100 protein-coding genes and 2 tRNA genes (2 of these 102 cut by a window edge) are annotated in these 115,343 nt (G+C 52.2%); 51 read left to right on the forward strand and 51 right to left on the reverse strand.

The features are described 5' to 3' along the window. A protein-coding gene (locus D5398_RS15655) for a regulator (RefSeq protein ID WP_120508469.1) crosses the window boundary here: on the reverse strand, positions 1-20 show its 5' portion. It extends 202 nt beyond the left edge of the window; only the first 20 of its 222 coding nucleotides appear in the window; the start codon lies at positions 18-20; its stop codon lies beyond the left edge, outside the window. A 140-nt stretch (positions 21-160) separates the two neighbouring features. On the opposite strand from D5398_RS15655, the gene D5398_RS15660 reads away from it, so the two are divergent. The 3 genes from D5398_RS15660 to D5398_RS15670 are packed head-to-tail and all read left to right on the forward strand — an operon-like array spanning position 161 to position 2,452. After that, complete coding sequence (locus D5398_RS15660) at positions 161-742, forward strand: phage repressor protein CI (protein WP_120508470.1); 582 nt, start codon at positions 161-163, stop codon at positions 740-742. A 2-nt stretch (positions 743-744) separates the two neighbouring features. Continuing rightward, a complete protein-coding gene (locus D5398_RS15665; protein ID WP_120508471.1) occupies positions 745-1,773 on the forward strand; it encodes a phage integrase in 1,029 nt (342 codons plus the stop codon). Further along, the gene (locus D5398_RS15670; RefSeq protein WP_120508472.1) at positions 1,766-2,452 is read left to right on the forward strand and encodes a hypothetical protein; all 687 of its coding nucleotides are present in this window, start codon (positions 1,766-1,768) and stop codon (positions 2,450-2,452) included. The genes D5398_RS15665 and D5398_RS15670 overlap by 8 nt, the downstream gene beginning before the upstream one ends. Positions 2,453-2,711: 259 nt before the next feature. Here the strand turns inward: D5398_RS15670 and gdhA are convergent, their stop codons facing one another. From gdhA to malK, 8 genes are all read right to left on the reverse strand, one after another. After that, on the reverse strand, positions 2,712-4,055 hold the full coding sequence (gdhA, locus tag D5398_RS15675) for an NADP-specific glutamate dehydrogenase (RefSeq protein ID WP_120508473.1): 1,344 nt from the start codon (positions 4,053-4,055) through the stop codon (positions 2,712-2,714). Positions 4,056-4,169: 114 nt separating this feature from the next. After that, a complete protein-coding gene (locus D5398_RS15680; RefSeq protein ID WP_120508474.1) occupies positions 4,170-4,655 on the reverse strand; it encodes a methylated-DNA--[protein]-cysteine S-methyltransferase in 486 nt (161 codons plus the stop codon). Positions 4,656-4,718: 63 nt separating this feature from the next. Beyond that, the gene (locus D5398_RS15685) at positions 4,719-5,417 is read right to left on the reverse strand and encodes an acid phosphatase (RefSeq protein ID WP_120508475.1); all 699 of its coding nucleotides are present in this window, start codon (positions 5,415-5,417) and stop codon (positions 4,719-4,721) included. A 70-nt stretch (positions 5,418-5,487) separates the two neighbouring features. After that, complete coding sequence (locus D5398_RS15690; RefSeq protein WP_120508476.1) at positions 5,488-5,925, reverse strand: DUF2000 domain-containing protein; 438 nt, start codon at positions 5,923-5,925, stop codon at positions 5,488-5,490. Positions 5,926-5,976: 51 nt separating this feature from the next. Then, positions 5,977-6,816 (reverse strand): AraC family transcriptional regulator, encoded by an 840-nt coding sequence (locus D5398_RS15695; protein ID WP_120508477.1) that lies wholly within the window; start codon positions 6,814-6,816, stop codon positions 5,977-5,979. A gap of 103 nt (positions 6,817-6,919) precedes the next feature. Beyond that, positions 6,920-7,816: a maltose operon protein MalM gene (malM, locus tag D5398_RS15700; protein ID WP_120508478.1), complete on the reverse strand. Its 897-nt coding sequence runs from the start codon at positions 7,814-7,816 to the stop codon at positions 6,920-6,922. Positions 7,817-8,047: 231 nt separating this feature from the next. Then, positions 8,048-9,346: a maltoporin gene (locus D5398_RS15705; RefSeq protein ID WP_162940769.1), complete on the reverse strand. Its 1,299-nt coding sequence runs from the start codon at positions 9,344-9,346 to the stop codon at positions 8,048-8,050. A gap of 26 nt (positions 9,347-9,372) precedes the next feature. Further along, a complete protein-coding gene (malK, locus tag D5398_RS15710; protein ID WP_120508479.1) occupies positions 9,373-10,482 on the reverse strand; it encodes a maltose/maltodextrin ABC transporter ATP-binding protein MalK in 1,110 nt (369 codons plus the stop codon). Between the two features lie 378 nt (positions 10,483-10,860). Here malK and malE point away from each other — a divergent pair, with 378 nt between their 5' ends. The 5 genes from malE to D5398_RS15735 all read left to right on the forward strand — a co-directional run bounded on the left by malE (position 10,861) and on the right by D5398_RS15735 (position 16,438). Further along, entirely contained in the window at positions 10,861-12,060 is a 1,200-nt protein-coding gene (gene malE / locus D5398_RS15715) for a maltose/maltodextrin ABC transporter substrate-binding protein MalE (RefSeq protein WP_120508480.1), read from the forward strand. A 71-nt stretch (positions 12,061-12,131) separates the two neighbouring features. Continuing rightward, positions 12,132-13,691: a maltose ABC transporter permease MalF gene (malF, locus tag D5398_RS15720; protein WP_120508481.1), complete on the forward strand. Its 1,560-nt coding sequence runs from the start codon at positions 12,132-12,134 to the stop codon at positions 13,689-13,691. A gap of 13 nt (positions 13,692-13,704) precedes the next feature. Further along, entirely contained in the window at positions 13,705-14,595 is an 891-nt protein-coding gene (gene malG, locus D5398_RS15725) for a maltose ABC transporter permease MalG (protein ID WP_120508482.1), read from the forward strand. Positions 14,596-14,844: 249 nt separating this feature from the next. After that, the gene (locus D5398_RS15730; RefSeq protein ID WP_120508483.1) at positions 14,845-15,183 is read left to right on the forward strand and encodes a helix-turn-helix transcriptional regulator; all 339 of its coding nucleotides are present in this window, start codon (positions 14,845-14,847) and stop codon (positions 15,181-15,183) included. Beyond that, positions 15,173-16,438 (forward strand): type II toxin-antitoxin system HipA family toxin, encoded by a 1,266-nt coding sequence (locus D5398_RS15735; protein WP_120508484.1) that lies wholly within the window; start codon positions 15,173-15,175, stop codon positions 16,436-16,438. The genes D5398_RS15730 and D5398_RS15735 overlap by 11 nt, the downstream gene beginning before the upstream one ends. Positions 16,439-16,505: 67 nt before the next feature. Here D5398_RS15735 and malQ read toward each other — a convergent pair whose 3' ends face one another. Together malQ and malP are read right to left on the reverse strand one after the other, a co-directional pair. Beyond that, on the reverse strand, positions 16,506-18,593 hold the full coding sequence (gene malQ, locus D5398_RS15740) for a 4-alpha-glucanotransferase (protein WP_120508485.1): 2,088 nt from the start codon (positions 18,591-18,593) through the stop codon (positions 16,506-16,508). A gap of 9 nt (positions 18,594-18,602) precedes the next feature. Further along, positions 18,603-21,005 carry a maltodextrin phosphorylase gene (gene malP / locus D5398_RS15745; protein WP_120508486.1) on the reverse strand — a complete coding sequence of 801 codons (2,403 nt, stop codon included), beginning with the start codon at positions 21,003-21,005 and terminating at the stop codon, positions 18,603-18,605. Positions 21,006-21,325: 320 nt separating this feature from the next. Between malP and malT the strand changes: the two genes are divergently transcribed. The 4 genes from malT to pdeR all read left to right on the forward strand — a co-directional run bounded on the left by malT (position 21,326) and on the right by pdeR (position 29,577). After that, the gene (gene malT / locus D5398_RS15750) at positions 21,326-24,052 is read left to right on the forward strand and encodes an HTH-type transcriptional regulator MalT (RefSeq protein WP_120508487.1); all 2,727 of its coding nucleotides are present in this window, start codon (positions 21,326-21,328) and stop codon (positions 24,050-24,052) included. A gap of 262 nt (positions 24,053-24,314) precedes the next feature. After that, the gene (locus D5398_RS15755) at positions 24,315-24,599 is read left to right on the forward strand and encodes a YjcB family protein (RefSeq protein WP_112286748.1); all 285 of its coding nucleotides are present in this window, start codon (positions 24,315-24,317) and stop codon (positions 24,597-24,599) included. Between the two features lie 379 nt (positions 24,600-24,978). Further along, positions 24,979-27,276, forward strand: a complete 2,298-nt coding sequence (bglX, locus tag D5398_RS15760; RefSeq protein ID WP_120508488.1) for a beta-glucosidase BglX — start codon at positions 24,979-24,981, stop codon at positions 27,274-27,276. Between the two features lie 282 nt (positions 27,277-27,558). Next, the gene (gene pdeR / locus D5398_RS15765; RefSeq protein WP_120508489.1) at positions 27,559-29,577 is read left to right on the forward strand and encodes a cyclic di-GMP phosphodiesterase; all 2,019 of its coding nucleotides are present in this window, start codon (positions 27,559-27,561) and stop codon (positions 29,575-29,577) included. A gap of 29 nt (positions 29,578-29,606) precedes the next feature. Here the strand turns inward: pdeR and D5398_RS15770 are convergent, their stop codons facing one another. Continuing rightward, entirely contained in the window at positions 29,607-30,473 is an 867-nt protein-coding gene (locus tag D5398_RS15770; RefSeq protein ID WP_120508490.1) for a crotonase/enoyl-CoA hydratase family protein, read from the reverse strand. Positions 30,474-30,869: 396 nt separating this feature from the next. Between D5398_RS15770 and D5398_RS15775 the strand changes: the two genes are divergently transcribed. Next, a complete protein-coding gene (locus tag D5398_RS15775; RefSeq protein WP_120508491.1) occupies positions 30,870-32,906 on the forward strand; it encodes an oxidoreductase in 2,037 nt (678 codons plus the stop codon). A gap of 81 nt (positions 32,907-32,987) precedes the next feature. Here D5398_RS15775 and rlmG read toward each other — a convergent pair whose 3' ends face one another. Next, on the reverse strand, positions 32,988-34,139 hold the full coding sequence (rlmG, locus tag D5398_RS15780; RefSeq protein ID WP_120508492.1) for a 23S rRNA (guanine(1835)-N(2))-methyltransferase RlmG: 1,152 nt from the start codon (positions 34,137-34,139) through the stop codon (positions 32,988-32,990). Positions 34,140-34,310: 171 nt separating this feature from the next. Between rlmG and D5398_RS15785 the strand changes: the two genes are divergently transcribed. From D5398_RS15785 to sstT, 5 genes are all read left to right on the forward strand, one after another. After that, entirely contained in the window at positions 34,311-34,817 is a 507-nt protein-coding gene (locus D5398_RS15785) for a M48 metallopeptidase family protein (RefSeq protein WP_112286754.1), read from the forward strand. Between the two features lie 22 nt (positions 34,818-34,839). Continuing rightward, the gene (locus D5398_RS15790; protein ID WP_120508493.1) at positions 34,840-35,826 is read left to right on the forward strand and encodes a Gfo/Idh/MocA family protein; all 987 of its coding nucleotides are present in this window, start codon (positions 34,840-34,842) and stop codon (positions 35,824-35,826) included. Positions 35,827-35,864: 38 nt separating this feature from the next. Further along, entirely contained in the window at positions 35,865-36,611 is a 747-nt protein-coding gene (locus tag D5398_RS15795) for a glutamine amidotransferase (protein WP_120508494.1), read from the forward strand. Positions 36,612-36,907: 296 nt separating this feature from the next. After that, positions 36,908-37,876, forward strand: a complete 969-nt coding sequence (locus D5398_RS15800) for a TerC family protein (RefSeq protein ID WP_120508566.1) — start codon at positions 36,908-36,910, stop codon at positions 37,874-37,876. Positions 37,877-38,011: 135 nt separating this feature from the next. Next, on the forward strand, positions 38,012-39,223 hold the full coding sequence (gene sstT, locus D5398_RS15805) for a serine/threonine transporter SstT (RefSeq protein ID WP_120508495.1): 1,212 nt from the start codon (positions 38,012-38,014) through the stop codon (positions 39,221-39,223). A 48-nt stretch (positions 39,224-39,271) separates the two neighbouring features. Here the strand turns inward: sstT and D5398_RS15810 are convergent, their stop codons facing one another. Together D5398_RS15810 and mgtA are read right to left on the reverse strand one after the other, a co-directional pair. Continuing rightward, entirely contained in the window at positions 39,272-41,674 is a 2,403-nt protein-coding gene (locus D5398_RS15810) for a beta-N-acetylhexosaminidase (RefSeq protein WP_120508496.1), read from the reverse strand. A 133-nt stretch (positions 41,675-41,807) separates the two neighbouring features. After that, positions 41,808-44,510 carry a magnesium-translocating P-type ATPase gene (mgtA, locus tag D5398_RS15815; RefSeq protein WP_120508497.1) on the reverse strand — a complete coding sequence of 901 codons (2,703 nt, stop codon included), beginning with the start codon at positions 44,508-44,510 and terminating at the stop codon, positions 41,808-41,810. A gap of 354 nt (positions 44,511-44,864) precedes the next feature. On the opposite strand from mgtA, the gene treR reads away from it, so the two are divergent. The 15 genes from treR (at position 44,865) to D5398_RS15890 (ending at position 59,993) form a co-directional block, all read left to right on the forward strand. Continuing rightward, a complete protein-coding gene (gene treR / locus D5398_RS15820; protein ID WP_162940770.1) occupies positions 44,865-45,815 on the forward strand; it encodes a trehalose operon repressor TreR in 951 nt (316 codons plus the stop codon). Positions 45,816-45,965: 150 nt separating this feature from the next. Next, positions 45,966-47,384 carry a PTS trehalose transporter subunit IIBC gene (treB, locus tag D5398_RS15825; RefSeq protein ID WP_120508499.1) on the forward strand — a complete coding sequence of 473 codons (1,419 nt, stop codon included), beginning with the start codon at positions 45,966-45,968 and terminating at the stop codon, positions 47,382-47,384. Positions 47,385-47,406: 22 nt separating this feature from the next. Next, positions 47,407-49,047, forward strand: a complete 1,641-nt coding sequence (gene treC, locus D5398_RS15830) for an alpha,alpha-phosphotrehalase (protein ID WP_120508500.1) — start codon at positions 47,407-47,409, stop codon at positions 49,045-49,047. Between the two features lie 346 nt (positions 49,048-49,393). Then, positions 49,394-51,532: an anaerobic ribonucleoside-triphosphate reductase gene (gene nrdD, locus D5398_RS15835; protein ID WP_120508567.1), complete on the forward strand. Its 2,139-nt coding sequence runs from the start codon at positions 49,394-49,396 to the stop codon at positions 51,530-51,532. A gap of 4 nt (positions 51,533-51,536) precedes the next feature. After that, positions 51,537-52,001 (forward strand): anaerobic ribonucleoside-triphosphate reductase-activating protein, encoded by a 465-nt coding sequence (gene nrdG / locus D5398_RS15840; protein WP_120508501.1) that lies wholly within the window; start codon positions 51,537-51,539, stop codon positions 51,999-52,001. A 429-nt stretch (positions 52,002-52,430) separates the two neighbouring features. Next, positions 52,431-53,156 carry a phosphonate metabolism transcriptional regulator PhnF gene (gene phnF / locus D5398_RS15845; RefSeq protein ID WP_120508502.1) on the forward strand — a complete coding sequence of 242 codons (726 nt, stop codon included), beginning with the start codon at positions 52,431-52,433 and terminating at the stop codon, positions 53,154-53,156. Further along, positions 53,157-53,600 (forward strand): phosphonate C-P lyase system protein PhnG, encoded by a 444-nt coding sequence (gene phnG / locus D5398_RS15850; RefSeq protein WP_120508503.1) that lies wholly within the window; start codon positions 53,157-53,159, stop codon positions 53,598-53,600. A 3-nt stretch (positions 53,601-53,603) separates the two neighbouring features. Then, on the forward strand, positions 53,604-54,185 hold the full coding sequence (phnH, locus tag D5398_RS15855) for a phosphonate C-P lyase system protein PhnH (RefSeq protein ID WP_120508504.1): 582 nt from the start codon (positions 53,604-53,606) through the stop codon (positions 54,183-54,185). After that, a complete protein-coding gene (locus D5398_RS15860) occupies positions 54,185-55,264 on the forward strand; it encodes a carbon-phosphorus lyase complex subunit (RefSeq protein ID WP_120508505.1) in 1,080 nt (359 codons plus the stop codon). Before phnH ends, D5398_RS15860 begins: the two co-directional genes overlap by 1 nt. Continuing rightward, a complete protein-coding gene (locus D5398_RS15865; protein WP_120508506.1) occupies positions 55,257-56,132 on the forward strand; it encodes an alpha-D-ribose 1-methylphosphonate 5-phosphate C-P-lyase PhnJ in 876 nt (291 codons plus the stop codon). Before D5398_RS15860 ends, D5398_RS15865 begins: the two co-directional genes overlap by 8 nt. Continuing rightward, a complete protein-coding gene (phnK, locus tag D5398_RS15870) occupies positions 56,132-56,923 on the forward strand; it encodes a phosphonate C-P lyase system protein PhnK (RefSeq protein ID WP_120133252.1) in 792 nt (263 codons plus the stop codon). The genes D5398_RS15865 and phnK overlap by 1 nt, the downstream gene beginning before the upstream one ends. Positions 56,924-56,950: 27 nt before the next feature. Then, positions 56,951-57,658 carry a phosphonate C-P lyase system protein PhnL gene (gene phnL / locus D5398_RS15875; protein WP_120508507.1) on the forward strand — a complete coding sequence of 236 codons (708 nt, stop codon included), beginning with the start codon at positions 56,951-56,953 and terminating at the stop codon, positions 57,656-57,658. After that, positions 57,655-58,791, forward strand: coding sequence for an alpha-D-ribose 1-methylphosphonate 5-triphosphate diphosphatase (phnM, locus tag D5398_RS15880; RefSeq protein WP_120508508.1), 1,137 nt, complete (start codon positions 57,655-57,657; stop codon positions 58,789-58,791). The genes phnL and phnM overlap by 4 nt, the downstream gene beginning before the upstream one ends. Before the next feature lie 33 nt (positions 58,792-58,824). After that, positions 58,825-59,400, forward strand: a complete 576-nt coding sequence (phnN, locus tag D5398_RS15885) for a ribose 1,5-bisphosphokinase (protein ID WP_120508509.1) — start codon at positions 58,825-58,827, stop codon at positions 59,398-59,400. 8 nt (positions 59,401-59,408) lie between these two features. Beyond that, complete coding sequence (locus D5398_RS15890) at positions 59,409-59,993, forward strand: LbetaH domain-containing protein (protein ID WP_120508510.1); 585 nt, start codon at positions 59,409-59,411, stop codon at positions 59,991-59,993. A gap of 99 nt (positions 59,994-60,092) precedes the next feature. On the opposite strand, the gene D5398_RS15895 is transcribed toward D5398_RS15890, so the two are convergent. Beyond that, positions 60,093-60,734, reverse strand: coding sequence for a Rossmann-fold NAD(P)-binding domain-containing protein (locus tag D5398_RS15895; protein ID WP_120508568.1), 642 nt, complete (start codon positions 60,732-60,734; stop codon positions 60,093-60,095). 242 nt (positions 60,735-60,976) lie between these two features. Between D5398_RS15895 and D5398_RS15900 the strand changes: the two genes are divergently transcribed. Further along, positions 60,977-61,495, forward strand: a complete 519-nt coding sequence (locus D5398_RS15900; protein WP_120508511.1) for a type 1 glutamine amidotransferase domain-containing protein — start codon at positions 60,977-60,979, stop codon at positions 61,493-61,495. 36 nt (positions 61,496-61,531) lie between these two features. On the opposite strand, the gene D5398_RS15905 is transcribed toward D5398_RS15900, so the two are convergent. Beyond that, complete coding sequence (locus D5398_RS15905; RefSeq protein ID WP_120508512.1) at positions 61,532-61,969, reverse strand: YhbP family protein; 438 nt, start codon at positions 61,967-61,969, stop codon at positions 61,532-61,534. 114 nt (positions 61,970-62,083) lie between these two features. On the opposite strand from D5398_RS15905, the gene D5398_RS15910 reads away from it, so the two are divergent. Continuing rightward, positions 62,084-62,386 carry a GIY-YIG nuclease family protein gene (locus tag D5398_RS15910; protein ID WP_120508513.1) on the forward strand — a complete coding sequence of 101 codons (303 nt, stop codon included), beginning with the start codon at positions 62,084-62,086 and terminating at the stop codon, positions 62,384-62,386. A 59-nt stretch (positions 62,387-62,445) separates the two neighbouring features. On the opposite strand, the gene D5398_RS15915 is transcribed toward D5398_RS15910, so the two are convergent. Together D5398_RS15915 and ubiT are read right to left on the reverse strand one after the other, a co-directional pair. After that, on the reverse strand, positions 62,446-62,949 hold the full coding sequence (locus tag D5398_RS15915; RefSeq protein ID WP_120508514.1) for a GNAT family N-acetyltransferase: 504 nt from the start codon (positions 62,947-62,949) through the stop codon (positions 62,446-62,448). After that, positions 62,943-63,464, reverse strand: a complete 522-nt coding sequence (gene ubiT, locus D5398_RS15920; protein WP_120508515.1) for a ubiquinone anaerobic biosynthesis accessory factor UbiT — start codon at positions 63,462-63,464, stop codon at positions 62,943-62,945. The genes D5398_RS15915 and ubiT overlap by 7 nt, the downstream gene beginning before the upstream one ends. 314 nt (positions 63,465-63,778) lie before the next feature. On the opposite strand from ubiT, the gene ubiU reads away from it, so the two are divergent. Further along, positions 63,779-64,774: a ubiquinone anaerobic biosynthesis protein UbiU gene (gene ubiU / locus D5398_RS15925; protein ID WP_120508516.1), complete on the forward strand. Its 996-nt coding sequence runs from the start codon at positions 63,779-63,781 to the stop codon at positions 64,772-64,774. A gap of 14 nt (positions 64,775-64,788) precedes the next feature. After that, positions 64,789-65,667, forward strand: coding sequence for a U32 family peptidase (locus D5398_RS15930; protein ID WP_120508517.1), 879 nt, complete (start codon positions 64,789-64,791; stop codon positions 65,665-65,667). 55 nt (positions 65,668-65,722) lie between these two features. Here D5398_RS15930 and D5398_RS15935 read toward each other — a convergent pair whose 3' ends face one another. Genes D5398_RS15935 through D5398_RS15945 form a run of 3 tightly spaced genes read right to left on the reverse strand, consistent with a single transcriptional unit; the run spans position 65,723 to position 69,026 of the window. After that, complete coding sequence (locus D5398_RS15935; RefSeq protein ID WP_120508518.1) at positions 65,723-66,886, reverse strand: ABC transporter permease; 1,164 nt, start codon at positions 66,884-66,886, stop codon at positions 65,723-65,725. Next, positions 66,883-68,067 carry an ABC transporter permease gene (locus D5398_RS15940; RefSeq protein WP_208645976.1) on the reverse strand — a complete coding sequence of 395 codons (1,185 nt, stop codon included), beginning with the start codon at positions 68,065-68,067 and terminating at the stop codon, positions 66,883-66,885. The genes D5398_RS15935 and D5398_RS15940 overlap by 4 nt, the downstream gene beginning before the upstream one ends. After that, a complete protein-coding gene (locus tag D5398_RS15945) occupies positions 68,052-69,026 on the reverse strand; it encodes an HlyD family secretion protein (protein WP_120508519.1) in 975 nt (324 codons plus the stop codon). Before D5398_RS15945 ends, D5398_RS15940 begins: the two co-directional genes overlap by 16 nt. Before the next feature lie 327 nt (positions 69,027-69,353). Here D5398_RS15945 and D5398_RS15950 point away from each other — a divergent pair, with 327 nt between their 5' ends. Next, on the forward strand, positions 69,354-70,379 hold the full coding sequence (locus tag D5398_RS15950; protein ID WP_120508520.1) for a luciferase-like monooxygenase: 1,026 nt from the start codon (positions 69,354-69,356) through the stop codon (positions 70,377-70,379). Between the two features lie 83 nt (positions 70,380-70,462). Here the strand turns inward: D5398_RS15950 and D5398_RS15955 are convergent, their stop codons facing one another. The 17 genes from D5398_RS15955 to rlmE all read right to left on the reverse strand — a co-directional run bounded on the left by D5398_RS15955 (position 70,463) and on the right by rlmE (position 88,570). Then, positions 70,463-72,397 carry a DEAD/DEAH family ATP-dependent RNA helicase gene (locus D5398_RS15955; protein WP_120508521.1) on the reverse strand — a complete coding sequence of 645 codons (1,935 nt, stop codon included), beginning with the start codon at positions 72,395-72,397 and terminating at the stop codon, positions 70,463-70,465. Continuing rightward, on the reverse strand, positions 72,387-72,467 hold the full coding sequence (gene yrbN / locus D5398_RS25855) for a protein YrbN (protein ID WP_096335046.1): 81 nt from the start codon (positions 72,465-72,467) through the stop codon (positions 72,387-72,389). Before yrbN ends, D5398_RS15955 begins: the two co-directional genes overlap by 11 nt. Before the next feature lie 115 nt (positions 72,468-72,582). Next, complete coding sequence (gene nlpI, locus D5398_RS15965) at positions 72,583-73,467, reverse strand: lipoprotein NlpI (protein ID WP_112286786.1); 885 nt, start codon at positions 73,465-73,467, stop codon at positions 72,583-72,585. A 129-nt stretch (positions 73,468-73,596) separates the two neighbouring features. Continuing rightward, positions 73,597-75,720, reverse strand: a complete 2,124-nt coding sequence (gene pnp / locus D5398_RS15970; RefSeq protein WP_120508522.1) for a polyribonucleotide nucleotidyltransferase — start codon at positions 75,718-75,720, stop codon at positions 73,597-73,599. Positions 75,721-75,993: 273 nt separating this feature from the next. Then, positions 75,994-76,263, reverse strand: coding sequence for a 30S ribosomal protein S15 (rpsO, locus tag D5398_RS15975; RefSeq protein WP_014333706.1), 270 nt, complete (start codon positions 76,261-76,263; stop codon positions 75,994-75,996). 122 nt (positions 76,264-76,385) lie between these two features. Beyond that, positions 76,386-77,330: a tRNA pseudouridine(55) synthase TruB gene (gene truB / locus D5398_RS15980; RefSeq protein ID WP_120508523.1), complete on the reverse strand. Its 945-nt coding sequence runs from the start codon at positions 77,328-77,330 to the stop codon at positions 76,386-76,388. Continuing rightward, positions 77,330-77,743 carry a 30S ribosome-binding factor RbfA gene (rbfA, locus tag D5398_RS15985; RefSeq protein ID WP_120133270.1) on the reverse strand — a complete coding sequence of 138 codons (414 nt, stop codon included), beginning with the start codon at positions 77,741-77,743 and terminating at the stop codon, positions 77,330-77,332. Before rbfA ends, truB begins: the two co-directional genes overlap by 1 nt. Positions 77,744-77,821: 78 nt before the next feature. Beyond that, positions 77,822-80,515 carry a translation initiation factor IF-2 gene (infB, locus tag D5398_RS15990; RefSeq protein WP_120508524.1) on the reverse strand — a complete coding sequence of 898 codons (2,694 nt, stop codon included), beginning with the start codon at positions 80,513-80,515 and terminating at the stop codon, positions 77,822-77,824. A 24-nt stretch (positions 80,516-80,539) separates the two neighbouring features. Further along, a complete protein-coding gene (nusA, locus tag D5398_RS15995) occupies positions 80,540-82,048 on the reverse strand; it encodes a transcription termination factor NusA (RefSeq protein WP_120133272.1) in 1,509 nt (502 codons plus the stop codon). Positions 82,049-82,071: 23 nt separating this feature from the next. Then, on the reverse strand, positions 82,072-82,524 hold the full coding sequence (gene rimP / locus D5398_RS16000; RefSeq protein WP_147243271.1) for a ribosome maturation factor RimP: 453 nt from the start codon (positions 82,522-82,524) through the stop codon (positions 82,072-82,074). A 229-nt stretch (positions 82,525-82,753) separates the two neighbouring features. Then, positions 82,754-82,830: transfer RNA gene (locus D5398_RS16005), tRNA-Met, on the reverse strand. Between the two features lie 59 nt (positions 82,831-82,889). Next, positions 82,890-82,976: transfer RNA gene (locus tag D5398_RS16010), tRNA-Leu, on the reverse strand. An 86-nt stretch (positions 82,977-83,062) separates the two neighbouring features. Continuing rightward, complete coding sequence (gene secG, locus D5398_RS16015) at positions 83,063-83,398, reverse strand: preprotein translocase subunit SecG (RefSeq protein ID WP_113877110.1); 336 nt, start codon at positions 83,396-83,398, stop codon at positions 83,063-83,065. Between the two features lie 235 nt (positions 83,399-83,633). Beyond that, on the reverse strand, positions 83,634-84,974 hold the full coding sequence (glmM, locus tag D5398_RS16020; RefSeq protein ID WP_120508525.1) for a phosphoglucosamine mutase: 1,341 nt from the start codon (positions 84,972-84,974) through the stop codon (positions 83,634-83,636). Between the two features lie 2 nt (positions 84,975-84,976). Beyond that, positions 84,977-85,816: a dihydropteroate synthase gene (folP, locus tag D5398_RS16025; protein WP_120508526.1), complete on the reverse strand. Its 840-nt coding sequence runs from the start codon at positions 85,814-85,816 to the stop codon at positions 84,977-84,979. 124 nt (positions 85,817-85,940) lie between these two features. Then, complete coding sequence (gene ftsH / locus D5398_RS16030; protein WP_120508527.1) at positions 85,941-87,884, reverse strand: ATP-dependent zinc metalloprotease FtsH; 1,944 nt, start codon at positions 87,882-87,884, stop codon at positions 85,941-85,943. 56 nt (positions 87,885-87,940) lie between these two features. Beyond that, positions 87,941-88,570, reverse strand: a complete 630-nt coding sequence (gene rlmE, locus D5398_RS16035) for a 23S rRNA (uridine(2552)-2'-O)-methyltransferase RlmE (RefSeq protein WP_120133276.1) — start codon at positions 88,568-88,570, stop codon at positions 87,941-87,943. A gap of 182 nt (positions 88,571-88,752) precedes the next feature. On the opposite strand from rlmE, the gene yhbY reads away from it, so the two are divergent. Then, a complete protein-coding gene (yhbY, locus tag D5398_RS16040) occupies positions 88,753-89,049 on the forward strand; it encodes a ribosome assembly RNA-binding protein YhbY (RefSeq protein ID WP_095923662.1) in 297 nt (98 codons plus the stop codon). Positions 89,050-89,229: 180 nt separating this feature from the next. Here the strand turns inward: yhbY and greA are convergent, their stop codons facing one another. Continuing rightward, positions 89,230-89,706 carry a transcription elongation factor GreA gene (gene greA / locus D5398_RS16045; RefSeq protein ID WP_120133277.1) on the reverse strand — a complete coding sequence of 159 codons (477 nt, stop codon included), beginning with the start codon at positions 89,704-89,706 and terminating at the stop codon, positions 89,230-89,232. A 281-nt stretch (positions 89,707-89,987) separates the two neighbouring features. Between greA and dacB the strand changes: the two genes are divergently transcribed. From dacB to pmrB, 3 genes are read left to right on the forward strand one after another with little or no spacing between them, the layout of a single operon-like run. Further along, on the forward strand, positions 89,988-91,421 hold the full coding sequence (gene dacB / locus D5398_RS16050; protein WP_120508528.1) for a serine-type D-Ala-D-Ala carboxypeptidase: 1,434 nt from the start codon (positions 89,988-89,990) through the stop codon (positions 91,419-91,421). Positions 91,422-91,441: 20 nt separating this feature from the next. Continuing rightward, the gene (gene pmrA / locus D5398_RS16055; protein WP_120508529.1) at positions 91,442-92,104 is read left to right on the forward strand and encodes a two-component system response regulator PmrA; all 663 of its coding nucleotides are present in this window, start codon (positions 91,442-91,444) and stop codon (positions 92,102-92,104) included. Next, positions 92,101-93,192 (forward strand): two-component system sensor histidine kinase PmrB, encoded by a 1,092-nt coding sequence (gene pmrB / locus D5398_RS16060; protein WP_120508530.1) that lies wholly within the window; start codon positions 92,101-92,103, stop codon positions 93,190-93,192. Before pmrA ends, pmrB begins: the two co-directional genes overlap by 4 nt. An 85-nt stretch (positions 93,193-93,277) precedes the next feature. On the opposite strand, the gene cgtA is transcribed toward pmrB, so the two are convergent. The 4 genes from cgtA to rplU form a co-directional block, all read right to left on the reverse strand. After that, positions 93,278-94,450: an Obg family GTPase CgtA gene (gene cgtA, locus D5398_RS16065; protein WP_120508531.1), complete on the reverse strand. Its 1,173-nt coding sequence runs from the start codon at positions 94,448-94,450 to the stop codon at positions 93,278-93,280. A gap of 33 nt (positions 94,451-94,483) precedes the next feature. After that, on the reverse strand, positions 94,484-95,440 hold the full coding sequence (locus tag D5398_RS16070) for a DMT family transporter (protein ID WP_120508532.1): 957 nt from the start codon (positions 95,438-95,440) through the stop codon (positions 94,484-94,486). 85 nt (positions 95,441-95,525) lie between these two features. Then, positions 95,526-95,783, reverse strand: a complete 258-nt coding sequence (gene rpmA / locus D5398_RS16075) for a 50S ribosomal protein L27 (RefSeq protein ID WP_013573805.1) — start codon at positions 95,781-95,783, stop codon at positions 95,526-95,528. An 18-nt stretch (positions 95,784-95,801) separates the two neighbouring features. Continuing rightward, the gene (gene rplU / locus D5398_RS16080; protein ID WP_013573804.1) at positions 95,802-96,113 is read right to left on the reverse strand and encodes a 50S ribosomal protein L21; all 312 of its coding nucleotides are present in this window, start codon (positions 96,111-96,113) and stop codon (positions 95,802-95,804) included. A gap of 259 nt (positions 96,114-96,372) precedes the next feature. Between rplU and ispB the strand changes: the two genes are divergently transcribed. Then, positions 96,373-97,344, forward strand: a complete 972-nt coding sequence (ispB, locus tag D5398_RS16085) for an octaprenyl diphosphate synthase (protein ID WP_120508533.1) — start codon at positions 96,373-96,375, stop codon at positions 97,342-97,344. Between the two features lie 50 nt (positions 97,345-97,394). Here ispB and D5398_RS16090 read toward each other — a convergent pair whose 3' ends face one another. After that, complete coding sequence (locus D5398_RS16090) at positions 97,395-97,754, reverse strand: DNA-binding protein (RefSeq protein ID WP_120508534.1); 360 nt, start codon at positions 97,752-97,754, stop codon at positions 97,395-97,397. A gap of 690 nt (positions 97,755-98,444) precedes the next feature. Here D5398_RS16090 and D5398_RS16095 point away from each other — a divergent pair. Continuing rightward, positions 98,445-98,717 (forward strand): helix-turn-helix domain-containing protein, encoded by a 273-nt coding sequence (locus D5398_RS16095; RefSeq protein WP_120508535.1) that lies wholly within the window; start codon positions 98,445-98,447, stop codon positions 98,715-98,717. Between the two features lie 60 nt (positions 98,718-98,777). Here D5398_RS16095 and mdh read toward each other — a convergent pair whose 3' ends face one another. Beyond that, positions 98,778-99,716, reverse strand: a complete 939-nt coding sequence (gene mdh / locus D5398_RS16100) for a malate dehydrogenase (RefSeq protein WP_120508536.1) — start codon at positions 99,714-99,716, stop codon at positions 98,778-98,780. 466 nt (positions 99,717-100,182) lie between these two features. On the opposite strand from mdh, the gene argR reads away from it, so the two are divergent. From argR to yhcN (D5398_RS16115), 3 genes are all read left to right on the forward strand, one after another. Further along, on the forward strand, positions 100,183-100,653 hold the full coding sequence (gene argR, locus D5398_RS16105) for a transcriptional regulator ArgR (protein WP_120508537.1): 471 nt from the start codon (positions 100,183-100,185) through the stop codon (positions 100,651-100,653). A gap of 469 nt (positions 100,654-101,122) precedes the next feature. After that, positions 101,123-101,386, forward strand: coding sequence for a peroxide/acid stress response protein YhcN (gene yhcN, locus D5398_RS16110; RefSeq protein ID WP_112286808.1), 264 nt, complete (start codon positions 101,123-101,125; stop codon positions 101,384-101,386). Positions 101,387-101,586: 200 nt separating this feature from the next. After that, on the forward strand, positions 101,587-101,850 hold the full coding sequence (gene yhcN / locus D5398_RS16115) for a peroxide/acid stress response protein YhcN (protein ID WP_120508538.1): 264 nt from the start codon (positions 101,587-101,589) through the stop codon (positions 101,848-101,850). A gap of 307 nt (positions 101,851-102,157) precedes the next feature. Here the strand turns inward: yhcN (D5398_RS16115) and mpl are convergent, their stop codons facing one another. Further along, positions 102,158-103,543 (reverse strand): UDP-N-acetylmuramate:L-alanyl-gamma-D-glutamyl-meso-diaminopimelate ligase, encoded by a 1,386-nt coding sequence (gene mpl, locus D5398_RS16120; RefSeq protein WP_120508539.1) that lies wholly within the window; start codon positions 103,541-103,543, stop codon positions 102,158-102,160. Positions 103,544-103,710: 167 nt separating this feature from the next. On the opposite strand from mpl, the gene fbp reads away from it, so the two are divergent. Continuing rightward, a complete protein-coding gene (gene fbp / locus D5398_RS16125; RefSeq protein ID WP_120508540.1) occupies positions 103,711-104,715 on the forward strand; it encodes a class 1 fructose-bisphosphatase in 1,005 nt (334 codons plus the stop codon). Positions 104,716-104,851: 136 nt separating this feature from the next. Here fbp and D5398_RS16130 read toward each other — a convergent pair whose 3' ends face one another. Further along, complete coding sequence (locus D5398_RS16130) at positions 104,852-106,423, reverse strand: methyl-accepting chemotaxis protein (RefSeq protein WP_120508541.1); 1,572 nt, start codon at positions 106,421-106,423, stop codon at positions 104,852-104,854. Between the two features lie 316 nt (positions 106,424-106,739). Here D5398_RS16130 and ppa point away from each other — a divergent pair, with 316 nt between their 5' ends. Beyond that, a complete protein-coding gene (ppa, locus tag D5398_RS16135; RefSeq protein WP_013573791.1) occupies positions 106,740-107,270 on the forward strand; it encodes an inorganic diphosphatase in 531 nt (176 codons plus the stop codon). A 117-nt stretch (positions 107,271-107,387) separates the two neighbouring features. Here the strand turns inward: ppa and D5398_RS16140 are convergent, their stop codons facing one another. From D5398_RS16140 to tamA, 3 genes are read right to left on the reverse strand one after another with little or no spacing between them, the layout of a single operon-like run. Further along, positions 107,388-107,741, reverse strand: coding sequence for a gamma-glutamylcyclotransferase family protein (locus tag D5398_RS16140; RefSeq protein WP_013573790.1), 354 nt, complete (start codon positions 107,739-107,741; stop codon positions 107,388-107,390). Positions 107,742-107,772: 31 nt separating this feature from the next. After that, positions 107,773-111,588 (reverse strand): autotransporter assembly complex protein TamB, encoded by a 3,816-nt coding sequence (tamB, locus tag D5398_RS16145; protein WP_120508542.1) that lies wholly within the window; start codon positions 111,586-111,588, stop codon positions 107,773-107,775. Next, positions 111,585-113,285 carry an autotransporter assembly complex protein TamA gene (tamA, locus tag D5398_RS16150; RefSeq protein WP_415838541.1) on the reverse strand — a complete coding sequence of 567 codons (1,701 nt, stop codon included), beginning with the start codon at positions 113,283-113,285 and terminating at the stop codon, positions 111,585-111,587. Before tamA ends, tamB begins: the two co-directional genes overlap by 4 nt. Before the next feature lie 305 nt (positions 113,286-113,590). Between tamA and msrA the strand changes: the two genes are divergently transcribed. Together msrA and paeA are read left to right on the forward strand one after the other, a co-directional pair. Continuing rightward, positions 113,591-114,226, forward strand: a complete 636-nt coding sequence (msrA, locus tag D5398_RS16155) for a peptide-methionine (S)-S-oxide reductase MsrA (protein WP_120508570.1) — start codon at positions 113,591-113,593, stop codon at positions 114,224-114,226. 228 nt (positions 114,227-114,454) lie between these two features. Beyond that, positions 114,455-115,343: the 5' portion of a polyamine export protein PaeA gene (paeA, locus tag D5398_RS16160; protein ID WP_120508544.1), read on the forward strand. It continues 464 nt past the right edge of the window; only the first 889 of its 1,353 coding nucleotides appear in the window; its start codon is at positions 114,455-114,457; its stop codon lies off the right edge, out of view.

Here is a 115,343-nt window from a genome sequence, read left to right on the forward strand (position 1 = left end):
ATTGTAATATTTGGGCGCATAAGGCAAACTCCTGTTTTGATTGGATACGGCAATATCCGTCAATAATCGTTAATAACTACAAAACGGAGCTAGGTTAACTCGCAAAAAACTACAAATCAATATTTTTGTAGCTTTTTGGGCGGTTATCCTTCGTGAGATCATGTCTAAATTTATCTTCAACTTTGACGGCGAGAGCGCCCCAGTATTGGATCGCGTTTTAGATGCCTATGGATTTGGTTCCAAAATTTTACTGGCTGAACATCTTGGTATAGCTTCGAGCAGTTTGGCGGGACGTTATAAGCGCGGCGGATTTCCTGCAGATATCGTTGTGCGTTGCGTTGCCGAGACAGGTGCAAATCTTGAGTGGCTTGCTACTGGCCAAGGCAAGAAATTTGAAGACAGCGAATTGGACATCATGCGATTCCCTCGCAAAAAGCTAATAGAAGGCCAACTGTATGAGTCAGGCTATTTACTGTTCGATAAAGTTCTGTTCCTTCCTGGTACTCAGATACCAGAAGATCCGATCTGCGTTATTGATGGCTCAACACAATTCATCGTCGAGCAAAAATTCCCTGAGATTTATGATGGTGAGTGGCTGGTAGATATTGAAGGAAAGGTAAGCATCAGAACACTGACAAGAGTCCCGGTGAAAAGAGTTCGGGTTAGTGGTGTAGGCATGGCTTTTGATTGCAACCTAGATGACATAACAGTGTTCGGCCGCGTTGTTATGACGTGTAAATAACCATGCCAGTAAGAAAGCTTGAAAATGGCCAATGGGAAGCCGATTTTTATACTGAGAACCGCAGTGCCGGTAAACGCGGTAAACGCATTCGTAAGAAATTTAGCACCAAAGGCGAGGCTCTTGCTTTCGAACGTTATACATTAGAGAAAGCACAGAACACCCCCTGGAATGGTGAAAAAAAAGAAACCAGGCGCTTAAAAGAAATTGCCAAACTTTGGTATGAACAGCATGGCACCACTTTAAAGGACGGCCAGAGAAGGCTTGATACAATGGAGTGGGCTTCAGAATGTATGGGAAACCCACTTGCTACTGAGTTTAATGCGCAGCTTTTTTCAGCATATAGGGCAAAGCGTTTATCTGGTGAATTTTCCAGAACCAAACGTATTTCAAAAATTACGCCACGAACTATAAATTTAGAGTTGGCCTATTTTCGCGCTGCCTTTAATGAACTTCGGCGCTTAGGTGAATGGCCACTACCAAACCCATTAGAAAATGTCAGAGCCTTTCGTACTGAAGAAAGTGAAATGGCCTTTCTCACTCAAGATCAAATCACAAACCTTTTAGAGGAATGCAGAAACAGTAGCGCAAAAGACTTAGAGACAATTGTAAAAGTTTGCTTATCAACAGGTGCGCGTTGGAGTGAGGCGGAAGGATTGCATGCATCTCAAGTATCAGATAACCGCATCACCTTTACAAAAACGAAAGGAAAGAAGAATAGAACAGTTCCAATTAGCAATGAATTAGCTAATTTATTTCCTAAGAAAAAATCAGGACTTTTATTTAAGCCTTGTTATTATGCTTTCCGCTCGGCTTTAAATCGAACAGACATCTTACTACCGGACGGACAATTATCACATGTATTACGACACACCTTTGCTAGTCATTTCATGATGAATGGTGGCAATATTTTAGTATTACAAAGAATACTAGGACACACTGATATTAAAATGACAATGAGATATTCGCATTTCGCACCAGAACATTTTGATGACGCACTCAAACTTAATCCATTGGCGAAACACAATGAATAAAAAAATTATTATAGCCATAATAGTAATTTCAGTTCTCACATTAGTCCCTATGGGTCTCTACTTTTCTATCTTTAATAAATCTCTTTCACACGACAATCAATCTTGGGGAGCATTCGGTTCATTTATTGGCGGAATATACAGCTCCGTTTTCGGTCTTATTAGCGCAGTAGTGTTAATAATTACCTATAACGAGATGAAAAAATTTAACAACGACCAATTGGAACATCTAAGACGTGAAAAAATTATCGATGATATTAAAATTCTTTGCAATCTTCTTGATAAAACAATTACAAAAAACAAAAACATACAACCAGATAGAGAACAATTTTTTTCCTGGCTAACATCTCACATAGCTTCTTACTTGACCTTACATAGGCCGAGTGATGAGGAAGAAGTATGGGAATCCTCAATTAAAGCAAGTACTTTGAGACTTGATTTATTTGAAGATGAAGTGAAGGTTTTCCAAGAAATATTATATCAATTAGAATTTATAACAAACTCTGAGCTGAAAGATATCGCAAAGCTTATAATTAAAAGCGAAATGAACTCACAGGAAAGGTATTGGCTTGAATGCTATACACGTAGGTATCATTCGCAGACGAATATTTACTTAAATAAGTGGCCGGATTTCAGCCAACCCCCGACTAAGCTGACGAGGCTGATACCCGATCAAGAATAACTTAAAATGTCGCAAAAATGTCGCAAAAACTTAGGAATACTAACGAATACTGACCAATACTGACTATGTAACTTATTGTTATATGTAAATAAACATAGTTAATCTATGATTTACACATTTCTCATAATCGCTTGGTCGCTGGTTCAAGTCCAGCAAGGGCCACCAAATTTTAGTTTCAGATACAAACGATTAAGCCACTTCGAAAGAAGTGGCTTTTTTGTTGGTAAAGCCAGAATGGCGATAAAGTGACGCCTCGGGTTTACAGCACGCCCTGCGCCAGCATGGCATCGGCGACTTTCACGAAGCCGGCGATATTTGCACCACGCACATACTGCGTCTGCTGGCTTTCGCCGCCGTACTCCACGCACGACTGGTGAATATCCAGCATGATGTGGCGCAAACGTGAATCCACTTCTTCTGCTTTCCAGCTCAGACGTGCGGCATTCTGCGCCATCTCCAGCCCGGATGTCGCCACGCCACCCGCATTCGCCGCTTTGCCCGGTGCGAACAGCACGCCCGCGTCGGTGAACAAATCGGTCGCTTCAATCGTGGTTGGCATATTCGCGCCCTCGGCGACCGCTTTCACGCCATTGGCAATCAGCACGCGTGCCGCAGCCGCATCCAGTTCATTTTGTGTCGCACAAGGCAGCGCGATGTCTACCGGCACGCTCCACGGCTGCTGGCCTTCAAGATACGTCAGCCCCAGTTTTTGCGCGTAATCCGCCACACGTCCGTCACGGCTGGCTTTAATTTCCGTCAGCAGCGCCAGTTTTTCTGTTGTGAAGCCAGCTTCGTCCACAACGGTACCGTTAGAATCAGATGCAGTGATAACCCGCGCGCCCAGAGACATGGCTTTTTCAATCGCGTATTGCGCCACGTTACCGGAACCGGACACCGCCACACGCATGCCTTCGAAATCCAGACCATGACGTTTGAGCATCGATTCGGTGAAATATATCAGGCCATAACCGGTGGCTTCAGGGCGGATCAGACTGCCGCCAAACGACAGCCCTTTTCCGGTGAAAACGCTGGCGGTATTGTTGGAAAGCTTTTTCATCATGCCCGCCATATACCCGACTTCCCGTCCGCCGACGCCGATATCACCCGCTGGCACATCGGTATCCGGTCCGAGATGACGGTAAAGTTCCAGCATCAATGCCTGACAAAAACGCATGATCTCGCCTTCACTTTTGCCCTTCGGATTGAAATCACTGCCACCCTTTCCGCCGCCCATCGGCAACGTCGTCAGCGCGTTCTTGAAGGTTTGCTCAAATCCGAGGAATTTGAGAATCGACAAATTGACTGACGGATGGAAGCGCATCCCGCCTTTATACGGGCCAATGGCCGAGCTGAACTGCACGCGCCAGCCACGGTTCACCTGCACCTGATTTTTGTCATTCACCCACGCGATGCGAAACTGAATCACACGCTCCGGCTCCACCAGACGTTCAAGTAAAGCGGAACGACGGTATTGCGGATTTTGTTCGAGGAAAGGCCATAGCGTGGTCATAACTTCGCGTACGGCCTGGGAAAACTCGACCTGATGCGGGTCGCGTTGATGCACTGAGGATAAGAATTGTTCGAGGGATTGAATCTGATCCATTGATTTAAAACTCCGTCTGTAAGTGATGTTGTCTTTTTTTATTTACTGCTTATTTTTTGACTATGCATCGACTCACAAGCGGACATCAAGTGATTTATTTATCCGATAAAAACCCTAGGATTTGCGCCCTTCCAGCCTGAGTAACAACGCTTTGTTGTCCAGGCCGCCAGCAAAACCGGTGAGTTTGCCGGAGGAGCCAATCACCCGATGGCAGGGCGCCACAATCGAAATAGGATTGCGGCCATTAGCGGCACCCACGGCGCGCACGGCTTTCGGGCGTCCGATACGACGGGCAATTTCAGCGTAGCTTCTAGTTTCTCCAAAGGGAATTTCCAGTAATGCGGCCCACACTTCTTTCTGAAATTCAGTGCCGGTAAAATCGAGATCCAGCTCAAAACGGGTACGCTTACCAGCAAAATATTCGTTCAGCTGTTGTTCGGCTTTAATCAGGATCGGAAATGCCGGGTCTTCCACCATTTCGCCCAGTTTTACCCGGCCGTCGATTTCGCACTCCCACAAAATCGCCGTCAGTTTGTCGCCTTTTGCCGCCAGCGTGAGCAATCCGACCGGTGATGCCATGCGTTTAAATTTGAATTCCATCAGTCCCTTCCTTTGCGATTTTTACGCCCAATACTTTACCGGAAAGGCAGGAACTGACGAAAATTATTTCAGGCCGAGCTGCGCACGCAATTCTGCTTTTGCTGCGTCGAATTCCGTTTTGAAATCAGGCTGCTCTTCCATTTTCTGCGCAATCAGTGCAGCACCGGTGCGGCTCATCACGGTATCAGAACGGTAATGGAAACCGGCCACCAGTCGGTTTTCAGCGTAACCGGCGGCACGGGTGAACAGCTCGTTGCGTTTTTCCGGCACCATTTCACCGAGGACGGTCGCCATCAGATAGCCGATGGTGGAATGACCGGAAGGCCATGAACCGGATTTCGATTTTTTCAGCAGCGGATGAATTTGTTCATCCAGCATATAAGGACGCGGGCGGTTAAAGGCTTTCTTGGCGTGATCGTCCACCACGTCTTCTGTCGCCACAATCCGCTCGAACAGTGCTGCGGTTTTTGGCAGTTTTGCGGCATCAAAATCCGCGCCCATTACATCGGCAAAACGCCATACGTTTTCTTGTGCATCGGCAATCGCTGCTTTTTCCTGCTCTGGTGTACGGGTCGCCTGAATTTCCAGTAATTCTTTGAGTTCAGCTTTGGTCTGAGCAGAATCATCCGCCGGCGGCGCAGGCAGGTATTTGGTCAGATCCAGTTCCTGACTGCTAATAAACGGTTTGGCTTCATCCGCAGCCTGTACAGCAAAGGTGGAACCCAGAGTGAAAAGCAGCAGAGCGACGAGGGACTTACGCACAGTGAAACTCCTGATATTAGTTTGAATATCAGGAGAATAGAGAAGAAATGTGACGGTTAAATGACAGGTATCAGCCCAGCAGCCCCAGTTTTCCGGTCAGCTTGCGAACCACTTTCTTATTTCCTGCCAGCGCGATCCCCAGCAGTTGCAGGCTATCTGTCGGCACCACTGAAACCGCTTCACGAAACGCCGCATAGTCGGTGGTTTGCTGCCCTTCGACCGGGAAAATAATGCCGTCCATGTCGTCGTCATTGAGCAGATGCTGATGCAGTTGCGTCAGTTGTTCACTGTCGGCCACTAACACGCTGATGCCAATCGGGATAAGCCCCGGATGCTCGCGGTTATCGGCGTCAATCAGCGGCGCGCCCACCAGCGCCGGATGGCGTTGTCCGAGCGTCAGCGCCAGAACCGCGGCAGCATTAGCGGCGTGTCCGGCGGCAAGTTGCTGGTTGATGATAATTACGCAGCGTTCAGGCGGCGAAGATAAAATAGTGGCAGGCGTATTCATTATTACAGGCTCCGGTTCAGTTAAAATCAGAGCTTAACCCGTCACTTTTTCTCAATCTGGAAGATTTGTGCACAGCCGCCGGTAATGTGCCGGCGTGAGCTGGTAAGCGCGTCGGAACCAGCGCCCGAGATGACTCTGATCGGCAAATCCTAAATCTGCCGCCACAGCTGCCGGCGTGCGTCCGAGCGCCAGCCCTTCCCGCGCACGGGTCAGTTTCAGCTGAATAAGATACGCGTGGGGCGGCAATCCAAATTCGGCTTTAAACGCCCGGCTGATCACAAAACGGCTCTCGCCGGTCGCCGCTGCCAGCTGCTCAAGTCCGATATCTTCATGCAGATGGGCGTGCAGGTATTCCCGCGCCTGGAGCGCCACGCGCGACCATGGCGTAAACTTCTCATGCTGTGGCGGTTGCCAGGTGAGATGTCCGCCCAGCGCGCTGAGTAATCCGTCGAGCGCGGTCTGGCGTACGATACGCAGCTCTTTGCCATGCAGTGCCAGAAAGGCCAGCGACGTCGCCTGCGCCAGCTGCGGATCCTGCGCTAAGGTATTTTCGAAACTCGGATCACCGGCACATGAAAGGGAATCGCGCCGCGCCGCCAGTTCGCGACTCAGCCAGTGCGGATCGAGATACAACATCTGATAAGTAAAGCCGCCCGGCTGTACTGCATCGCCGTCGTGGATTTCGCCCGGCTCCAGCATGAAAATTTTGCCCGGCAGGCTCTGATGTTTCTGACGACGGCAGCTGAACTGCTGCAAACCGGATTGGGTGATGCCGACTAAATAGCTGTCGTGCCAGTGAGGATCGTACGCATGGCCTTCAAAATGCGCGTGGATCGTCTCGATCCCGCTGTCTTTATCTTTCGATAAATCGACCCAGTTTGCAGACGCCATAAATCCCCCGCTGAATGAATTAACAACAGGGTAACAAATAGAAAGGGGAAAGAGAAAGGGAGAGGTTTAGCTCCTCCACTTTGCAGGGGAGGAGCTAAAGAACTTAGTGCTTCACGCTTTCAATAAAGGTCTTACGGGCAGTTTTCGAGCCCAGACGTTCGGCTTCATCCAGCAGTTTCAGAGCCTTATCCACGTCCCCTGCTTTCACCGCTTTCTTGATCGCGTCGTTGAAATAGGTTTCGGAATCGCTGAGCATTGGCTCAGACGGTTTTGCCGGAGCTGCCGCAGGCGCTGTTGCCTGGGTGCTGCCGACAACCACTGGCGCAGCCGCTGCCGGTGCGGATGACGGGAAGATTTGACCAATCATCACGTTTCCGGTTTTCTGCTCAGCAGTCACTTTCAGGCTCAGCGTGCCGGTTGGGGTGTGACGGGCAATCGGATCCGGGATATCCGGCACCGCATTACCCACGCCAGCCGCAAAGGCTTTAGCCGGATTCACCATCTGCGTGGTCTCTGAAAGATCCTGACGGGTGGTGTAAACCAGCAAATAAATTTGTTTCTGACCCAGTGCCGGTGTCAGTTTCAGCGTGCCTTCCAGACGGTCGCTGGAGACGATGCCCGGTTTCTGATACGGGAAATAGCTGGAAGGATAAAAGGCTGCCGGACGCATCTGCTCATCCAGCACCAGAACATTTGGCGCATACACGGTTTTACCGGTCGCGATACTGGTCAGCGTAATTTCAAGTGAACCACGGTCGGCTGGCAACGCGAATGCCCCGACGGCACCCTGAATTTGCCCCTGATTAATCTGTGCGCTGGAAGTCCCGAGCGTCACATCCTGCGTCACTGGCGGAACCAGCGGCGTCCATGAAAGGTTGCGTAAGGTCTGGCTGGAAATCGCCGGAGCGGTATTCGCATCATTCTGCGCCGCATTCACGACCGCAGGTGCAGCAGCCAGCAGGCTCAGCGACAGACACAGTGACAGCAGATTCTTTTTCATTATTGTTTCCTTTGAAATCACCATGAAGGCTGGCGGCTACCGTTGGCATTCCGCCAGCCAGCACATCTTCTTTACTGCGATTTTTTTAAAGCTTACATTGCCATTTTTCCAAACTCTTTCGGGTTGCCGGAAGGCGGCAAGCGTCCAAGTCCCCGGGAGCGTAGACCACTACGTGACCGGGGCGAGGACGCGCAGCCAACGCATCGGCAGCGCGAAGGAGGAAGGAAAAATTTACCACCAGATTTCCATCTGGGCACCGAATGTAACCTCATCGTCATTACCACGGCTGAAGGTACGGGTGCTGGTGTCGTTCATTGCTAAGCCATTATTTGCGCCGCTGTCAGTGTCGTAGCCCCATTTTTCATCCCAGTTTGCGTAGGTTGCAAACACACGGATGGCCGGACGTGACCAGATGCTGTCGCCAGCCTGCCATTGTTGCGCCAGGGTGACTTTGTACTGACCGTTTTTGTCGCCGGTGCGCTGGGATTTCACGTTGTCGTAACCGACTTCCAGCAAGGTGCTCATGATCGGGGTCCATTTATACATCGGACGCACACCTACTGTGTACCAGGTTGTCCCGTTATTGTTATCACGGTCAACATCCTGATACATCGCCACATACATCAGGCTCCAGGTATCGTTGAAGTCGATGGCACCGTGGTCGAGAACGCGGATCATGCTGCCGTTGTTGTCGATGGCTGCACCGTTAGAGTGGCCGTTCGCTGCGCCCTGGCCCGGATCGGTCATGGAGTCAGATGCGTATTGCAGTACGAATTTGTTGTATCCGTTGTAGATGCTTTGCGTATGTTCCGCAGTAACCAGGAAACCATCTTTGGTCGCATTGTCTGCGAAGGAATAACCGTCACGCGCATTGGCACGACCGTAATCCACACCTAACTCCAGCACACCGCCTGGGTTAGTTTGCAGGCCTGCTAAACGAACGTCGAACACGTCGTTGGACGTCGGCACTTCGTTACGCTGATCGGCGATATAGCCGTATGAGCCGCCGCTTTCGGTGTTACGGGTCGCTGCCAGAGACAGTTTACCGAAGCCCAGATCCACATCTTCCAGACCCGCACCAGGACCAGAAATATCCCAGTAGTAGAAGTCGATCATGTGAACGTCATGACGTTGGTAGAAACGCTTACCCGCCCAGATGGTGGAGCCCGGCAGCCATTCGATCAGGTTCTTACCCTTCACGTTTGCTTCGCGGAAAGCCGGATCGGTTGACTCCCAGTCGTTCTGTTGTGATACGGAATACGCCACGTTGGTGTCGAAGTAGAAGCTCTTATCCCCTTCTTTCCACACTTCCTGACCGAGTTTTAACTCAGCATAGGTTTCACATTCGTTACCAAGACGGTATTTACTGTCAGCGCCTGTCGCTTTGAAACATTGCTGTTCGCCGCCGCTGCCAGTCCAGCCGATGCCCGAACGGGCATAACCGGTAAAATCAACTGCCATTGCTTGTGTAGAAAGGATTCCGGCAGCCACTGCCAGCGCCAGGGAAGAACTACGCATTGTAATCATCATTTTCTCCTGTAGGGGATCGCGTGCTTTCAAACACCAGATTCGGGATGTAACCGGCGACATGCAGTTCCGTCCTCGCGGAACAGATGGCAACGGTGTGGTGGCAACCCGATGGCGAATGTTGCACCTTCTTCTACCAGCACCACGTCGTTCTGGCGGTACACCAGGTTCTGACGAATTGCCGGAATTTGGATGTGGATCTGTGTTTCGTTACCCAGTTGCTCGACGACCTGCACTTCACCGGAAAGCGTCACTTCAGCGACGTCGCTTGGCAGAAGATGTTCAGGGCGGATACCCAGCGACAGGTTGCTGCCGACTATCACGTCGGTACCTTCGACAGGCAGCCAGACTTGCTGGCGGTTTGGCAACTCGACCTGCACACGTGCAGGTTCTGCACCGGTGACTTTCACCGGCAGGAAATTCATTTTTGGAGAGCCGATAAAACCGGCGACAAAACGGTTGGCAGGATAGTGATACAGCTCGAGCGGCTTACCGACCTGAGCGATATGTCCGGCATCGAGTACCACGATTTTGTCGGCCAGCGTCATCGCTTCGACCTGATCGTGGGTCACGTAAATCATGGTACGTTTCAGGCGCTTATGAAGGCGTGAAATCTCAATACGCATCTGCACTCGCAGCGCGGCATCCAGATTGGAAAGCGGTTCATCAAGCAGGAACACCGTCGGTTCTGCGACCAGCGTACGGCCAATCGCCACGCGCTGACGTTGTCCGCCGGAAAGGGCTTTCGGACGACGGTCAAGCAGGTGCGCCAGCTGCAAGACTTCAGAAACCTGATTCACCCGCTGATTGATTTCGGCTTTCTTTGCTCCGGCCAGCTTCAGGCCAAAAGACATGTTTTCTGCCACCGACAGGTGCGGATAAAGCGCATAAGACTGAAACACCATGCCGATACCGCGGTCTGCGGGCGGCACTTCGTTCATGCGTTTATCGCCAATTTTCAGTTCGCCGGAAGTGATGTCTTCCAGACCGGCAATCATGCGCAGCAGGGTTGATTTGCCGCAGCCGGATGGCCCGACAAAGACCACGAACTCGCCCTCTTCGATTTCCAGATTGATGTCGCTGGAAATCACGGTTTCACCGAAGGCTTTGTACACGCTGTTAAGGGAAACGCTCGCCATCCTGAACTCCTGTACTTGCTGCCAGCGAGAAAACTCAATGCAACGAAGAGTGAAGGAATAGCGGCTAAGCGTAATCATCCGTAACAAAGTTTTTCATGGGGGAGGAGCAGGGAGGATGACGTTTTTGCGCAACCGGATGAAAGTTCACATCAAAAATCAAATTCGTGATCTGAATGGCAAAAAACGACGCATATTTTTGAGTGATGAACCACATAACGCCTGAGAGTGTTGGCGGGATCACATTCTGAGAGGCGGGGGCGTAGAGGGGGGGATGATGAAGCGTTGTCGGGTTGAATCCACACTGGCGTCGTACCCTGTCTTTTCCCGTCTCCGACGACAGAAAACCGACTCCTCACAGGAAATAAAAAGGATTGGATTATGACTCTCAGCATTAAAAAGATTGTTAAACAAACACTGGCACTCTCAGCGCTGGCTACGCTGGTGTTGTCATCTTCCGCATTTGCCAAAATAGAAGAAGGAAAGCTGGTCATCTGGATCAACGGTGACAAAGGCTATAACGGCCTGGCGGAAGTCGGTAAGAAGTTTGAGAAAGACACCGGCATTAAAGTCACGGTAGAACATCCGGACAAGCTGGAAGAAAAATACCCGCAAGTGGCGGCCACCGGCGACGGCCCTGACATTATCTTCTGGGCGCACGACCGTTTTGGCGGTTACGCACAATCGGGCCTGCTGGCTGAAATCAGCCCGGATAAGGCCTTCAAAGACAAACTGTTCCCGTTCACCTGGGACGCAGTGACCTACAACGGCAAGCTGATTGGCTATCCGGTCGCGGTCGAAGCACTGTCACTGATTTATAACAAAGACATCATTAAAGAAGCGCCAAAAACCTGGGAAGAAATCCCGGCGCTGGATAAAGAGCTGCGCGCCAAAGGCAAGAGCGCCATCATGTGGAACTTGCAGGAACCGTACTTCACCTGGCCAATCATCGCTGCTGACGGCGGTTATGCCTTCAAATATGAAAACGGCAAATACAACATCAAAGACACCGGCGTGAATAACGCGGGTTCTCAGGCTGGTCTGCAATTCATCATCGATCTGGTGAAAAACAAACACATCAACGCTGATACCGATTATTCCATCGCCGAAGCTGCGTTCAACAAAGGCCAGACCGCGATGACCATCGACGGCCCGTGGGCATGGTCCAACCTCGATAAGAGCAAAATCAACTACGGCGTGACCTTACTGCCAAGCTTCCACGGCAAGCCGTCTAAACCGTTCGTCGGCGTGCTGACTGCCGGTATCAACGCCGCCAGCCCGAACAAAGAACTGGCGAAAGAGTTCCTGGAAAACTATCTGATCACCGACGAAGGTCTGGCAGTGGTCAACAAAGATAAACCGCTGGGTGCTGTGGCGCTGAAAACGTATCAGGAACAACTGGAAAAAGACCCGCGCATCGCCGCTACCATGGCTAACTCCAAAAACGGCGAAATCATGCCTAATATCCCGCAGATGAGCGCCTTCTGGTACGCAGAACGCAGTGCCATCATCAACGCGGTGAATGGCCGTCAGACTGTTCCGCAAGCACTGAAAGACGTAGAAACACGCATTACCAAGTAATGCCGAAGCATTAGCTCAATGAACGGTGCGGGACTCACAGGTTCCGCACCGCCACCACAAGGATTGTCCTTATGCCAAGAGCCAAAAAACGGCCGTTCAGCAATGCGTTCAAATGGCTGATCATCGCCCTGCTCGCCTGCTTTACCGGTTATCTGATCGTGCTGATGTATGCGCAGGGCGAATACCTTTTTGCCGTTCTGACCCTGATCCTCTCCGGCGTCGGGTTATACATTTATGGCAACCGCCGTGCCTATTCATGGCGTTATGTCTATCCTGGCCTCGCCGGAATGTCGTTATTTGTGCTGTTCCCGCTGGTCTGCACCATCGCGATTGCCTTCACGAATTACAGCAGCACTAACCAGCTGACGTTTGAACGCGCGCAGTCAGTGCTGATGGACCGTCAGTTCCAGGGCGGAAAGGCGCTGAATTTCGCACTATTCCCTGCGGGTAAAGAGTCGGCCGGGGACAAATGGCAGCTGGCTCTGAGTTCTGCGGATAACAGCGAGACGCTGGTTTCTGCGCCTTTTGCTTTCAATGCCTCCGCGCCGCAAACGCTGGATATGCTCCCGCAGACCGCTCCTTCCGCTGAAAAAGCCGGATTACGCGTGGTGACACAAAACCGCGCGGCGCTGGGTCAGATCTCCGCAAAATTACCCGACGGTGAAATACTGCGCATGAGTTCTCTGCGCCAGTTCTCCGGCACCCAGCCGCTGTACAAACTGGGCGACGATGAAAAGCAGCTGACTAACGTAGAAACCGGCACAATCTATCGCCCGAACACGGATACCGGCTTCTACCAGGCGGTCAACGCACAGGGTGAATGGCAAGCCGAACAGCTCAGTCCCGGTTTTACCGTTGGTATCGGCTGGGGAAATTTCCTGCGGGTACTGCATGACGAAGGGATCCAGAAACCCTTCCTGTCGATTTTCGTCTGGACTGTTATTTTTGCCCTGCTGACCGTCATCCTGACCGTTGCCGTCGGCATGGTGCTGGCCTGTGTGGTGCAGTGGGAAGAACTGAAAGGCAAAGCGGCTTACCGCATCCTGCTTATCCTGCCCTACGCGGTTCCGGCCTTTATTTCGATACTGATCTTCAAAGGGTTATTCAACCAGAGCTTTGGTGAAATCAACCTGATGCTCAGCGCGTTGTTTGGCATCAAACCGGCGTGGTTTAGTGATCCGTGGACCGCTAAAAGCATGATCATTATCGTCAACACCTGGCTCGGTTATCCGTACATGATGATCCTGTGTATGGGACTGCTGAAAGCCATTCCGGATGACCTTTATGAGGCGTCGGCAATGGACGGCGCTACGCCGATGCAAAACTTCTTTCGCATCACGCTGCCGCTTTTGGTCAAGCCGCTGACGCCGCTGATGATCGCCAGTTTTGCCTTTAACTTTAATAACTTCGTGCTGATCCAGCTGCTGACCAACGGCGGACCGGACATGTTAGGCACCACAACGCCAGCCGGTCACACCGATTTACTGGTCAGCTACACCTACCGTATTGCCTTCGAAGGCGGCGGCGGACAGGACTTCGGTCTGGCGGCGGCGATTGCCACGCTGATCTTCCTGCTGGTCGGCGCGCTGGCTATCGTGAACCTGAAAGCTTCACGCATGAAATTCGACTGAGGAGAAACAGAAAATGCCCATGGTTAAACCTAAGTCGCAGAAACTCAGATTGCTGGTGACGCATCTGTTGCTGCTGTGCTTTCTGGCACTGATCCTGTTCCCGCTGCTGATGGTATTCGCCATCTCGCTGCGTCCGGGTAACTTCGCCACCGGCAGCCTGATCCCAGATCAGGTCTCGTGGGATCACTGGAAACTGGCGCTTGGCATTGCTGTCACCAACAGCGACGGCAGTATCACGCCGCCGCCGTTCCCGGTGATGTTGTGGTTGTGGAACTCGATCAAGATCGCCGGGATCACCGCTGTCGGGATCGTCGCGCTATCCACCACCTGCGCCTACGCCTTTGCCCGCATGAAATTCCGCGGTAAAAGCTCACTGCTCAAAGGGATGTTGATCTTTCAGATGTTCCCGGCCGTCCTTTCGCTGGTAGCGTTGTACGCCCTGTTCGACCGCCTCGGCATGTACGTGCCGTTCCTCGGGCTGAACACTCACGGCGGCGTAATATTTGCTTATATGGGCGGCATCGCGCTGCACGTCTGGACGATCAAAGGCTATTTCGAAACTATCGACGGTTCGCTGGAAGAAGCCGCCGCACTGGATGGTGCCACCCCGTGGCAGGCATTCCGTCTGGTGCTTCTGCCGCTGTCGGTGCCGATTCTGGCGGTGGTATTTATTCTGTCGTTCATCGCGGCCATCACCGAAGTGCCGGTGGCGTCGTTACTGCTGCGTGATGTGAACAGCTATACCCTGGCTGTCGGGATGCAGCAATATCTCAACCCGCAAAACTATCTGTGGGGCGATTTCGCGGCAGCAGCAATATTGTCCGCCATCCCGATCACAGCGGTGTTCCTGATTGCCCAACGCTGGCTGGTCGGCGGCTTAACGGCAGGCGGTGTGAAAGGTTAAATGTAAGGCTAATGCGCTTTGTAGTACTTGATCAATTCCCTGTGTCTTGGGCGGCTGAATAAGCCGCCTTTTTTTATGTAATGGGAAACATACAGGTGACAAGTAATGCTCTTTATATGAATCATAATAGGATATTATGATTCATATAAAGAGCATTAGAATTGACAATCCTAAGTCACAGGCCTAGCATTTCACTGGATGAAATGTAGTCAAATTTTCGACGAATTTCATAATGAGCATAGACATACCATGACGAACCCAAGAGTGCGTACCTATTCCCGATACACCCGTGAAGCAGCTTCACTGTTCAGCGGATTAATTCGAACTGCACGTCTGGAGAATAAACTGACCGTTCAGGAAGTGGCAGAACGCGCCGGCGTTTCCAGAGGGTTAGTGCAGCGCATTGAGAAAGGTGATCTCAAATGTGAAATAGGGGCAGTCTTTGAAGTAGCCGTTATTGTCGGTGTCAGATTATTCGATGCGGACGAAAATTCAGTTTCACGCCATCTCAGACAAACTGAAGACAGACTGGCGCTCATGCCAAAATCGGTTCGTAAAGCACATAAGGAAATAGACGATGACTTCTAAGAGTAAGGACACTGAGGCTTTTGTCTGGATTTGGCTTCCGGGTGAAACACACCCCATTGTTGCGGGGAAAATGGTATCTGACGGCAAAGATATCGAATTTAATTACGGTAAAAGCTATCTCGAACGTCGCAATGACAAGCGGGCTGCCATTCCAATTTACGAACCTGAATTGCCTTTAAAAGCAGGACGATTACCCGTACCCAAAGGGCTAAATTTCTATGGATGCCTGCGCGATGCAGCACCTGACGCCTGGGGGCGTCGGGTAATCATTAACAGAAAGCTGGGGCAAAAAGGCGCATCTACAGATACCGCAATATTAGATGAACTCACGTATTTACTGGAATCTGGCTCTGACCGCATCGGCGCTCTGGATTTCCAGCGATCAGCGACGGAATACGTTTCACGTTCAGCCAGTAATGTCAGTCTGGAAGAACTGCTTCAATCGGCAGAACGTGTCGAAAAAGGGATTTCGCTCACTCCTGAACTGGATCAGGCACTTTTTCATGGCAGCTCTATCGGTGGCGCACGACCTAAGGCATTGATAGAGGATCAGGGTTGTAAATATGTGGCAAAATTCTCCTCAACTACCGATCTCTACAGCGTGGTAAAAGCGGAATTTATCGCTATGCGACTTGCGTCCCTCGCCGGGCTCAACGTCGCAAAAGTCAAAATGGCCCGTGCCGCGAATAAAGACGTATTGCTTATTCAACGCTTTGACAGGCTGAAAAAAGAACACGGCTGGTCCAGGAAATGCATGGTATCTGCCCTGACTTTATTTGGTCTTGATGACATGATGGCGCGCTATGCCAGCTACGAAGAATTTGCAGAGATCATCCGGCATCGTTTCTCTGAACCCAAAAACAGCACTAAAGAATTATTTTCTCGACTGGTTTTTAACATCCTTTGTGGCAATACCGACGATCATGCCCGGAACCATGCGGCATTCTGGGATGGAAAAATGTTAAGCCTGACACCGGCTTACGATATTTGTCCGCAAGGAAGAGCCGATAACGAAGCCTCTCAGGCCATGTTGATTTCAGGAGGTAATAATCTCAGTCGCCTCAAAACCTGCCTGAGTGTCGCTCATTCTTTCTTACTGTCGCAAAACGAAGCTCGGGAAATTTTTGAGCATCAGATCAATGTGATAGAGGATAACTGGACCTCAGTATGCGATGAGGCTCAGCTTAACGAAGTTGACCGCAATCTTCTTTGGGGAAGACAGTTTCTGAATCCGTTCTCACTTGAACAGGAATAATGCAGCGTTTTGAACAAAGGGAGCACTCCCTGAGGCAGCACTCCCTTTTTCACATCCAATCTCAACCTCAGCTCACCGACACTTTCCGGCGGCGTTTATCGAGGTCTTTAATCAACTTGTTCACCTGCTCATCGGCGAACATCTCTTCGAGAGATGTGGACAATTTACGGCGCCAGTTTGGATATTCATCGCTGGTGCCGGGCACGTTGACCGGTGCGTCCATGTCGAGCCAGTCTTCGGGTTGCAAGCCGAGTAAGGCGCAGGCGCTGTCAGCAACATAGCGTTGCAGCCCGCGGTTGAGCACCGGCGTCATCTCCATCAGTGCCGCTTTGCGTCCGGTTTTCTTTGGGATGCAGTCGTAATGATGCAGGCCGTCGAGCAGCCCCTGGCGCGCACGGGCGCGGTCGGCGTAAAGCTCCTGAAGCACTTCTTCATCACGATACAATCCCAGCGATTTACCCAGCGCCAGATCGTCACTTTGCCAGTAGCCGCGCAGCGTCGGCAGATCATGCGTAGTGATGGTCGCCATCGCCTGAACCGGATACGACTGCGGCGCGCGGAAGTTGTTTTCCTCATCACGCTCGAAATACAGCACTTTGTAGGAGTACACGCCGCCTTCACGCAGCTTACTGACAATCTCGACCGGCACGGTCCCCAGATCCTCACCAATCACCATGCAACGGTGACGCTGACTTTCCAGCGCTAAAATGGCAAGAAGATCGTCCACCGGATATTGCACATACGCACCCTTATCCGCCGTTTCACCCGCAGGGATCCACCACAAACGCAATAACGTCATGACGTGATCAATACGCAACGCGCCACAGCTGGTCATGTTGGATCGCAGCAGATCGATAAACGGCTGATAGCCCCGCTTTACCATCACATGCGGATCCATCGGGCGCAGATCCCAGTTCTGACCGAGCGGTCCGAGGATATCAGGCGGTGCGCCAACCGAGGCTTTCAGGCAGTACAACTCGCCGTCACCCCAGGTTTCCGAGCCACCTTCCACCACACCCACTGCCAGGTCACGGTAAAGACCCATCGGCATGTCGTGTTGCTGGCTGGTGTGATAACACTGTGTGAACTGCGTTTCGGCCAACCATTGCAGCCACAGATAGAACTCCACATCCTGCGCATGTTGCTCGCAGAACGCACGCACTGCCGGGCCACGGGCATCATGATATTGCTCCGGCCAGCGGTTCCAGCCGAGGGCGACATCCGTTTCTTTCGCCAGATGTTCGTATAACGCGTCAAATGCCGCCTGCAAATACAAACTCTCGCCGCCCTGCTTTACGAAGGCTGCCAGCGATTTCACCTGCGGATCCTGCGTTTTACGCTTCAGGAATTGCGTATAAGCCAGCCGTAAACCTTCGAGTTTCAGCGGCATCACTTCGCCGTAATCTACCCAGTCGCTGGCACGAACGGCCTGCAACCGTTGCTGTGTCAGCGGCTGATGCCACCACTGTTGCGCAGCATCGCTCAGTCTGAAATCGTCAACAGCGCTGACGTCGATATAAATTACGTTCAGCCAGCGGCGGGATGACGGACTGTACGGGCTGGCCGCCACCGGATTAGCCGGATACAGCGCGTGGATCGGGTTCAGCCCGACAAACGCACCGCCGCGCCCGGCGACGTTTTTCAGCAACAAACTGAGATCGCCGAAATCGCCGATGCCCCAGTTATTTTCCGAGCGCAGCGTATAAAGTTGCACGCACGCGCCCCACAGCTTTTTACCAGCCAGCAGCGCATCAGGTTCATAACAGCGTTTAGGGGCGACAATCACCCGGCAATCCCACTGCTGCGCATCCTGTGTCAACGTCAGCTGATGATAACCGGCAGGAATTTTGCCCGGCAGCGCCAGCGTCATTTTGCTACTGATGCGCCCGTGCTGCGTCGCACCGCTTTCAAGTCTCAGAGTCCAGGTATATTCGCCTTCACCGCCGACCGGCAATGCCAGACGGCTACCGCTGATGAATACTTTCACCGACGGCACCGGCGTCACAACCGGGTGGCTTTCTGCCACCCAGCCCATTGCCGCTAACAGTTCACGCTTGGTTTGTGGAGCAATCGCCTGCTGCTTACCGTGCGCATTAATAAAACCAGAGGAAATACCCGCCTCCCTGGCGGCCTGCTCCAGTGCTTTGTTCTCCATGCGGGCTCCTTAACGTTTCGCCTGCCAGATCCGCTGCTGGTAATCGCGGATCGAGCGGTCGGAACTGAACATCCCAACACGGGCAGTGTTGAGAATAGTTTTGCGCGTCCAGTCGTCCTGGTCGCGGTAAAGAACATCAACTTTTTGCTGCGCAGCGCAATAATCGGCAAAGTCTGCCAGCACCAGATACGGGTCGCCGCCGCCCAGCAGACTGTCGAGCATCAGGCTGAACGCCTGTTTGTCGCCATCGCTGAAGAAGCCGTTTTCCAGTTCTTTAAGGATCTTATCCAGATGCTTGTCTTTCTTGCGGATCTTCAGCGGATCGTAACCTTTGGCCTGCAACGCTTTGACCTGATCGACGGTATTCCCGAAGATGAAGATATTGTCTTCCCCGACTTCTTCGGCAATTTCGACATTCGCGCCGTCGAGCGTGCCGACAGTCAGCGCGCCGTTCAGCGCCAGCTTCATGTTGCCGGTGCCGGAGGCTTCTTTCCCGGCAGTGGAAATCTGCTCGGAAACGTCTGCGGCCGGGATCATGAGTTCGGCGACAGAGACGCGGTAATCCGGAATAAACACCACTTTGATGCGATCACGCACCAGCGGATCGTTATTCACTTTCTCCGCCACTTTATTAATGGCATAGATTATGTTTTTCGCCAGGTAATAACCCGGTGCCGCTTTTGCGCCGAACAGGAATACGCGCGGCACCATGTCCATTTCCGGGGTATCGCGCAGCTGGCGATACAACGACAGAATGTGCAGCAGGTTGAGGTGCTGGCGTTTGTATTCGTGCAGGCGTTTGATCTGGACGTCGAAAATCGCGTCCGGTTTAAGCGTCAGCCCCATCACCTGTTTCACGTAGTGCGCCAGTTTGATTTTGTTCTCGCGCTTAATCGACTGATAACGCTGACGGAATTTTTCATTGTCTGCGTAACTTTCCAGTCCTTTCAGGACATCAAGATCATTGACCCACTCGGTTTTCAGCGTCTCATCAATCAGCGAAGACAGTGCCGGATTGCACTGCTTGAGCCAGCGGCGCGGCGTGATACCGTTGGTGACGTTATGGAATTTGTTTGGCCACAGCTGGTGATATTCCGGGAACAGATCTTTCACCACCAGTTCGGAGTGCAGCGCCGCCACGCCGTTCACCGCGAAACCGCTGACCACGCAAAGATTGGCCATGCGGACTTGTTTATTCTGGTGAACAGACAGTTTTTCCCATACCGCTTTATCGCCAGGCCACTGTTTTTCGACCACTTTTTTGAAGCGGGCGTTAATGGCTTTGATCAGCGAGAAATGGCGCGGCAACAGGCTGCGCACCAGTTTTTCGTCCCAGCATTCCAGCGCTTCCGGCATCAGCGTGTGGTTGGTATACGCAAAGGTCTGGCTGGTGATTGCCCAGGCGGCGTCCCAGTCCAGCTGATGCTCGTCGAGCAAAATACGCAGCAGTTCCGGAATGGCAATGGTCGGGTGTGTATCGTTAAGCTGAATGACTTCAAATTTCGGCAAATCCTGAATTTTGCGCCCCAGGAAATGATGACGGCGCAGGATGTCGCCGACCGAACAGGCACACTGGAAATACTGTTGCATCAGGCGCAGGCGTTTACCGGCATCGTGGTTGTCATTCGGATACAACACTTTGGTGAGCTTCGCTGCATCAATGCCTTTTTGCTCGGCTTTAAGGAATTCACCGTCGTTGAACAGGGTCAGATCAAACGGATGTACGTCGGTCGCCTGCCACAAACGCAGCGGCTGAGTGACGCCATTTTTGTAGCCGACCACCGGCAGATCCCAGGCTTCACCGCGCAGGGTGAACGCCGGATGCCACTGTTCTTCGCCATTTTCGCCCTTCGTCAGTTTGCCACCAAAGGCGACATCGACGGACAGCGAGCTGTTGTGACTGAACCACGGATAGCTTTCGCGATGCCAGTTATCCGGCGCTTCCTGCTGTTTGCCTTCGCTGAAAGACTGGCGGAATAAACCGTACTGATAATTCAGGCCATAGCCGGTCGCCGGTTGTCCGACGGTCGCCATTGAATCGAGAAAACAGGCTGCCAGACGCCCTAATCCGCCATTACCCAGCGCCGGATCGGTTTCCTGTTCCAGCACATCGGCCAGCTCAACGCCCTGCTCTTTCAGCGCCTGGCTGACGGTTTCATACCAGCCGAGATTGATCAGGTTATTCGCGGTCAGGCGCCCGATCAGGAACTCCATCGAAATATAGTTAACATGCCGTTGCGGCTGTTTCGTCGTTTTTGGCGCGGGCTGCGCGCTCAGTTGTTCGGAAAGCGCAGCGCTGGTGGCCTGCCACCACTGATGCGGTGTCATATCCTGTGCCTGTTGCAAACCGAATCCCTGCCACTGGCGTTTTAGCGCGGCTAAAAACTGCGTCTTATCCAAAGTCACCTGCATCACATGCCTCTTTATCCGGGAATTTGTAGGGAAGTCTGATGTTGATTATCACTATGCTGACGCTTGTGCCTGTGAGCGGCATCATCCTGCTAAAGATTAGGCAGGGAGGAGAAACGGGGCGTAGCCGGAGGAGACGGGAGATCAGGGGGAAGCTCTGAAAATTTGTATTTAGAAGTGTGATGCAGAGCAACTTAACGGCATGTAAAAACGTAACATTCTTGCAATCAATGTTTCAAAGGAGGACTTTAGAAAAAGTGATTAATTACACGCTGCGAAATAATTATTACGCCCCCTGACTACCGTCAAAAGAATCGAAAAAAATGCTGATCCCGTCGAAATTGAGCCGCCCGGTGCGGCAGCAAAATACAGTGGTTCGCGATCGTCTGCTGACGAAGCTCTCGACTGCGCCAAATTATCGTCTGACCCTGGTCGCCAGTCCGGCGGGCTATGGGAAAACGACGCTGGTCGCGCATTGGGCGGCGGGCAAAAGCGATCTGGGCTGGTATTCACTGGATGAAAGTGACAACCAGCCGGAGCGTTTTGCCAGCTATCTCATTGCTGCCATACAGCAGGCCTGCGGCGGTCATTGTGTCAAAAGCGAAGTGCTGAGTCAGAAACACCAGTACGCCAGTTTATCGGCGCTGTTTGCTCAGCTGTTTGTGGAGCTTTCCGACTGGCACCGTCCGCTGCTGCTGGTTATCGACGATTATCATCTGATTTCAAACGACGCTATTCATGAAGGAATGCGTTTTTTCCTGCGTCATCAGCCGGAAAATATGTCGCTGGTGGTGCTTTCCCGCACCCTGCCGCCGCTGGGTATCGCTAATATGCGTGTGCGCGATCAGCTGCTGGAACTTAACGCCAGGCATCTGGCATTTACGCATCCGGAAACACAGCAATTTTTCCACAACCGGCTGAAAGACCCTATCGATCAGGCCGACAGTGGCCGTTTGTGCGACGAAGTGGCGGGCTGGGCGACGGCGCTCCAGCTGATCGCATTATCCGCACGTCAGTCCACCACTTCTTCTCAGCAGTCTACACAGCAGTCCGCCCGCAAACTCGCCGGACTCAATGCCAGCCATCTTTCAGAATATCTGGTGGATGAGGTTCTGGATCGTGTGGATGCGCCGACGAGAGACTTCTTGCTGCGCTGCTCTTTGCTGCGTTCAATGAACGATGCATTAATTGTACGTCTGACCGGCAGCGAAAACGGCCAGCAGCGACTCGAGGAACTGGAACGTCAGGGGCTATTCATTCACCGCATGGATGACACCGGCGAGTGGTTTAACTTCCACCCGCTATTTGCGACTTTCCTCCGCCAGCGCTGTCAGTGGGAATTATCGACGGAACTTCCGGCTATTCACCGTGCCGCTGCCGAAGGCTGGCTGGCTCAGGGGTTCCCTGCCGAAGCGATTCATCATGCCCTGGGCGCAGAAGACATCAATATGCTGCGCGATATTCTGCTGCAACACGCCTGGGCGCTGTTCAATCAGAGCGAACTGGCGTTGCTGGAAGAATGTCTGGCGGCGTTGCCTTACGACCGGCTGATCCAGAACCCGAAACTGGTGCTGTTGCAGGCATGGCTGGCGCAAAGTCAGCACCGTTATACCGAAGTGGAAGCCTTGCTGGTGCGCGCGGAAAGCGAAATGCAGCAGCGTAATATCGTCATGGAACAGGAACTCGCGGCGGAATTTGATGCCCTGCGGGCGCAGGTGGCGATCAACGATGGTCGTCAGGATGAGGCGGAAAAACTGGCAGCTGACGCCCTGAAGTATCTGCCTTATGACAGCTATTACAGCCGCATCGTGGCGACATCGGTCACCGGCGAAATCCAGCATTGCAAAGGCGACCTGACCCGCGCGCTGCCGCTGATGCAACAAACCGAACAGATTGCCCGCCGCTACGAGGCCTATCACTACGCGTTATGGGCGCTGCTGCAACAGAGTGAAATTCTGATTGCTCAGGGCTTTTTGCAGGCTGCTTTTGAGATGCAGGATCGCGCCTTTGAACTGGTCCGGGAACAGCATCTCGAACAGCTGCCGTTGCACGAATTTTTACTGCGCCTGCGCTCGCAATTGCTGTGGTCGTGGTCACGCCTTGATGATGCCGAAGACGCCGCCCGTCAGGGCCTGGACGTGCTGACCAACTTCCAGCCGCAGCAGCAGTTGCAGTGTCTGGCGATGCTGGCGAAATGCTCCCTCGCCCGCGGTCAGCTCGACAATGCACATCATCACCTGCAACGTTGTGAAAGCCTGCTCAAAACCGGTCAGTATCATATCGACTGGCTGACCAATACCGACAAGCCACGGGTGATTTACTGGCAGATGATCGGCGATAAAACTGCCGCGCGGCAGTGGCTGCAACATGCGCGTAAACCCGATATGGCGGACAACCATTTCCAGCAAGGCCAGTGGCGCAATATCGCCCGCGTGCAGATTTTGCTGGAACAGTTTGATGAAGCCGAAGTGGTGCTCGATGAGCTGAATCAGAATGCCCGTCAGTTGCGTCTGACCAGTGATCTGAACCGCAATCTGCTGCTCAGTAATCTGCTTTACTGGCACACCGGCCGTAAAAATGATGCGCAGCGGGTATTGATTGAAGCGCTGGGGCTGGCTAACCGTACGGGTTTCGTCAGTCATTTTGTGATCGAAGGGGAAATGATGGCGCAGCAGTTGCGCCAGTTGCTGCAACTTAATTTACTGCCGGAGCTGGAACAACGTCGTGCCCAGCAGATCTTGCGTGAAATTAACCAGCACCATCGCCATAAATTCGCACACTTTGACGAAGGGTTCGTCAACAAACTGCTGACTCACCCGCAGGTGCCGGAACTGATCCGCACCAGTCCGCTGACTCAGCGCGAATGGCAAGTTCTCGGGCTGATTTACTCCGGCTACAGCAATGACCAGATCGCCGGTGAACTTGATGTCGCGTCCACCACCATCAAAACGCACATCCGCAATTTGTACCAGAAACTGGGCGTCGCGCACCGTCAGGAAGCCGTTCAGCAGGCACAGCATTTGTTGCAGGTCATGGGCTACGGCGCGTGATTCACCCGTAAGTCACCGCGCCCTTGCGTTCAGACTTTTCTCTCTTTTCATAACACATCATCAAAATAAGTTGATGTGTTATGCCTATTTTTCATTAGCGAACATATTTTGCTCAAAAATAAAATCCGGTGATATAATGTGACCTTCATCACATTATTGTATTTCACCATTTCTTCAGTAAAGCCCATTGCCAACCTGTTGTAGCAGCCTCCGGCTGATTTTAACTTCGCGCAAATGGCTGTAGTGATTAAGGATTTTATCGATGGGTACGTTAACTGCCGGGATTGTCATGATGCGCTGGGAATTGCTGAGCGCCTTTTTGATGTTCTGCACCAGCCAGCTCAATATTGTTTGCCGCCAGTCCAGCCGCAATACCATGGCTTTCGTTTGCAGCGGCCTCGGTCTGACTGTGACTTGTTTCTTCGTAATGAGCCTGATGGGCATGAATTACGATGCCGCCGCCGTCGCACAATTCTGGGCAAATACCAAAGACGTGTTTTTTGATGTGATGAGCAAAACACCCACCGATATGTCTTACTACTATTAATCCGATTTCCTGACGGGTTATTCCAGATTTTAAAAGGCAGAACATCCCGTTCTGCCTTTTTTATTGCCTCAGTAAAGCCTCACAGGCCTGACTTGCTGATTATTTACTCACCGGCATATCACTTAATCCTAAATTTAAAAAAATGCGTGGCGTATCTGAGGTCTTTTTGTACGTGAGTTTCTTATTACCTGTAAATTGCAGTATGTTCCGCAATGTAAAACGATATTGTGCGCAGGGTATAAACTATTCATTGCTAATAGTTGAAGGGTCGTATTAGATTCTCACCCATACTTTTCTTAGAATGATCATTGCTTTTTTTGCTTCAGGCTGCTGAATTTTCACTGATTTGGCACCCCTGCTTATGGCTGAAGGAATTCCGATGAATACGCATCACGTGCTTGGCGCGTTAGTGTTACTGGTAAGTTCTGCTTCTTCGCTCGCCGTCGAAACGACGGGCATCCCCCAGGATCAGGTAAAAGAGCGCAATGCGTTTATTGCTGACCTGATGAAAAAAATGACCATTGATGAAAAAATTGGTCAGCTGAATCTGGTCACTGTGGGGCCGGATTACCAGAAAGAAGCCATTATGGCTGACATCCGCGCCGGCAAAGTCGGTGGCGTGTTTAATACAGTCACAAAGCCAGATATTCGACGTATGCAGGATCAGGTGAAAGAAAGCCGCCTGAAAATACCCCCGTTTTATGCCTATGACGTGGTGCATGGTCAGCGCACTATTTTCCCTATCAGCCTGGGCCTTGCCGCCAGCTGGGATATGCAGGCCGTCGCCACCAGCGCACGTATTTCAGCACTGGAAACTGCAGCTGATGGTCTGAATATGACCTTCTCACCGATGGTCGATATTACCCGTGATCCGCGCTGGGGCCGTGTCTCCGAAGGCTTTGGCGAAGACACCTATCTGACCTCCCGCCTCGCGCATGAAATGGTGACGGGTTATCAGGGGAAAGACCCCTCCGCACCTGATGCTGTAATGGCTAACGTCAAACACTATGCGCTGTACGGCGCTGTTGAAGGCGGTCGCGAATACAACACCGTGGACATGAGCCTGACCCGCATGTTCAATGATTACATGCCACCGTACAAAGCGGCCGTTGATGCCGGTGCCGGTGGCGTGATGATTGCGCTCAACAGTGTTAACGGCATTCCTGCGACCTCAAATACCTGGTTGCTGAAAGATATTCTTCGTGATGACTGGCAGTTTAAAGGCCTGACAGTGAGCGACCACGGCGCCATCGGCGGTCTGGTTAAACACGGCGTGGCCGAAGATGATCGTCAGGCTGCCGCAATGGCACTGAAGGCGGGTGTCGATATGGACATGGCCGACAACATGTACGGTAAATACCTGAAAGGATTGCTCGCCGACGGTCTGGTGAGTCAGCAGGATATTGACCGTGCCGTGCGTGACGTTCTGGCCGCGAAATGGGACATGGGATTATTTGTGGATGAATATCGTCATTTAGGCCCGCCGTCGAGTGACCCGGCGGACACCAATGCCGAAAGTCGTCTGCACCGCACCGAAGCCCGCGAAGTAGCGCGCACCTCCCTCGTCTTGCTGAAAAACACCAACGAGACGTTGCCGTTACAGAAAAAAGGCACCATCGCCGTGATTGGCCCGCTGGCCGACAGCAAACGCGATGTGATGGGCAGCTGGTCTGCCGCCGGTAAAGCGGCTCAGGCCGTGACCGTGTTGCAAGGGATGAAAGATGTCCTCGGCGATAAAGGCACATTGTTATATGCACGCGGTGCGAACATCACCAATGATCAGGGGATGGTCGACTTCCTCAACTCCTACGATAAGCAGGTCATCAACGACCCGCGTAAACCGCAGGACATGATCGACGAAGCAGTAAAAACAGCTGAAAAATCTGACGTCGTGGTTGCCGTAGTCGGCGAAGCACAAGGCATGGCGCACGAAGCCTCCAGCCGTTCTGACATCAGTATTCCGCAAAGTCAGCGCGACCTGCTCAAAGCCCTGAAAGCCACTGGTAAACCGCTGGTTATCGTACTGATGAATGGCCGCCCTCTGACACTGACGTGGGAAAACGACACCGCCGATGCCATGCTGGAAACCTGGTTCAGTGGCACCGAAGGCGGTCACGCCATTGCGGACGTTCTGTTTGGCGATTACAACCCGTCAGGCAAATTGCCGATGACCTTCCCGCGCTCGGTCGGACAAATTCCACTGTATAACAGTGTGCTGAATACCGGTCGTCCGTTTAATCCGCAGCATCCGGATAAATACACCACCCGATATTTCGATATCACCAACGGTCCGTTGTTCCCGTTTGGTTATGGCCTGAGCTACACCAGTTTTAGCGTGTCTGACGTGAGCCTTTCATCAACCACTATGGATGCTAAAAATCCGCTGACGGCCAGTGTGACGGTGAAAAACACCGGTAAAGTCAGTGGCGCCACCATCGTCCAGTTGTATCTGCAGGATGTCACGGCCTCTATCAGTCGTCCTGTTAAAGAGCTGAAGAACTTTGAGAAAATCACCCTGCAACCGGGTGAAGAGAAAGTCGTGACCTTTACTGTCAACGAAAGAGATTTACGTTTTTACAATGACAAGCTGAAATGGGCATCTGAACCCGGAAAATTCAACGTATTCGTGGGATTAGATTCTCAGGACGTGAAGAAAACCAGCTTCCTGCTGAAATAACTTTTCGGGTCTGAAAGCAGACCCGGAATACAGTCAGCACTTTCTCTCTCAGGCGGAATTCCGGCAACGGAACCCGCCTGTTCTGAGCAGTAATTTCTGTCCGGTGACTGGATATATAACTGACAGTTGCTAACCTTAAATTCAATGCGTTACGCCTCCCTGCTCTGTATCCGCTAATTGCGGAGCGGTGCGGGTGTGCTGAGCAGAGTAAACTCCGTCTGTGCTGACTGTCGCCATGTCGCCACACTGGCGGCGTATAGCGTTCTTTTCGGAGAAACATTCATGGTCGATTCTCAAGATGCCTCCATCCTGTACCTGCATTTTGGTACGCCCCGCCCATACTGGCGAGTGGGTTCAGACAGCAATGCACTGGAGCTGTCCGCAGAAAAGGGCGTCGTAAATGTGGCTATCTCCCTGACCCAATGGCAGGCGGGAAAAATCAGGCAACTGACCGGGATCACCTCAAGTTTCACACTGGACATCACTCTGTTCGGCTCCCCTGTACGCCTGTATCTTGTTGGCCGGAAAATCGACAGTAAAGCCTGGGCAGGTACCGCATCGGCGTATCAGGATACAGAATCCGTCGCGCACGACCTTGAAGTCGGTCTGACTTTCGCTGAACAGGTAGTTTCCGAAGCCAACTCCGTGATTGTGATTATCGATCAGGAGGGAAAAATTCACCGTTTTAACCGGCTGAGCGAAGAATATACCGGCCTGCGCGAAGAAGACGTCATTGGCCGCAGTGCTTATGATCTTTTCATGTCGATGGAAGAAGGTCTGGCGTCACGCCAGAACATCAACGGTTTTTTTCAGCATCAGCAATCCTACGAAGTAGAACGCTGGATCAATACGGTTAAAGGCCAGCGGCTGTTCCTCTTTCGCAATAAATTCGTCCACAGCGGCAGCGGCAAACAACAAAAATATCTGATCTGTTCCGGTTCCGACATCACTGACGAGCGCAAGGCGCAGGAACGCCTGCGCGTGCTGGCCAACACCGATTTGGTTACCGGTTTCGCTAACCGTAACGCGTTGCAGGAATCGCTGGCTCAAGCCCTTCTCGAGCGCGGTGAAAACAAAGTCGGACTGATTTATCTGGATCTGGATAACTTCAAAAAGGTGAACGATGCTTACGGCCATATGTTTGGCGATCACCTGCTGCGGGCGGTGTCAGATGCCATTCAGGATTGCCTGTCGCCTAACGATAAGCTCGCGCGCCTCGGCGGCGATGAATTCATTATTCTGAGTACTCAGGCAGAACTGTGTACGCTCGAAGCACTGAGTCAGCGCGTGCTGCGCCGCCTGAGTCTGCCATTTCGTATTGGCCTCATTGAAGTCTATACCGGCTGTTCCGGCGGCATCGCTATTTGCCCTGAACACGGCATTGACGGCGATACGTTGTTGCAAAACGCCGATACCGCCATGTATGTGGCGAAAGAAAAAGGCAAAAATGCGCACTGTATTTTCTCGCCGGATATGAATGAAAAAGCCTCAGAATACATGTGGCTGGATACGCATTTACGCAAAGCACTGGCGGAAAAAGATCAGCTGGTTTTGCATTATCAGCCGAAAGTGTCACTTTATGGCACCGTGCAAAGTGTGGAAGCGCTGCTGCGCTGGAATTCGCCGGAACGCGGCCTGATCCAGCCGCAAAGTTTTATCCCTTATGCCGAAGAATCTGGTCTGATCACCCCCATCGGCAAATGGGTAATTGAAACCGCCACCCGCCAGGCAACCGAATGGCAGAAAAAAGGTCTGAATCTGCGCGTGGCCGTGAACCTTTCCGGACGTCAGCTGAATAACGGTTCGTTTATCACGACGCTGTCTGACGCCATGAAAAAAGCCGGTATGAAAGGTTGTTTGCTCGATTTTGAACTGACAGAAAGCTGTCTGGTGGAAGACGAAGGAGCGGCTGTCACCATGATTAACCAGCTGCATAAACTCGGCGCGCAGGTGCATCTGGATGATTTCGGCACCGGCTATTCTTCCCTTTCTCAGCTGGCGCGAATTCCGCTCGACTGCATCAAGCTGGATCAAAGTTTTGTCCGTGGGATCAATGACAATCCGGTTTCGCAGGCGCTGGTACGGGCGATTGTGGCGGTGGCCAAAACCCTGCAACTGACCGTGGTGGCGGAAGGTGTGGAAACGGCTGAGGAAGAAAAGCTAATCGACGAAATTGGTGTGGACAGCAAACAAGGATTTCTTTACGCCAGGCCAATGCCCGCAAAAGAACTCGAGCACTGGCTTGAGGAAAAAATGGTTGCTTCACCCAATGTTTTTAAACATAAAGCAAAACAGAAATAGCGCCAGTGACGGGCCATTTCTGCCCGCTGCTAGCCGGTTTTACGCAGTGATGCCGTATACCGGTTTTGCAGCATGACCAGACGTTCCATATAACTCAGATCTTTCTCCTCCAGCGTAAACGCAGCGTCCACCCAATCCTCCGTAATATCCATAAGCTCGGAACGTGAAAGTTGCAGTACACGCTGGCGTGCACGGATCATCGCGCGGATCCCGTTGAGTTTTGGCCGCAGCACATCCATAAAGGTACGCGTGGCGTTAAACCCCTCACCCGGCTGGAACAGCACATCCACCAGACCGCGGCTCTCGAACCATTCCGCAGTATGAGACTCACCGGTGGAAATCAGTTCCTCCGCCAGTTTCATCCCCGCTTTGCGCGATACCAGCGAATAACCGCCCATACCCGGAAAGAGGTTAAACGCGATTTCAGGAAATCCCATCCGTGCCGTGTTTTGTGCCAGTACGTAATGATGCGCGAGCGCCGCTTCGAATCCGCCGCCCAACGCCGTTCCTTCAATCATCGACAAGCTTATCGCCCCCACATCAAATCCGCGCGCCGCGGCATGAACGCAATCCACACAGGCTCTGGCGTAGGACCGCAACGCTTCGCGCTTATTATTGACGATGGAGTCGACAAAGAAACTCAGATCACCTCCCACATTGTACATATTGGGAACCAAAGAACCGGTGACCCAAAAATCGAAACGCAGCCCCGACGCCTTAGCGGCATAGGTCAGCGTCATGATGTCCTCAATGAGCTCCTGATTAAAACATGGACGTGGATAAGACCTGAGCATCATCCACATGACATTACGGCCTTCTTCATAATAGGCTGCGATCTGGGACAAATGCCCGGCTTCGGTAAACGGGCGGCAGGCTGTATGGTCAATAAGATTCATAGTATATATCCAGGTTAGAAATGAATTTTTAGGGTGAAGCAGCTCCAGCCTAGTCCAGCTCTAACCCGAACTGAATCGATTCGAGATTGTTTTATAAAAATAATCCTAAACGCATTTAATTAATAAAAAAAGGTTAAAAATAAACAACCTGCAACTAATTAATATTGTGTAAAAACAAAGAAATAATTATTTTACCTGCTGTGCCGGGCGGCCAGCCTCCCGCAAAAATAACCCAACATAATTAATGTTCAACAATTAATAATATGCGTAATAGTTAATTAACTCTAAGGGAATTCCTCATAGTGATACGTATCACAGTCATCGCACGCTGACTTTCCAATTGCTCTGCCACCCGCTAAATTGAATTCATCTCCTCCGACCACTTAAGAGAATTCCATGACTGAACGCGCTTCGCTGTTTTATCCGCACCTGCTGGCGCCGCTGGATTTAGGTTTTACACAACTGAAAAATCGCGTGCTGATGGGCTCTATGCACACCGGGCTTGAAGAACTGGAGGACGGCCCTGAACGTCTGGCGGCCTTTTATGCCGAACGCGCGGCAGCAGGCGTAGGACTGATTGTGACTGGCGGTATTTCCCCTAACGCGCAGGGCGTGGTTTATCAGGGCGGATCAATACTCGCCGAACAGGAACACATCACCCATCACCGCGTGGTGACTGAAGCCGTTCATGCCGCGGGTGGCAAAATTGCGCTGCAAATTCTTCATGCTGGCCGCTACAGCTATCAGCCCCATCCCGTCGCGCCCTCCGCCCTTCAGGCACCGATCAACCGCTTTACGCCTCATGCCCTGAGCGAAGAAGAAATCGAATCCACACTGTCAGATTTCGCCCGCTGCGCACAACTTGCGAAAGAGTCTGGCTACGACGGTGTGGAAATCATGGGCTCTGAAGGTTATCTGATAAATCAGTTTCTCACCGCGCGCACCAACCAGCGTACTGACAGCTGGGGCGGTTCCGCTGAAAACCGGATGCGTTTTGCCACAGAAGCGGTACGCCGCGTGCGCGAAACCTGCGGGCGGGAATTCATTATTATTTATCGCTTATCAATGCTGGATTTGGTCGAAGAAGGCTCTGACTGGCATGAAGTGGAACATCTGGCGCAACGTATCGAACAGGCTGGTGCAAGCATTATCAACACCGGCATTGGCTGGCATGAGGCACGTATTCCGACGATTGCCACGATGGTGCCCCGCGCGGCATTCAGCTGGGTAACACAAAAACTGATGGGCAAAGTCGGGATCCCACTCATCACCACCAACCGCATTAACGATCCGGACGTGGCAGAGAAAATTCTCGCCGAAGGCTGTGCTGATATGGTGTCGATGGCGCGGCCTTTCCTCGCCGATCCGGCATTTGTCGAAAAGGCGGCACAGGGACGGGCTGACGAGATCAATACCTGCATCGGCTGTAATCAGGCCTGTCTGGATCAGATATTCGCTGGCGAAGTCACTTCCTGTCTGGTGAATCCGCGCGCCTGCCGCGAAACTCAGTTGCCGGTTACCCGCGCAGAAATCACCAAACGGCTGGCGGTCGTCGGCTCCGGTCCGGCCGGACTGGCATTTGCCACCACCGCCGCCAGCCGCGGACATCACGTCACGTTATTTGATGCCCACAATGAAATCGGCGGACAATTTAATGTCGCCAAACAGATCCCCGGCAAAGAAGAGTTTTATCAGACGCTGCGTTATTACTCGCGCCAGCTGACCTTGCTGGGCGTGACGCTGCGCCTCGGTGAAACCGTCACCGCCAGCCAGTTAACGGGCTATGACGAAGTGATCCTCGCCTGCGGTATTTCGCCGCGTCTGCCGGACATTGCTGGAATTGATCACCCGAGCGTACTGACCTATCTCGACGTGCTGCGCGACAAAAAACCGGTCGGCCAGCGTGTGGCGATTATTGGCGCGGGCGGCATCGGTTTTGATACCGCCGAATATCTGGTGCATAAAGGCATATCTTCAAGCCTGAGTACTCAAGCCTTCAGTCACGAATGGGGAATTGATCAAAGCCTCACGCACCGCGGTGGTCTGGCGCCAACCGGGCCACAGCCGGAACCGGCCGCGCGGGACATCGTTCTGCTGCAACGCAAAACTACCAAAGTCGGTGCGGGACTGGGGAAAACCACCGGCTGGATCCACCGCGCCAGTCTGCTGCACCGTGGCGTGAAGATGCAAAGTGGCGTGAGCTACGAACGCATCGACGATGCGGGTTTGCATCTGATCATGAACGGCGAACCGGTGTGTCTGGAAGTGGATAACGTGATTGTCTGTGCCGGACAGGAACCGCAGCGCGCGCTGTTCCAGCCGTTGCAGGATGCCGGTAAAACCGTACACCTGATTGGCGGCGCAGACGTCGCCGTTGAACTCGACGCACGCCGCGCTATCGATCAGGGTACACGGCTGGCGCTGAAAATCTGAACATTGCATGAGGAAACGCAGACGAAAAAAAAGCCGCGATAAGCGGCTTTTCATTTGCGCACGTCAGTGCTGATGCAGCAATCAGTGATGCGATGCCGTTTTCACAGCGCGCAGGATCACGAATTTCTGGTTAGTGGCGATGGTGGTGCAGTTACCAAACAGACGACGCAATTTCTGGTAGTAGTCCAGATGACGGTTGCCGACGATGCGCAGTTCGCCACCGGTTTGCAGGCAACGTTTGGCGTCGCAGAACATGCGCCACGCGGTGTCATCGCTGACCACGGTGCCCTGATGGAACGGCGGGTTACACAGCACGGCGTGCAGCGTTTCGCGTTCCACACCCGCCAGCATGTTGTTCACTTCGAAATGAGAGCGGCTGATATCCTGCGGCAAATTGTTTTCGACGTTAATACGGCTCGATTCCACGGCCATATAGGATTCATCGACGAACAGCATTTCGGCATCCGGATTCAGCGCCAGCGCGGTCATACCGATCACGCCGTTACCACAACCCAGATCTGCCATGCGCCCTTCAATCCCTTCCGGCAGATGTTGCATGAAGAAACGCGCGCCGATATCCAGACCGCTGCGTGAGAACACGTTCGCGTGGTTAGAAATACGGAATTCGCTGTCATCGAGCGCCCATTCGGAAATCACCGGCTCAGCGATTTGCGCAGGCAAGGTGGCTTCACAATGGATCAGGCGGGCTTTTTTCCACGCCAGACTGGTTTTGGTCGGTCCGAGAATTTTCTCAAACAACTGCAACGTGGAGGTATGGATATCGCGGGCTTTCGCGCCAGCGATAATCTGCGTGTCCGGCGTGACCACTTCACGCAGCGCCAGCAGTTGCTGTTCAAGCAGTGCCAGCGTTTTTGGCACTTTGATGATGACCAGACCCGGATTGATCGGCAACGGCACCAGGCTGCTTTGCGCCGCCACGCTGTCTTCGTCAAAACCGTTGAGGCGCAGGTTATGGCGCATCGCCAGCTGGCTCATGAAGGAATCATTAATGCTGGTTGGATTGTGTGACTGCAATGCGCAGGCCAGCGTGCCAAAAGCATCGTTGAAAATTAGCAACGGACGGCCGTTGAGCGCGTCGGTGTTCAGGTTTTGCAGCAGATATTCATCAGCCGCTTCCCATGCCTGCAACTGCGTTGCCGCTTCTTCCAGCGGATAACGTTCCAGACGCAGTTGCAATAACTGACCACCTGTTTCGGTTTCGAATTGGCTCATTAGCCCTCCTCAATATTCAATTTGCGCTGTTTATCCCTTAATTTGGTCTATCAGTAAAACGTTTTTTCAGTTAAAAAGGGGTTTATCTGCCGGATCGGCGCGATCATAACGAAAACCCCGCTTACCGGTATGGCATCTTTTTCCCGGCAATAAGAGACAAAGCAAACAGTTATGCCTGAATTGACCTATCTGCAAGGCTATCCCGAGAATCTTCAGGCTCAGGTGCGCCAGTTAATCGAACAGGAACGTTTAGGTAAAGTGTTGCTGACGCGATACCCCGAACCGCACGAGCTGACCACTGACAAATCGCTCTATCAGTATACGCTGGACCTGAAAAACCAGTTTTTGCGCAGCTCGTCGCCTTTAAGCAAAGTCGCTTACGACAATAAAATCCACGTGATGAAGCATGCTCTGGGCCTGCATACGGCGATTTCCCGCATTCAGGGCGGCAAGCTGAAAGCCAAAGCGGAAATCCGCGTCGCGACGGTGTTTAAAAGCGCGCCGGAAGCGTTTCTGAAAATGATCGTGGTGCATGAACTCGCGCACCTGAAAGAAAAAGAACACAACAAAGCATTCTATAGCCTTTGCTGTCATATGACGCCCGACTATCATCAGTTAGAATTCGATACGCGCATGTACCTGACGCATCTGGAAATATTCGGTAAGTTGTACCAATAATAATTAACTATAGGGATTTCTCATGATTCGTTTTGGTGTTGTGGGTACTAACTGGATAACCCAGCGTTTTATTGATGCCGCACACGAAAGCGGAAAAATGAAACTGACCGCGATTTACTCCCGCACGCTGGAAGGCGCTAAAAAGCTGGGCGAGGATTATCCGGTTGAGCACTATTTTGATTCACTGGAAGAAATGGCCGCATCTGACCTGATTGATGCCGTCTATATTGCCAGTCCGAATTCATTACATTACCCGCAGTCCCTGCTGTTCCTTAGCCATAAAAAACACGTGATTAGCGAAAAACCGCTGACGTCCAATCTGCGTGAAGCCGAAAGCCTGATCGCCCGCGCGAAAGAAAATAATGTGGTGCTGTTCGAGGCGTTCAAAACCGCGTATTTGCCGAATTTCCTGCACATGAAAGGCGCGCTCAATCGCATTGGTAAACTGCGTAAAGCCATTCTGAATTACTGCCAGTATTCATCACGTTATCCGCGTTATCTGGCTGGAGAAAACCCGAATACCTTCAACCCGGCCTTCTCCAATGGCTCGATTATGGATATCGGTTATTACTGCCTGGCCAGCGCCATTTCGCTGTTTGGTGAACCGGAATCGGTAAAAGCCACCGCGACGTTACTGGAAAGCGGCGTCGACGGTCAGGGCACAGTGGTATTGACCTATGCAGATGATTTCGAAGTCGTTATCAACCATTCCAAAATCAGCGATTCGCATCTTCCGAGCGAAATTCAGGGCGAAGACGGCACCTTGCAGATGGAAAAACTGTCTGAATGCCAGACGCTCAGCCTGACGCCACGCGGCAGCCAGAAACTGGATCTGACGCAGCCTCAGCACATCAACACCATGCTGTATGAAGCAGAAACTTTTGCGATTCTGGTCGACAGCCAGTTTGTCGCGCATCCGGGGCTGGAAGTCTCACGCATCACCGCCAAAGTGCTGACGGAAATCCGTCGCCAGACCGGCGTGGTGTTCCCGGCAGACAGCCAGTCCTGATTATCCGTAAAAAATTATCCATCGTTCGGGAGTAACAGATGATTGCACCCAGCCAGAAGCCGCTGTTGATTTTACAGACCGGTCACGCGCCTGAGCCTATCCGCCGCGCGCATGATAACTTCCCGCAAATGTTTATCCGTCAGGGTGATATCGACGCGCAGCAGGTGGTCATTGTGGATTTGCAGGCGGGTGAACGCCCGCTGCCGCCGGAAAACTATTGCGGCGCGATCATTACCGGTTCGCGCAGCATGGTGACTGAACATCTGGCGTGGAGCGAAGAAGCGGCGGACTGGGTACGTCTGGGCATGTTGCAAGAATTACCGATGTTCGGTGCCTGTTATGGCCATCAGCTGATGGCATACGCACTCGGCGGCGAAGTGGATTACCATCCGCAAGGCATTGAAGTCGGCACGCACGAAGTGACGCTGACGCCTGCCGGGCATTTGGATCCGCTGGTGTCGCAACTTCCGGCACAGTTCGCGGCGAATCTGATCCATCTTCAAACCGTCATTACGCCACCCGCTACGGCAACAGTGCTGGCGAAAACACTGCATGACCCGCATCAGATCCTGCGATACGGACCGAATGCTGTCAGCACGCAGTTTCACCCTGAATTTAGTCTTGCGGTGATGAAAACGTATTTATCGTGGCTGGCCTCCATTGCCGAAGATGAACGCGTGGATTTTGCTCATCAGGCTCAGCAACTTAGTGAAACCCCGCTCAGTCAGGGGCTGCTGCTCTCCTTCGTCGCCGCACTCGGCAAGCGTCAGGCACTGGCGGGATAATGACCCATAATGTTTCTGAATGTTTGACATTCGACACATTTTGCATTAATTTGCGAGATGCAAAGGGGAGTAACTTCTTCGTCGGATAATCGTCATTACGGTGTCTGGACCCGCGCTTAGCGCCGTCTCAGCCACCCGGTTACCGGGGCAAAGATATGATTTCACAAGATGAAGACATATCTTTGTAAGTGAGACCTTGCCGGAAGGCGAGGTTTGCTCACAGCTCAAAAAATGAGCGGCTAACGTCTTCCGACGCTGGCCGTTTTTTTTTGATGTTTTTCGAGGATACCGCAATGATGAACTCCGTTGGCAACCCGATGTTATGGGGCTCTTTTGCCGTGGTAGTGATAATTATGCTCGCTTTCGACCTGCTGTTGCAGGGCCGCAAAGGCGCGCAAACCATGAGCATGAAAAGTGCTGCGATGTGGTCGCTGGTGTGGATAGGCCTGTCGCTGCTGTTTAACTTCGGCTTTTGGTGGTACCTCAACGGCGAGTTTGGCCGTGAAGTCGCCGATGCCAAGGCAACGATGTTCCTGACTGGCTATCTGCTGGAAAAAGCGCTGGCCGTGGATAACGTCTTCGTCTGGCTGATCCTGTTCAGCTACTTCTCTATTCCGGCTAACCTGCAACGCCGTGTGCTGGTCTATGGCGTGCTCGGTGCCATCGTCCTGCGTACCGGTATGATTTTCGCCGGCAGCTGGCTGGTGGGGCAATTCAGCTGGATCCTGTACGTGTTCGGCGCATTCCTGCTGTTCACCGGTATCAAAATGGCGCTGGCGAAAGAAGACGACGGCGAAGTGGGCGAAAAACCGATGATCCGCTGGCTGCGCAGTAAAATGCGTATGACCGACGATTTGCAGGGCGAGAAATTCTTCGTGCGCCGTAACGGGATCCTGTTTGCTACCCCGTTGCTGCTGGTGCTGATTATGGTGGAACTGAGCGACGTGATTTTCGCGGTCGACAGTATTCCGGCAATTTTCGCCGTGACCACCGACCCGTTCATCGTGCTGACGTCTAACCTGTTCGCAATCCTCGGCCTGCGCGCAATGTACTTCCTGCTGGCAGGCGTGGCGGAACGTTTCTCGATGCTGAAATACGGTCTGGCAGTGATTCTGATTTTCATCGGCATCAAAATGCTGCTGCTCGATGTGTTCCACATTCCGGTGGGGATTTCGCTGGGTGTGATCGCTTCTATCCTGATCATCACTCTGTTAATTAACACCTGGGTGAACCGCCGGGCTGATCTCGCAAAATCCCGAAAATAAGCGGGCATCGCTCGCAGATTAATACTTTCAAACGGACACTCATGAGTGTCCGTTATTTTTTGAGCTAAATTCTGCTAGTCTCCTGCGTTACCACTCAGGACAAGAGTGGCAATTACACATAAAAAAGGAAAAATAATGCAATCACAATCCTCGTCGTCATTTCTGAAACGCTTCCTCAGTGGCAGTCTGGTGATGCAAATTCTGGTCGGCCTCATCGCGGGTATCGCCCTCGCCGCCCTGGCGCCTGAAGCCGCTCAAACCGCGGGTCTTCTCGGCAGTTTGTTTGTGGGCGCGCTGAAAGCGGTTGCTCCGCTGCTGGTGTTAGTACTGGTTACCGCATCCATCGCCAATCATCCGAAAGGCCGTAAAACGTCGCTGGGCCCGATCCTGTTTCTGTATCTTTTCGGCACTTTTTCGGCAGCGCTGATTGCCGTGGTTGTCAGCTTTATCTTCCCTTCAACGCTGGTTCTGAAAATGGTTGACGTCGAAATCACGCCGCCGGGGGGGATCGCAGAAGTACTGAAAGGACTGATTATGAGCATCGTGTCCAATCCTTTCCGGGCGCTGATTGATGCCAACTACATCGGCATTCTGGCGTGGGCGATTGGTCTTGGGCTGGCCCTGCGTCAGGCGGCAGATACCACCAAAATGCTGGTCACCGATGTCTCTGTCGCCGTCACCAAAATTGTCCGTGTGGTTATCCGTTTCGCGCCGCTGGGGATTTTCGGCCTGGTGTCAGAAACGCTGGCGACCAGCGGTTTCAGCGCGCTTTACAATTATGCGCACCTGCTGGTCGTACTGATTGGCTGTATGTTATTGGTCGCACTGGTGTTCAACCCACTGATCGTGTTTTTCAAAACCCGCCGGAATCCTTATCCGCTGGTCTTCGCCTGCCTGCGTGAAAGCGGTGTCACCGCCTTCTTCACCCGCAGTTCGGCAGCTAACATTCCGGTCAATATGAATCTTTGCCGCAAACTGGGGCTGGATGAAGATACTTATTCCGTCTCGATTCCGCTGGGTGCCACCATCAATATGGCCGGAGCGGCGATCACCATCACGGTGTTGACTCTTGCGGCGGTCAATACACTTGGGATTGAAGTGGATATCCTGACGGCATTGCTGCTGAGTGTGATGGCGGCAATCTGTGCCTGCGGCGCTTCCGGCGTGGCAGGCGGTTCACTGTTGCTGATCCCGATGGCGTGCGGCCTGTTTGGTATTCCCAATGACATCGCCATGCAGGTGGTCGCGGTGGGCTTCATCATCGGTATTTTGCAGGATTCTGCCGAAACCGCGCTGAACTCATCCACTGACGTGCTGTTTACCGCCGCGGCCTGTCAGAAAGCCTGATCCACGAAACACCGGGCGCAAACTGCCGCCCGGTGTTTTCTCTCTCCGTTACTGCGTGGCTTTAAGACCGGCCAGTAATTGTTCCAGCGGATACACCACCGCGATCACCAGTTCATCCTGCACTTTTGCCGCGTCATCCAGTGTAGCCTGCGCCTGCTGGCGTTCCTGCGCTGTCAGGGTTTCACCTTTTTGCAGTTTCTCCAGCCATGCCAGCCCCTGTGAAGACAAATCACCTAACTGCTCCGCCACCGGCTGCAACGGTTTCAGCACGTAATTTTGCGCCAGTACGGGTTTCACCTGCTCTGCGCTGCGCTGCCAGCTTTCCAGTTGCTCACGCAAGGACTGCGCCGCCTGCGCATTTTTCGGATCCTGCACCAGCGTGTTCATCTGCGCAGCAAACTCACGCACCGCGTTGCTTTCTGCCGGTAGCGCATCGGCCAGACGGTTCAGCGGCTCGGACTGCGTATAATGTCCGGCCTGGAATTTGATGTGCTGACGGGTGTAATACTGCGCCGGTTCGAGCGCCGTCGAGAAGCTGAGCAGCGACGCGATATCCGTGCTGTTGGCCAGTCGCGTCATCAGCCGCGCCGTTTCCACATGCTGTTGCAGCCCGACAGAGACCACCGACCAGGCGTCGATTTTCGCCAGTCGCTGATACATATTGCCGGTGTCTTTCACGTCCTGCGCTGACCACAACCGCTCGGCAACCACAAAACCGCGCGGCCACAGTTTCAGATCCAAAATCTGCGACGTAATATTTTCCTGCCACAGCGCCGCTTCGCCACCGAGAATATTTTTCATGCCTTCTGCATCAGGCACCACCGGTGGCAGCCCGTCCGGAACCGCACTCAGCCTGGTGCCGGTGACCGGATAGCGGGCATTGCCAATAATGAAATAGCCGTCAGTTTTGCCGTCTTTCAGGCTCAGCACCGGGCGTGTATCGCCCATCCACGTATCGACCGCAAAACTCACGCGCCCGTCGTTGTGCCAGACAATATCACGCACCGCGCGCCGCGTTTTGCCGGTGAAATCGATAAATCCGCGCCAGCCGTCTTTGCTCTCAATCAGCGTAAAGCAGCCGTCTACGGGTTTGCCTTTCAGGCGCGGCATGTTGAATGACCAGCTCTGGGCTTGTTCGCCTTCGGCCACATTCTGATCCACACCCAGAGGCTGCGGCAGAATTTCGTTACGGTAGTGATAGGCCGCGCTGTGTGGCTGATCGAGGTAGAAACCGGTGGATAAAATACCCTGATAGCCCTTCTGCGCGCTGGCACCGAGAGAATCCGGCCCCTGCCAGGACTGGATCACAATGTCATGCGGCAGATCCGGATGGAAGATCTCGTCCCAACCGACCATTTTGCGCTGGTGCTTGTGCAGGATGGTTTGCAAACGGGTGTTGAAATAAGCCTGCAATGCGTGAGTATCAGCGATGCCCTTCTCTTTCATAAACGCCTGGACAGGTTTCGAGGTTTTCCACTGCGTAGCGTCCACTTCATCACCGCCGATATGCAGATAGGGATCGGGGAAGATCTGCGTCAGTTCGCCGACGATGGCATCAGCAAAGGCATACACTTTTTCATTGGTCGGATCGAGCGTCGGCTCGTGTACGCCCCAGGAGCGTTCCATTTTGTACGGCCCCGGCGCGCTGAGCAGTTCGGGATACGCGACCGCTATTGCCGACGCATGACCCGGCATATCGATTTCCGGCACCACGCGGATCCCGCGTTCCGTGGCATAAGCCACCACGTCTTTCATCTGCGCGACGGTATAAAACTGCCCGTCGCTGGCCAGTTCCTGCAATTTGGGATATTTCTGCGATTCGAAGCGCCAGCCCTGATCGTCGCTCAGATGCCAGTGAAGCACGTTGAGTTTCGCCGCCGCCATACCGTCGAGCTGGCGTTTGATATCAGTCACCGGCAGGAAATGACGGGCAGAATCAAGCAGCACGCCGCGCCAGGCAAAGCGCGGCTGATCGTGAATGCTGACCAGTGGAATAAAAGTATTTTCGCCATCGTTCTGCACCAGCTGCAACAGCGTTTCCATACCGCGCATTGCGCCAAAACGGGTGCTGGCGGTCAGCGTTGCGCCATTCGGCGTCACCTCCAGTTGATAACTTTCGTCGCTGTCCGGCATCGGCTGCGCATCGACTTTGTTCTGAATATTGAGGGTAATAGCCGCCTGACCGCTGACTGTTTCGGTGTTTTGCGCCAGCAGATACCAGCCGGTTTGCTGCGCCAGACGTTCGCGCCAGTGGTTAACTTCAGGCATCAGCGCATCGCCTTTGACCTGAATCTTTAACGCATCATTGAGAACAAATTTACCGGCAGGTGACGTGATATCCACCTGCTGCGGCCACGGCATCAGCGGCAAATTACCGGCCGGAGCGGCAAAAGCGGAAACACACAGCAGCAGGGATGAAGCCAGAAGGGTACGGCGCAAGGGCAATGACATCGGTGAAATTCCTCAGAGTAAAAAAGCGCGCCATCTTAGCCCGCTGAATCTAAAGGAATAACTATAGCTGCTGGATATAAAAAAGGCGGTGACTGAGTTAACAATCACCGCCTTTATGGTGAATGCGCCCCGATTACTGCCAGCCGTAACGACGCACGAACCAGCCTTTCACGCACTGAGTCAGCACCATATAGCCCGCCAGAATCGCAATCAGCCACGGGAAATAGCTCAGCGGCAGCGGCTGCAATTGCAGGAATCCGGCAACCGGCGAATAAATCAGGGCGATACCGGTGACAACCACCATCAGCGTCATAATGCACAGCGGCCAGGACGCACGGCTCTGGATGAACGGCACTTTGCGGGTGCGGATCATATGTACAATCAGCGTCTGCGACAGCAGCCCTTCGATGAACCAGCCGGACTGGAACAACGTCTGCGCTTCAACGGTATTGGCTTTAAAGACCCACCACATCAGGCTGAAGGTCAGAATGTCGAATACGGAGCTGATCGGCCCGAAGAACACCATAAAACGGCCGATATCCCCGGCGTTCCAGCGCTGTGGTTTTGCCAGCTGTTCTTCATCGACGTTATCAAACGGGATCGCCACCTGAGACACATCGTAAATCAGGTTCTGGATAAGCAGATGCAGCGGCAACATCGGCAGGAACGGCAGGAAGGCGCTGGCAACCAGCACGCTGAACACGTTCCCGAAGTTGGAGCTGGCGGTCATTTTGATGTATTTCAGCATGTTGGCGAAGGTTCTGCGCCCTTCTGTCACGCCCTGCTCCAGCACCATCAGACTTTTTTCCAGCAGAATAATGTCAGCCGCTTCTTTGGCGATATCCACCGCAGAATCCACGGAAATGCCAATATCTGCCGCGCGCAGCGCCGGTGCATCATTAATGCCGTCGCCCATGAAACCAACCACATGCCCTTCGCCACGCAGCACGCGCACGATGCGCTCTTTGTGCATTGGCGTGAGTTTGGCAAACACCGTGGTTTCGCGGGCGACGTGCAACAGCTGTACATCATCCAGCGCATCGATATCGCTGCCGATCAGCACCGTTTCCGCGTGTAATCCGACATCTTTGCAGACTTTACGCGCCACCAGCGGGTTATCACCGGTGAGGATTTTAACGGTGACGCCTTTACGTTGCAGCGCTTCCAGCGCCGGTGCGGTGCTCTCTTTTGGCGGATCGAGGAACGCGATATATCCGGCCAGAATCAGGCTGGATTCATCGGTCACACCGTAACCCTGCGTGCGCGAAGGCATCACTTTATGCGCCACGGCCACCACGCGCAGCCCCTGCTGATTCAGGTCATCTGTAATGCGGCGGATACGCCCGAGCAGCACATCGGTCAGCGGCACAATCTCACCGTTGAGCTGCACCAGCGTACAAATCGACAGCATTTCTTCCAGCGCGCCTTTGCAGATCAGGCGGTGGTTCTTGTCGTTTTCGGCCACCACTACGGACATACGGCGGCGGTCGAAATCAAACGGGATCTCGTCCACTTTCAGAGAGTTATGCGCCGGACCGGCATCGCCTGCTTCGAGCACGGCAACATCCAGCAGGTTTTTCAGGCCGGTCTGATAATGGCTGTTCAGCCACGCCAGATGCAGCACGTCATCACTGGTCACGCCGAGCACATCGGTGTGGCGCTCGAGCACGATTTTATCCTGCGTCAGCGTGCCGGTTTTATCGGTACAGAGAATATCCATCGCGCCGAAGTTCTGGATAGCGTCCAAACGTTTGACGATCACTTTCTGGCGGGAAAGTTTCACCGCGCCTTTTGCCAGCGTCGAGGTCACAATCATCGGCAGCATTTCAGGCGTCAGGCCCACGGCCACGGAAAGCGCAAACAGCGCCGCTTCCCACCAGTCGCCTTTGGTGTAGCCGTTGATCACCAGTACCACCGGCGTCATCACCATCATAAAGCGGATCAGCAGCCAGCTGACTTTGCTGATCCCGGCCTGGAACGCATTCGGTTGGGTATCTTCCTGCACCACGCGTTCAGCCAGCTGACCGAACCAGGTTTTGCTGCCGGTGGCGATCACCATCGCGATTGCCGTGCCGCTGACCACGTTGGTGCCCATAAAACACAGGGTATTCAGTTCGAGCGGATCAGCCGCAATCGGTTTTTTCTCGCAGGCATGTTTTTCTACCGGCAGGGATTCGCCGGTCAGCGCCGCCTGGCTGATAAAAAGATCCTTGGCGGAGAGAATGCGTAAATCTGCCGGGATCATATCCCCCGCAGAAAGCTTGATCAAATCGCCCGGCACCAGCTGGCTGATCGCGATTTCCACCGTTTCGCTGCGCCCGCTTTGCGCGTCACTGCGCAGCACGGTGGCGGTGTTGCTGACCATCGCTTTGAGCGCATCGGCGGCTTTATTGGAGCGCGCTTCCTGAATGAAGTGCATGAAAGTGGATATCAACACCATCGCACCAATCACCAGTGCCGCCGTGAGGTCATCGGTCGCGTAAGACACCAGACCCAGCACGGTCAGCAGCAGGTTGAACGGATTACGGTAGCAGTGCCACAAGTGCAGCCACCAAGGCGCTGGCTGCTGATCGTCGGTCTGATTGAGGCCGGAAACTTCGCGAATAGCGTCGGCTTCCTGCGTGGTCAGCCCTTCAGGATGGCTGGCAAATTGCAGGTAAAGCTGATCTTCTGTCGCACGGGCGCAAGCCTGACAATGCGCCGCCATCGCCGCAGGAATCGCCTGCGCGGCGCGGCCTGGCACATTTTCGAGCATCGGATCGCGACGAACTAAACGGCGCGGTAAGTTACGGCTGAGCGCAGTGAGCAGCCGGGAAGTGAAATTTTTGAACATCATTCGCACCTTATTGCGCCCACGGCAAAACTGCCGCAGACATGGCAAAAGGGTTGTAACAAAACAGGGGCGAACGAAGAGACGCGCACCACCGCTTACCTGATAACTTTTAACGTCACGGTAAGCAGCAGCAAAAAGCGGGTGCTTACCGGATCACAACGGACCTACAGAGTTGGGGTCGGGTTCCATGGGTTTTCACCTCCGGTAAGGAACGGTCTGGAAATTCATACGCATCGGGTATAAAAATCCGTTAGGGTAGAGCTGTAAACTACGCCTCAGGCGTATTTTTCGCGAATTATAGACCTGTTTACTGCAACCGAACTTAAACCTGATCAAACTTAATCATACAAAATAACTATGCAAAATCGCCTGACCATAAATGACATTGCGCGCCTGAGCGGCGTCGGAAAATCCACGGTTTCCCGCGTTTTGAATAACGAAGGCAATGTCAGCCCGCAAACCCGGGAACGCGTATTGCAGGTGATTGAGCAGCAACATTTCAGCCCGTCGAAATCGGCGCGGGCGATGCGCGGATTCAGCGATAAAATCGTGGCGATTATTGTTTCCCGTCTCGATTCTCCGTCGGAGAATCAGGCTGTACGCGCCATGCTGCCGCTGTTTTATCAGCAGGGTTACGATCCGATTGTGCTGGAAAGCCAATTCAGCGCCGAGCGGGTTAAAGAGCATTTGCAGGTGCTGAAACAGCGTAATATCGACGGCGTGGTGTTGTTTGGTTTTACCGGTTTATCGGCGCAGATGCTGACACCGTGGCAGGATAAACTGGTGATGCTGGCGCGAGATATACCAGGGCTGTCCTCTGTTTGCTATGACGATGCGGGCGCGGTGCATTTGCTGATGCAAAAACTCCTGGCACAGAATCTGCGTGAAATAGGTTTTATCGGCGTCTCTCCACAGGACACCACTACCGGCCAGCGGCGCAGCGAAGCCTATCAGGCATTCTGTCAGGAACAGGGACTGACAGCGCACATGGCGCTGGGCGAGCTTACCTATCAGAGCGGTTTCGAGCTGATCCCGCAATTACTGAAAAGCAACGTCCAGGCGGTGATTTGCGCCTCCGATACCATCGCCATTGGCGCACAAAAATACCTGCAACAGCAGCAAATTACCGGCGTGCAGGTGTGCGGTATCGGCAACAATCCCCTGTTACGCTTCCTCTTCCCGGAGTCTCTTTCGGTTGAGCTCGGCTACGGTGAAGGCGGTGAAGCGGCGGCTAAGCAGTTGCTGGCGCAACTCAACGATTCGGCTCCCCTGCAACAGCGCATTATTCCGGGAAAACTCTCCGCCTGATCTCCGCTGCTTATGCCCTCTGCTTTTCTGAAAAGCAGAAACTTTGTGATCGTCCCGGCAAAACCGGGAACGTTCCCGGACAAGTTCCCACCGCCTTCGCTATGCTTGAACCGTACCCTACACACTTACGCAAAATCACAGGCCTTCCCTATGAGCAAAGTTAAGCAACAGGATGTTGATCAGCTGATCGCCCTCGTTGGCGGCAGCGACAACATCGCCATGGTGACTCACTGCATTACGCGTCTTCGTTTTGTCCTCAATGATCCGTCCAAAGCCGACCCGAAAGGCCTCGAAGCCCTGCCGATGGTTAAAGGCTGTTTCACCAACGCCGGACAGTTTCAGGTGGTTATCGGGCCAGAGGTGGATGATTACTATAAAGTCCTGATCGCCAGCACCGGCAAGAGTGCTGCCGGTAAAGAGCAGGCGAAGGTTGCCGCACGCCAGAATATGAGCTGGTTCGAGCGCAGCATTTCTCACTTTGCGGAAATCTTCTTCCCGCTGTTACCGGCACTGATCAGCGGCGGTTTGATCCTCGGTTTCCGCAACGTTATCGGTGAAATCCCGATGAGCGGCGGCCAGACGCTGGCGCAGATGCATCCGCTGTGGCAGTCCATTTACGACTTCCTGTGGCTGCTCGGCGAAGCGGTGTTTATGTTCCTGCCGGTGGCGGTGTGCTGGTCAACGGTCAGAAAAATGGGCGGTACCGAAATCCTCGGGATCGTGCTCGGCATCACGCTGGTTTCTCCGCAACTGATGAACTCCTACAACCTCGGACAACAAATTCCTGAGGTATGGAATTTTGGCTGGTTCACCATCGAAAAAGTCGGTTATCAGGCGCAGGTTATACCTTCCGTTCTCGCCGGTATGGCGCTGGCGATGATAGAAAATGGCCTGAAACGTATCGTGCCTAATTACCTGTATCTGGTCATTGTCCCCGTCACTTCACTGATTATTGCCGTGTTCCTGGCGCACACACTGATCGGGCCGTTTGGCCGCATGATTGGCGACGGCGTGGCCTTCGCGGTGAAATTCGTCATGACCGGCAGCCTCGCGCCGGTGGGTGCCGCGCTGTTTGGTTTCCTCTACGCACCGCTGGTCATCACCGGCGTGCATCAGACGACGCTCGCCATCGATATGCAAATGGTGCAGAGCACCGGCGGCACCCCGGTCTGGCCGCTGATTGCCCTGTCCAACATTGCTCAGGCTGCCGCAGTCGTCGGCGTGATTATCGTCAGCCGTAAGCACAACGAGCGGGAGATTTCCGTGCCTGCGGCAATTTCCGCCTTCCTCGGCGTCACCGAACCGGCGATGTACGGGATCAACCTGAAATACCGCTTCCCGATGCTGTGCGCGATGACAGGCTCGGCGTTTGCCGGTCTGATTTGCGGTCTTTTCCACGTCACGGCTAACGGCATCGGCGTCGGCGGATTGCCGGGTATTTTGTCCATCAAACCGCAGTTCTGGAGTATTTACGCGCTGGCGATGCTGGTGGCGATTGTGGTGCCGATTACCCTGACCGTGCTGGTTTATCAGCGCAAAGCCCGCCGTGGTGAACTGGCTGTGGTGTAAGACATTCAAGAAGGAAAATGGAATGAGCAGCGAATTGCCGTGGTGGAAAAACGGCGTGATTTACCAGATTTATCCAAAGAGTTTTCAGGACACCACGGGCAGCGGCACCGGTGATATCAACGGCATCACGCAGCGTCTGGATTACCTGAAAACGCTGGGCGTCGATGCCCTGTGGCTGACGCCGATGTATCTGTCGCCACAGATTGATAACGGCTACGACGTGGCCGATTACTGTGCGATTGATCCGGCTTACGGCACGCTCGAAGACTTCGAGCGGCTGACCGCAGAAGCACATCAGCGCGGCATCCGCATTGTGATGGATATGGTGTTTAATCACACTTCGACGCACCATGAATGGTTCCGTCAGTCACAGGATCCGGGCAGTGCGTTCCGCCCGTTTTATATCTGGCGCGACAGCGCCACCGGAGGCGGACCGCCGAATAACTGGCGTTCTAAATTCGGGGGTGGCGCCTGGCAATGGCATGAAACCAGCGGCCAGTATTATCTGCATCTGTTCGCGACCGAACAGGCCGATCTCAACTGGGAATACCCGCCGGTGCGGGAAGCGCTGAAAAAAGTCTGTCAGTTCTGGGCAGATAAAGGTGTCGACGGGCTGCGGCTGGACGTCATTAATCTGGTATCAAAACAGCAGGATTTCCCTTCCGACGATGCCGGTGATGGCCGCCGTTTTTACACCGACGGCCCGCGCATTCACGAGTTTTTGCAGGAATTCAGCCGCGATGTTTTCAAACCGCTCGGACTGATGACCGTCGGCGAAATGTCTTCAACTAAACTGGAACATTGCCGCCGTTACGCTGCCAATGATGGCAGCGAACTGTCGATGACGTTTAACTTCCATCACCTGAAAGTCGATTATCCGGACGGCGAAAAATGGACAGACGCGCCGCCGGATTTCGTGCAACTCAAACAGATTTTCCGCGACTGGCAGCAGGGAATGCACGGTCACGCCTGGAACGCCCTGTTCTGGTGTAATCACGATCAGCCGCGCATTGTGTCGCGCTTTGGTGATGAAGGGGAACTGCGCACAACGTCAGCTAAAATGCTGGCGATGGTGCTGCACGGTTTACAGGGTACGCCGTATATCTATCAGGGCGAGGAAATCGGCATGACTAATCCGGGCTTCAAACATCTCGAGCAATACCGCGATGTGGAAAGCCTGAATATGTTTGCCGAGCTGAAATCCGATGGTCGCAGCAACGAAGAACTATTGCGTATTCTGGCAAAAAAATCACGCGATAACAGCCGCACACCGATGCAGTGGAACGCCGGGGAACAGGCCGGATTTACCACCGGCACGCCGTGGATTTCTGTCAGCCATAACGCGCAGGAAATTAATACTGAACAGGCGCTGGCGGATAAAAACTCGGTGTTTTATCTCTATCAGCAACTGATCGCGCTGCGCAAAACGCTGCCGGTGCTGACTGATGGTGATTATCAGGATTTACTGCCGGAACATCCGCAGCTCTGGGGCTATACGCGAACGGCGAAAGGCAAAACCCTGCGCGTGGTGGCAAATCTGAGCGCGCAGGATCAGGCTTTTTCGCATACGGAATTCTCCGGTAATACGCTGCTGAGCAATTACGACTCACCCGCCACTTCTGGCATCCTTCGTCCATATGAGTGCCTCTGGCAACTCACCTGATAATCTGAAATTTCTGTTCTGTCGGGTCAGTCACACTCGTCGCTGGCCCGATTATTTTTTATGCATCTCCTTATAAAACAACACGCAAAATTCAGGCCAGAATTTACATTTGGTCATCTATTCTTCCGCTGAAAATAATCTTTGTTTCAGGTCAATAAAGTGAGAATTAACGCTCGCGCAGATCCTACATCTAGTGTGTATAGTACACGCCCAACCCAACATGTAGCGGTTTAACGCAAAACCCACACAACCGGCCTGCAAGCCTTGTGGAGTGCGGGATCCGCCCAAAAGGAGTGTCATTGTGAAGGCAGAAAGACTGGAAACCGTTCCCGCAAAATCTACCCAAATGCAGCCCGTCGTGATCAAGCGGGATGGTTGTCAGGTCCCTTTCGATGAAGTTCTGATTAAACAAGCCGTGCAACGCGCTGCCGCTGCCGCCGGTATCGACAGCGTGGATTATTGCGCGCAGGTTGCCCGCGTGGTGGCTGAAAGTCTGCAAGATCAGGCTCGTGTTGATATCCATGACATTCAGGATGCGGTTGAAAATCAGCTGATGGCGGGTCCGCATAAAAAGCTGGCACGTGCCTATATCGAATACCGCCACGATCGCGATGTGAAACGCGAAATGCGCGGTCGCCTGAATCAGGAAATCCGCGGTCTGGTTGAGCAAAGCAATATGGCGCTGCTCAACGAAAATGCCAACAAAGACAGCAAAGTGATCCCGACGCAGCGTGATTTACTGGCAGGTATCGTCGCCAAGCATTACGCCAAACAGCATATTTTACCGCGTGACGTGGTGCTGGCGCATGAGCGCGGCGAAATCCATTATCATGACCTCGATTACTCTCCGTTTTTCCCGATGTTCAACTGTATGCTGATCGACCTTAAAGGCATGCTCAATCACGGTTTCAAAATGGGGAATGCGGAAATTGACACACCCAAGTCTATTTCCACCGCTACGGCTGTTACCGCACAGATTATCGCGCAGGTCGCCAGCCATATTTATGGCGGCACCACCATTAACCGTATTGATGAAGTGCTGGCACCGTTCGTCACCGCCAGTTTCAATAAACATCGCCAGACTGCCGAAGAGTGGCAGATTGCCGATGCTGAAGCGTTTGCCCACAACCGTACTGAGAAAGAGTGTTATGACGCGTTTCAGTCACTGGAATATGAAGTCAACACGCTGCATACCGCCAACGGCCAGACACCGTTTGTTACTTTTGGTTTTGGCCTCGGAACGTCTTGGGAATCACGCCTGATCCAGCAATCCATCCTGCGTAACCGCATTGCCGGTCTGGGTAAAAACCGCAAAACTGCCGTGTTCCCGAAACTGGTGTTTGCTATCCGCGATGGCCTGAATCACAAGGCTGGCGATGCCAACTACGACATCAAGCAACTGGCTCTGGAATGCGCCAGCAAGCGCATGTATCCGGACATTCTCAATTACGATCAGGTGGTGAAAGTCACCGGGTCTTTCAAAACGCCGATGGGCTGCCGCAGCTTCCTGGGCGTGTATGAAGAGAACGGCGAGATGATCCACGAAGGTCGCAATAATATCGGCGTGATCAGCCTGAACCTGCCGCGTATTGCGCTGGAAGCAAACCGCGACGAAGACGCATTCTGGAAGCTGCTCGACGAACGCCTGCTGCTGGCAAAGAAAGCGCTGATGACCCGCATCGCACGTCTGGAAGGCATCAAAGCCCGTGTGGCCCCCATCCTGTATATGGAAGGGGCGTGCGGTGTGCGCCTGAAAGCTGACGACGATATTTCCGGCATCTTCAAAAATGGCCGAGCATCGATTTCACTCGGTTACATCGGCGTGCATGAAACCATTAATGCGCTGTTCGGCGACCAGACCCACGTGTTCGACGCCAGCCAGCTTCGCGATAAAGCCGAGGCGATTGTCGCCCGTCTGAAAGCAGCAACTGAAAGCTGGAAAGACGAAACGGGTTACGGTTTTAGTCTGTACAGCACGCCGAGCGAAAACCTGTGCGACCGTTTCTGTCGTCTGGACAAAGCCGAGTTCGGTCTGGTGGCGGGTGTCACCGACAAAGGATATTACACCAACAGCTTCCATCTCGACGTCGAGAAGAAAGTAAACCCGTACGAAAAGCTCGACTTCGAAGCACCCTATCCGCCACTGAGCAACGGCGGTTTCATCTGCTATGGCGAATATCCGAACCTCCAGCACAACCTGAAAGCGCTGGAAGATGTGTGGGATTACAGTTACACCCGCGTGCCTTATTACGGCACCAACACGCCAATCGACGAGTGTTACGACTGCGGCTATACCGGTGAATTCGAGTGTACCAGCAAAGGTTTCACCTGCCCGAAATGCGGCAATCACGAGCCTTCCCGCGTGTCAGTCACCCGCCGCGTATGCGGTTATCTCGGCAGTCCGGATGCCCGTCCGTTTAACGCCGGTAAGCAGGAAGAAGTGAAGCGCCGGATCAAACATCTGGGTAACGGTCAGCTGGGATAATTCTGTGAATTTCCATCAGTATTACCCGATAGATGTGGTCAACGGGCCGGGAACGCGCTGTGTGCTGTTCGTTTCCGGCTGCGTCCACGAATGCCGCGGGTGCTATAACAAAAGCACCTGGCGGCTGGATTCCGGCAAACCGTTTACGCAGGAAGACGAAAACCGCATTATCGCCGATCTGCAAAACACCGTGATCCCGCGTCAGGGCTTAACGCTTTCCGGTGGCGACCCGCTGCATCCGCAGAATCTTTCCGCCGTGCGCCAGCTGTTGCTGCGCGTGCAGGCGGAATGTCCGGGCAAAGATGTCTGGATGTGGACCGGTTATACACTGGATGAACTGAGCGCGGAACAGCAGGAAGTGACTGCATTAATCAACGTGCTGGTCGACGGGAAATTCGTGCAGGAACTGAAAGACCCTGCACTTATCTGGCGCGGCAGCGGTAATCAGGTGATTCATTATTTGCGATAGACTCCATTCAGAGGGGAAATCATTCCCCTCACCTCTCTCAGATTCCATTCAATAAAAAATCAAACGCATTTTCACTTCATAGATTTCGCCATCGGGCTGCCTGACCTGATCGCCAATTTCCTGAGGCGGGATCCCGCCGGGAATATGTGTCATCAGCACATAATGTTTGTGCTGAACTTTAAGTAACAGGCACTTTTTTTAGGCGGAGAGATCGTCATCCTCACCAGGATTGCGTAAATCACCCCGGTTAATTCCTGCGAGACGTCTTCCAACTCTTCATTTTCCTGCAACCAGACCTTCACCCAATTGTCATTTAGCACGCCCAAGATGATGCCAACGCCACACTGAGGTTTGCATCATGACCCTTTCAGACCGCTTTAAAATTTCACCTGCCACTGCCCGTTTATCCCGTGCGAGGTATTCATTGTGATGAACTTATCTAGACATCCGACCAGTCATACCACGGTGTATCAGCAAATCGCTGCCGAACTGGAACAGGAACTGCGTAGCGGTTATCGCTGCGGCGACTATCTGCCGCCGGAACAACAGCTTGCTGAACGTTTTCAGGTAAATCGCCATACGCTGCGCCGTGCGGTGGATGAACTGGTAGATCGCGGCTGGCTGCAACGTCGTCAGGGGATTGGCACGCTGGTGCTGATGCGCCCTTACGATTATCCGCTGCACTCACAGGCGCGGTTCAGCCAGAACTTGCTGGATCAGGGCAGTCACCCGACCAGCGAGCGTTTGCTGGCAGTATTGCGTCCGGCGACCGATCACGTTGCGGCGGCGCTGTCGCGTCAGGAAGGTGACACGGTGATCCACCTGCGCACATTGCGGCGCGTTAACGGCGTGCCGGTCTGTGTGATTGACCACTATTTGCCCGATCTCGACTGGTGGCCTGCGCTGCAAAACTTCCACAACGGCTCGCTGCACGATTTTATCCGCGAAGAAATTAAGCAAAAGCTCAGCCGCCGCACGACCCGCATCAATGCCCGCCGAGCGCTGGCAAAAGAGAGCAAGTTACTCGAAATCGTTCCGCAGGCACCGCTGCTGTGTGTCCGCACCCTGAATATTTGTGAAGGCAGCGATACGGTGGCGGAATATTCCGTCAGCCTGACGCGCGCCGACATGATCGAACTCACCATGGAGCACTGAATGGATCACCTGCAAACCCGCCAGCGCTGGATGTCGGTACTGGCTCACAGCCGTCCCGATGAACTGCTCGCCCACTGGCAACCGCTGAATTTATCTCCGCAGTTTGAGCGCATCCGTGCTGCCGAAACCGGTCTGACCCAGCTTCAGGGACGGATGGGCGGCACCGGAAAACGCTTTGTGATGGGTGATATGACTGTCACCCGCGCCGTCATTCAGTTAGATGGCGGTGTTTACGGCTACAGCTACGCCAGCGGACGCAATAAACCTCACGCCGAACTTTGTGCAGTCATCGATGCCTTGCTGCAAATGCAGGGCATGAATGAGCTGCTGCATAAACGCGTGATCGCGCCGCTGGCCGCACTGCAACAGGAACGCCGTCAGCAACGCGCCCGTGAAGTGGCTTCCAGCCGCGTCGATTTCTTTACCCTGGTTCGCGGAGAATAATTCATGTCACTTGTTGCCAGTTTTCAAAATCCGGTTGCTGACGCGCAGTACAGTTTCCGTCGTATTCTCAAAGCGTTAAGCGAACCCGGCGTCAGCGTGCAGTTGCCTGCCATGCCAGGCTTCGGCGCTTTAGACTCCGCCAGTGCCTGCGTGCTGCTGACCCTTATCGATCAGGACACCCCGCTGTGGCTGAGCGCTTCACTTAACGATGAAATCCTGCGTAAGAATCTGCGCTTTCATACCGGTGCGGTGCTGACCGATGACCCCTCCGCCGTAAGCTTTGCGCTGGCCGATCCGGCACTGGACAGCGCAACCCTGCTGGCGTTTCCGTGCGGTGATGAAATGTCCCCGGAACTGGCCACCAGTGTGATTGTTCAGCTGGAAAACCTGACCGGCGGTACGCCGCTGCGTCTGCGCGGTCCCGGCATTGAGAGCAGCCGCATGATTTCCCCGCAGCTGCCTGATTGTGTCCGTGATTATCTGATTAACCGCCCTCACCGTTTCCCGCTGGGTCTGGACTTTATGTTCACCTGCGGCGAAGAGCTGATTGCCGTACCGCGCACCACGCGCGTGGAGGTGTGCTGATGTACGTCGCCGTTAAAGGGGGTGAGAAGGCGATTGCCGCTGCCCATCAGCTGCTGGCGCATGAACGCCGCGGCAATACCGATGTGAATGAACTTGCTTGCGAACAGATTGAACAACAACTGGGTCTGGCCGTTGACCGCGTGATGAGTGAAGGCGGAATTTACGACCGCGAGCTGGCCGCGCTGGCAATCAAGCAATCCGGCGGTGACCTGGTTGAAGCGATTTTCCTGCTGCGGGCATACCGCACCACGCTGCCGCGTCTGGCACTCAGCGAACCGCTGAACACTCAGGCGATGCGCCTCGAACGCCGCATTTCCGCCATTTATAAAGACTTGCCGGGCGGACAAGTGCTCGGCCCGACGTACGATTACACCCACCGTCTGCTGGATTTCGCGCTGCTGGCTGAAGGCGAAGCGCCGTTCACGCCGATTGCCGATGAACCGCAGCCGGAAAATTGCGGTCATGTATTTGATTTACTGACCCATCAGCAGCTGGCAGTTCGTGAAGAAGATGATGGTACCGAGCCGGAAGATATCACCCGCACGCCGCCGGTGTTTCCGGCTTCCCGCGCGGCACGCCTGCAACAACTGGTGCGCGGTGACGAAGGTTTTTTGCTGTCGCTGAGTTATTCCACACAGCGCGGTTACGGGCGTAACCACCCGTTCGCCGGTGAAATTCGTACCGGCTGGCTGACTGTTGAAATCGTACCGGAAGAACTGGGTTTTGCGATTGATATTGGTGAAATCCTGCTGACCGAATGCGAAATGGTGAACGGTTTTGTCGACCCGGAAGATAAGCCGCCGCACTTTACCCGGGGCTACGGGCTGGTATTTGGTCGCGCCGAACGCAAGGCGATGTCGATGTCACTGGTCGATCGCGCGCTGCAAACCCGCGAATACAACGAGCAGATCAGCAGTCCGGCGCAGGATGAAGAATTCGTCCTGTCGCATGCCGATAACGTTGAAGCCGCCGGTTTTGTCTCGCATCTCAAACTGCCCCACTACGTCGATTTCCAGGCCGAACTGGAGTTGCTTAAACGCCTGCGCGCCGCGAAAGAACAGGATCATACCCATGAATAATAATGCCGCCCAAACCCTGTCGGGCTACAACCACGGTTATCTCGACGAGCAAACGAAACGCATGATCCGCCGCGGGATCCTCAAAGCCGTAGCGATCCCTGGTTATCAGGTTCCTTTCGCTGGCCGGGAAATGCCGATGCCTTATGGGTGGGGCACTGGCGGGATCCAGCTGACTGCCAGCGTGATCGGCGAAAAAGATGTGCTGAAAGTGATCGACCAGGGCGCTGATGACACGACCAATGCCGTGTCGATCCGCAAATTCTTCCAGAGCGTCGCGGGGGTAAAAACCACCGAGAAAACCATTGAAGCCAGTCTGATCCAGACACGTCACCGCATTCCCGAAACACCGTTGCAGGAAGATCAGATCCTTATTTTTCAGGTGCCGATCCCGGAACCACTGCGCTTTATCGAACCGCGTGAAACCGAAACCCGCAAAATGCACGCGCTGGAAGAGTACGGCGTGATGCAGGTGAAACTTTACGAGGACATCGCGCGCTTCGGCCATATCGCCACCACTTACGCCTATCCGGTAAAAGTGAATGACCGCTACGTGATGGATCCGTCGCCAATCCCGAAATTTGATAACCCGAAAATGAACATGATGCCTGCATTGCAACTGTTCGGTGCCGGACGCGAAAAACGTATTTACGCCCTGCCGCCGTTCACCAAAGTCGAAAGTCTGGATTTTGACGATCACCCGTTCACCGTCCAGCAATGGGATGAGCCCTGCGCTATTTGCGGCTCACACCACAGCTATCTCGACGAAGTGGTGCTCGACGATCAGGGCAACCGCATGTTCGTGTGCTCCGACACCGATTTTTGTGCTCAGCAGGTTGAGCAACAGGCTTCCAACGAGGTTAACCGCTGATGACCACTCCTTTAAATCTCGCCGCCGAACCGCTGCTGTCGGTGAATAACCTGACCCATCTTTATGCGCCGGGCAAAGGCTTCAGCGATGTGTCATTCAACCTGTATCCGGGTGAAGTGCTGGGCATCGTCGGGGAATCCGGCTCGGGTAAAACCACGCTGTTACAGTCAATTTCAGCCCGTCTCGCCCCGCAGGAAGGTCAGGTCATCTACAACAATGGCCAGTCACCGGCGCAGTCGCTGTATGACATGGCAGAAAGTGACCGTCGTCGCCTGCTGCGCACCGACTGGGGCGTGGTCCATCAGCATCCGATGGACGGCCTGCGCCGTCAGGTTTCTGCGGGCGGCAATATTGGCGAGCGCCTGATGGCTGTGGGCGAAAGGCATTACGGCGATATCCGTCAGAAAGCCAGTCAGTGGCTGGAAGATGTCGAAATCCCGGTTTCGCGCATCGATGACCTGCCTACGACGTTTTCCGGTGGTATGCAGCAGCGTCTGCAAATCGCCCGCAATCTGGTGACACATCCGCGCCTGGTGTTTATGGATGAACCGACCGGCGGCCTCGACGTCTCGGTTCAGGCACGTCTACTGGATCTGCTGCGCACACTGGTGGTGGAAATGCAGCTGGCGGTGGTGATTGTCACCCATGATCTGGGCGTCGCCCGCCTGCTTGCGCACCGTCTGCTGGTGATGAAACAGGGTCATGTAGTGGAGAGTGGTTTAACCGACCGCGTGCTCGACGATCCGCATCATCCTTATACGCAGCTGCTCGTTTCTTCCGTGCTTTCCTAACCTAATTTCAGAGAAAGAGTGACCAAAATGACGACGAAGCTCAGGGTCGAAAATCTCAGTAAAACTTTTGTTTTGCATAACCAGAACAGCGCCAGATTGCCGGTTTTCAGTCATGCCAGCCTGACGGTGGATGCCGGGGAATGCGTGGTGCTGCACGGCCATTCCGGCAGCGGGAAATCCACCTTGCTGCGCTCTTTGTATGGCAACTATCTGCCTGACAGCGGCAAAATTTGGGTCGAACATCAGGGCCAGCAGATTGATATGGTCAGCGCCGAAGCGCGTGACATTCTGGCCGTTCGCCGCCATACGGTCGGCTGGGTCAGCCAGTTTCTGCGCGTTATTCCGCGCATCAGTGCGCTGAATCTGGTGATGCAACCGCTGCTGGAACTGGGTGTTGATAAAGCTCAAAGCGAAGCCCGCGCCAGCGCCTTGCTGCGCCATCTTAATGTGCCGGAACGTCTGTGGCATCTTGCGCCATCGACGTTTTCCGGTGGCGAACAGCAGCGCGTGAATATCGCGCGCGGTTTCGTGGTCGATTATCCGGTGCTGTTGCTCGATGAACCGACCGCCTCTCTAGACAGCACCAACCGTGCCGCCGTCGTCACGCTGATTGAGCAAGCCAAGGCGCGCGGTGCGGCGGTGGTCGGGATTTTTCATGATGAAGATGTGCGCGAACGCGTTGCCGACAGGTTGTATGAAATGAGTCCGGAAACGGCTCCGGAGATGTCCGTATGATCATAAATAACGTCAGACTGGTGCTCGATGATCAGGTGGTTGAAGGGTCGCTTGAGATGCAAAACGGCGTGATCAGCGCCTTTGCTGATAGCCGCAGTCAGCTGCCGCAGGCGCTGGATGCGCAGGGCGGCTGGCTGCTGCCGGGATTTATCGAACTGCACACGGATAATCTGGATAAGTTTTTCACGCCACGGCCAAAAGTTGACTGGCCTGCGCACTCCGCCATGAGCAGCCACGATGCGCTGATGGTCGCCAGCGGGATCACTACCGTGCTGGACGCCGTCGCGGTCGGTGACGTGCGCGACGGCGGCCATCGTCTGGATAATTTGCAAAAGATGATCGACGCGATTGTGAACAGTCAGAACGCCGGACTAAACCGCGCCGAACACCGTCTGCATCTGCGCTGCGAACTGCCGCACGAGACCACGCTGCCGCTGTTTGAGAAGCTGATGGATACATCAGTATTGTCACTGGTTTCGCTGATGGACCATTCACCGGGTCAGCGCCAGTTCGCCACGCCGCAGAAATATCGTGAGTATTATCAGGGCAAATACCATATGAACGATGAGCAGATGGACGATTTTCAGGAAGAACAAATCGCCCTCTCCCGTCGCTGGGCGCAGCCAAACCGTGAGGCGATTGCCGCACATTGCCGCGAGCGCAATATTTCGCTGGCCAGCCATGACGATGCTACGGCAGCACACGTCGAAGAATCACTGGCGCTCGGCAGCGTGATCGCCGAATTCCCGACAACCGAAGAAGCCGCTCGCGCCTCGCATCACAGCGGTTTGCAGGTACTGATGGGCGCGCCGAATATCGTGCGCGGCGGTTCGCATTCCGGGAACGTGGCGGCGCACCATTTGGCCTCACTCGGCCTGCTGGACATTTTGTCCTCTGACTATTATCCGGCCAGCCTGCTCGATGCGGTGTTCCGTATTGCCAATGATGAGGGCAATGCGTTCAGCCTGGCACAGGCGGTGAAACTGGTAACGCGTAATCCGGCTAACGCACTGGGCCTGAAAGATCGCGGGGAGATCGCCGAAGGCAAACGCGCGGATCTGGTTCTGGCGCGCGCGCATGGCGATCACTACTTTGTGCAAAACGTCTGGCGTCAGGGCATTCAGGTGTTCTGAGGGGATGAGCGTCTTGCTCAGTAAGGAGAAGAAATGAGTCGTTTACTCTATCTGATGGGCGCTTCGGGTTCTGGCAAAGACAGTCTTCTGGACGCGCTGCGCCAGCATTTGCCCGCCGATGTCGCCGTCGCGCATCGTTATATTACGCGCCCTGCGGATGCCGGTTCCGAAAACCATATTGCGCTGAGTGAAGCCGAATTTATTCAGCGTCGCCAGCACGGTTTATTCGCAATGGACTGGCACGCTCACCAGTGCCGGTACGCCGTGGGTATTGAGATAGACACCTGGATGCAGCTCGGTTGTCACGCGGTGGTGAACGGCTCGCGTGCGCATCTGGAAAAAGCCCGGCAGCGTTATGGTCAGCGACTGGTACCGGTCTGTTTACAGGTTTCAGAAACGGTGCTGACTGAGCGACTGATGCGTCGCGGACGTGAAGATACAGCGCAAATAGCCTGCCGTCTTCAACGCGCCAGAGAGTATGAAAGTGCGTTGCCCGCAGCCTGTCACCGGCTGAACAATGACGGTGCTTTGCACGAGACGTTACAGCATCTGCTGGCCATTCTTGCATTGCCTGTCAGTGCGTTTATTTATCCCGTCACTTCATCATGAGCGATTTTATGACAAACATCATTCACCCGTTTTCGCTGGCTGACGAGCAGGATTATTCACGGCCAAAAATCGGTCAGCAGGTCGAGCTGAATCAGTCAACGCTGGGTCAGTACGTGCATATTGCGGACAACGCGATCATCGAAGAATCGCAGATCGGTGATTACTCTTATACCGCCGGAAATAATCAGATCTTCTACGCCACGATCGGGAAATTTGTTTCGATCGCGACTTACGTGCGGATCAATCCCGGCAACCATCCGACTTATCAGCGCGTGGCTCAGCACCATTTCACCTACCGCAGTTCTGTCTACGGTTTAGGGGAAGACGATCAGGTATTTTTCGACTGGCGGCGTGAGCATCATGTCACGGTCGGCAACGGCGCAGTGATCGGCACTTCCGCCGTGGTAACGAAAGACGTTGAGCCTTATTCGATCGTTGCCGGCGTGGCGGCGAAAAAGATCGGCATGCGCTTTGATGACACTATGATCGGGCGGATCGAAGCCAGCCGCTGGTGGGACTGGGATCATGAGACGCTGAAGAAAAGGATGCCGGACTTCAGGGATCTGCGCGTTTTTGCAGAAAAATATCTGTAAAGATCAGGTCTGCGTCAGGAGGGAGAGCTGAGGGGACGAAAATTCGCGTTTTTTGCCTGATACCTTATCACAAGGATCCGGTTCAGCGGATCACGCGAATTAAAGATCTTCGATACTGGCGGCAATCTCATTGGATTCCAGCACCGTGATGCCGCCTAATCCGGCATTAAATGCCTGCTCCTGCAACGCTTTAGCCACCAAATCCGAATCAATCGCTTTCCATTTCCCCGGCAGCATTTTAAACAACGGCGCACTGAGTTGTTCCAGCAGACGCGGCGGATGACGCTTCCCGACCAGCAATGAAGGACGGACTAATGTCAGCAACGGCCATCCCTGTTGCATCAGCGCCAGTTCCATTTCGCCCTTGGTCCGGTTATAGAGTAAACGCGAACGCGCGTCGGCTCCGTTAGCACTGACGGCCAGACAATGACGTGCGCCGAGTTCGCGTGCCGCCTTCGCACAATCCACCACCAGGTCGTAATCCACCGCCCTGAAGGCCTGCGCGCTGCCTGCCTGTTTTCGCGTGGTGCCCAGACAGCAAAACAGTAAATCTATTGGCTCATCGAGTGCGACCACCAGTGACGTAAGATTGTCGCCCAGGGGGTTAAACAACTTATTCCCGGGCAGCAGCGGACGGCGGCTCGGTGCCACGATACGGCTGACACGCGGATCGAGTTGCAACAGGCGTAAGAGTTCACGCCCGATCAGGCCACTTCCTCCCAGCAGAAGAACTTTTGCCATATCACTTCCTTTTAAAAAACGGCTTTCGCACAGCGGCTCTGAAACATGGGTTTCTGAAAACATGGCTTTCTGAAACCTAAGTCATGAACAGATATTTGAAGTGTTACCTGAATGTAAATATCACGCTATAAGACAGTTCCTGTTACCTCAGCAGACTCGGACAAATCCAGTTTGATCCACCAGCCCGTGGCTTCTAGGCTTAAGAATGTATGACGAACGACACATTCTCAGCAGGAGGAACCATGAGCAAGAAGATAGCGGTACTCATCACTGATGAATTTGAGGATTCCGAATTCACCTCACCTGCAGAGGCCTATAAAAAGGCCGGTCATCAGGTCATTACTATTGAAAACAAAGCCGGTAACGTCATCAAAGGCAAACAAGGTAAGGCGAAGGTCACCATCGATAAATCTATTGATGATGTGAAGGTTGCCGACTTTGATGCCCTGCTTTTACCGGGCGGACATTCGCCGGACACCCTGCGCGGTGACGACCGGTTTGTCGAGTTCACGCGGGCTTTCGCCAAAAGCGGCAAACCGATTTTCGCCATATGCCACGGCCCGCAGTTACTGATTAATGCTGATGTCGTGCGTGGCCGGAAACTCACGACGGTCAAACCGGTGGTTGTGGATGTTAAAAATGCCGGGGCTGAGTTTTTTGACAAAGAGGTCGTGGTTGACCAGAACACTCTGGTCACAAGCCGGACGCCGGATGATTTGCCTGCCTTTAATCGCGAATCCCTGAAAATCCTGGCGGCGTAAACCCTGTGCCCCTTCTGCGCAAGGGGCCACTTCTTTTCAGACTTCCCTGTCCCACAGCAGTTTCTTGCCAAATCCCAGCGCGTTATCGGTCATTTTAATGTGACTGAGTTTCAGCGCCCAGACCGGCGCTTTCATGGCGATGGCGACCGGAAAATGTTTGCAGTACAGATGCCGCGCATGGGCCTCTTCCTCACCGCCAAGAACGGTGGCTTCGCCGCGATACTGAATGCCTTTGATCAGCGCAATGGTTTTCGGATGCGGAGCAATCGTACCGACAATGTGGGGTGATTTAGCCATCAGCGTACCGTGCAGGGTTTTCATTTCGGTCATGAAATACAGCGTCATGCTTTGCGCATCGGTGACATAAAAACAGTTAGCGCTCCACATTTCGCCCTCTGCAACAGCACACAGCGCCAGCACATGGTGTTTATTCAGAAACTTCAGAATATGTTTCAGATCATCGGGGTTATTCATCACATGCGCCTTATTTTCGTTTGTCCCAGTTTACCGCCCCATGTCGATGTTTTGCCTCACTCTATTGTGCCTTTCAGGTAAACTGACACAAAATATTCCTGACACCCAGAGCTTATGTCCGCCACATCCCACTGGTTTTTATACATGCTGCGAACCCCGACCGGGATGCTTTATACCGGCATCACGACCGACGTGGTGCGACGTCTCGGGCAGCATCAGACCGGAAAAGGAGCGAAATCGCTGCGGGGAAAAGGCGAGCTGACGCTGGCCTTTCACTGTCCGGCAGGCGACCGCTCGCTGGCATCAAAGCTGGAAATTAAAGTCAAAAAGCTGAGTAAAGTGCAGAAAGAGTTGCTGGTTCGCAGCGCACCACAATGTCTGGAAAGTTATCTGGATTTAACAGTCAGCGGGAAATGAAAAAGGCCGGGAACCGGCCTTTGTTGTATCTGAAGAAGATGAGCTGTCGCTGAGTAAAATCAGAAACGATTAAATGCCGACGGGAAAACGACTTCTCCGCTGGCATCGTTTAGTGCTTCATCGGATAAGGTGAAAAGCTGGAATGCGGCCTCACAGTTCGGCCAGCGGCAATGCAGGTCATGAGCGGCTGCGGGTTTGAAGCCGAAACGGCTGTAGTAGGCCGGGTCGCCTAATACCACAACAGCGGCATAGCTGAATTCATTCAGGGAATCTAACCCTTCATAAACCAGTTTTTGACCTATCCCCTGACAGCGCAGCGATTCTTCCACTGCCAGCGGTGCCAGCCCGACCCAGTTGCGGTCTTCGCCCTGAATATCGACAGGACAAAACGCGACGTAACCCACCACACCACCTTCATCATCGGTGGCGACAACACCCAGCGTCAGCAGGCCGTCTTCGCGCAGTTCCTGCACCAGATCGGCTTCTGCACCTGTCGGGAATGAGGCGCGTAACAAGCGGTCAATGCCCGCGGCATCTACCGGAATTTCAGTACGAATTAACATGGTTCAGCTACCGGAGCTTGCGGCTCACGGTCCTCTTGCAGACCCGCTTCGACAAAATCGGCCAGGCGCAGCAGGCCATTTTTTAGCAGGAGCGGCATAGTATCGAGATCGATAGAATCCATCAGATTCTTCACATACAAGCCCAGTTCGGTATCACCTTCAATACGCAGACGGCGCTGGAAGAATAACGTGTCGGGATCTTCTTTGCGGGCAGCGATCAGGATCAGGTCATTAGCATTTCCGCTGAAGCTGACATCGGCTTCCCCGCTCCCGGCGATCACCAGTTTGCCCTCTTCCACCGACATCAGCCAGGTCAGGTTGAGATCGCTGACGTCAATTTTCAACCAGCGGCCTTCAAGGAAATCCAGCTCTCCGTCGGCCAGCGCCTGACGAAACTGCCAGCTCAGTACCTGTTGCAAAACCTGCCGTTGCAACGCAAAAGGCGTGAATTTCAAAGGCACACTTAACAGGGATGGTCCCTGACGGACCATACGTGCACGTAGTTTTTGCAACACTGGCACTACTCCTTTCGGTAACTTTTCGGCAAGTTTTAAGGCAGTTATAACGCCTATTTTGACACATTGCCGGGAACGTTCAGCGGTCTACATCAATAAATACTGCAACAGAAAAACATCACGTACAACCTCCCCGAGGGTTGTATGCCCTCCAACGCCGCAGAAACTGCCTCAAATCAAAATATTGCATCCATAGCTTCTCTAAAATAGTTCGCCAATCAAAGCCCTGACTGATGAATGAATGACGTCGGCAACTGGCTTTTCATCACCCACCAACCTCAGCTCTGGCTGGCCGGTTGCAGTAAGGAACGAGAATGGAGCTACTTTGCCCGGCAGGGAATTTACCTGCGTTGAAAGCGGCGATCGATAATGGCGCCGACGCGGTGTATATCGGCCTGAAAGATGACACCAATGCGCGCCATTTCGCCGGTCTGAATTTCACGGATAAAAAATTGCAGGAGGCGGCGGATTACGTCCACCGTCACCGCCGTAAATTGCATATTGCCATCAATACCTTTGCGCATCCTGACGGCTATCCGCGCTGGGAACGCGCGGTAGATATGGCCGCACAGCTCGGCGCAGATGCGCTGATCCTGGCCGATATCGCCATGCTCGATTACGCTGCGAACAAATATCCTCACGTTGAGCGGCATGTGTCGGTGCAGGCCTCGGCCACCAACGACGAAGCGATCCGTTTTTATAAACGTAACTTTGATGTTGCCCGCGTTGTTTTGCCGCGCGTGCTTTCAATGCATCAGGTGCGCCAGCTTTCCCGTACAACGGTCGTCCCGCTGGAAGTGTTTGCCTTTGGCAGTCTGTGCATCATGGCCGAAGGCCGCTGTTATCTTTCTTCCTATCTGACCGGTGAATCTCCGAATACCGTCGGTGCCTGCTCACCGGCGCGTTTTGTCCGCTGGCAGCAAACGGCTCAGGGTATGGAATCGCGTCTGAATGATGTGCTGATTGACCGTTATGACGAAGGCGAAAACGCCGGTTATCCGACGTTATGCAAAGGCCGTTATCTGGTGGATGGCGCGAAATATCATGCGCTGGAAGAACCGACCAGTCTGAATACGCTGGAGTTATTGCCGGAATTATTCGCAGCCAATATTGCCTCGGTAAAAATCGAAGGACGTCAGCGCAGCCCGGCATATGTCAGTCAGGTGGCTCGCGTATGGCGTGCGGCAATCGACCGCTGCATAGCGGATCCGCAAAACTTCAAAACCGACGACGCGTGGATGAAAACGCTGGGTTCCATGTCTGAAGGTACCCAAACCACGCTTGGTGCCTATCACCGCAAGTGGCAGTAATCGAAGAGACGATGATGAAATATTCTTTAGGGGCCATCCTTTACTACTGGCCGAAAGCGCAGGTTGAAGATTTTTATCAGGCCGCTGCGACCAGCAGTGCGGATATCATTTATCTCGGTGAAAACGTCTGTACCAAGCGCCGGGAGATGAAAGTGAATGACTGGATGGAGGTCGCGCGTCAGCTGGCGGCATCCGGAAAGCAGGTGGTGATCTCCACGCTGGCGTTGTTGCAGGCACCGTCTGAACTCAACGAACTCAAACGCTATGTGGAGAACGGCGAGTTTCTGCTGGAAGCCAACGATTTTGGTGCCGTGAACATGGCGGCAGAACGCAATCTGCCGTTTGTCGTCGGTCACGCGCTGAACTGCTATAACGCCGTTACGCTAAAACTTTTGCAGAAACAAGGCATGGTGCGCTGGTGTATGCCGGTCGAGCTTTCCCGCGACTGGCTGGTGAATCTCCTGAACCAGTGCGATGAGCTGGGTATCCGCGATAAATTTGAAGTCGAAGTGCTGTCTTACGGACACTTACCGCTGGCCTATTCCGCACGCTGCTTCACGGCACGTTCTGAAAACCGCGCGAAAGACGAATGCGAAACCTGCTGCATCAGTTATCCGCAGGGCCGCAAAATGTTGTCGCAGGAAAATCAGCAGGTGTTCGTCCTCAACGGCATTCAGACGCAGAGTGGCTACTGCTATAACCTCGGCAATGAGTTGGTGTCGATGCAGGGATTAGTGGATATCGTGCGTCTGTCGCCGGAAGCGAAAGGTACCCTCGCCACGCTGGAAGCGTTTCGCAATAATGAACGCGGTTTGCAGCCACTGACGCTTACCGATAAAGCCGACTGTAACGGCTACTGGCAGCGCGTCGCCGGGCTTGAACTGCGCCCCTGACTGAGCGTGTCGCAGTAAAAAGGGAGAGGACTTTACGGTCATCTCCCTTTTTTAATCACGAATTTCGCGGCTTCGGCCTGAACATCGCTCTGAGCCTGACGCCATCGCGCAGCATCCCCACTGCAATGCCGATAAAAGTGTAAAAAATGCACAAAATCAGCAGCATCAAAATATCGCCACCCACGTCTTTGAACGGCAATCCCATCTGATTGACCCCGGCAATGGCTTTGGTCGCCCAGGTTGAAGGCAGCATAGACGAAATGCCCCTGACCCAGGCGGGCATCGCCTGTAACGGCCAGATGGTGCCGGAGATATAGAAGACCGGCGTGGTGATAAAGGCCAGCGTCAGGTAAATCAGCTCGACGCTGCGCAGGCATTCCGTCACCAGTTTTCCCAGTCCCAGGACCGCCAGCAGGAACGGGAAAGTCAGCAACAGGATTTCAGGAATGCTGGCCGTTTGCCGGTAGCCCAGCACCCACGGCCACAACACAAACAAGACGATCGACAGAAACAGCCAGACCGGGATCAGCGCCGAAATGCCGCCCAGAAACGCCGGGATCGCCGGTTTACCTGAAGGACCGCTGTTAAGCACAATGCTGACACGCACGCTGGCGATCAGTAATGAGTGCTGCAATAACATCACCAGCAGGCCGGGGAAAATAATCGCAGCAAAGCTAATGCCGGGGTTAAAGACATCCAGCGACTGACCGATGATAGGCGAGAGCACCACGCTGGCCTGTCGCTCACTGAAGCCGCTGCTGAGCAGCAGATCCGTGTTGTATTGCGTGAGGATCGCCTGATACGCCGCGAGCACGTCCTGCTGGATCTGACCGTTCGCCAGCCGGTTGGTCGCATCGCCGTACACCGGGATCACAATGTTTTGCCCGGCGAGGATCTTCTTCTCAAGATCCACAGGCATGATGATCACCGCGAATAACTTACGCAGCGCCAGGTCGTGTTCAGCCTGCGCAAGGCTGTCGTAGGCCACCGTCGCCACTTTAGAGGTGGCATCCAGCTGACGGGTCAGCATTCGGCTGGCCGAGCTGTGGTCCTGATCGACCACCGCCACCGGCAAATCCCACACCGTGCGGTTCGCATAGACCATGCTCATCACGCAAAGTGAAAGGAGCAACATCATCCACATTGGCTTGTCGAGCAAACCGGTCAGCACTTTGCGGAATGTCCCCCACCAGGTTTTAAACCATTCACGACGGGTCATTGGCCTGACTCCTGTCGTTTCATCCGCATATACAGGCGCTTGCGCACCAGCAGGCTGGTCAGCAGCGGATAAATAAGCAGGATGCAGCACACCATCAGAATGCCGCGCACCGAGACTTCACGCAGAAAGACGTCAAACATCGCGGCCAGTGCATAACTGAGCGGTTCGATGCCGGAAATAATGCGCGCAGGCAGTGGCATCGACAGCACCGGTACCGCCATTCCGGAGAAAGTCAGCGCGATACTGACGAAAATCCCCATCATGGTGTAAGCAGTAATAGTGGTTTTTGTGAAGGTGAACAGTAGCAGCCCGAGGCTTTGCGCGGCGATCACATAGAAGAAGCCTATCACCATCATATACAAAGGATTACCGCTGACGCGGGCGTCGAAGAACCCGACCAGCATCGCGATTTCCACCATCAGCAACGTGGTGAAACATAACGTGTACGGGGCAAGTTTGCCGAGCAGCGCCAGGGTAAATGACGGCGCACTGAGCAACGCCTGGCTGCGCGCCATCACGTAGATCATGCAGGTCACGGTGAACAGTTGCAGCAGGTGAATGGTCGCCGCAAATTGCTGGTAATAAATGTAACTGCCGCTGGCGTTGAACAGGCTGCCATAGGACAGATCGACGCTGGCCAACGACGGCAGCGTTTTGCCAATTTCAGTCGCAATGATCGAACGATAGCGGGTATTGAGTTCGGTGATAAGCCCGCTGAAATCCTGCGTCGAATACAAGCCGGCACCGTAGAATAACGCGTTGTAATACAACACAACACTGGGCTGCTTTCCGGCGAGAACATCAGCTTCAAAATCATTGGGGATATACAACAGCGCATAATCCTGTGCGGTGCGCAGGCGGTATTCCGCTTCGGGTAAACCGCCATCGAAAGCCTGCACATGAGCATGTGAACCGGCATCCAGTTTACGGGTCAACGTTTTGGATAATGAGCTGTGATCGTTATCAACCACTGATACCGGCAAATCCAGCAAAGTCCCCTCGGAAAAGTTGCTGCTGATCAGGCCAAACAACAGTAATGGAAAAATCCAGCACAGCCAGTGAATTACCGGTTTGCGAAAGGCGTGATTCACTTCACGGGTAAAAGCACGGCTGAAACAGCGCCATGCGGCTTTTGCCCTTTCACTGTGGGGCGCTTTGACCGGCTTCACTTCGCTTTCCATTGCCATAACGCACTCATGCCCTGACGCAATCCGGGCACCGGTTTCGCCGGGTAGAGACGCACTTCAAACGTTTTTAAATCGAAATCCCCGGTCGCACGCGTAGCACGTTTGGTCGCATAGTCACCGAGCGGCGCGATATAGCGAACTTCAGCTTCGATCATCTGGTTGTTCAGCGCAGGAACGCGCATCTGCACTTTGTCGCCTTTGCGCACGCCAGCCAGAATATCTTCCCGCAGGTTAAAGACGAAATAAGCATCGGGCAGGCGGACTAACGTCAGCAGCGGGCTTGACGCACTTTCCAGCTCACCGACCTCCACCGGAATCGGCCCCACTTCACCATCGACCGGCGCTTTAACCTGTAAGTCATCGGTTTGTGCTTTGATTTCCAGTAAGTCTTCTTCCGCCTGACGCAGTTGCGCGGCGTAGCTTTCGCGCTGCTCGACACGATCGCCATTCACACCTTCATCAAGATTGGCTTTGGCAACGAGAACTTGTGCATAGGCGCTGTCGCGCGCGCGACGGGAATCTTCTAAATCAGACGCTGAAATAAACCCTTTCGCCGCCACTTTGGCGTTACGGTTATAGAGGTCACGGGCGTTGACATATTCCGCCTGAGATTGCGCCAGGGTGGCTTTCAGATTGCGGATACTTTCTTCGCGGGTACCATTAACGGAGAGATCAAGCTGGGCTTTGGCCTGATCGCGGGCGGCTTCTGCGGCACGCAACTGTGCCATCATTTCCGGGCTGTCGAGGGTTATCAGCAATTGCCCGGTTTTCACATCGTCGCCGCGTTCAACATGACGTTCAATCACGCGGCCTTTGGACTTCGACGCCACAATCACTTCCGGTGCATCGACTTCGCCCTGTAACAGCAAATCCTGATTGTGCGCACGAAACAGCACCGCCAGAGAAACCGCCGCAGCAACCAGCAGCAGGGTCAATAATATTCGTTTACTCATCGGTGCTACATCCTTTTTGTTTGCCTGTATTTATCATCGGCTTTGGTTCTCCTTTCCATAATTGTCCCTTCCTGCCAACGCCTGTACTGAAAGGCGCGAGTGCGCTTCTGTCAAATCATAGCGGGATGAACAAAGACTGTTTAACACAAAACAACATATTCATTGAAACTATAATTTAAGTTATTTAAATCGATTTTAAGGATGTTTTAACGGCAATTAAGGGCACAAATGCCGTATTCAATCAGTCCTTATTGGGTAATACTCGTTCTAATTATGAGCGGAGTGAATGCGTTCTCCCCTCTTTCCTTTGATGAGTGAGCCGTGATTATGTCTGAGAAAAACACCGTTCCCCTTTCCGTGCTCGATCTGGCACCAGTTCCGCAGGGTGCCGATCCGGCCCGGGCATTCCAGTGTTCACTTGAACTGGCACAGCACGCCGAGAAGTGGGGCTATCAGCGTTACTGGATGGCAGAGCATCACAATATGACCGGTATCGCCAGTGCGGCGACCTCTGTGCTGCTGGGTTATATCGCGGGCGGGACGAAAACGATCCGCGTGGGCTCCGGCGGTGTAATGCTGCCAAACCACTCGCCGCTGGTGATTGCTGAACAGTTCGGCACGCTGGCTACGCTGTATCCAGACCGCGTAGATTTGGGTCTGGGTCGTGCACCGGGTACGGATCAGCGCACCATGATCGCGCTGCGCCGTCATCTTTCCGGTGAAATCGATAATTTCCCGCAGGATGTGCAGGAATTGCAGATGTATTTCGGTGACGTTCAGCCGCAGCAGGCGGTTCAGGCCGTACCGGGACAAGGTTTGCATGTGCCGATCTGGTTACTGGGATCGAGCCTTTACAGCGCTCAGCTGGCGGCGGCACTGGGTCTGCCCTTTGCCTTTGCTTCGCATTTCGCACCGGACATGTTGTATCAGGCACTGGCAATTTACCGCAGTAAATTCCAGCCTTCTGCACAGCTCGAAAAACCGCACGCAATGGTGTGCATTAACGCAATTGCTGCTGATACCGACGAAGAAGCGCGCCGGATGTTTACCTCCAATCAGCAACAGTTCATTAATCTGCGCCGGGGAATGCCGGGTAAACTCCCTGCGCCGGTCGATAACATCGAGAGCCTGTGGTCAGCTCAGGAACGCTTTGGTGTGGATAATGCGCTGCGCATGTCGGTAGTCGGCAATAAAGCAACGGTGCGTCAGGGCCTGCAAAATATTCTGCGTGAAACTGAAGCCGATGAACTGATGATCAACGGCCAGATTTTTGATCATCAGGCTCGTTTGCATTCATTCGAAATTGTCTCTCAGCTTCATGGCGATCTGGTTAAAGAACAGCGCATCAGCTGACCGGCGACCTAAATCGCAGGCATAAAAAAACCAGCCCGGAAGCTGGTTTTTTATTATCTGGTGTTCAGTAAACTGAATTCAGATTATGCGTCAGTAGTACGACGTGGTGCGCGGCTTGGCGGACGACGGTCGCCAGCTGCTGAAGAACCTTCACGACGATCACCGTTGAAAGAACGTGGAGCACCGTTACCACGACGTTCGCCACCTGCACCCGCTGGACGATCACCGTTGAAAGGACGCGGAGCACCGTTACCACGACGCTCACCGCCAGCACCAGCCGGACGATCACGACGCGGAGCCTGTGGCACTGCATCACCGATCAGCTGCATGTTCATCGGTTTGTTCAGGATACGCGTACGGGTGAAGTGAGACAGGATCTCGCCCGGCATACCTTTTGGCAGTTCGATAGTGGAGTGCGTACCGAACAGCTTGATGTTACCGATGTAACGGCTGCTGATGTCGCCTTCGTTAGCGATAGCGCCAACGATATGACGAACTTCAACGCCATCATCACGACCCACTTCGATGCGATACAGTTCCATTTCGCCAGCGTCACGACGCTCACGACGTGGGCTGTCGCCATCACGTGCAGGACGATCGTTGCTACGAGCCGGACGATCACGACGATCGCCACGATCACCGCGGTCAGCACGATCTTCGAATTCACGACGTGGTGGACGGCTTTTGAAGACCGGATCCGCTGCAACGATCAGAGGACGTTCGCCCTGTGCCATTTTCAGCAGTGCCGCAGCCAGTGTTTCGATGTCCAGCTCTTCTGCAGGTTGCAGTTTCGCCAGCAGACCACGGTACTGATCCAGATCGCTGCTTTCCAGTTGTTGCTGAACTTTCGCTGCGAATTTAGCCAGACGACGTTCGCCCAGAACTTCTGCAGTTGGGATTTCAACTTCTGGAATGGTCAGCTTCATGGTGCGTTCAATGTTGCGCAGCAGACGACGCTCACGGTTCTCAACGAACAGTAATGCGCGACCCGCACGGCCAGCACGACCGGTACGGCCGATACGGTGAACGTAAGATTCTGAGTCCATCGGGATGTCGTAGTTAACAACCAAGCTGATACGTTCTACATCGAGACCACGTGCTGCCACGTCGGTTGCGATCAGAATGTCCAGACGGCCATCTTTCAGACGTTCCAGAGTCTGCTCACGCAGCGCCTGGTTCATATCACCGTTCAGTGCAGCGCTGCTGTAGCCGCTACGTTCCAGAGCTTCGGCCACTTCCAGCGTCGCGTTTTTGGTACGAACGAAGATGATCGCCGCATCAAAATCTTCAGCTTCAAGGAAACGTACCAGCGCTTCGTTTTTACGCAGACCGTACACAGACCAGTAGCTCTGGCTGATGTCAGGACGGGTAGTCACGCTTGACTGGATACGTACTTCCTGTGGGTCTTTCATGAAGCGACGGGTAATACGACGGATTGCTTCTGGCATGGTGGCAGAGAACAGCGCGGTCTGATGTTCAGCCGGGATCTGCGCCATGATAGTTTCGACGTCTTCGATGAAGCCCATACGCAGCATTTCATCAGCTTCGTCCAGCACCAGGCCGCTCAGGTTAGAGAGGTTCAGGGTGCCGCGTTTCAGGTGGTCCAGCAGACGACCTGGGGTACCGACAACAACTTGTGGTCCCTGACGCAGTGCGCGCAGCTGAACGTCATAGCGCTGGCCGCCGTAAAGGGCTACCACATTCACGCCATGCATGTGTTTAGAGAAATCGGTCATTGCTTCAGCAACCTGAACCGCCAGTTCGCGGGTAGGTGCCAGAACAAGAATTTGTGGTGCTTTCAGTGAAGCATCAATGTTATGCAGCAGCGGTAAGGAGAACGCAGCTGTTTTACCGGAACCTGTCTGAGCCATACCCAGAACGTCGCGGCCATTTAACAGGTGAGGAATACACTCAGCCTGGATTGGTGAAGGTTTTTCGTAGCCCAAATCAGTCAGGGCAGAAATAATCGGAGCAGACAGCCCCAGGTCAGCAAAAGAGGTTTCAAGCTCAGTAGTCATGTACACGTGCCTCATTAATAATGGCAGCCAGTCTACATAACTCGTCGAGAAAATTTTCAGTCATTTTCATTGAAAAGTGTGAACCGGCTCAAATTAGATTATAAAACGAACAAAGCAACCCTCGCCCGTTAAGGCGCTTAAAAATGGTAAATACCATGATTAAAAAGGCTGATTGGTGTCGTCAGCTATTGCTGGTCCGATTCTGATAGGTCGTCTTGCTCATGGCCCAAAAGCGCCAATTCCAACAATGCATAGCGGTGCTCAACAAAGTTATGAACGTTGTTAGCTACCGTCAGTTTGAACAGTGCCGCGGCGCTGTTCTTGTCCCCCAGACTTAGGTAATGCTTACCTAAATAGAAGTCAGTTTCACTGAGATGCTCAGCGAGCGAAGTGTTATCCGTTGCTTCTGCCTTGAGGCGTTCCATCAGCGTAGATTCGCTGATTTTGCCCAGGTAGAATTCGACGATATTCCATCCCCATTGCCCTCTGTCCGCTTTGTCATAACGCTCCTGGAGCGCTACCTCGGCATTCTTCGGATTGATTTCTCGCTCCGCAAGATAAAGCCATAACGAACGGAAGGGATCATTTGGATCGTCTCGATAAAACGCCTGCAGATCATCCTGCGCTAACGAGAATCGGCCACCGTAATACAGTGCGATACCTCGGTTCAAACGCGCGTAGTTGTAAGTTGGATCAAGCTCTAGTACAGAATCAAACGCTTCATAGGCAGCATCGAAATTGCCTGCCTGCGTTAGGTAAATCCCCAGGTAGTTAAAAACTTCTGGCATATCAGGACGAATAGACAGCGCTTGTGAAAAATCATTTCGCGCCAGTGCTCTTAGCCCGAGACTATCATACAGCACACCGCGCTCATATAATAGCTGTGCTCTCTCATCATCGGTTAATGACCGACTGGCAAGTATTTGTTCCATGCGTGCCAGGATGACTTCCTGCTGCAACGTCGGCTGCAACGGAATCGCCAGAACTTCATTTTTACGCCAATCATGGTTGCTGCATCCTGCCAACATAAGTGCTGTCGCAACATAACACCAGCGCAAGAAAGGCTTCATTTCTACTCCCGGAGACAAACATTGGATGAACATCCTGTCATCCGCTTGCTTAACACGAACGCATCCTGTGTTCATGAGACGAACAGCTCCCTTCCAGCTGGAAAGGAGCTGTAAAACTTCTGTTACAGATTATTCTGCTGCAGGTTGCTCAGTTGTTTCGTCCTGAGAAGGTGCAGTAGCTTCTTTGATGCTCAGACGCACACGACCCTGACGGTCAACTTCGAGAACCTTAACCGGCACTTCCTGACCCATCTGCAGGTAATCAGTCACTTTCTCTACACGCTTGTCAGCGATTTGAGAAATGTGCACCAGACCTTCTTTACCGCCGCCGATGGCAACAAACGCACCAAAGTCTACGATACGGGTCACTTTACCCTGATAGATACGGCCAACTTCGATTTCAGCAGTGATCTCTTCGATACGACGGATAGCGTATTTCGCTTTCTCGCCGTCGGTTGCTGCGATTTTCACAGTACCGTCATCTTCGATTTCAATAGTGGTGCCGGTTTCTTCAGTCAGCGCACGGATTACTGAACCACCTTTACCGATCACGTCCTTGATCTTGTCCGGGCTGATCTTGATGGTGTGGATACGTGGAGCAAACTGAGAGATATCGCCACGTGGGGTGCTGATAGCCTGTTCCATCACGCCCAGAATGTGCAGACGCGCACCCTTAGCCTGGTTCAGAGCCACCTGCATGATTTCGCGGGTGATACCTTCGATTTTAATGTCCATCTGCAGCGCGGTGATACCGTCGCGACTACCGGCCACTTTAAAGTCCATGTCGCCCAGGTGATCTTCGTCACCCAGAATGTCGGACAGAACGATAAAGCTTTCGCCTTCTTTAACCAGGCCCATTGCGATACCCGCAACAGCGGCTTTAATTGGCACGCCTGCATCCATCAGGGCCAGAGATGCGCCACAAACAGAAGCCATTGAAGATGAACCATTGGATTCAGTGATTTCAGAAACCACACGTACGGTGTACGGGAAGTCCTCTGGTTTTGGCATCATTGCCAGCACGCCACGTTTAGCAAGACGTCCATGGCCAATCTCACGACGTTTTGGCGAACCTACCATACCTGTCTCACCAACAGAGTACGGAGGGAAGTTGTAGTGGAACAGGAAGCTGTCAGTCTTCTCGCCCATCAGCTCATCCAGGTTCTGTGCATCACGGGCAGTACCCAGAGTTGCAGTAACCAGTGCCTGAGTTTCACCACGGGTGAACAGCGCTGAACCGTGAGTACGTGGCAGAACGCCAGTACGCACATCCAGACCACGGATCATGTCTTTTTCGCGACCATCGATACGCGGCTCGCCACGCAGAACACGGCTACGAACCACGTTCTTCTCGATGCTGCCCAGAATGTCAGAGATTTCGCCAGCGTCCAGAGATTCATCTTCAGCTTGCAGAGCCTGAACCACGTCAGATTTGATGACGTTAATCTGGTTGTAACGCTCTTGTTTCTCGGTGATCAGATACGCATCACCCAGACGGGATTCAGACAGTGCAGCCACACGAGCGTGCAGCTCAGCGTTAACCACTTCTGGCTGCCAGTCCCATTTTGGTTTGCCAGCTTCAGCAACCAATGAGTTGATGTTATCGATAACAATTTGTTGTTGTTCGTGGCCGAATACGACCGCGCCCAGCATTTGATCTTCGCTCAGAACTTCTGCTTCAGATTCAACCATCAGAACAGCGCCCTGAGTACCCGCAACAACCAGGTCCAGACGGCTTGTTTTCAGCTCATCTGCGGTTGGGTTCAGAACATACTGGTCGTTGATGTAACCAACGCGTGCAGCACCGATTGGGCCGTTGAATGGAATACCAGACAGGCTCAGGGCAGCAGACGCACCGATCAGCGCAACGATGTCAGGGTTAACTTGTGGGTTCAGGGAAACCACAGTCGCGATAACCTGAACTTCATTCAGGAAGGAGTCCGGGAACAGAGGACGGATCGGGCGGTCAATCAGACGTGAAGTCAGAGTTTCGCCTTCGCTTGGACGGCCTTCACGACGGAAGAAGCTGCCCGGGATACGACCAGCAGCGTAAGTACGCTCCTGATAGTTAACAGTCAGCGGGAAGAAGCTCTGACCTGGTTTAGCTTTTTTCTGGCCAACAACGGTAACGAATACCGCGGTGTCGTCCATGCTAACCATAACAGCTGCAGTTGCCTGACGAGCCATCATGCCGGTTTCCAGCGTAACGGTGTGCTGGCCGTATTGGAATTTACGAATAGTCGGATTAAGCAATGTAATATCCTTTTGTATGACGCGCAGCTGTTATGACAGCAGTTCACGCCGATAAATATCCGAGCTTCTCACTACATTCTCGCGACTAATGACAATCCTTATATACCTGGCATTGTGGTAATAAAGTCTCTCATTAGCCGCGCGAAAACATCTGTAACGGAAGTTCATGTACTTAGAATAACAACAGAAACAACAGCCATACAGTACCCTGATTTGGCGTTGCTTCCTAGAATAAAGGGGCCTATTGGCCCCTTTACACTGAAACTCGCTTGATTAGCGACGCAGACCCAGACGTTCGATCAGGCTGGTGTAACGTGCTACATCTTTACGCTTCAGGTAGTCCAGCAGTTTACGACGCTGAGAAACCATACGCAGCAGACCACGACGGCTGTGGTGATCTTTTTTGTGCTCTGCAAAGTGACCTTGCAGATGGTTAATTTGAGCAGTCAGCAGAGCAACCTGAACTTCGGTAGAACCACTGTCGTTAGTGCCACGACCGAAGTCGGAAACGATTTGAGCTTTAGCTTCAACGCTTAGAGACATAATCTTACTCCAAAATATTATAGATAATTAAACGGGTGCCGATCTCTAATTCAGCAACCCAATGCATAAGCTGGGCTATTCTACCCTTTGCTATATATGATCGCAAGGTGAGCAGAAAGCGCTTAATCCGTGTATTCGACGACCAGACGACGCGGCGCAATGCGTCCATCGTCATCAATTTCGCCCACACCGATAAACTTACGTTCTTCGCCTTCAGTGATGCGAACCATGCCACTGAGTGGTGCACCAGACGCCTGAACAGGTTGGCCCTGTTTAACGTATCCGGCGACGACAGGCAGCAGGTTCACTTCCGGGAAGTCTTCACACGCACTGTCCATAGGCAACAACAACGGATCCAGCAGTAAGCGTGGCTCAATGCCCTGCTCTTCTGCCTGAGCGATCAGCTCATGGAGTTTCTCCATAGTGACCATACGCTCAGACGGATAAGTTGCGACCTGCAAACGGCGCAAATATGTGACGTGCGCACCACAGCCCAATTTTTCACCCAGATCATCCACAATCGTGCGGATATAAGTGCCTTTTGAGCAGTGGATTTCTAATTCAACCTCGAAACCTTCCCAGCGGATGAACCTGAGTTCATACACGGTAATGCTTCGCGATTCTCGCGGAACTTCGATGCCCTGACGTGCGTACTCATACAGTTTTTTCCCTTCATATTTCAGCGCGGAATACATGGAAGGGATCTGACGGGTTTCACCACGGAAACTGTCGAGTGCATCGTCTAGTTGCTGCTGACTGAACGTCATTTCACGTTCAGAAATGATGGCACCTTCAGCATCTGACGTATCGGTGCGTTGTCCCATACGGGCAATCACGCGATAACGCTTGTCAGAATCGAGCAGGAACCGGGAAAACTTGGTCGCTTCGCCTAAGCACAACGGCAACATGCCGGTGGCTAAAGGGTCGAGCGCGCCGGTATGTCCTGCCCGGTTAGCGTTGTAAAGGCGTTTAACCTTTTGCAGGGCATCGTTAGAAGACAAGCCTAAAGATTTGTCCAGTAGCAGAACGCCGTGTATATCACGGCCGCGGCGACGTGGGCGACTCATTATGCTTCCTCGTCATCGCCTGCAGCTGAACGACGTTCAGCATCGTTTTTCACGACGTTGGTCACCAGGTTCGACATACGCATACCTTCAACCAAGGAGTTGTCGTAAGCGAAAGTCAGTTCTGGTACTACACGCAAACGCATCGCTTTACCGATCAGCGTACGGATGAAACCTGACGCGTCCTGCAAAGCTTTGATGCCATTCTTAACACGATCAGGATCGTGATTTTCAGTGGTCAGCACGTCCAGGAAGGTCACGAACACTTTGGCATAAGCCAGGTCACGTGAAACTTCAACGCCTGAAACTGTCGCCATGCCTACGCGCGGGTCTTTGACTTCACGCTGTAAGATGATGGCGATTTCTTTTTGCATCTCCTGAGAGACGCGCTGAGTACGGCTAAATTCTTTTGCCATGATGCTTTTCTCCTCACTTGCTCCAGACAAATAAGGGGGCGCAAGGCCCCCATCTGGATATCAGCTACTTCGCAAACGTTAAGCGATAGTACGTTTGATCTCGATGATTTCGAAGACTTCGATCACATCGCCAGTACGTACATCGTTGTAGTTCTTAACGCCGATACCACATTCCATGCCGTTACGAACTTCTGCAACGTCATCTTTGAAGCGACGTAGGGATTCCAGTTCGCCTTCGTAGATCACCACGTTTTCACGCAGTACACGGATTGGGTTGTTACGCTTGATCATACCCTCAGTCACCATACAACCTGCAATAGCGCCGAATTTCGGTGACTTGAACACGTCACGAACTTCAGCCAGGCCGATGATTTGCTGTTTGTACTCTGGCGCCAACATACCGCTCATCGCCTGTTTGACTTCATCAATCAGGTTATAGATAACGGAGTAGTAACGCAGATCCAGGCTTTCGTTTTCTACGACACGGCGGGCAGAAGCATCTGCACGGACGTTGAAGCCCAGGATGATCGCGTTGGAAGCAGCGGCCAGTGTTGCGTCAGTCTCGGTGATACCACCGACACCCATACCGACGATTTTAACTTTAACTTCGTCAGTAGACAGATTCTGCAACGCATCGGAAATCGCTTCGCAAGAACCCTGAACGTCAGATTTCAGAACGATGTTCAGTTCAGAAACTTCGCCTTCAGTCATGTTCGCGAACATGTTTTCCAGTTTAGATTTCTGCTGACGAGCCAGTTTCACTTCACGGAATTTACCCTGACGATACAGAGCAACTTCACGGGCTTTCTTCTCGTCACGAACGACGGTCACTTCATCACCCGCAGCCGGAACGCTGGACAGACCCAGAACTTCGACAGGGATAGAAGGACCCGCAGACGTAATGTCACGACCCATTTCGTCACGCATCGCACGGACACGGCCGTATTCGAAGCCACACAGAATGATGTCGCCTTTGTTCAGAGTACCTTCCTGAACCAGAACGGTGGCAACCGGGCCACGACCTTTGTCCAGGAAGGACTCGATCACAACGCCACTTGCCATACCCGTGCGAACGGCTTTCAGTTCCAGAACTTCGGCTTGCAACAGGATAGCCTGCAACAGATCATCGATACCGGTACCGACTTTCGCAGAAACGTGGATGAACTGAGATTCGCCGCCCCACTCTTCTGGCATAACGCCGTACTGAGAAAGTTCAGTACGAACGCGATCCGGATCAGAGTCTGGCTTATCAATTTTGTTCACTGCAACCACGATTGGCACGCCAGCAGCTTTCGCATGCTGTACGGCTTCGATGGTTTGTGGCATCACGCCATCATCTGCTGAAACAACCAGAACAACGATATCCGTTGCCTGAGCACCACGAGCACGCATTGATGTAAATGCGGCGTGTCCCGGTGTATCCAGGAAGGTGATCATGCCGTTTTCAGTTTCGACGTGGTACGCACCGATGTGCTGGGTAATACCGCCGGCTTCGCCCGCAGCAACTTTCGTTGAGCGAATGTAGTCAAGCAGGGAGGTTTTACCGTGGTCAACGTGGCCCATGATGGTCACAACCGGAGCACGAGGCTCAGCAGCAGCAGACGCACCCGTATCACGATCGCTCATCAGCGCTTCTTCCAGCTCGTTTTCACGACGCAGGATAACTTTATGGCCCATTTCTTCCGCAACCAGTTGAGCAGTTTCCTGATCAATAACCTGGTTGATGGTGGCCATGGCGCCCAGTTTCATCATAGTTTTGATGACCTGAGAACCTTTAACTGCCATTTTATTTGCCAGCTCAGCAACAGTAATGGTTTCACCCACTACAACATCGCGGTTCACTGCAACAACAGGCTTGTTAAAGCTCTGCTGTAAGGTGCTTGGCTTACGCTTACCTTTACCGTTACGGCCAACAGCACGGGCTTCTTCGCGATCCGCTTTAGATTCGGACAGCTTGTTGCCTTTTTTCTGTTTGGTCGCTTTTCCACCACGGGTACGTGTACGACGTTCGCCTTCAACTTTGGCGTCATTTTCGTCTTCAGCAGCACGAGCATGGGTAGAAGTGGTGACATGGTAGTCAGCAGATTCTGATTCGCTTGGTGCGGCAGCTTCAGTCCAGACACCAGAGTCAGCCATTTTACGGGCCTCTTCTGCGATGCGCTTGGCGTTTTCTTCGATCTTACGCTGGGCTTCTTCTTCCGTTTTGCGTTTCAGCTCTGCGGCTTCAGCTTCACGGCGTGCTTTCTCTGCCTGAGCTGGTTTAGTTACTTCGTCAGTATGTTGATTCGTCACTTTATCTTTTTCCGCTGCATCACGCTTAGCTTTATCAGCGGCCTCACGTTTAGCTTGCTCTTCGGCGGCGCGTTTGGCTTTTTCCTGAGCTTCGCGCTGGGCTTGCTCTGCTGCTGCACGCTGTGCCTGTTCTTCCGCGTCACGCTTCGCCTGCTCTTCCGCTTCGGCCTGGGCAACTTCTGCCTCGGTCATATCACGTTTAACATAAGTGCGTTTCTTGCGGACCTCGATTTGCACCGATTTACTCTTCCCGCCGGTGCTCGGAATATTCAGTGTACTACGCGTTTTGCGTTGTAACGTCAGTTTGTTTGTCGCACCGGCATTTCCGCCATTCAGGTGCGCCAATAATGTTTCTTTTTCTTGCTGGGTCACAGAGTCAGCTTCGGACTTCGAGATCCCTGCATCAGCAAATTGCTGTACCAGGCGATCTACCGGAGTCTCAATCTCTGCCGCCAGCGATTTTACAGTTACATCTGTCATGCTGTTCCTTCCTGCTACAGTTTATTACGCGTTGTCGCCAAACCAGCAGATATTGCGCGCGGCCATGATAAGTTCACCAGCCTGCTCGTCTGTAAGACCTTCAATATCAGCCAGATCGTCGACACCCTGCTCGGCAAGATCTTCCAGCGTACAAACCCCTTGTGCAGCCAGTTTAAACGCCATGCTACGTTCCAGACCCGCCAGGTTAAGCAGATCGTCAGCAGGCTTTTTGTCACCGAGACTTTCTTCCTGAGCTAAAGCCAGTGTGGTCAGCGCTTCTTTCGCACGTTCGCGCAGCGCATCCACGGTGTCTTCATCCAGGCCGTCGATTTCAAGCAGTTCGTTGACTGGCACGTAAGCCAGTTCTTCAAGCGTTGAGAAACCTTCTTCTACCAGCACCGTGGCGAAATCTTCATCGATGGCCAGGTATTTGGTAAAGGTAGCAATCGCAGCGTGTGCCTCAGCCTGATGTTTGGCTTGCAGGTCGTCTGCTGTCATCACGTTCAGTTCCCACTTGTCATCACCACGATGCTGTTTCAACAATTGGGAGGCCAAACGCACGTTCTGGCCATTACGGCCAATCGCCTGTGCCAGATTGCTGGCTTCAACGGCGATATCCATGGTGCATTTATCTTCATCAACAACGATGGAAGCGACATCTGCCGGTGCCATTGCGTTAATTACGAATTGCGCAGGATTGTCATCCCAAAGGATGATATCGATACGTTCACCGCCCAGTTCACTGGAAACAGCCTGAACGCGTGCACCACGCATACCGACACAAGCACCGACCGGGTCGATACGTTTGTCGTTAGTTTTTACTGCAATTTTCGCACGGGAGCCAGGATCACGGGCTGCCGCTTTAATTTCGATCAACTCTTCGCCAATTTCAGGCACTTCGATGCGGAACAGCTCAATAAGCATCTCGTTACGTGAACGGCTGACGAACAGCTGGGCACCGCGAGCTTCAGGGCGAACATCATACAGAACGCCGCGAATACGGTCGCCGGAGCGGAAGTTTTCACGCGGAAGCATATCTTCACGCAGAATAACGGCTTCAGCGTTGCTGCCTAAATCCAGAGCGATGCTGTCACGGTTAACTTTCTTAACCACGCCGGTGACGATCTCACCTTGCTGCTCACGGAATTGATCAACTACCATCGCGCGCTCTGCTTCGCGTACTTTCTGTACGATAACTTGCTTAGCAGTTTGCGTGGTGATGCGGTCAAATGTGACCGACTCGATTTGATCTTCAATATATCCGCCCAGGTCGATTGACGGATCTTCGTATTGTGCAGCTTCGAGGGTGATTTCGCGGGTCGGCTGAGTCACTTCGTTGACTGCCACCCAGCGACGGAAGGTATCGAAGTCACCTGTTTTGCGGTCAATGCTGACGCGGACTTCGATTTCCTGCTCGTATTTTTTCTTGGTCGCCGTTGATAATGCAATTTCCAGCGCTTCAAAAATCTTCTCGCGCGGGAGGGATTTTTCATTAGAAACTGCTTCTACAACAGCCAGAATCTCTTTGTTCATCCTAGTTGCCTCTTCCAAACTCTTTAAAAGTGGGGTACCAGGTTCGCTTTCTGGATGTTGCTCAGTGCGAACACTTCATCTTTCCCTTCCACTGTCACCGTGATCATTTCGCCTTCGACAGCCTTAATAATGCCCTGCCATTTGCGACGATTCTGCACTGCCATACGCAGAACAATGCTGACTTCATCACCCAGGAAACGTTGATAATGTTCAGCGGTGAACATAGGACGATCAAGGCCTGGAGAGGAAACTTCCAGGTTGTAGGCGACGGTGACTGGATCTTCAACGTCCAGCACAGCGCTCACCTGGTGGCTGACATCAGCACAATCATCAACATTGATCCCGGCGTCACTATCAATATAGATGCGCAACGTCGATTGGCGAGCCCGAACGAACTCGATGCCCACCAGCTCAAAGCCAAGTGCCTCGACTGGTGCTGTAATCAGCTCTGTTAATTTTTGTTCTAATGTGGACAAGCCCACCCCCAAGACATAAAAAAAGGGCTAAATAGCCCAGTGATTCTGTTGCCAAATAACAAAAAACCCCGATAAATCGGGGCTTTATGCAACTGGACCCTATTCGCCGCATAGCGGCTTCGGTACAACTTTCGCGAAGTGTTATTTCAAATAGAAGCTTTCAAATTGGAACTGCAGAACATCACAGGTAGACACTGAAAGTCTATTTGAAATAAACACTTAGGGAAAGTGGTTGCGGGGGCCGGATTTGAACCGACGACCTTCGGGTTATGAGCCCGACGAGCTACCAGGCTGCTCCACCCCGCGTCCGAAAACGTGGCAAATACTACGCCGATAATCGCTAAAAAGCAAATTATCATAAAGATTGGTACCGAGGACGGGACTTGAACCCGTAAGCCCATTCGGGCACTACCACCTCAAGGTAGCGTGTCTACCAATTCCACCACCTCGGCACTCTTTTTTTTCACAATCGCTTGTACTGTCCAAGTACGAGCCACTGTTTAAAACCTTTCACTTCTTGCGATAAGAAGGTTACTGCTTAGTGAGGAACGTCACTGTTAGGCGCTGCTGGAGCTGCCGGTGCAGTGGTCTGCTCAGTTTTCGCTGGCTGACTCAGGTTTTCCCACTCACTACCTTTTTGGCTTTTATTGGTGCTCATGTTCCCGAGAATCAAACTAATGATAAAGAACAGTGCTGCCAAGATGCCGGTCATACGGGTCATGAAGTTACCGGAACCACTCGAACCGAACAATGTGCCAGAAGCACCTGCTCCGAAAGAGGCTCCCATATCAGCGCCTTTACCTTGCTGCAGCATAACCAGAGCAACAAGCCCGATTGCTACGATAAGGAAAATCACCAGAAGAGCGTCGTACATAGTAGTACCTGTATCCTCGCGGGTTCACCGCATGCCAATTGCTTCTCACCATTTAGCAGGTCATTCAAGGACCCACTGAAGCGGGTGTGAATACTAACCAAAGCCGTATTGCCGCGCAAGGGCAATTTTCACCAAACTGTTCGTTTGCGGAAAAAAACGGCAAATTGGCAGAAAAGTGGCTGACAGGACGATCCTCAGCCACGCATATCTCGAAAATTCACCGTTTTTTATCGGGTTACGCTTTGACTGCTTTTACCGCGTCTGCAATGCGGTTGGCCAGTCTTTCCACCAGTTCCGCATCTTCACCCTCTACCATGACACGCAGCAGAGGTTCGGTGCCTGATTTACGCAACAGTACCCGGCCGCGGCCAGCTAACTGTTTTTCAACCTCGGCCGTCACCAGCTTAACTTCGTCGGATTCCAGCGGATCATGTTCTCCGGCGAAACGGACGTTAATCAGGATCTGCGGAAGCAATTTCATACCGCTGCACAGATCATGCAAGCTCATGTGATTGCGAACCATGGCGGTGAGCACTTGCAAACCGGCCACAATGCCGTCACCGGTGGTAGTTTTGTCCAGCAGGATGATATGGCCTGAGTTTTCAGCACCAATGCGCCACCCTTTTTCCTGCATTTTTTCCAGCACGTAACGGTCGCCCACTTTCGCGCGGGTGAATGGAATACCCAGCTGTTTTAATGCCAGTTCCAGACCCATATTGCTCATCAGGGTGCCAACGGCGCCGCCTTTGAGCTGGCCCTGACGCAGACCTTCACGTGCAATGATGTAGAGGATCTGGTCTCCATCCACTTTATTGCCTTCATGGTCGACCATAATCAGACGATCGCCGTCGCCATCAAATGCCAGTCCGACATGGGCTTTTTCTGCCAGAACGCGTTGCTGTAACTGGCGGACGTCTGTCGCACCACATTCTTCGTTAATATTCATCCCATCAGGGTCGCAGCCGATGGTTATCACTTTTGCACCCAGTTCACGCAGAACGCTTGGAGCAATGTGGTAGGTCGCGCCGTTGGCACAATCGACAACAATTTTAAGCCCGTTCAGACTCAGTTCGCTCGGGAATGTCCCTTTACAGAATTCGATATAACGCCCGGCAGCATCCACGATACGGCTGGCTTTACCCAACGCGGCTGATTCAACGCAGGTCAGCGGTTTTTCAAGCTCAGCTTCAATGGCTTCTTCCACTTCGTCTGGCAACTTTGTGCCGTCAATAGTGAAGAATTTTATGCCGTTATCGTAAAACGGGTTATGCGACGCAGAAATCACAATTCCGGCTTCCGCACGGAAAGTACGGGTCAGATACGCAACCGCAGGTGTTGGCATCGGGCCGGTAAAAGAAGCAGACAGCCCCGCTGCCGCCAGACCGGCTTCCAGAGCCGACTCCAGCATATAGCCGGAAATGCGGGTATCTTTACCGATAATCACTTTGCCAGAACCATGACGCGCCAATACTTTGCCAGCAGCCCAGCCCAGTTTAAGAACGAAATCAGGAGTAATCGGGCTGTCACCTACTTTTCCGCGAATGCCATCAGTACCAAAGTATTTACGGTTGCTCATAATTAATTTTTATCCCTTGCAGAAAGTGTCGCTTCCACGATACGCATCGCTTCGACGGTTTCTTTAACATCATGTACGCGAACTATCTGAGCTCCCTGCATAGCAGCAATCACAGCGCAGGCAACACTGCCCGTCACACGTTTCTCCGGTGACACATGCAGTAACTGCCCTACCATAGATTTCCTCGACATTCCCACCAGAAGTGGCAACCCGAAGTGATGGAACTCAGCCAGCCTGGCGAGTAACTGGTAGTTATGTTCTAAATTTTTACCGAAACCGAAGCCCGGGTCGAGCAGCAATTTGTTTTTCGGAATACCGGCATTCACACAACGTGCAATTTGCTCGACAAAATACTGGTCTACCTGCGCAACGACATTGTCGTAATGCGGGGCATGCTGCATGGTTTTCGGGTCGCCTTGCATGTGCATCAGACAAACGGGTAATCCCGTTTCTGCGGCAGCCTGCAATGCTCCCGGCTCCTGAAGTGAACGAATATCGTTAATCAGATGCATACCGGCATTTGCTGCTTCGCGGATAACCGACGCTTTCGAGGTATCCACGGAGATCCAGACATCAAAACGTCGGGCAATCGCTTCTACGACCGGCACCACACGGGCCAGCTCTTCCTCTTCGCTGACTTCTGTGGCGCCCGGACGCGTTGATTCGCCGCCGATATCCAGGATTGTCGCCCCGGCATCGACCATCGCCTGAGCGTGCCGCAGCGCAAGATCCAGCGTGTTGTGTCGCCCGCCATCAGAAAAAGAATCCGGGGTAACATTCAGGATCCCCATCACCTGGGGAAAAGTGAGATCCAGTGTCGACTCTCTGGCTGTGAGGTGCATAAATCATGTCCCTTCTGATCATTCGTAGAGGCAGTTTCAAATTCCGATGCAAAGAATGCACGCATAAAAAACCCCGGGCAAGCCCGGGGTTGAGTGTTATCTGCGTTATTTTCTAACTCGCTGCTTATTTGCCGCTGAATTGCTCAAACATCGTGTTGCCAGGATTTGGCGTACGAGGTTCGTCAACTGGCGTTGGCGCTTTTGGAGCACCGCCGTCGTTAGAATTGCTGCTGCCGTTTTTACCGTTAGCATCATCCCAGCCAGCTGGCGGGCGAACTTCTGTACGGTTCATCAGGTCATCAATTTGTGGCGCATCAATGGTTTCGTACTTCATCAGGGCATCTTTCATTGAATGAAGGATATCCATGTTTTCCATCAACAGCGTACGCGCACGAATGTAGTTACGTTCAACCAGAGATTTCACTTCCTGATCGATGATGCGGGCAGTTTCATCAGACATATGTTTGGCTTTCGCGACTGAACGACCGAGGAAGACTTCGCCTTCTTCTTCCGCATACAGCAACGGACCTAATTTCTCTGAGAAGCCCCACTGCGTAACCATGTTACGGGCAATAGAAGTGGCAACCTTGATGTCGTTTGACGCACCGGTTGACACTTTTTCCACACCGTAGATGATCTCTTCAGCAAGACGGCCACCGTACAAGGTAGAAATCTGGCTTTCGAGCTTCTGACGGCTGGCACTGATAGCATCGCCTTCAGGCAGGAAGAAGGTCACACCGAGTGCCCGGCCACGAGGAATAATGGTCACTTTATGCACAGGGTCATGTTCAGGAACCAGACGACCGATGATGGCATGGCCTGCTTCATGATATGCGGTGGACTCTTTCTGCGATTCAGTCATCACCATGGAACGGCGCTCAGCACCCATCATGATTTTGTCTTTGGCTTTTTCGAACTCAACCATCGACACCACACGTTTGTTACCACGTGCAGAGAACAATGCAGCTTCGTTGACCAGGTTAGCCAGGTCAGCACCTGAGAAGCCAGGTGTACCACGGGCAATCACAGACGCATCAACGTCAGTAGCCAGCGGAACGCGACGCATGTGAACTTTAAGGATCTGTTCACGACCACGTACGTCTGGCAAGCCTACAACAACCTGACGGTCGAAACGGCCCGGACGCAGCAATGCCGGGTCAAGAACGTCCGGACGGTTGGTTGCTGCGATCACAATGATCCCTTCGTTACCTTCGAAGCCATCCATCTCAACCAACATCTGGTTCAGTGTCTGTTCACGTTCATCGTGACCACCACCTAAACCTGCACCACGCTGACGGCCAACGGCGTCGATTTCATCGATAAAGATGATACATGGAGCGGCTTTCTTCGCCTGTTCGAACATGTCACGCACACGAGATGCACCGACACCCACGAACATTTCTACGAAGTCAGAACCGGAAATCGTAAAGAATGGCACTTTGGCTTCGCCGGCGATCGCTTTCGCCAGCAACGTTTTACCGGTACCCGGAGGACCGACCATCAGAACGCCTTTAGGAATTTTACCGCCCAGTTTCTGGAAACGGCTTGGCTCGCGCAGGTAATCTACCAGCTCGCTCACCTCTTCCTTCGCTTCGTCACAACCTGCAACGTCAGCAAACGTGGTTTTGATTTGGTCTTCCGTCAGCATGCGGGCTTTGCTTTTACCAAAGGACATTGCCCCTTTGCCACCGCCGCCCTGCATCTGTCGCATAAAGAATATCCAGACGCCAATCAGAAGCAGCATCGGGAACCATGAAATGAAGATAGTCGCCAGGAAACTCTGCTGTTCAGGCGGTTCACCAACAACTTTCACGTTTTTGCTCAGCAGCGTATCCAGCAATTTAGGATCATTAACCGGAATATAGGTTGTGTATTTGCTGCTGTCTTTTTTGATAACGTCAATCGCACGTCCATTGATACGTACTTCACGGACCTGGTCTTGGGCCACTTCGGTTGTAAAGGTAGTGTAATCTACCTTACTGCCATTAGATTCGCTGGGACCAAAACTCTGAAATACAGACATCAATACAACCGCGATGACTAACCAGAGGATCAGGTTCTTCGCCATGTCACTCAAGGGATTAACCTCATATTACAACTGTGTTAACAAACAGCGTTAGGGAACTACAGTTTCCGCCCTGTCGCTACGATGTACACTTCTCGCGAACGTGCTCGGGAAGCGTCTGGCTTACGAATCTTCACCTTCGTAAACAGGGAGCGAATTTCCCGCAGGTATTCATCAAAGCCATCTCCCTGAAACACCTTCACCAGGAAACTTCCGCCTGGTGCTAATACATCCCGACACATATCCAATGCTAATTCAACCAGATACATCGATTTTGGAATATCGACTGCCGGAGTACCGCTCATATTAGGCGCCATGTCGGACATGACCACCTGAACTTTGTTTTCTCCCACGCGTTCAAGCAACGCTTTGAGAACTAATTCATCACGAAAATCCCCCTGAAGGAAGTCGACTCCAACAATAGGATCCATAGGTAAAAGGTCAAGAGCAATAATGCGCCCTTTGCTACCGATTTGCGTAGCCACGAACTGTGACCAACCGCCCGGAGCTGCACCTAAATCGACCACCGTCATACCTTGTTTAAACAGCTTATCGCTTTGCTGTATTTCATCAAGTTTAAACCAGGCACGGGAGCGCAGCCCTTTTTTCTGTGCTTGTAGCACATATTTATCGCTAAAGTGTTCCTGCAACCAGCGACTGGAACTTGCAGAACGCTTCTTATTAGACATTATTTAGTAACCATATAGTTGTCCAACCACCCTGAGTTAGAGCCTTTGGAACAAGCTGTTAGCATCATGACGTCTATGGCTAAGTCAGTATAATTGCCTTCCCGAAGCAGTCCGGGTTGGTCATATACATGAGATGGCGGTAGAATGACCCGTTTTCAATCCCAACTTAAGCAAAAAAGACGATGAATCTTAACAATAAACAAAAACAGTACCTGAAAGGTCTGGCACATCCACTGAAACCGGTTGTTATGCTGGGCAACAACGGCCTGACAGAAGGTGTGTTGGCCGAAATCGAACAGGCACTGCAACATCACGAACTGATCAAGGTAAAAGTCGCGGCAGAAGAACGTGAGACGAAGACCTTGATCGTAGACGCGATTGTGCGTGAAACCAAGGCGTGTAATGTGCAAGTCATCGGCAATATGCTGGTACTTTATCGCCCTTCCACCGAAGACCGCAAAATTATCTTACCGCGTTAATCCATTAAGGTTTAACGAAAAGCGCTGTAGATTTTCGGAAAGGTGCCACGAAATCACGTTCAGGGGAAGGTCTCAGCAGGCCTTTTTACTTTAGTTTTCAATTTACTGTGAAGCAATTCACTGCATGAATGTGAGAATGACAGGGCGAAACTTCACGTTTCGCCCTTTTTAATGCAGATTTTAGAGGTATTCGACCTTCAATACTTCAAACTCAACATCACCGCCAGGCGTTTTGATGACCACAACGTCATCCTGTTCTTTACCGATCAAACCACGTGCAATCGGGGAATTAACAGAAATGAGGTTCTGCTTAAAATCAGCTTCGTCATCACCCACAATGCGGTATTTCTGTTCTTCTTCGGTGTCCAGGTTCATTACAGTTACTGTGGCACCAAAAATCACGCGGCCAGTCGCTGGCATTTTGGTCACATCAATAACCTGAGCATTCGAAAGCTTAGCTTCGATTTCCTGGATACGCCCTTCACAAAAACCCTGCTGCTCACGCGCAGCATGGTATTCAGCATTCTCTTTTAAATCGCCGTGCTCACGTGCGGTCGCGATATCAGCAATGATTTTCGGACGACGGACACCTTTAAGGTGGTCCAGTTCTTCACGTAATCTTTCTGCGCCACGCAATGTCATCGGAATCGGTTTCATATCTTCATTACCTCTAACTTGGTCCTTTCGGTAAACACCGTCCTGATTGAATCAGGTAAGAAATTAAGCCAGCTCTTCTGACCGACTCTCTGGCGAAAAACAAAAAAAACCTCACCCGGAGTTGCCACCAGGCCAGGATTCATTTTGCAATTTGATTCGTATTTTAACGTAGAGTTCCTTGAGGATCATCGTTTACTTTCAGCCACGTTGCGCCTTGGTTCGTAGCATCGTAGTATGGCACCACATTATCCCGCCCTTACCCAGAGCCTTTACTCAAAATAATGCGTTTTTTACGAATTGTCAGTGGATTAGCATGCGCGTTTGTACTGAATACAAATGCGGCTCAGATCGAAAATTACACAGAATATCTGCCTGATGGCACGAATCTGGCTGTGCTGGTACAGAAAATTGGCGCGCCTGCGCCTGCTATAGACTATCACGGTACTCAAATGGCCCTTCCCGCCAGTACCATGAAAATCCTGACCGCGCTGGCCGCTTTGCTGCAACTGGGGCCTGATTTTCGCTTTACCACCACACTTGAAACACCGGGTTCCGTTTCTGATGGCGTATTAAAGGGTGATTTGGTTGCTCGTTTTTCCGGCGATCCGACTTTAAAACGTCAGAATATTCGGAATATGGTCGCCGTATTGAAAAAACAGGGCGTCAAAGAAATTACCGGCGATGTGGTCATCAATACCTCTGTTTTTGCCAGCCATGATAAAGCGCCGGGATGGCCGTGGAACGATATTACACAATGTTTTAGCGCTCCGCCGGCAGCAGCTATTGTCGACAGAAACTGTTTCTCCGTCTCGCTCTATAGCGCACCGAAGCCTGACGAAAACGCATTTATCCGCGTGGCTTCATACTATCCGGTGCATATGTTCAGCGAAGTGCGCACTCTGGCGAAAGGTTCTCCGGATGCACAGTATTGTGAACTGGACGTTGTACCCGGTGAATTCAATCGCTATACCCTCACTGGCTGTCTGACGCAACGCAGCGAGCCTTTGCCGCTGGCGTTTGCTATTCAGGATGGCGCCAGTTACGCCGGCGCTATACTGAAAGATGAGCTGTTGCAGGCTGACATTCAGATTGATGGCACGTTGAAGCGTCAGACTCAGCCGACACCGGCTGGCACCGTTCTGGCACAAACCCAGTCGGTGCCGTTGCATGACCTGCTGCATCAGATGTTGAAAAAATCAGACAACATGATCGCCGATACGGTATTTCGTACTATTGGTCATCAGCGTTTTGGCGTGCCGGGAACGTGGCGTGCTGGTTCAGATGCTGTCCGTCAAATTTTGCGCCAAAAAGCAGGCGTGGATTTAGGTAACTCTATCCAGGTCGATGGCTCCGGTCTTTCCCGCCATGACTTGCTGTCACCCGCCACTATGATGCAGGTGCTGCAATACATCGCTCAGCACGATAAAGAGTTAGACTTTATCTCAATGCTGCCATTAGCGGGCCATGACGGAACCTTGCAATATCGCGGTGGTCTTCATGAAGCAGGCGTTGACGGAAAAGTGTCGGCGAAAACCGGTTCCCTGTCTGGCGTGTACAACCTTGCTGGCTTTATTACGACAGCCAGCGGACAGCGAATGGCCTTTGTACAGTTCCTCTCTGGCTATGCAGTCCCGCCTGAAGATCAACGCACACGACGGGCTCCTCTGGTGCGCTTTGAAAGCCGTCTCTACAGGGATATCTACCAAAATAATTAACTACGGAGAAGTGCCAGACGATGAAACTGCTGATTGTTGAAGATGACGAACTTTTACGGCAGGGGTTGATGCTGGCACTAACCGGTGAAAATTATGCCTGCGACTGCGCTTCAACGGCGGCCGAGGCGCAGAGCCTGATTCAAGCGAGCCAGTACAGTCTGGTGATCCTGGATTTAGGATTGCCAGACAAAGATGGCGCGACGTTGCTACGTCAGTGGCGACGTCAGAACATCGCTCTCCCAGTCCTTATCCTTACCGCCCGTGATTCACTGGAAGATCGCGTTGACGGCCTCGATGCTGGCGCCGACGATTATCTCATTAAACCTTTTGCGCTGGTCGAATTGCAGGCCCGCGTCAGGGCGCTTATCCGTCGCTATCAGGGACAAAGCGACAATCAGATTTCAGTGGGCAACCTGAAAATCAACTTATCCTCTCAGCAGGCATATCTTGATAACAATCCGGTAGAAGTCACCCCCAAAGAGTTCGCGATTTTGTCACGTCTGATGATGCGTGCAGGGCAAACCGTAAACAGGGAATTACTTCAGCAGGATCTTTACACCTGGCAGGATGATCTTGGTTCCAATACGCTTGAGGTTCATGTTCACAATCTGCGTCGTAAGCTCGGTAAAGAAGTCATTCGTACCGTGCGTGGCATTGGCTACCGGCTGGAAATCCTACAATGACCAGTATGCGTCGCCGCCTGCTGGTTATGCTGGCACTGATATTATTCGTCACCCAGCTCACCAGCGTTTTCTGGCTCTGGCATGAAAGCCAGGAGCAAATTAACCTGTTGGTTAATGACACAATTTCTGCAAAAACACGAAATGCCCATGTTGAGAGAGAAATAGCAGAAGCCATCGCTTCGCTCATCGCTCCCTCTCTGCTGATGATGAGCATTACACTGATTCTGTCCTTCTGGGCAATTAGCTGGATTATCCGCCCGCTCAATCAGTTGCAAAAACGCCTGGAAACTCGATCCGCCGATAACCTCTCTCCTTTGCCGCTCAACAGCGAAATAAGGGAAGTCGTAGCGGTCACCAATGCGCTTAACCAGCTATTTTCCCGTCTCTCCAATACCATCCAGCAGGAACGATTATTCACTGCTGACGCGGCACATGAGCTGCGCACTCCTCTGGCTGGCGTACGATTACATCTGGAAATCATGCACAAAAATGGCGTGGAAGGCAGCGATACGCTGATAAGCCGTATCGACCTGCTGATGCACACCATAGAACAATTGCTGATGCTGGCTCGTGCCGGACAGAATTTTGCGAAAGGCGAATACCAGCAGGTGGATCTCATCCGCAACGTCATTAAGCCACTCGAAGAAGAGTTACGCGAAATGTTGGATGAACGTGCGCAGAAACTGAGCATCCAGTTACCTGCCCGCGCTGAGATTCAGGGCGACGCAGTGCTGCTGCGATTAATGGTGCGAAATCTGGTCGAGAACGCTTACCGTTATAGTCCGGAAAATAGCGGTATCACTATTACAATTGCGCCGAAAGATAATGGCTTCCTGATACAGATAGATGATGCGGGTCCGGGCATTGATGAAACCAAAGCCAGCGAACTGACACAGGCATTTAAACGCAGTGATCAACGTTATGGCGGGAGCGGTCTGGGACTGAATATCGTGGTCAGGATTGCACATCTGCATGGTGGCACCCTGACGTTGCGTAACCGCACCGGCAACACCGGACTCTGCGCCCAATGCTGGTTACCGGATGTCGCATTACAAAGCTCCCTGACGCTAGCACCTGACGCCCGTTAATACGCTCTTTTATCACCATGCGATTAAAATGAAAAAGGCTGCCAGAGGCAGCCTTTTTTCAGCGACGGGACGCTAATACTCGGGATTAACGTTCGTAAATGATTTCGACGCCTTCGTCGTCATCTTCATCCCAGTCATCATCCCAGTCGTCGTCAGCTTCTGCTTCCACTTCAGCAAGTTGTTCACGATGATAGTCATCCCACATGAACTCAACTTTCTCTGGCGCAGCAACTTCGATTGCCATGTGCTTAGGATTTTCGTTGATGAATTTCATCACATCCCAGCACAGCGCATTCACGCCTTCGCGGTTTGCAGCGGAGATCAGATAGTAATTACCTTCCCAGCCCAATGCATCGGCGATCGCTTTTGCACGAGTTTCCGCTTCTTCTTTTTCGATCAGATCAACTTTGTTGAATACTAACCAGCGCGGCTTCTCAGCCAGCTTGGCGTTGTATTGCTTCAACTCATTGATGATGACTTTCGCATTTTCGATCGGATCAGATTCATCGATCGGCGCGATGTCGATCAGGTGCAACAGAACACGACAACGCTCAAGGTGCTTCAGGAAGCGAATACCCAGACCTGCGCCTTCAGATGCCCCTTCAATCAATCCTGGAATGTCGGCAACCACAAAGCTCTGCTCGTGATCCATACGGACAACGCCCAGGCTCGGTACGAGCGTGGTAAACGGATAGTCAGCAACTTTAGGTTTCGCCGCAGAGACTGAGCGAATAAAAGTAGATTTACCCGCATTTGGCAGGCCCAGCATACCAACGTCAGCCAGCAACATCAGTTCGAGTGCGATATCGCGCTCTTCACCTTTGGTGCCCATCGTTTTCTGACGTGGTGAACGGTTCACGGAAGATTTAAAGCGGGTATTACCCAGCCCGTGGAAACCGCCTTTCGCGACCATATTAACCTGACCATTATGGGTCATGTCTGCCAGAACTTCACCGGTGCTTTGGTCGAGAACACGTGTTCCGACAGGCACTTTAATGGTGATATCTTTCCCGCGCTTACCGGTACAGTCGCTGCTCTGACCGTTAGTACCGCGCTCAGCACGATAAGATTTCACAAAGCGGAAATCGATCAGCGTATTGAGGTTCTCATCAGCAACCAGGTAAACATCGCCGCCATCGCCACCGTCGCCGCCATCAGGGCCGCCACGTGGAATGTATTTTTCGCGGCGGAAGCTGACGCACCCGTTACCGCCATCACCGGCCACAACCAGAATCGTGGCTTCATCAACAAACTTCATTTGTACCGTCTCCGTAAATCATTCGCCGGGCAGCTAGAGTTTAGCTACCAGGTTTTGCTCTGTCCGACGTGGCCACCAACGATGGCCAATTGCGGAAAACATTGCACCCGCCACCACCACAAATGCCCCAAGATAACCAATGAAATTAAGCACTGGTGCAGCAAAAAAGTCAGGCCAGGCAAGTGCCAATAAATCTGAAAATAGCAGGGTAAACAACGGGGTCAGTGTCACAAGAGCACTTACCTGAGCCGCCTGCCATCTCGCCATCGCTTCCGCTAAGGCGCCATATCCTACTAAGGTATTCGCGCCGCAAAACAACAGACAGGCAAACTGCCAGCCGCTGAGCTGTGAAAGCACCGCCGGGCTGGCCAGCGGGAGCAATGCGATAGAACATAAAGTGTACAGCAAAAACAGGATTTGCGGTGAAGCCAGTTGACGAAGCAATACCTTTTGCGCCACGCCATAGATCACCCAAACCATTGCTGCCCCGACGCCAAAAATCACACCCAAGGTGTAATCCGTCAGACGGGTAAAAATTTCAATCAGGCTGGTATTAAAGAATAATATCAGCCCAAAGATTAACATACTGGCGCCAATGACCTGCGTAACACGCATCCTTTCTTTCAGGATGATCACGCTGGCCACCATCATTCCGACCGGAGAAAGCTGACCGATAACCTGCGAGGCCGTCGGGCTGAGAAATTGCAGGGACGAACTAAAAAGAACAAAATTCCCCAGCAATCCGCAGGTGGCAATCAGGACTAAAACCAGCCACCGTGGCTGGGTGAAAATCGCTTTTGGCGGCAATCTGCGTCTCGCGGCAAGAATACACCCCAACACAATAGCGGCCATCGAAAACCGATACCAAACCACGGTAAAGGGATCCATCACCACTAAAACCTGCTTCATGGCGATGGGCAAAGATCCCCAGCTCATGGCGGTGATCAGCGCCAACATAATCCCTACAGGAGCCTGTGATTTCGTGTCCATATCCCGCCAAAATGGGCTAACCAGAATGTAAAAAGCCCCGCAACGAATTGCGGGGCTTACATCTATTTACTAAGACGCGAAAAACTTATTCAGCTTCGATGCTGATGTACTTACGGTTTTTCGGGCCTTTAACTTCGAACTTGACTTTACCGTCAGCCAAAGCAAACAGAGTGTGGTCCTTGCCGCAACCCACGTTGATACCAGCGTGGAATTTGGTGCCGCGCTGACGAACGATGATGCTGCCTGCCAGTACTGCTTCGCCGCCAAAGCGTTTTACGCCCAGACGTTTAGCTTCTGAATCGCGACCGTTACGTGTGGAGCCGCCAGCCTTTTTGTGTGCCATTGTTCCGCTCTCCTAATCTTAAGCGCTGATGCCGGTGATTTTAACGTCAGTGAACCACTGACGGTGGCCCTGCTGCTTACGATAGTGTTTACGACGACGAAACTTAACGATTTTGACCTTTTCGCCACGACCGTGAGCAACGACTTCAGCTTTAATTACACCGCCAGCAACTAAAGGCAGGCCGATGTTGATTTCTTCACCGTTTGCAATCATCAGAACCTGATCGAATTCGATAGCTTCGCCAGTTGCAACGTCCAGCTTCTCCAGACGAATAGTCTGACCTTCGCTGACACGGTGTTGTTTACCACCACTTTGGAAAACCGCGTACATATAAAACTCCGCTTTCCGCGCACTCAACTTTGTATAGTCCAGAGGGCGCTATAAATATTCACAATAGGGCGCGAATTCTACGCAAAAAATCAGCATAAGACAAGAGCACAATGCCTACAAAAGAAGAAAAAAAGCGCAGTTCTTTCGATAGCATTTATCTACACTGTTTTTCAAGTACAATCCCCTTTACAGTTAGCGCCATGTGCCAATGTGAGCCAGATCTCATTGCGGTGAAGAGAACAACAGCCGAAAAAACACAATGAACCTAGAACAGATTATTGATCTTACCCAGGACGACATGGCTGCAGTCAACGCATCCATACTTGAACAGTTGAATTCAGAGGTTTCTCTCATCAATCAACTGGGATATTACATCATCAGTGGCGGCGGCAAACGCATTCGTCCGATGATAGCAGTACTGGCAGCCAAAGCACTATCCTACGAGGGCGATAAACACGTAAAAGTCGCCGCCCTGATTGAGTTTATTCACACAGCCACACTCTTACATGACGATGTTGTGGATGAATCTGACATGCGTCGTGGTAAAGCTACGGCTAATGCCGCATTTGGTAATGCAGCCAGCGTGCTGGTCGGTGATTTTATCTACACCCGGGCATTTCAGATGATGACAGATCTGGAATCGCTTCCGGTTCTGGCGCTGATGGCAAAAGCGGTGAATGTGATTGCAGAAGGTGAAGTCCAGCAACTCATCAACTGCAATGATCCGGACATCACCGAAGAAAGCTACATGCAGGTTATCTACAGCAAGACGGCACGTCTGTTTGAGGCGGCCTCACAATCTTCTGCCATGCTGGCTGGCGGAAATGATGAGCAAATTAAAGCGTTACAGGATTACGGCCGTTATCTCGGTACCGCTTTCCAGCTGATTGATGATTTGCTCGATTATGACGCTGATGGTGAAACGCTGGGCAAAAACACCGGTGATGATCTTGATGAAGGCAAACCGACGTTACCGCTTCTTCATGCGATGAAACATGGCAATGCTGAACAATCGGCCATGATCCGAAACGCTATCGAAGAAGGTAACGGACGTCATTTGCTGGAACCTGTTCTTGCCGCGATGCATCAGTGGGGCTCACTGACCTATACACGTCAGCGTGCTGAAGAAGAAGCCGATAAGGCTATACAGGCACTTCAGGTTCTTCCTGAATCAGAATATCGGGCTGCACTCGAAGGTCTGGCGCATATGTCTGTAAAACGCGATTTCTGAATATATCCCACCATCTCTGCCTGCTGGCAGGGATGGTGGGTATTTTGCGATTAAATCTCTTCGGGTTTACGTAACCTGTTAAGCATTTCCGCCACACCTTCCCGTACGATAAAAGAAATCATCGTTTCACGTTCCGGTTCTCTCAGTTGTTTATAACTTTCAATCCAAATCGCCAGAGGATCCTGATGAGAGGTATAAACATACTCTGCTGAGTGTTCGTTCATGGCCAGACTCGCCACTGCACTACCCGGTAAACTGTCTATGTGATATTCCACCGCCCGCCCCTGTACTCCCCGCCTGCGGCGCTTAACCCAGCATAATCTGCGAGCCATCCCATGTACGCCTTGAGTTGAGGTTGGAAGGCCTTCTTTTCCGGTCAATTCCTTTGCAGCAAACCACTCTTTTTTCATAACATTCCTTGTATTTCTTATATAAGAATAAGAAAAGTTGTTGTTATACATTCATGACAGAAAATTAATCATGATGTCCTTCCTGGCTAGTGAGTGTTTATTTTAAAGATGGTATTAACACGAGTCATTTAGGAATACAGGTATTTAAAGAAAAGAAGATATTCAATTTTTCAGAATGCGTCTACTGATGCTTTGAAAAGTTTCCATGAATTATATTCATCAAGAGCGGCTCTTTCCCATAAAAAAGACTTTTTCAGAAAGTTATGAAAGCAAACTCTTTGCAGACATACGCATCGCAAATATAAACCAAGTATAACAATAACTTATGTAAAAAGCATTTTACTGAATACTATTATTCACTTGTTAAGCAATTACTTTACACGCATTAAAAATACTTAAGCATTACGAATATTTATGCAATTGCTAGAAATAACAACATTTCAATAACGCATCCTCATTAAATGTTTTCAACAAAATCACTAAAAACCGAGGTGAATCACAAAAAGCAAACTTAAATTACTTGTTTGTTTTAATGATAATAAGAATGTATTTTCGAAATAAGAGAATAACTAATTATTAGGAAACATTGATGAGACAAACTAAAATTATAATGAGCCATCGAAGAATATATATTTTATGCGATAGATTTTTATAGCTTCTTATAATCTGTTCAACCCATGAGGAAAAATCATGACAACAAATAATGAAGACTGGCATCAGGCGGATATCATTGCAGCGCTTCGTAAAAAAGGTACAACGCTGGCAGCGGTGTCACGTTCTGCAGGGTTAAGCTCCTCCACACTGTCAAACGCGCTATCAAGACCCTGGCCAAAGGGGGAGTTACTGATTGCCAATGCGCTGGGCATTCATCCGTCACTCATCTGGCCCAGTCGTTACTTTGATACGAAGACATTAAAGATAATTGAGCGTCGTTGCCGTCCCGCTACTGACACACGCGCGTAAAATCAGAGCTTCAGAAAGCAAAAAACCGCCGGATCGCTCTGGCGGTTTTTACTCGCTGGCTTAGTTATTGATAAACTGCTCACCTAACTCGATATCTTTACGCAGGATATCCAACATTGAGTCCAGAGATTGCTGCTCAAAAGCACTGAGCTTGCCGATGCTGATGAGCTCGGCTATGCCTTCTTTACCCAGAAGAACAGGCTGCGCGAAGAAACGGGCATGTTCGCCATTACCTTCTACATAAGCACATTCAACCACATTGCTTTCACCTTGTAAGGCACGTACCAGAGAAAGCCCGAAGCGTGCTGCGGCCTGTCCCATAGAAAGCGTGGCAGAACCGCCACCCGCTTTAGCCTCTACAACTTCCGTACCGGCGTTCTGAATGCGCTTAGTCAGTGCTTCAGTTTCACTGTCACTGAAAGTGACCTCAGAAAGCTGGGATAATAAAGGAAGGATAGTCACACCTGAGTGCCCGCCGATAACCGGTACTTCAATATCTTCAGGCTGCTTGCCCTTGAGCTCAGCAACAAATGTATTGGAGCGGATGGTGTCCAGCGTTGTAACACCAAACAGTTTGTTTTTGTCGTACACCCCTGCATTTTTCAGTACTTCTGCCGCAATCGCTACTGTCGTATTGACTGGATTAGTGATGATCCCTATGCAGGCTTTCGGGCAGGTGCTGGCGACTTGCTGGATAAGATTACGAACAATCCCCGCGTTAACATTGAACAGATCAGAACGGTCCATGCCAGGCTTACGGGCAACTCCGGCAGAAATCAGAACGATGTCCGCACCCACTAAAGCGGGTTTCGCATCTTCGCCGCAAAAACCTTTAATTTTGACTGCGGTGGGGATATGGCTGAGATCGACAGCGACACCCGGAGTGACCGGAGCGATATCATATAATGAGAGTTCGGAACCGGAAGGTAGCTGGGTCTTGAGCAGAAGCGCGAGGGCTTGACCGATACCGCCCGCAGCACCGAGAACTGCAACTTTCATCCTATACTCCTTTTTTATCATTAACTTATAAGTGTCGTGAAATTATTTTAGTGTGACATTAATCACTTACGCTGTTAAAAACAATTGCTCACCTGCAGAGAAACTGAGGTTGGTCGTTTAGAAAGTAAAAAAATACGTTCACGACGACATTTTCCGGTCTTTTATGACTTTTTATCGGAAAGCTACTCATTAAAAGTAGCACCACAAAACGCACCAGGTTAATAAATGGTTAAATTCGCTCCAAGGTTGAGAGCTGAATCGAGATCATCAGATAAAGAGCGTAATAAAGGTTTCATTTCCCGGTAATGCACAATTTCGGCATATTCATTACCTCTCTATTTCTCTCATAATGCCGGCAATCCTTGCCGGATGCATAATTCGGGATCTACGTCTCTTTGTGTTGTTGCATAAAAATTCAAATATCTGCATAATAATCACAACTATGATACAGAGACCAGGGTGCAAAATGCGTAATCCTGCAAAACAGGAAGATTTGATCAAAGCCTTCAAGGCGTTGTTGAAGGAAGAGAAATTTAGTTCTCAGGGCGAAATTGTGGTCGCACTCCAGGAGGACGGTTTCGAAAATATCAATCAGTCAAAAGTCTCCCGAATGCTGACCAAGTTTGGTGCTGTCAGGACCCGTAACGCCAAGATGGAAATGGTGTACTGCCTGCCCGCTGAGATTGGCGTACCCACCACCACCAGCCCGCTGAAGAATCTGGTACTCGATATTGATTATAACGACGCTGTCGTTGTTATCCGCACCAGTCCGGGCGCTGCACAGCTGATTGCCCGCTTGCTCGACTCTCTGGGTAAATCCGAAGGGATCCTCGGCACAATTGCTGGCGATGACACCATCTTCACGACACCGGCACGCGGCTTTAGCGTTAAGCAACTGCATGACGCGATACTCAGTTTGTTTGAGCAGGAACTGTAAATCCGGCTCATTTTGAACTTACCACAGCGCCTTTTCTCTGCCTGAGGTCAGAAGAACACTTTTTCTGACCTCATCCTTAATTCAACTTTCCAATTCATGCCCGCTTTTTCGTAAGAACCCATCTTTCGCTGCCTGGGTCTTGCTCCCTTCCCGCCGCATTCATTGTTAATTCCCTTAACAAGCACCACAAACACGTCACAGAAACATTTCAATGATGTGATTCACTGCAAAAATAAGCACAAAGAGTCAAATTCACTCAATTTATTGATTTTAAGGAAAATTAACTCAAAAAGATGACTTTTTATACGTTTTTTATTCTTTTTAGTTATTAAAAATACATATAGGGCGCACATAGAAACCCAAATAACTATTAGCAAACTATTAATATTTACAGTTATTAGATGTATACTCATTTCCGTAGTGTGAAGCACCGGATAATGAAAACATAAAAATCGACGAGGTTAAAATCATGAAAGTTAAAACTACAATCGCAACATTAAGCATTCTTTCTGCTCTGTCATTTGGCGTTTTTGCAGCACAACCTGTCACTCAGGAACAAGCTTCAAATCTGCAATCAACCGGTATGATCAGCGTGAGCGGCGTCGCCGGCGCACCTTCGGATATCCGTCAGGCGCTGTCTGATAAAGCCGATGCCAAAGGCGCTAAAGCATTCCGTGTTATCGAAGTTCGTGAAGAAGGTAACTACCACGCTACCGCTGAAATTTACCAGTAAGTTCAGGTAACCGAAGCGAAGGGGCCTGAATGACTCGGGCCCGCGCAATGCGCATTAAGACGGATTTGTCACTGCATCATCAGCGTTCCCGCAGGCTTTACGCACTCCCGAACCCGATATAACAGTTCTGATGAATCCAGACCTCAATCGACGTTGCTATCGAAATAATCCAACAACGTCAGTGAAATCAGGAAATTATCATGAAAATCATTACTACTATTGCCGCCCTTAGCCTGTTATCAGCTGTTTCTTTCGGCGCATCAGCCGCTCAGTTGGTGACCAATCAGCAGGCCGAAAATTTACAGCCTATGGGTATGATCAGCGTCAGCGGCGTTGATGGTGTTCCGACCGATATCCGCCAGCAACTGTCTGATAAAGCCGACAGTAAAGGTGCTAAATCTTTCCGCGTGATAGAAGCCCATAACGACGGCGCTTATCATGCTACCGCAGAAATCTACCAGTAAGATTTCTGAGTAAGTCCCTGATACAAAGCCACTGTTTGAGTATTTTTGAATTAGCGTTACCGGGTTTCAACAGCCACCGTTTGAAGAAATACAGCGAAAATACACTGCGCTGTTGAGGCTGGAAGGAGAGCTGACACTGCCACTGCCTCGCTCTCCGGCTAACGATACCCTCGTCGTCCTGTCCGACGACACCCTTTGGCCCTCAATTTTGAGGGCTTTTTTTTGCCTGAATCTTGTGTCTTTCACGTGGGCGACAGACAAAAAAAAGCACAGCCGGAGCTGTGCCTGTATCCATCAACCGACGGTTTTACAGCTGTTGCGCCGCCTGGGCTTTGGCTGCCAGTGCCGTCAGCAGCTTGCCGTGAATGCCACCAAAACCACCGTTGCTCATCACCAGAATATGGTCGCCCGGCTGAGAAGCCTTGATAACCATATCCACCAGTGAATCCACATCTGCGCTCCAGTGTGCGGGCTGAACGCAATGTTCAGCCACTTCAGCTACCTGCCACGGAATATGCTGCGGCTGTAACAGGAAGACCTCATCAGCACGACCCAGTGACGGCGCCAGTTCATTCTTACTCATCCCCATTTTCATGGTGTTTGAGCGAGGTTCGAGCACCGCAAGAATGCGCGCAGTCCCGCCAACCTTGCTGCGTAAAGCAGAAAGCGTGGCCAGAATGGCTGTCGGGTGGTGAGCGAAATCGTCGTATACGCTCACACCATTTTCGACACCGCGAAGCTCCAGGCGGCGACGGGCATTGATAAATTCACCCAACGCTTTGCAGGCATCTTCCGGTTTAACGCCAACATGACGGGCAGCCGCAATCGCCATCAGACCGTTATGCATGTTGTGTTCGCCAACCAGATTCCAGTTGACCTGACCGACCACTTCGCCGTGCAGATACACTTCGAAAGCGCTGGCGTCTGGCGTCAGTTTTTTCGCATCCCATGCACAATTTTCAGTTTCACCGGCAAACTCCTGTTCACTCCAGCAGCCCATCGCCAACACTTGTTTCAGCGGTGTGTCGTTTTCAGGCAGGATAATTTTGCCTTTGCCCGGCACCAGACGTACCAGATGGTGGAACTGCTTCTGAATGGCCCTAAGGTCGTCGAAGATATCAGCGTGATCGAACTCAAGATTATTAAGTACCAAAGTACGCGGACTGTAATGAACGAATTTGGATCGTTTATCAAAGAACGCACAGTCGTATTCGTCTGCTTCCAGCACCATAAACGGGCTGTTACCCAGACGCGCAGATACGTCGAAGTTCCCCGGCACGCCGCCAATAACGTAGCCCGGCTCATAGCCACAGGCTTCGAGGATCCACGTAACCATTCCCGCCGTCGTCGTTTTGCCGTGTGTACCCGCTACAGCAATAACCCAGCGCCCAGGAAGAACGTGATCATGCAGCCATTGTGGCCCTGAAACATAAGGGATCCCCTGTTCCAGCACGGCCTCGACGCACGGGTTACCACGCGTCATCGCGTTACCGATAATGACCAGGTCAGGTTGCGGGTCGAGCTGTGCAGGATCATAACCCTGGATCAGTTCGATCCCCTGATTTTCCAGAAGCGTACTCATCGGTGGATAAACGTTGTCGTCCGAACCGGTGACCTGATGCCCCTGAGCACGTGCCAGCATCGCCAGCCCGCCCATAAACGTGCCGCAAATCCCAAGAATATGAATGCGCATATATTTTCCATTGATGCCTTTAAGTCAGCCGCTATTCTACCGCTCAGATTCCTCCAGAAGAAATGGATTTGCCTATGATTCGTCCATATATTTGGGCTAAACTGCCTCCGCTCTTGTGAAATTTTTATTAACGTACCGTTATCTATCCTCGATTCAGGGAAAGTGTCATGAAAACGTTAGGCGAATTTATTGTTGAAAAGCAGCAGGATTTTCCACATGCAACAGGTGAACTGACAGCGTTGCTTTCAGCAATAAAACTCGGCGCCAAAATCATTCACCGCGACATCAACAAAGCGGGTCTGGTTGATATTCTGGGCACCAGTGGTGCAGAGAATGTGCAGGGTGAAGTGCAGATGAAACTCGATCTGTACGCAAATGAAAAACTAAAAGCAGCCATGAAGGCGCGCGGTGAAATTGCCGGTATCGCGTCAGAAGAAGAAGACGAAATTGTTATTTTCGAGGGCGAACGCGCTGAAAATGCAAAGTACGTGATTTTGATGGATCCGCTGGATGGTTCCTCCAATATCGACGTTAACGTCTCCGTCGGTACCATCTTCTCAATTTACCGTCGTACCACCCCGCTGGGTCAGTCTGTTACTGAAGCTGATTTCCTGCAACCGGGGAATCGTCAGGTAGCCGCAGGTTACGTGGTGTATGGTTCTTCTACCATGCTGGTGTACACCACTGGTGCGGGTGTTCATGCCTTTACTTACGATCCTTCTCTCGGTGTATTCTGCCTCTCTCACGAAAAAGTCTGTTTCCCTAAAAAAGGCAACATGTACTCTATCAACGAAGGTAACTACATCAAGTTCCCTCTTGGCGTTAAAAAATACATCAAGTATTGCCAGGAGCAGGATGAAGCCACGCAACGCCCTTACACTTCACGTTATATCGGCTCGCTGGTTGCAGACTTCCACCGTAACCTGCTGAAAGGCGGCATTTATATTTACCCAAGCACCGCCAGCCATCCGAACGGAAAACTGCGTTTGCTGTATGAATGCAACCCGATAGCTTTCCTTGCGGAGCAGGCGGGTGGCAAAGCCAGTGACGGGAAAAATCGTATTCTGGATATCGTTCCGCAGAAACTGCATGAACGTGCGCCGTTTTTTGTTGGTAACACCTCGATGGTGGAGGATGCAGAACGCTTTATCGCTCAATTCCCGGATGAATAATCATACTTGCCTCAAAAAAATCATCTGAGAATGAACGTGATACCTGTGTAACCTTGCATTCCTCCCGATACAAAAACTAAACGTAAAAAGGTGGCTTCTCAGCCACCTTTTCTTTATTCAGCCCGACAATCAGAAATCAGAACTGACCGGCACGGTTGAGTTTAAAGACCGCCATGCTTTCAGCCAGCAACTGCGCCTGCTCTTCCAGAGAACGCGTCGCCGCCGTCGCCTGTTCTACCAGCGCCGCATTTTGCTGTGCCACCTGATCCATCTGGGTAATCGCCACGTTCACCTGTTCTATTCCGTGGGTCTGCTCGGTGGTGGCGATAGAAATCTCGCGCATCAGGCTGGTCACGCGTGTCACTTCGCTGGAGATTTCCAGCATCGTATCAGCGGCTGATTTCACCATATCCGACCCTTCAGAAACGCGGCTCTCAGAATCAACAATCAACTCTTTGATTTCTTTGGCAGATTGCGCACTGCGTTGCGCCAGACTGCGCACTTCGCCGGCTACCACCGCAAAACCTCGCCCCTGCTCGCCCGCTCTCGCTGCTTCGACGGCGGCATTCAGCGCCAGAATATTGGTCTGGAATGCAATGCCGTCGATAACGGTAATAATGTCGCCGATGCGTTTTGAGCTGTCGGTAATCCCCTGCATTTTATCCATAACCCGATGGACGACTTCGCTGCCCTTACCGGCAATAACCGATACGCTTTGTGCCAGCTGGTTTGCCTGTTCGGAATTCGCAGCATTCATACGCACGGTCGATGTCAGCTGTTCCATGCTCGCGGCGGTTTCCTCGAGCGACGCGGCGGATTCTTCCGTACGCTGCGCCAGATGTACGTTACCGGCAGCCAGTTCACGGGAACCCACATCAATCTGATTTCCGGCATCGCGCACGCGCCCTACCGATTCAACCAGCGAATCCTGCATTTGTTTCATCGCTTTCAGCAGACGTCCCATCTCATTATTGCGGGAATCATCGATGTCATGAGTCAGATCGCCTTTGGCGATGTATTCCAGCTGAGCGATAGAGAAATTTAGCGGATGCATAATGATTTTCTGCAAGGCAAACCAGGCCAGTACCGCGATTATCAGCGCGATGATGAACGCCGCCACAATCACTGTCAGCTGGATACGTGCGTTGGCGCGCGCCTGTTCGATGCGCTTGCTGGTGTTATCAACCGCATAAGCGCGAAAATCTGCCAGCGCTTTGTCATAAGCATTGCTGTAAGGGGTGATTTTGTTTTCCAGCACATCGTAATAACCGTCCGCACTTTGCGCCTGAAGCGCAGCCAGAAGCGGTACTAAACCGTTAGCTTTATAGGCGTCGTAGGTTTTCTTCACGGCGTCGGATAAATCTCTGCCCTGCTGAGTTTCATCTTGAATACTGACAAATTTCGCCAGATCGGTATCAGCCTGTTTGATATAACCGGCAATGCGGTCGGCAGTCGTTTTAGCATCATCCATCATGCCAATTTCCAGCTGACGTACAGCCACACCGCTGGCGACACGGGTACGCAGCGAGAAACTGTAGCTGTCGGCCAGTGAACCGAGTTCATCGCCCTGAAGCTGATTAATCTTTTGCAGGGAAGTGGCACTTTGCCTGATAGCGTTGGTACCCAGCACGCTAACCAGCAATAAAATCAACGTCATAAATACCAGCAAACCGATCAGACCGGCTTTTACGCTCAACTTATTCAACATACGATGTTATCCAGCTATTCAGGTGAAAAGAGATACTTCCGGTGAGGTAGGGATCAGGTGATTCCTGACTTTTTGTTTGAATATTGTTATCGGCAACGGACTAAATATCTTGATAAGAAATGTAAAAACAGGCAGTTACGCGGTAAAGCACCGGAAGAGTGAATTTTACTGCCACCGGAGAAGATTTTGCTGCCTCTTCGCAGCAGGTCGTGCCGGAAAATACGCTAAGAGGTTCTGACGAAAAGGGCGGGAATTCGCGGGAGAGTTGGCTATAATGTGCGGCACTCTATTCCTGGTTCAACGAAGGAAACCAACCATGAGCTTACTGAATGTCCCGGCGGGCAAAGAACTGCCAGAAGATATCTATGTCGTTATCGAAATCCCTGCAAATGCAGATCCTATCAAGTACGAAGTGGATAAAGATACCGGCGCGCTGTTTGTAGACCGTTTCATGTCTACAGCGATGTTCTATCCGTGCAACTACGGTTACATCAACCACACTCTGTCTCTGGATGGCGACCCGGTTGACGTTCTGGTTCCGACTCCATACCCGCTGCAACCAGGTTCTGTGATCCGCTGCCGCCCTGTCGGTATGCTGAAAATGACCGACGAAGCCGGTGAAGATGCGAAACTGGTTGCTGTTCCGCACACCAAACTGAGCAAAGAATACGATCACATCAAAGATGTGAACGACCTGCCAGAACTGCTGCGCGGCCAGATCACCCACTTCTTCGAGCAATACAAAGCGCTGGAAAAAGGCAAATGGGTAAAAGTTGACGGTTGGGCTGACGCTGCTGCAGCAAAAGCTGAAATCGTGACTTCTTTCGAACGTGCTAAAAACAAATAAGCCTTCAGCTGTTTGAATTACTGCCGTTTGAATAAAAAAAACACCGCCAGATGGCGGTGTTTTTTTATGTATTAAGCGTTGTCAGACAACGATTATTTTTAGACGACCTTGCTCAGATTACTCACTGACGGCTTCATTACGCTTCACCCAGTCTCCACCTTCTATTCTCGGCACACCGTCCAGTGAGCGAATATAGAGGTAAATCCAGGCGCTTCCATAAGGTGTCGAAATCAGCTCACGGCGGTAATCCTTGGTGTTACTTTTCAGCTCATCCAACTCAGCCATGATTGACGAGTTAATGCGGTAAACTTCGCAATAGACTTTGCCTTCCCCTGGAATAACAGCAGGATAGTGGCCCAGATTATACAGGGCATACCCTTCCAGCTCATGGTCACCCAACCATTGAGCATTCGTCATCCAATGACTGTTGCCTTGCTTGCGTCGCAGACTACCGTAAACAATTATTCGCATGTTTATATTCGTATAGTAAAAGTCACATGAATTAAAACTCAAATTGATAGAGCAAATCCAATGCCTGATCGATGCCTGATACTGCCTGCAGGTAAAGCTTCGGCATCAACCGGTAGCGCAGAGTCAGAGTCGCCAGCGAGTCAAATATCCCGACACCATATTTCACCTGTAATCCCGGTAAAACATAACCACTGACCACGACCTGAGAACTGTCTCCCACGCCCTGAGTATCCAGCGCCAGATTGCTGACCCCGAATGCCTCGCCGATTTTACCCACAAGTTTACCACTTTGCGCAACCCCTAACCCGATAAGAGCGGAAGTCATAGCGCCACTGTCGCCACCAGAATTGTCTAATCCCTGCCCGCGAAGCAGGTAGGACAAGGCTTCCTGCTGCGACATTGCAGGATCTGAGAATATTTCAAGTTTAGGCGCATCAGCCTCACCGGTCACTCTCAAACCTGCTATCACGTCATTTTCTGTCGCTTCCGGGTTACGGATGGCTTCCAGATTCAGCAACGGCTGGTCGGCCGGACCGGAGAACAGTAACTGGCCTTTACGCACTATCAGATCCTGACCGTAAGCATGGAAACGCCCGGATGGAATATTAATCTGTCCGTTCAGTCCCAATCCGCGGCTGTCCTGCGCCACTTTCAGTGCACCTTCCAGGCGGGCTTTCAGGCCAAAGGCATCGAGGCGGACATCTTTGCCGATATTCACCATCAGATTGCTGTTGATCGGAATTGACGTTGAAGCCGGCGCAATCGGCTGACGCTGATCGTTAAGCATCACTTCATCCGAAGAGACTCCGACCGCGCTTTCCGGCAATTCCTGTACCGTAATACGCGCCCAGGGAATATCAACGGTTCCGTTAAGCGAGAACAGCTGCGGTGTGGCATCAAACACTAAATCCGGTGAAACGTCCAGACGCACCATCGGCGGCACGGAAACCCGCACTTTATTGCCACGGGCCGCGATACGCGCGCGCCAGGCATTAATTTCGCTCCAGTCGGCGTTACCATTCAGTTCCAGCTGGCCCTGTGCAGTTTTAATCACCCCTTCCATGACGGATGACATGCCATTGAAATTAATGCCGATATTAGCGTCGGTGATATCAAACGGCATAAATTGCGCATCGAAATCGACACCGGTCAGCGCCAGTTTACCGAACACCAGTGGTTTCTGCGCGTTACCACCGAGACGCAGATTGGCGTTGAGAATACCTGAAGCTTTCTCGCCATCCATCAGCGCAGGTTGCAGCAAGGCCATAGAAATACGGGCAATATTCACGTTGCCGCTGAGATTACGTTTGCCCTGCGGATCGGCAATCTGGATGCTGCCATCAAGTTGACCGTTATTGGTTATCCTGATTAACCAGTCGAGATTTGCACGGCCATTGTCCAGCCGGGCATTCAGGTTCAGCGTATCGAAAGCGACCGGCAGCGGACTGCCCTGCACCAGTTGCTGAACTTTCACACCTTTGCCCACCAGCGAAACGCTGGCCTGTGGCAGGCCGCCCGCAGCTTTCCAGCTCACATCAGCTTTACCACTGAACGTCCCGCTCAGCTGCGTATCATCAGTCAGGAAAGGTTTGATCATCGCCAGGTCAAACCGGTTGAGCACTACGCTCGCCTGCCCGCTGGCACCGGCATCAATGGTTTTCGGCACACACAAATCTGCGTTCGGATTTTGCCAGCAGTGCGGACCAACAGTGATACGTTGCTCTTTATTGAAGTAATCCAGCGCAATGGAACGGTTGAGACGCCACTGCCCGACCGGCGTATCGAACAAGGTGTTGGTGATACTGCCTTTCCACTCTTCGGTCGCGCGGTCAAAACTCCCGCTCAGCGCCAGACGGCCGGACACCGGCTTTCCGTCCACTTTCAGCGTCAGCTCATGATGTTTCTCGTTACCTTTGGCATCGAGATTGATATCGGTGATATCCAGCGCATCCTGCTTAAGCTGCTGAACCCGCACGGCAAGATTGCCCTGGATCTGATCAGTCGAACTGACATCGCCTTTGATATTCACACGACGCACAGTCAGTGCCTGCCATTTCAGACCGGTTGCGGTCAGATCCGCCAGCAGCTTCGGTGCCTTGAGCTCGCCGCGCAGTTGTAGCATCCCTTTCACTACGCCGCCCAATCCCGGCAATGCGCCATCCAGATGCGGTGCATCCACTTTGGCGTCGAGATTCCAGGTATCGCCAAGTGTGCCTTTCACATCCAGATTATTACGGCCAAGTTCAAGGTGCAGTTGCGGAATATCCCACTGACCATAGCTGTTTCCGCGCACGTTACCCTGCGCCCTGACAGCGTTTTGCTTCACGTTGCCGGTCAGATCCAGCACTGGCACCTGCATTTGCCACGTGCCGCCGTACAGGCTGCCGCGGGTGGTGATCTTGCCCTGCAATTTTGCCGGCCAGTCGGGATACTGTTTTGCAGTATTAATACCGGTCAGTTTCAGTTCGCTGTTCCAGCTGATGGCTTTACTCCAGTCCACCACGCCGGTCAGATCGGTATTTCCTTCGAGTGCAGCCAGACGCAGCAGCGTCAGTTTAAACTGCTCCACGTTACCTTTACCGTCGAGGGTCAATGTAGCCGGTGGGATCTGATCGCCTTTGAAATCTGAGCGCATCGACAGCGCGTAATCCGTCGCTTTGCCGCTCAAATTAAGTTTGAAACCTTTTACCTGATATTGCGGCGTACCGGTCAGCGGCCATTGCAGCGCGTCACTGGTGAGTTTCAAATCAAGAGGCAGACCAGCTTCTGCCAGCTGAGTCTGAAGCGCCAGTTGCGCACGAACCGGACCGGAAAGATTAAGGCCGACATCCAGCTTGTCGCGCAATCCGCCACCGACTTTCAGTTTGATCTTCTCGCCCTTCAGCGGATCGATATTCACTGCGGTGTTAATCGTCAGATCTACCGGCCAGTTTTGATTGAGCGTCGCTTGCCCTGCGCCATCTACCGAACCCTGAGCAGAGCGAACCATTAATTTATCCAGCTTAACCTGCTGATTCTGCGTGCTGGCCTTCAGTTCAAAACGGGTGATCAGCACATCAGTGTCACCGGTCAGACGCAGGTTTTCACCGAGGATTTGCTGAATATCCAGATCAACCGGCAAACGGAAATCGGGTAATTCAGGCAGCAGCGGTTTGGCAAACAGCTCCTGCAATGTTTCGCCCAGCGGTTTTTCCGGCACCACGACTGGCGGTTCAGCAGGCTTGCCCGTCGCTTTCTCTACAGCTTTATCCTGCGCAGCCTGCACTACTTCCGGCAGCGGATTAACCGGCGTTTTCGGTAACGCGATTAGCAATCCGCCGATATGCGTTGGCATCAGCTGAATAGCGCGGCCTTCCCAGTGTGCGCCCGTGCGGAATGACGCCAGCGAAATAGCGCGATCATCGAGAGTAATATTGATGTTATCCAGCGTCAGCAAACGCAGTGTGATCGGATACGGCGTGCTGAGATTAGTCAGCGGCTCGCTGGTTTCAGGTTCCGGTTGAACCGCAGCAGGCGTCATCTCTTTGGTGTTCACCACCACGTTGACGTCTTTTACCCGCAGCGCATTGACGCACAGCGCGCTATTTTTCAGGCAGGAGAAATCGAGGGAAAGATGAAACTCTCCGGCTTTCACATCCACGCCAGGCATCTCGTAATGCACGCCTTTGAGCGTCAGGTCGCGCCATCCACCTTCCGTACTGGCGATATTCAGCCCCGGCACGAAGCGGTTTGCGCCGTTAATCATCAGATGCAGACCGGTTTGCGTTCCTACCAGGAAAGCTACCAGGCTGATTAACAGCACCAGGAAGATCAGGAAACCCAGACAGATTTTCTTAAATAAACTCATAATTCCGGACCCAAGCCGATGTAAAACTGCATTCCATGCTCATCTTTGTCGCCTACAGGTGCGGCAACATCTAATTTCACCGGGCCGATAGGTGAAGCCCAGCGCACACCCACACCCGCGCCGGTTTTAAAGTCACTCTTTGTAATGTCATTAACCGCTTCACCGGAATCGACAAACACTGCGCCCCACCATTTCCCAGTCACGTTGTACTGATATTCCACAGAGCCGGTGCCAAGATAGGACGCACCGGTCAGCTTGCCTTCGTCATCACGCGGAGAAATAGATTTGTATTTGTAGCCGCGAATACTGCGGTCGCCACCGGCGAAGAAACGCAGGGACGGCGGTACGCGTTCAAAATCATTGGTTTCAATCCAGCCGAGATTGCCGCGAAACACAAAACGGTGTTTATCCGCCAGCGTGCGGATCCAAACGTTTTGTGCCTGAACCACGGCGAAATCGACGTCAGAACCCCAGGTGGTATTGGACACATCAAGAGAATAGCGCTGAGAATCGCCCCAGGTCGGCATCAGGCCACCGCGCTGACGCGTACGGTTGAGGCTCACACCCGGATAAATCAGCATAGTGGTGTTGGTCACGCTACCCTGCGTAAAGTGGTCGAGGCTCCAGCGCAGATTCACAGCATGCTGCCAGCCGCTTGAGAGATCCCAGTACCGCGAAGCCGTCAGAAGCGTCGAGTCAGATTTGGTGTCGTTGAGATCTTCACGTTTGAAGCCCCCCTGCAGCAGATAATATTGCTCAAGAGGCGATTTCAGCAGCGGGATTTTATAGGTGAAGTCCAGCGACTGCTCTGGCGCGGAAAGCGTGGTAGACGTTTCAAAACTTTGCCCACGGTCATTTATCCACGGCTTTTTCCAATTGGCAGTGACACGCGGCCCAACGTCGGTCGAATACCCCACTCCGGTTTCAATCGTGTTTTCAGTACGCGGCGACACCACGGCATTCAGAGGCAGCGTTTTTGTGGCTTTGGCATCAGTAAAATCTGGAGACACGACAACAGAGTTAAACCAGCCGGTCGCAGACAGGCGGCGGTTAAGCTCGGCCAGTTGCGCCGTGGTGTAATAATCACCCTTATGGAATGGCACCAGATTTTGCAGATACTCGTCGCGGATCTGTGATCCCTGATAATGGACATCGCCGAAACGGTAACGCTCGCCGCTATCGAACTGGATATCCCAGAACGCTTTATGTTCATCTTCAATGACGCCCAGCTGGCTCTTGCGCATGTTGGCATCGAAATAGCCTTTACGCAGTGCAATCCCGGTCAGCGAGCTTTTGAAATTGTCGTAAGTCCCGTGGTTTAAAATCGTCCCGACAGCAGGCACATCACGCTTTTTCAGCTGTTCGAATTCATTATCTTTATCTGCCTGCCCTTCAATCACCACGCTGGTGCCGGCGATTTTCACCGGTGTTCCTGGGGTGACTTTAGCAATAAGAACCGGACGTCCCGGTGGGGGTGTCTCGCGATAATCAAAATCGATAGTCGGGGAATAATACCCCAGCGGCCTTAAACCCTGTTGGATCGCAGCACTGACACGCGCACGAAACCGGCCATTAGCACCGACTTCGTCGCTTTGAATAGAAGATAATCGAACGCGGACGTTCTTTTCCAAATCGCCATCCAGGCCTTCCAGCTGCAAACGCACCTTCGCTGCCATGGAAAGTGAGGGGGCCAGCATTACCAATAACAAACCCAGTTCACGATATCGTGGCACACGCACTCCTGCTAATTTTACTGTCCTGTTAAAATATCAGATGCCCGCCGGAGAATATCTGCTCGTCTTGGCAGATTCATCCTTATACATTTAGAAGTAAGCAGTTTAGTGCTAATCCCATGAAAATGTTCAACGACTAAGCAACGTTCCCCGTATTGTGTGCAAAGACGCAATCAGATACAACTAACACTAACCTGTGGTCATGGTTATTCTTAAGACCCCTTTGTTACAAACCTTGTTTATTTAAGCAACAACTGGAGTTTTCCGTGGTGCAACTTACCGATAAAACGCAGTCTGTAAATCAGGCAGATGCGTTACCTGGCCGTACAACCCCTATGCCGGTGGCGACCATTCATGCAGTGAATGAGCATTCAATGACGAATGTTCCTGACAACATGGAAGTCGCGATTTTTGCGATGGGCTGCTTCTGGGGCGTAGAGCGTTTGTTCTGGCAGCAGGAAGGGGTTTATAGCACAGCAGCCGGTTACAGCGGCGGTTTCACCCCCAATCCAACCTACCGTGAAGTCTGTACCGGCCAGACCGCGCATGCAGAAGTGGTGCGCGTGGTGTTTGATCCGGCGGTAATCAGCTATGCGAAGCTGTTGCAGATTTTTTGGGAAAACCACGACCCGGCCCAGGGCATGCGTCAGGGCGGAGATATCGGCACACAATATCGCTCAGGGTTATACGTGCTGAGCGCAGAACAGCAAGATCTGGCGCTGGCAAGTCTGGCAAGTTTCCAGCAGGCGATGGACGAAGCGAACGATAAGCGCACCATCACCACTGAAATCACTGAAGCCCTGCCGTTCTATTATGCCGAAGACGAACATCAGCAATACCTGTTTAAAAACCCGGAAGGTTACTGCGGATTAGGTGGAATTGGCGTTTGTCTGCCGCCCCAATAATGCGGCATTTTTAAGCGCTGGCGGCAGTCTCAGTGCTGCTGCTATACTATGCGGGTCACAAATGTGGCCCTTTAAAACTATTTCTGGCGATTATCTTTGTTTTTCATCCTTACGCTTTTTTCTTCTGAACAGCTTTTTAGTCGTTCTAATAAAATGATGTTCATTTAAGCAACAAAAATAATGAGTGCCTTTCCCTGCCGGTTCAGCCCGGTGTTAAACGGATAGATTATGTTAAACAGTATTTTACTGATTCTTTTACTTATCGCGATCAGTGCCTTTTTCTCGCTGTCTGAGATATCGCTGGCCGCTTCCCGCAAAATAAAGCTTAAACAGTTGGCAGACGAAGGAAACGTCAATGCCTCCCGAGTAATGAAATTACAGGAAACGCCTGGCCTGTTCTTTACCGTGGTGCAGATTGGCCTGAATGCCGTCGCCATCCTCGGGGGTATCGTGGGTGATGCCGCATTCTCTCCTGCGTTTCAGACATTCTTTATTCGCTTCATGTCGCCAGAACTGGCGGATCAAGTCAGCTTTATCTGTTCCTTCGTCCTGGTCACCAGCCTGTTCATCCTGTTTGCTGACCTCACACCGAAGCGCATCGGTATGATTTCACCTGAGTCGGTTGCCGTCCGTATAGTCAACCCGATGCGTTTCTGCCTGATGATTTGCCGCCCGATGGTGTGGTTCTTCAACGGAATGGCGAACATGATTTTCCGCCTGTTCAAACTGCCGATGGTACGTAATGACGACATTACGTCCGACGATATTTACGCCGTGTTTGAAGCCGGCGCGCTGGCGGGTGTACTGCGTAAGCAGGAACATGAACTGATTGAAAACGTCTTTGAACTCGAATCGCGTACCGTACCCTCTTCCATGACTTCGCGTGAAAGTGTGATTTATTTTGATCTGCGGGAAAGCGAAGAAAGCATTAAAGAGAAAATCGCCACTCATCCGCATTCGAAATTCCTGGTCTGCGACGGTCATATTGATCAGGTCGTGGGATATGTCGATTCCAAAGACTTACTGAACCGCGTGCTGGGCAATCAGAGCTTAATGCTGAGCAGCGGTGTGCAAATCCGCAATGCGCTGATCGTACCCGATACGCTGACGCTTTCTG

This window comes from Rahnella bruchi (assembly GCF_003614975.1).
GTDB lineage: Bacteria > Pseudomonadota > Gammaproteobacteria > Enterobacterales > Enterobacteriaceae > Rahnella > Rahnella bruchi.

Bases quoted from the DNA above. Each gene is read 5' to 3' on its own strand.
- D5398_RS15660 (WP_120508470.1), top strand. From the start codon at position 161: ATGTCTAAATTTATCTTCAACTTTGACGGCGAGAGCGCCCCAGTATTG.
- D5398_RS15665 (WP_120508471.1), top strand. From the start codon at position 745: ATGCCAGTAAGAAAGCTTGAAAATGGCCAATGGGAAGCCGATTTTTAT.
- D5398_RS15670 (WP_120508472.1), top strand. From the start codon at position 1,766: ATGAATAAAAAAATTATTATAGCCATAATAGTAATTTCAGTTCTCACA.
- gdhA (WP_120508473.1), bottom strand. From the start codon at position 4,055: ATGGATCAGATTCAATCCCTCGAACAATTCTTATCCTCAGTGCATCAA.
- D5398_RS15680 (WP_120508474.1), bottom strand. From the start codon at position 4,655: ATGGAATTCAAATTTAAACGCATGGCATCACCGGTCGGATTGCTCACG.
- D5398_RS15690 (WP_120508476.1), bottom strand. From the start codon at position 5,925: ATGAATACGCCTGCCACTATTTTATCTTCGCCGCCTGAACGCTGCGTA.
- D5398_RS15695 (WP_120508477.1), bottom strand. From the start codon at position 6,816: ATGGCGTCTGCAAACTGGGTCGATTTATCGAAAGATAAAGACAGCGGG.
- malM (WP_120508478.1), bottom strand. From the start codon at position 7,816: ATGAAAAAGAATCTGCTGTCACTGTGTCTGTCGCTGAGCCTGCTGGCT.
- D5398_RS15705 (WP_162940769.1), bottom strand. From the start codon at position 9,346: ATGATGATTACAATGCGTAGTTCTTCCCTGGCGCTGGCAGTGGCTGCC.
- malK (WP_120508479.1), bottom strand. From the start codon at position 10,482: ATGGCGAGCGTTTCCCTTAACAGCGTGTACAAAGCCTTCGGTGAAACC.
- malE (WP_120508480.1), top strand. From the start codon at position 10,861: ATGACTCTCAGCATTAAAAAGATTGTTAAACAAACACTGGCACTCTCA.
- malF (WP_120508481.1), top strand. From the start codon at position 12,132: ATGCCAAGAGCCAAAAAACGGCCGTTCAGCAATGCGTTCAAATGGCTG.
- malG (WP_120508482.1), top strand. From the start codon at position 13,705: ATGCCCATGGTTAAACCTAAGTCGCAGAAACTCAGATTGCTGGTGACG.
- D5398_RS15730 (WP_120508483.1), top strand. From the start codon at position 14,845: ATGACGAACCCAAGAGTGCGTACCTATTCCCGATACACCCGTGAAGCA.
- D5398_RS15735 (WP_120508484.1), top strand. From the start codon at position 15,173: ATGACTTCTAAGAGTAAGGACACTGAGGCTTTTGTCTGGATTTGGCTT.
- malQ (WP_120508485.1), bottom strand. From the start codon at position 18,593: ATGGAGAACAAAGCACTGGAGCAGGCCGCCAGGGAGGCGGGTATTTCC.
- malP (WP_120508486.1), bottom strand. From the start codon at position 21,005: ATGCAGGTGACTTTGGATAAGACGCAGTTTTTAGCCGCGCTAAAACGC.
- malT (WP_120508487.1), top strand. From the start codon at position 21,326: ATGCTGATCCCGTCGAAATTGAGCCGCCCGGTGCGGCAGCAAAATACA.
- D5398_RS15755 (WP_112286748.1), top strand. From the start codon at position 24,315: ATGGGTACGTTAACTGCCGGGATTGTCATGATGCGCTGGGAATTGCTG.
- bglX (WP_120508488.1), top strand. From the start codon at position 24,979: ATGAATACGCATCACGTGCTTGGCGCGTTAGTGTTACTGGTAAGTTCT.
- pdeR (WP_120508489.1), top strand. From the start codon at position 27,559: ATGGTCGATTCTCAAGATGCCTCCATCCTGTACCTGCATTTTGGTACG.
- D5398_RS15770 (WP_120508490.1), bottom strand. From the start codon at position 30,473: ATGAATCTTATTGACCATACAGCCTGCCGCCCGTTTACCGAAGCCGGG.
- D5398_RS15775 (WP_120508491.1), top strand. From the start codon at position 30,870: ATGACTGAACGCGCTTCGCTGTTTTATCCGCACCTGCTGGCGCCGCTG.
- rlmG (WP_120508492.1), bottom strand. From the start codon at position 34,139: ATGAGCCAATTCGAAACCGAAACAGGTGGTCAGTTATTGCAACTGCGT.
- D5398_RS15785 (WP_112286754.1), top strand. From the start codon at position 34,311: ATGCCTGAATTGACCTATCTGCAAGGCTATCCCGAGAATCTTCAGGCT.
- D5398_RS15790 (WP_120508493.1), top strand. From the start codon at position 34,840: ATGATTCGTTTTGGTGTTGTGGGTACTAACTGGATAACCCAGCGTTTT.
- D5398_RS15795 (WP_120508494.1), top strand. From the start codon at position 35,865: ATGATTGCACCCAGCCAGAAGCCGCTGTTGATTTTACAGACCGGTCAC.
- D5398_RS15800 (WP_120508566.1), top strand. From the start codon at position 36,908: ATGAACTCCGTTGGCAACCCGATGTTATGGGGCTCTTTTGCCGTGGTA.
- sstT (WP_120508495.1), top strand. From the start codon at position 38,012: ATGCAATCACAATCCTCGTCGTCATTTCTGAAACGCTTCCTCAGTGGC.
- D5398_RS15810 (WP_120508496.1), bottom strand. From the start codon at position 41,674: ATGTCATTGCCCTTGCGCCGTACCCTTCTGGCTTCATCCCTGCTGCTG.
- mgtA (WP_120508497.1), bottom strand. From the start codon at position 44,510: ATGATGTTCAAAAATTTCACTTCCCGGCTGCTCACTGCGCTCAGCCGT.
- treR (WP_162940770.1), top strand. From the start codon at position 44,865: ATGCAAAATCGCCTGACCATAAATGACATTGCGCGCCTGAGCGGCGTC.
- treB (WP_120508499.1), top strand. From the start codon at position 45,966: ATGAGCAAAGTTAAGCAACAGGATGTTGATCAGCTGATCGCCCTCGTT.
- treC (WP_120508500.1), top strand. From the start codon at position 47,407: ATGAGCAGCGAATTGCCGTGGTGGAAAAACGGCGTGATTTACCAGATT.
- nrdD (WP_120508567.1), top strand. From the start codon at position 49,394: ATGCAGCCCGTCGTGATCAAGCGGGATGGTTGTCAGGTCCCTTTCGAT.
- phnF (WP_120508502.1), top strand. From the start codon at position 52,431: ATGAACTTATCTAGACATCCGACCAGTCATACCACGGTGTATCAGCAA.
- phnG (WP_120508503.1), top strand. From the start codon at position 53,157: ATGGATCACCTGCAAACCCGCCAGCGCTGGATGTCGGTACTGGCTCAC.
- phnH (WP_120508504.1), top strand. From the start codon at position 53,604: ATGTCACTTGTTGCCAGTTTTCAAAATCCGGTTGCTGACGCGCAGTAC.
- D5398_RS15860 (WP_120508505.1), top strand. From the start codon at position 54,185: ATGTACGTCGCCGTTAAAGGGGGTGAGAAGGCGATTGCCGCTGCCCAT.
- D5398_RS15865 (WP_120508506.1), top strand. From the start codon at position 55,257: ATGAATAATAATGCCGCCCAAACCCTGTCGGGCTACAACCACGGTTAT.
- phnK (WP_120133252.1), top strand. From the start codon at position 56,132: ATGACCACTCCTTTAAATCTCGCCGCCGAACCGCTGCTGTCGGTGAAT.
- phnL (WP_120508507.1), top strand. From the start codon at position 56,951: ATGACGACGAAGCTCAGGGTCGAAAATCTCAGTAAAACTTTTGTTTTG.
- phnM (WP_120508508.1), top strand. From the start codon at position 57,655: ATGATCATAAATAACGTCAGACTGGTGCTCGATGATCAGGTGGTTGAA.
- phnN (WP_120508509.1), top strand. From the start codon at position 58,825: ATGAGTCGTTTACTCTATCTGATGGGCGCTTCGGGTTCTGGCAAAGAC.
- D5398_RS15890 (WP_120508510.1), top strand. From the start codon at position 59,409: ATGACAAACATCATTCACCCGTTTTCGCTGGCTGACGAGCAGGATTAT.
- D5398_RS15895 (WP_120508568.1), bottom strand. From the start codon at position 60,734: ATGGCAAAAGTTCTTCTGCTGGGAGGAAGTGGCCTGATCGGGCGTGAA.
- D5398_RS15900 (WP_120508511.1), top strand. From the start codon at position 60,977: ATGAGCAAGAAGATAGCGGTACTCATCACTGATGAATTTGAGGATTCC.
- D5398_RS15905 (WP_120508512.1), bottom strand. From the start codon at position 61,969: ATGAATAACCCCGATGATCTGAAACATATTCTGAAGTTTCTGAATAAA.
- D5398_RS15910 (WP_120508513.1), top strand. From the start codon at position 62,084: ATGTCCGCCACATCCCACTGGTTTTTATACATGCTGCGAACCCCGACC.
- D5398_RS15915 (WP_120508514.1), bottom strand. From the start codon at position 62,949: ATGTTAATTCGTACTGAAATTCCGGTAGATGCCGCGGGCATTGACCGC.
- ubiU (WP_120508516.1), top strand. From the start codon at position 63,779: ATGGAGCTACTTTGCCCGGCAGGGAATTTACCTGCGTTGAAAGCGGCG.
- D5398_RS15930 (WP_120508517.1), top strand. From the start codon at position 64,789: ATGAAATATTCTTTAGGGGCCATCCTTTACTACTGGCCGAAAGCGCAG.
- D5398_RS15935 (WP_120508518.1), bottom strand. From the start codon at position 66,886: ATGACCCGTCGTGAATGGTTTAAAACCTGGTGGGGGACATTCCGCAAA.
- D5398_RS15940 (WP_208645976.1), bottom strand. From the start codon at position 68,067: ATGGAAAGCGAAGTGAAGCCGGTCAAAGCGCCCCACAGTGAAAGGGCA.
- D5398_RS15945 (WP_120508519.1), bottom strand. From the start codon at position 69,026: ATGAGTAAACGAATATTATTGACCCTGCTGCTGGTTGCTGCGGCGGTT.
- D5398_RS15950 (WP_120508520.1), top strand. From the start codon at position 69,354: ATGTCTGAGAAAAACACCGTTCCCCTTTCCGTGCTCGATCTGGCACCA.
- D5398_RS15955 (WP_120508521.1), bottom strand. From the start codon at position 72,397: ATGACTACTGAGCTTGAAACCTCTTTTGCTGACCTGGGGCTGTCTGCT.
- yrbN (WP_096335046.1), bottom strand. From the start codon at position 72,467: ATGAAAATGACTGAAAATTTTCTCGACGAGTTATGTAGACTGGCTGCC.
- nlpI (WP_112286786.1), bottom strand. From the start codon at position 73,467: ATGAAGCCTTTCTTGCGCTGGTGTTATGTTGCGACAGCACTTATGTTG.
- rpsO (WP_014333706.1), bottom strand. From the start codon at position 76,263: ATGTCTCTAAGCGTTGAAGCTAAAGCTCAAATCGTTTCCGACTTCGGT.
- truB (WP_120508523.1), bottom strand. From the start codon at position 77,330: ATGAGTCGCCCACGTCGCCGCGGCCGTGATATACACGGCGTTCTGCTA.
- rbfA (WP_120133270.1), bottom strand. From the start codon at position 77,743: ATGGCAAAAGAATTTAGCCGTACTCAGCGCGTCTCTCAGGAGATGCAA.
- infB (WP_120508524.1), bottom strand. From the start codon at position 80,515: ATGACAGATGTAACTGTAAAATCGCTGGCGGCAGAGATTGAGACTCCG.
- nusA (WP_120133272.1), bottom strand. From the start codon at position 82,048: ATGAACAAAGAGATTCTGGCTGTTGTAGAAGCAGTTTCTAATGAAAAA.
- secG (WP_113877110.1), bottom strand. From the start codon at position 83,398: ATGTACGACGCTCTTCTGGTGATTTTCCTTATCGTAGCAATCGGGCTT.
- glmM (WP_120508525.1), bottom strand. From the start codon at position 84,974: ATGAGCAACCGTAAATACTTTGGTACTGATGGCATTCGCGGAAAAGTA.
- folP (WP_120508526.1), bottom strand. From the start codon at position 85,816: ATGCACCTCACAGCCAGAGAGTCGACACTGGATCTCACTTTTCCCCAG.
- ftsH (WP_120508527.1), bottom strand. From the start codon at position 87,884: ATGGCGAAGAACCTGATCCTCTGGTTAGTCATCGCGGTTGTATTGATG.
- rlmE (WP_120133276.1), bottom strand. From the start codon at position 88,570: ATGTCTAATAAGAAGCGTTCTGCAAGTTCCAGTCGCTGGTTGCAGGAA.
- yhbY (WP_095923662.1), top strand. From the start codon at position 88,753: ATGAATCTTAACAATAAACAAAAACAGTACCTGAAAGGTCTGGCACAT.
- greA (WP_120133277.1), bottom strand. From the start codon at position 89,706: ATGAAACCGATTCCGATGACATTGCGTGGCGCAGAAAGATTACGTGAA.
- dacB (WP_120508528.1), top strand. From the start codon at position 89,988: ATGCGTTTTTTACGAATTGTCAGTGGATTAGCATGCGCGTTTGTACTG.
- pmrA (WP_120508529.1), top strand. From the start codon at position 91,442: ATGAAACTGCTGATTGTTGAAGATGACGAACTTTTACGGCAGGGGTTG.
- pmrB (WP_120508530.1), top strand. From the start codon at position 92,101: ATGACCAGTATGCGTCGCCGCCTGCTGGTTATGCTGGCACTGATATTA.
- cgtA (WP_120508531.1), bottom strand. From the start codon at position 94,450: ATGAAGTTTGTTGATGAAGCCACGATTCTGGTTGTGGCCGGTGATGGC.
- D5398_RS16070 (WP_120508532.1), bottom strand. From the start codon at position 95,440: ATGGACACGAAATCACAGGCTCCTGTAGGGATTATGTTGGCGCTGATC.
- rpmA (WP_013573805.1), bottom strand. From the start codon at position 95,783: ATGGCACACAAAAAGGCTGGCGGCTCCACACGTAACGGTCGCGATTCA.
- rplU (WP_013573804.1), bottom strand. From the start codon at position 96,113: ATGTACGCGGTTTTCCAAAGTGGTGGTAAACAACACCGTGTCAGCGAA.
- ispB (WP_120508533.1), top strand. From the start codon at position 96,373: ATGAACCTAGAACAGATTATTGATCTTACCCAGGACGACATGGCTGCA.
- D5398_RS16090 (WP_120508534.1), bottom strand. From the start codon at position 97,754: ATGAAAAAAGAGTGGTTTGCTGCAAAGGAATTGACCGGAAAAGAAGGC.
- D5398_RS16095 (WP_120508535.1), top strand. From the start codon at position 98,445: ATGACAACAAATAATGAAGACTGGCATCAGGCGGATATCATTGCAGCG.
- mdh (WP_120508536.1), bottom strand. From the start codon at position 99,716: ATGAAAGTTGCAGTTCTCGGTGCTGCGGGCGGTATCGGTCAAGCCCTC.
- argR (WP_120508537.1), top strand. From the start codon at position 100,183: ATGCGTAATCCTGCAAAACAGGAAGATTTGATCAAAGCCTTCAAGGCG.
- yhcN (WP_112286808.1), top strand. From the start codon at position 101,123: ATGAAAGTTAAAACTACAATCGCAACATTAAGCATTCTTTCTGCTCTG.
- yhcN (WP_120508538.1), top strand. From the start codon at position 101,587: ATGAAAATCATTACTACTATTGCCGCCCTTAGCCTGTTATCAGCTGTT.
- mpl (WP_120508539.1), bottom strand. From the start codon at position 103,543: ATGCGCATTCATATTCTTGGGATTTGCGGCACGTTTATGGGCGGGCTG.
- fbp (WP_120508540.1), top strand. From the start codon at position 103,711: ATGAAAACGTTAGGCGAATTTATTGTTGAAAAGCAGCAGGATTTTCCA.
- D5398_RS16130 (WP_120508541.1), bottom strand. From the start codon at position 106,423: ATGTTGAATAAGTTGAGCGTAAAAGCCGGTCTGATCGGTTTGCTGGTA.
- ppa (WP_013573791.1), top strand. From the start codon at position 106,740: ATGAGCTTACTGAATGTCCCGGCGGGCAAAGAACTGCCAGAAGATATC.
- D5398_RS16140 (WP_013573790.1), bottom strand. From the start codon at position 107,741: ATGCGAATAATTGTTTACGGTAGTCTGCGACGCAAGCAAGGCAACAGT.
- tamB (WP_120508542.1), bottom strand. From the start codon at position 111,588: ATGAGTTTATTTAAGAAAATCTGTCTGGGTTTCCTGATCTTCCTGGTG.
- tamA (WP_415838541.1), bottom strand. From the start codon at position 113,285: ATGCTGGCCCCCTCACTTTCCATGGCAGCGAAGGTGCGTTTGCAGCTG.